Annotated in this window: 111 protein-coding genes (2 of these 111 cut by a window edge); 62 read left to right on the top strand and 49 right to left on the bottom strand. The window is 37.9% G+C overall.

Annotation, left to right across the window (positions count from 1 at the left end; all coding sequences use genetic code 11):
• Together ACZ1GR_RS11360 and ACZ1GR_RS11355 are read right to left on the bottom strand one after the other, a co-directional pair.
• Positions 1 to 384, bottom strand: the start of a protein-coding gene (locus ACZ1GR_RS11360; RefSeq protein WP_472609089.1) for a ZIP family metal transporter. Its footprint begins 438 nt before the window's first position; only the first 384 of its 822 coding nucleotides appear in the window; the start codon lies at positions 382 to 384; its stop codon lies beyond the left edge, outside the window.
• Positions 384 to 1040, bottom strand: coding sequence for a metal-dependent transcriptional regulator (locus tag ACZ1GR_RS11355; protein ID WP_472609088.1), 657 nt, complete (start codon positions 1038 to 1040; stop codon positions 384 to 386). The genes ACZ1GR_RS11360 and ACZ1GR_RS11355 overlap by 1 nt, the downstream gene beginning before the upstream one ends.
• A 168-nt stretch (positions 1041 to 1208) precedes the next feature.
• Here ACZ1GR_RS11355 and ACZ1GR_RS11350 point away from each other — a divergent pair, with 168 nt between their 5' ends.
• The 12 genes from ACZ1GR_RS11350 to ACZ1GR_RS11295 all read left to right on the top strand — a co-directional run bounded on the left by ACZ1GR_RS11350 (position 1209) and on the right by ACZ1GR_RS11295 (position 13366).
• On the top strand, positions 1209 to 3482 hold the full coding sequence (locus tag ACZ1GR_RS11350) for a TonB-dependent receptor (protein ID WP_472609087.1): 2274 nt from the start codon (positions 1209 to 1211) through the stop codon (positions 3480 to 3482).
• Positions 3483 to 3791: 309 nt separating this feature from the next.
• Positions 3792 to 4646: a CPBP family intramembrane glutamic endopeptidase gene (locus tag ACZ1GR_RS11345; RefSeq protein WP_472609086.1), complete on the top strand. Its 855-nt coding sequence runs from the start codon at positions 3792 to 3794 to the stop codon at positions 4644 to 4646.
• Between the two features lie 220 nt (positions 4647 to 4866).
• A complete protein-coding gene (locus tag ACZ1GR_RS11340) occupies positions 4867 to 5796 on the top strand; it encodes an alpha/beta hydrolase (protein ID WP_472609085.1) in 930 nt (309 codons plus the stop codon).
• Between the two features lie 347 nt (positions 5797 to 6143).
• Positions 6144 to 6983 carry a helix-turn-helix domain-containing protein gene (locus ACZ1GR_RS11335; protein ID WP_472609084.1) on the top strand — a complete coding sequence of 280 codons (840 nt, stop codon included), beginning with the start codon at positions 6144 to 6146 and terminating at the stop codon, positions 6981 to 6983.
• Positions 6984 to 7078: 95 nt separating this feature from the next.
• Positions 7079 to 7636, top strand: a complete 558-nt coding sequence (locus ACZ1GR_RS11330; RefSeq protein ID WP_472609083.1) for a YbhB/YbcL family Raf kinase inhibitor-like protein — start codon at positions 7079 to 7081, stop codon at positions 7634 to 7636.
• 403 nt (positions 7637 to 8039) lie between these two features.
• On the top strand, positions 8040 to 8819 hold the full coding sequence (locus ACZ1GR_RS11325) for a lysostaphin resistance A-like protein (protein WP_472609082.1): 780 nt from the start codon (positions 8040 to 8042) through the stop codon (positions 8817 to 8819).
• 11 nt (positions 8820 to 8830) lie between these two features.
• Positions 8831 to 9166, top strand: a complete 336-nt coding sequence (locus ACZ1GR_RS11320; RefSeq protein ID WP_472609081.1) for a hypothetical protein — start codon at positions 8831 to 8833, stop codon at positions 9164 to 9166.
• Positions 9167 to 9320: 154 nt separating this feature from the next.
• A complete protein-coding gene (locus ACZ1GR_RS11315) occupies positions 9321 to 10076 on the top strand; it encodes a DUF6090 family protein (protein WP_472609080.1) in 756 nt (251 codons plus the stop codon).
• Between the two features lie 41 nt (positions 10077 to 10117).
• On the top strand, positions 10118 to 10315 hold the full coding sequence (locus ACZ1GR_RS11310; RefSeq protein WP_472609079.1) for a hypothetical protein: 198 nt from the start codon (positions 10118 to 10120) through the stop codon (positions 10313 to 10315).
• Between the two features lie 189 nt (positions 10316 to 10504).
• A complete protein-coding gene (locus tag ACZ1GR_RS11305) occupies positions 10505 to 11224 on the top strand; it encodes an alpha/beta fold hydrolase (RefSeq protein ID WP_472609078.1) in 720 nt (239 codons plus the stop codon).
• A gap of 86 nt (positions 11225 to 11310) precedes the next feature.
• Positions 11311 to 12459: a lycopene cyclase family protein gene (locus ACZ1GR_RS11300; protein ID WP_472609077.1), complete on the top strand. Its 1149-nt coding sequence runs from the start codon at positions 11311 to 11313 to the stop codon at positions 12457 to 12459.
• A 40-nt stretch (positions 12460 to 12499) separates the two neighbouring features.
• Positions 12500 to 13366: a hypothetical protein gene (locus tag ACZ1GR_RS11295; RefSeq protein WP_472609076.1), complete on the top strand. Its 867-nt coding sequence runs from the start codon at positions 12500 to 12502 to the stop codon at positions 13364 to 13366.
• Here the strand turns inward: ACZ1GR_RS11295 and ACZ1GR_RS11290 are convergent.
• Positions 13363 to 14337: a polyprenyl synthetase family protein gene (locus tag ACZ1GR_RS11290; protein ID WP_472609075.1), complete on the bottom strand. Its 975-nt coding sequence runs from the start codon at positions 14335 to 14337 to the stop codon at positions 13363 to 13365. The two genes, ACZ1GR_RS11295 and ACZ1GR_RS11290, sit on opposite strands and share 4 nt — an antisense overlap.
• A 142-nt stretch (positions 14338 to 14479) precedes the next feature.
• Here ACZ1GR_RS11290 and ACZ1GR_RS11285 point away from each other — a divergent pair, with 142 nt between their 5' ends.
• The 6 genes from ACZ1GR_RS11285 to ACZ1GR_RS11260 all read left to right on the top strand — a co-directional run bounded on the left by ACZ1GR_RS11285 (position 14480) and on the right by ACZ1GR_RS11260 (position 22382).
• Entirely contained in the window at positions 14480 to 15007 is a 528-nt protein-coding gene (locus ACZ1GR_RS11285; RefSeq protein WP_472609074.1) for an RNA polymerase sigma factor, read from the top strand.
• A gap of 11 nt (positions 15008 to 15018) precedes the next feature.
• Positions 15019 to 15438 carry a hypothetical protein gene (locus ACZ1GR_RS11280; protein ID WP_472609073.1) on the top strand — a complete coding sequence of 140 codons (420 nt, stop codon included), beginning with the start codon at positions 15019 to 15021 and terminating at the stop codon, positions 15436 to 15438.
• 232 nt (positions 15439 to 15670) lie between these two features.
• Entirely contained in the window at positions 15671 to 16276 is a 606-nt protein-coding gene (locus ACZ1GR_RS11275; protein ID WP_377766807.1) for a TetR/AcrR family transcriptional regulator, read from the top strand.
• Positions 16277 to 17647: a TolC family protein gene (locus tag ACZ1GR_RS11270; RefSeq protein ID WP_472609072.1), complete on the top strand. Its 1371-nt coding sequence runs from the start codon at positions 16277 to 16279 to the stop codon at positions 17645 to 17647.
• Positions 17648 to 17674: 27 nt separating this feature from the next.
• Positions 17675 to 18853, top strand: coding sequence for an efflux RND transporter periplasmic adaptor subunit (locus ACZ1GR_RS11265; protein WP_472609071.1), 1179 nt, complete (start codon positions 17675 to 17677; stop codon positions 18851 to 18853).
• A gap of 25 nt (positions 18854 to 18878) precedes the next feature.
• Positions 18879 to 22382: an efflux RND transporter permease subunit gene (locus ACZ1GR_RS11260; RefSeq protein WP_472609070.1), complete on the top strand. Its 3504-nt coding sequence runs from the start codon at positions 18879 to 18881 to the stop codon at positions 22380 to 22382.
• 68 nt (positions 22383 to 22450) lie between these two features.
• Here the strand turns inward: ACZ1GR_RS11260 and ACZ1GR_RS11255 are convergent, their stop codons facing one another.
• Entirely contained in the window at positions 22451 to 22804 is a 354-nt protein-coding gene (locus ACZ1GR_RS11255; RefSeq protein ID WP_472609069.1) for a toxin-antitoxin system YwqK family antitoxin, read from the bottom strand.
• 290 nt (positions 22805 to 23094) lie between these two features.
• Here ACZ1GR_RS11255 and aspS point away from each other — a divergent pair, with 290 nt between their 5' ends.
• The 6 genes from aspS to ACZ1GR_RS11225 all read left to right on the top strand — a co-directional run bounded on the left by aspS (position 23095) and on the right by ACZ1GR_RS11225 (position 28639).
• A complete protein-coding gene (gene aspS, locus ACZ1GR_RS11250) occupies positions 23095 to 24843 on the top strand; it encodes an aspartate--tRNA ligase (protein ID WP_472609068.1) in 1749 nt (582 codons plus the stop codon).
• A 102-nt stretch (positions 24844 to 24945) separates the two neighbouring features.
• Complete coding sequence (locus tag ACZ1GR_RS11245) at positions 24946 to 25494, top strand: hypothetical protein (RefSeq protein ID WP_472609067.1); 549 nt, start codon at positions 24946 to 24948, stop codon at positions 25492 to 25494.
• On the top strand, positions 25466 to 26299 hold the full coding sequence (locus tag ACZ1GR_RS11240; RefSeq protein WP_472609066.1) for a tetratricopeptide repeat protein: 834 nt from the start codon (positions 25466 to 25468) through the stop codon (positions 26297 to 26299). Before ACZ1GR_RS11245 ends, ACZ1GR_RS11240 begins: the two co-directional genes overlap by 29 nt.
• Before the next feature lie 25 nt (positions 26300 to 26324).
• On the top strand, positions 26325 to 28106 hold the full coding sequence (locus tag ACZ1GR_RS11235; protein WP_472609065.1) for a chloride channel protein: 1782 nt from the start codon (positions 26325 to 26327) through the stop codon (positions 28104 to 28106).
• 2 nt (positions 28107 to 28108) lie between these two features.
• Complete coding sequence (locus ACZ1GR_RS11230; protein WP_377766816.1) at positions 28109 to 28366, top strand: hypothetical protein; 258 nt, start codon at positions 28109 to 28111, stop codon at positions 28364 to 28366.
• A gap of 81 nt (positions 28367 to 28447) precedes the next feature.
• Positions 28448 to 28639 (top strand): cold-shock protein, encoded by a 192-nt coding sequence (locus tag ACZ1GR_RS11225; protein WP_339335688.1) that lies wholly within the window; start codon positions 28448 to 28450, stop codon positions 28637 to 28639.
• 56 nt (positions 28640 to 28695) lie between these two features.
• On the opposite strand, the gene ACZ1GR_RS11220 is transcribed toward ACZ1GR_RS11225, so the two are convergent.
• Positions 28696 to 29145, bottom strand: coding sequence for a nucleoside deaminase (locus ACZ1GR_RS11220; protein WP_377766817.1), 450 nt, complete (start codon positions 29143 to 29145; stop codon positions 28696 to 28698).
• 89 nt (positions 29146 to 29234) lie between these two features.
• Here ACZ1GR_RS11220 and ACZ1GR_RS11215 point away from each other — a divergent pair, with 89 nt between their 5' ends.
• Both ACZ1GR_RS11215 and ACZ1GR_RS11210 read left to right on the top strand, forming a co-directional pair.
• Complete coding sequence (locus tag ACZ1GR_RS11215; RefSeq protein WP_472609064.1) at positions 29235 to 31001, top strand: 1-deoxy-D-xylulose-5-phosphate synthase; 1767 nt, start codon at positions 29235 to 29237, stop codon at positions 30999 to 31001.
• Positions 30985 to 32058, top strand: coding sequence for a DUF3078 domain-containing protein (locus tag ACZ1GR_RS11210; protein ID WP_472609063.1), 1074 nt, complete (start codon positions 30985 to 30987; stop codon positions 32056 to 32058). The genes ACZ1GR_RS11215 and ACZ1GR_RS11210 overlap by 17 nt, the downstream gene beginning before the upstream one ends.
• 9 nt (positions 32059 to 32067) lie before the next feature.
• Here ACZ1GR_RS11210 and dgt read toward each other — a convergent pair whose 3' ends face one another.
• Entirely contained in the window at positions 32068 to 33426 is a 1359-nt protein-coding gene (dgt, locus tag ACZ1GR_RS11205) for a dGTP triphosphohydrolase (RefSeq protein ID WP_472609062.1), read from the bottom strand.
• 132 nt (positions 33427 to 33558) lie between these two features.
• On the opposite strand from dgt, the gene ACZ1GR_RS11200 reads away from it, so the two are divergent.
• Together ACZ1GR_RS11200 and ACZ1GR_RS11195 are read left to right on the top strand one after the other, a co-directional pair.
• Positions 33559 to 35832 carry an inorganic phosphate transporter gene (locus ACZ1GR_RS11200; RefSeq protein WP_472609061.1) on the top strand — a complete coding sequence of 758 codons (2274 nt, stop codon included), beginning with the start codon at positions 33559 to 33561 and terminating at the stop codon, positions 35830 to 35832.
• A 10-nt stretch (positions 35833 to 35842) separates the two neighbouring features.
• Positions 35843 to 36550: a DUF6503 family protein gene (locus ACZ1GR_RS11195; RefSeq protein WP_472609060.1), complete on the top strand. Its 708-nt coding sequence runs from the start codon at positions 35843 to 35845 to the stop codon at positions 36548 to 36550.
• 10 nt (positions 36551 to 36560) lie between these two features.
• On the opposite strand, the gene ACZ1GR_RS11190 is transcribed toward ACZ1GR_RS11195, so the two are convergent.
• The 8 genes from ACZ1GR_RS11190 to ACZ1GR_RS11155 all read right to left on the bottom strand — a co-directional run bounded on the left by ACZ1GR_RS11190 (position 36561) and on the right by ACZ1GR_RS11155 (position 44174).
• The gene (locus ACZ1GR_RS11190; RefSeq protein WP_472609059.1) at positions 36561 to 39044 is read right to left on the bottom strand and encodes a zinc-dependent metalloprotease; all 2484 of its coding nucleotides are present in this window, start codon (positions 39042 to 39044) and stop codon (positions 36561 to 36563) included.
• Positions 39045 to 39137: 93 nt separating this feature from the next.
• Positions 39138 to 39722, bottom strand: a complete 585-nt coding sequence (nadD, locus tag ACZ1GR_RS11185; RefSeq protein WP_472609058.1) for a nicotinate (nicotinamide) nucleotide adenylyltransferase — start codon at positions 39720 to 39722, stop codon at positions 39138 to 39140.
• Positions 39722 to 40324: a guanylate kinase gene (gmk, locus tag ACZ1GR_RS11180; protein ID WP_472609057.1), complete on the bottom strand. Its 603-nt coding sequence runs from the start codon at positions 40322 to 40324 to the stop codon at positions 39722 to 39724. Before gmk ends, nadD begins: the two co-directional genes overlap by 1 nt.
• Positions 40321 to 41178, bottom strand: coding sequence for a YicC/YloC family endoribonuclease (locus ACZ1GR_RS11175; protein WP_472609056.1), 858 nt, complete (start codon positions 41176 to 41178; stop codon positions 40321 to 40323). The genes gmk and ACZ1GR_RS11175 overlap by 4 nt, the downstream gene beginning before the upstream one ends.
• Positions 41179 to 41306: 128 nt before the next feature.
• Complete coding sequence (locus tag ACZ1GR_RS11170) at positions 41307 to 41462, bottom strand: hypothetical protein (protein ID WP_472609055.1); 156 nt, start codon at positions 41460 to 41462, stop codon at positions 41307 to 41309.
• Positions 41463 to 41470: 8 nt separating this feature from the next.
• Complete coding sequence (locus tag ACZ1GR_RS11165; RefSeq protein WP_472609054.1) at positions 41471 to 42277, bottom strand: 3-keto-disaccharide hydrolase; 807 nt, start codon at positions 42275 to 42277, stop codon at positions 41471 to 41473.
• Between the two features lie 3 nt (positions 42278 to 42280).
• On the bottom strand, positions 42281 to 43033 hold the full coding sequence (locus ACZ1GR_RS11160) for a 3-keto-disaccharide hydrolase (RefSeq protein WP_472609053.1): 753 nt from the start codon (positions 43031 to 43033) through the stop codon (positions 42281 to 42283).
• A gap of 88 nt (positions 43034 to 43121) precedes the next feature.
• Positions 43122 to 44174: a sugar phosphate isomerase/epimerase family protein gene (locus ACZ1GR_RS11155; RefSeq protein WP_472609052.1), complete on the bottom strand. Its 1053-nt coding sequence runs from the start codon at positions 44172 to 44174 to the stop codon at positions 43122 to 43124.
• A gap of 143 nt (positions 44175 to 44317) precedes the next feature.
• On the opposite strand from ACZ1GR_RS11155, the gene ACZ1GR_RS11150 reads away from it, so the two are divergent.
• Both ACZ1GR_RS11150 and ACZ1GR_RS11145 read left to right on the top strand, forming a co-directional pair.
• Complete coding sequence (locus tag ACZ1GR_RS11150) at positions 44318 to 46021, top strand: GMC oxidoreductase (RefSeq protein ID WP_472609051.1); 1704 nt, start codon at positions 44318 to 44320, stop codon at positions 46019 to 46021.
• Between the two features lie 14 nt (positions 46022 to 46035).
• Positions 46036 to 46500 (top strand): ASCH domain-containing protein, encoded by a 465-nt coding sequence (locus ACZ1GR_RS11145; protein ID WP_472609050.1) that lies wholly within the window; start codon positions 46036 to 46038, stop codon positions 46498 to 46500.
• A gap of 53 nt (positions 46501 to 46553) precedes the next feature.
• Here ACZ1GR_RS11145 and ACZ1GR_RS11140 read toward each other — a convergent pair whose 3' ends face one another.
• The 5 genes from ACZ1GR_RS11140 to ACZ1GR_RS11120 are packed head-to-tail and all read right to left on the bottom strand — an operon-like array spanning position 46554 to position 51606.
• Positions 46554 to 47690, bottom strand: coding sequence for a Gfo/Idh/MocA family protein (locus ACZ1GR_RS11140; protein ID WP_472609049.1), 1137 nt, complete (start codon positions 47688 to 47690; stop codon positions 46554 to 46556).
• A gap of 15 nt (positions 47691 to 47705) precedes the next feature.
• Complete coding sequence (locus ACZ1GR_RS11135) at positions 47706 to 48869, bottom strand: MFS transporter (RefSeq protein ID WP_472609048.1); 1164 nt, start codon at positions 48867 to 48869, stop codon at positions 47706 to 47708.
• A gap of 26 nt (positions 48870 to 48895) precedes the next feature.
• Positions 48896 to 50122 (bottom strand): nucleoside permease, encoded by a 1227-nt coding sequence (locus ACZ1GR_RS11130; protein ID WP_472609047.1) that lies wholly within the window; start codon positions 50120 to 50122, stop codon positions 48896 to 48898.
• Positions 50123 to 50142: 20 nt separating this feature from the next.
• Complete coding sequence (locus ACZ1GR_RS11125; protein WP_472609046.1) at positions 50143 to 50586, bottom strand: DinB family protein; 444 nt, start codon at positions 50584 to 50586, stop codon at positions 50143 to 50145.
• A gap of 15 nt (positions 50587 to 50601) precedes the next feature.
• A complete protein-coding gene (locus ACZ1GR_RS11120; protein WP_472609045.1) occupies positions 50602 to 51606 on the bottom strand; it encodes a sugar phosphate isomerase/epimerase family protein in 1005 nt (334 codons plus the stop codon).
• Positions 51607 to 51748: 142 nt separating this feature from the next.
• Between ACZ1GR_RS11120 and ACZ1GR_RS11115 the strand changes: the two genes are divergently transcribed.
• Both ACZ1GR_RS11115 and ACZ1GR_RS11110 read left to right on the top strand, forming a co-directional pair.
• Positions 51749 to 53464 (top strand): GMC oxidoreductase, encoded by a 1716-nt coding sequence (locus tag ACZ1GR_RS11115; protein WP_377766838.1) that lies wholly within the window; start codon positions 51749 to 51751, stop codon positions 53462 to 53464.
• A complete protein-coding gene (locus tag ACZ1GR_RS11110; protein ID WP_472609044.1) occupies positions 53464 to 54117 on the top strand; it encodes a gluconate 2-dehydrogenase subunit 3 family protein in 654 nt (217 codons plus the stop codon). Before ACZ1GR_RS11115 ends, ACZ1GR_RS11110 begins: the two co-directional genes overlap by 1 nt.
• A 370-nt stretch (positions 54118 to 54487) precedes the next feature.
• Here the strand turns inward: ACZ1GR_RS11110 and ACZ1GR_RS11105 are convergent, their stop codons facing one another.
• Both ACZ1GR_RS11105 and ACZ1GR_RS11100 read right to left on the bottom strand, forming a co-directional pair.
• Complete coding sequence (locus ACZ1GR_RS11105; protein WP_472609043.1) at positions 54488 to 56965, bottom strand: ribonucleoside-diphosphate reductase subunit alpha; 2478 nt, start codon at positions 56963 to 56965, stop codon at positions 54488 to 54490.
• Positions 56966 to 57117: 152 nt separating this feature from the next.
• A complete protein-coding gene (locus ACZ1GR_RS11100; protein WP_377766841.1) occupies positions 57118 to 58104 on the bottom strand; it encodes a ribonucleotide-diphosphate reductase subunit beta in 987 nt (328 codons plus the stop codon).
• An 836-nt stretch (positions 58105 to 58940) separates the two neighbouring features.
• On the opposite strand from ACZ1GR_RS11100, the gene ACZ1GR_RS11095 reads away from it, so the two are divergent.
• Both ACZ1GR_RS11095 and ACZ1GR_RS11090 read left to right on the top strand, forming a co-directional pair.
• Complete coding sequence (locus ACZ1GR_RS11095; protein WP_472609042.1) at positions 58941 to 59675, top strand: LytR/AlgR family response regulator transcription factor; 735 nt, start codon at positions 58941 to 58943, stop codon at positions 59673 to 59675.
• Positions 59676 to 59684: 9 nt separating this feature from the next.
• Positions 59685 to 61652, top strand: a complete 1968-nt coding sequence (locus ACZ1GR_RS11090) for a tetratricopeptide repeat-containing sensor histidine kinase (protein ID WP_472609041.1) — start codon at positions 59685 to 59687, stop codon at positions 61650 to 61652.
• On the opposite strand, the gene ACZ1GR_RS11085 is transcribed toward ACZ1GR_RS11090, so the two are convergent.
• On the bottom strand, positions 61645 to 62214 hold the full coding sequence (locus tag ACZ1GR_RS11085; protein WP_472609040.1) for a DUF3109 family protein: 570 nt from the start codon (positions 62212 to 62214) through the stop codon (positions 61645 to 61647). The two genes, ACZ1GR_RS11090 and ACZ1GR_RS11085, sit on opposite strands and share 8 nt — an antisense overlap.
• A gap of 127 nt (positions 62215 to 62341) precedes the next feature.
• Here ACZ1GR_RS11085 and ACZ1GR_RS11080 point away from each other — a divergent pair, with 127 nt between their 5' ends.
• Together ACZ1GR_RS11080 and ACZ1GR_RS11075 are read left to right on the top strand one after the other, a co-directional pair.
• Positions 62342 to 62917, top strand: coding sequence for a MarC family protein (locus ACZ1GR_RS11080; RefSeq protein ID WP_377766845.1), 576 nt, complete (start codon positions 62342 to 62344; stop codon positions 62915 to 62917).
• A 10-nt stretch (positions 62918 to 62927) separates the two neighbouring features.
• Entirely contained in the window at positions 62928 to 63131 is a 204-nt protein-coding gene (locus tag ACZ1GR_RS11075) for a hypothetical protein (RefSeq protein WP_472609039.1), read from the top strand.
• Here the strand turns inward: ACZ1GR_RS11075 and ACZ1GR_RS11070 are convergent.
• The 4 genes from ACZ1GR_RS11070 to ACZ1GR_RS11055 all read right to left on the bottom strand — a co-directional run bounded on the left by ACZ1GR_RS11070 (position 63128) and on the right by ACZ1GR_RS11055 (position 66721).
• Entirely contained in the window at positions 63128 to 64753 is a 1626-nt protein-coding gene (locus ACZ1GR_RS11070) for a S41 family peptidase (protein ID WP_472609038.1), read from the bottom strand. The two genes, ACZ1GR_RS11075 and ACZ1GR_RS11070, sit on opposite strands and share 4 nt — an antisense overlap.
• Positions 64754 to 64763: 10 nt before the next feature.
• Entirely contained in the window at positions 64764 to 65201 is a 438-nt protein-coding gene (locus tag ACZ1GR_RS11065) for a deoxycytidylate deaminase (RefSeq protein ID WP_377766848.1), read from the bottom strand.
• Between the two features lie 64 nt (positions 65202 to 65265).
• The gene (locus ACZ1GR_RS11060; RefSeq protein ID WP_472609037.1) at positions 65266 to 65850 is read right to left on the bottom strand and encodes a HupE/UreJ family protein; all 585 of its coding nucleotides are present in this window, start codon (positions 65848 to 65850) and stop codon (positions 65266 to 65268) included.
• A gap of 130 nt (positions 65851 to 65980) precedes the next feature.
• Positions 65981 to 66721 (bottom strand): TerB family tellurite resistance protein, encoded by a 741-nt coding sequence (locus tag ACZ1GR_RS11055; RefSeq protein WP_472609036.1) that lies wholly within the window; start codon positions 66719 to 66721, stop codon positions 65981 to 65983.
• A 111-nt stretch (positions 66722 to 66832) separates the two neighbouring features.
• Between ACZ1GR_RS11055 and ACZ1GR_RS11050 the strand changes: the two genes are divergently transcribed.
• From ACZ1GR_RS11050 to ACZ1GR_RS11035, 4 genes are all read left to right on the top strand, one after another.
• Positions 66833 to 67243, top strand: a complete 411-nt coding sequence (locus ACZ1GR_RS11050) for a BrxA/BrxB family bacilliredoxin (protein WP_472609035.1) — start codon at positions 66833 to 66835, stop codon at positions 67241 to 67243.
• 63 nt (positions 67244 to 67306) lie between these two features.
• The gene (locus tag ACZ1GR_RS11045; RefSeq protein ID WP_472609034.1) at positions 67307 to 68041 is read left to right on the top strand and encodes a lysophospholipid acyltransferase family protein; all 735 of its coding nucleotides are present in this window, start codon (positions 67307 to 67309) and stop codon (positions 68039 to 68041) included.
• The gene (locus ACZ1GR_RS11040) at positions 68041 to 68700 is read left to right on the top strand and encodes an HD domain-containing protein (RefSeq protein ID WP_472609033.1); all 660 of its coding nucleotides are present in this window, start codon (positions 68041 to 68043) and stop codon (positions 68698 to 68700) included. Before ACZ1GR_RS11045 ends, ACZ1GR_RS11040 begins: the two co-directional genes overlap by 1 nt.
• Positions 68701 to 68758: 58 nt before the next feature.
• Positions 68759 to 70792: a six-hairpin glycosidase-like protein gene (locus ACZ1GR_RS11035; protein WP_472609032.1), complete on the top strand. Its 2034-nt coding sequence runs from the start codon at positions 68759 to 68761 to the stop codon at positions 70790 to 70792.
• Positions 70793 to 70803: 11 nt separating this feature from the next.
• Here ACZ1GR_RS11035 and ACZ1GR_RS11030 read toward each other — a convergent pair whose 3' ends face one another.
• From ACZ1GR_RS11030 to ACZ1GR_RS10965, 14 genes are all read right to left on the bottom strand, one after another.
• On the bottom strand, positions 70804 to 72051 hold the full coding sequence (locus ACZ1GR_RS11030) for an RNA polymerase sigma factor (RefSeq protein ID WP_472609031.1): 1248 nt from the start codon (positions 72049 to 72051) through the stop codon (positions 70804 to 70806).
• Positions 72052 to 72099: 48 nt separating this feature from the next.
• Positions 72100 to 72453, bottom strand: a complete 354-nt coding sequence (locus ACZ1GR_RS11025) for a YciI family protein (protein ID WP_377766856.1) — start codon at positions 72451 to 72453, stop codon at positions 72100 to 72102.
• A 102-nt stretch (positions 72454 to 72555) separates the two neighbouring features.
• Positions 72556 to 73629, bottom strand: coding sequence for a PA0069 family radical SAM protein (locus tag ACZ1GR_RS11020; protein WP_472609030.1), 1074 nt, complete (start codon positions 73627 to 73629; stop codon positions 72556 to 72558).
• 55 nt (positions 73630 to 73684) lie between these two features.
• Positions 73685 to 75235, bottom strand: a complete 1551-nt coding sequence (locus ACZ1GR_RS11015) for a hypothetical protein (protein ID WP_472609029.1) — start codon at positions 75233 to 75235, stop codon at positions 73685 to 73687.
• Positions 75236 to 75260: 25 nt separating this feature from the next.
• Positions 75261 to 76043 (bottom strand): enoyl-CoA hydratase/isomerase family protein, encoded by a 783-nt coding sequence (locus ACZ1GR_RS11010; protein WP_472609028.1) that lies wholly within the window; start codon positions 76041 to 76043, stop codon positions 75261 to 75263.
• A 67-nt stretch (positions 76044 to 76110) separates the two neighbouring features.
• The gene (locus ACZ1GR_RS11005; RefSeq protein ID WP_472611814.1) at positions 76111 to 77517 is read right to left on the bottom strand and encodes a sensor histidine kinase; all 1407 of its coding nucleotides are present in this window, start codon (positions 77515 to 77517) and stop codon (positions 76111 to 76113) included.
• Positions 77518 to 77688: 171 nt separating this feature from the next.
• The gene (locus tag ACZ1GR_RS11000) at positions 77689 to 78237 is read right to left on the bottom strand and encodes a CopD family protein (RefSeq protein ID WP_377766860.1); all 549 of its coding nucleotides are present in this window, start codon (positions 78235 to 78237) and stop codon (positions 77689 to 77691) included.
• A 265-nt stretch (positions 78238 to 78502) separates the two neighbouring features.
• Positions 78503 to 81631, bottom strand: coding sequence for a VPS10 domain-containing protein (locus ACZ1GR_RS10995; protein WP_472609027.1), 3129 nt, complete (start codon positions 81629 to 81631; stop codon positions 78503 to 78505).
• Between the two features lie 192 nt (positions 81632 to 81823).
• Positions 81824 to 82177, bottom strand: coding sequence for a GIY-YIG nuclease family protein (locus ACZ1GR_RS10990; protein ID WP_472609026.1), 354 nt, complete (start codon positions 82175 to 82177; stop codon positions 81824 to 81826).
• A gap of 85 nt (positions 82178 to 82262) precedes the next feature.
• A complete protein-coding gene (locus ACZ1GR_RS10985; protein ID WP_472609025.1) occupies positions 82263 to 85400 on the bottom strand; it encodes a VPS10 domain-containing protein in 3138 nt (1045 codons plus the stop codon).
• A 130-nt stretch (positions 85401 to 85530) separates the two neighbouring features.
• Positions 85531 to 87099, bottom strand: coding sequence for a S8 family serine peptidase (locus ACZ1GR_RS10980; RefSeq protein ID WP_472609024.1), 1569 nt, complete (start codon positions 87097 to 87099; stop codon positions 85531 to 85533).
• A 514-nt stretch (positions 87100 to 87613) separates the two neighbouring features.
• On the bottom strand, positions 87614 to 88225 hold the full coding sequence (locus ACZ1GR_RS10975) for a hypothetical protein (protein ID WP_472609023.1): 612 nt from the start codon (positions 88223 to 88225) through the stop codon (positions 87614 to 87616).
• Between the two features lie 99 nt (positions 88226 to 88324).
• Complete coding sequence (locus ACZ1GR_RS10970) at positions 88325 to 89077, bottom strand: helix-turn-helix domain-containing protein (protein WP_472609022.1); 753 nt, start codon at positions 89075 to 89077, stop codon at positions 88325 to 88327.
• 33 nt (positions 89078 to 89110) lie between these two features.
• Positions 89111 to 89512: a hypothetical protein gene (locus ACZ1GR_RS10965; protein ID WP_472609021.1), complete on the bottom strand. Its 402-nt coding sequence runs from the start codon at positions 89510 to 89512 to the stop codon at positions 89111 to 89113.
• 140 nt (positions 89513 to 89652) lie between these two features.
• Here ACZ1GR_RS10965 and ACZ1GR_RS10960 point away from each other — a divergent pair, with 140 nt between their 5' ends.
• Both ACZ1GR_RS10960 and ACZ1GR_RS10955 read left to right on the top strand, forming a co-directional pair.
• Positions 89653 to 90114, top strand: a complete 462-nt coding sequence (locus ACZ1GR_RS10960; protein WP_472609020.1) for a Rid family hydrolase — start codon at positions 89653 to 89655, stop codon at positions 90112 to 90114.
• A 79-nt stretch (positions 90115 to 90193) separates the two neighbouring features.
• The gene (locus tag ACZ1GR_RS10955; protein WP_472609019.1) at positions 90194 to 91429 is read left to right on the top strand and encodes an NAD(P)/FAD-dependent oxidoreductase; all 1236 of its coding nucleotides are present in this window, start codon (positions 90194 to 90196) and stop codon (positions 91427 to 91429) included.
• Here the strand turns inward: ACZ1GR_RS10955 and ACZ1GR_RS10950 are convergent.
• Positions 91415 to 92068 carry an HAD family hydrolase gene (locus ACZ1GR_RS10950; protein ID WP_472609018.1) on the bottom strand — a complete coding sequence of 218 codons (654 nt, stop codon included), beginning with the start codon at positions 92066 to 92068 and terminating at the stop codon, positions 91415 to 91417. The genes ACZ1GR_RS10955 and ACZ1GR_RS10950 overlap by 15 nt on opposite strands.
• A 161-nt stretch (positions 92069 to 92229) precedes the next feature.
• Between ACZ1GR_RS10950 and ACZ1GR_RS10945 the strand changes: the two genes are divergently transcribed.
• Together ACZ1GR_RS10945 and ACZ1GR_RS10940 are read left to right on the top strand one after the other, a co-directional pair.
• Positions 92230 to 92967 carry a carboxypeptidase-like regulatory domain-containing protein gene (locus ACZ1GR_RS10945; protein WP_472609017.1) on the top strand — a complete coding sequence of 246 codons (738 nt, stop codon included), beginning with the start codon at positions 92230 to 92232 and terminating at the stop codon, positions 92965 to 92967.
• Between the two features lie 72 nt (positions 92968 to 93039).
• Positions 93040 to 93735, top strand: a complete 696-nt coding sequence (locus ACZ1GR_RS10940) for a DsbA family oxidoreductase (protein ID WP_472609016.1) — start codon at positions 93040 to 93042, stop codon at positions 93733 to 93735.
• Positions 93736 to 93747: 12 nt separating this feature from the next.
• Here ACZ1GR_RS10940 and ACZ1GR_RS10935 read toward each other — a convergent pair whose 3' ends face one another.
• A complete protein-coding gene (locus ACZ1GR_RS10935) occupies positions 93748 to 94113 on the bottom strand; it encodes a DUF2237 family protein (protein WP_472609015.1) in 366 nt (121 codons plus the stop codon).
• Positions 94114 to 94265: 152 nt separating this feature from the next.
• On the opposite strand from ACZ1GR_RS10935, the gene ACZ1GR_RS10930 reads away from it, so the two are divergent.
• The 6 genes from ACZ1GR_RS10930 (at position 94266) to ACZ1GR_RS10905 (ending at position 98481) form a co-directional block, all read left to right on the top strand.
• On the top strand, positions 94266 to 95399 hold the full coding sequence (locus ACZ1GR_RS10930) for an SPFH domain-containing protein (protein WP_472609014.1): 1134 nt from the start codon (positions 94266 to 94268) through the stop codon (positions 95397 to 95399).
• Between the two features lie 94 nt (positions 95400 to 95493).
• The gene (locus ACZ1GR_RS10925) at positions 95494 to 96588 is read left to right on the top strand and encodes a TFIIB-type zinc ribbon-containing protein (RefSeq protein WP_472609013.1); all 1095 of its coding nucleotides are present in this window, start codon (positions 95494 to 95496) and stop codon (positions 96586 to 96588) included.
• Between the two features lie 67 nt (positions 96589 to 96655).
• Complete coding sequence (locus ACZ1GR_RS10920) at positions 96656 to 96874, top strand: hypothetical protein (protein WP_377767418.1); 219 nt, start codon at positions 96656 to 96658, stop codon at positions 96872 to 96874.
• A 12-nt stretch (positions 96875 to 96886) separates the two neighbouring features.
• On the top strand, positions 96887 to 97543 hold the full coding sequence (locus tag ACZ1GR_RS10915) for a hypothetical protein (RefSeq protein WP_472609012.1): 657 nt from the start codon (positions 96887 to 96889) through the stop codon (positions 97541 to 97543).
• A 95-nt stretch (positions 97544 to 97638) separates the two neighbouring features.
• Entirely contained in the window at positions 97639 to 98079 is a 441-nt protein-coding gene (locus tag ACZ1GR_RS10910) for a YybH family protein (RefSeq protein ID WP_472609011.1), read from the top strand.
• A gap of 15 nt (positions 98080 to 98094) precedes the next feature.
• The gene (locus ACZ1GR_RS10905) at positions 98095 to 98481 is read left to right on the top strand and encodes a DUF2306 domain-containing protein (RefSeq protein WP_472609010.1); all 387 of its coding nucleotides are present in this window, start codon (positions 98095 to 98097) and stop codon (positions 98479 to 98481) included.
• 4 nt (positions 98482 to 98485) lie between these two features.
• Here the strand turns inward: ACZ1GR_RS10905 and ACZ1GR_RS10900 are convergent, their stop codons facing one another.
• The 4 genes from ACZ1GR_RS10900 to hemH all read right to left on the bottom strand — a co-directional run bounded on the left by ACZ1GR_RS10900 (position 98486) and on the right by hemH (position 102816).
• Positions 98486 to 99571: a lactonase family protein gene (locus tag ACZ1GR_RS10900; RefSeq protein WP_472609009.1), complete on the bottom strand. Its 1086-nt coding sequence runs from the start codon at positions 99569 to 99571 to the stop codon at positions 98486 to 98488.
• A 38-nt stretch (positions 99572 to 99609) separates the two neighbouring features.
• A complete protein-coding gene (locus tag ACZ1GR_RS10895) occupies positions 99610 to 100986 on the bottom strand; it encodes an MATE family efflux transporter (RefSeq protein WP_472609008.1) in 1377 nt (458 codons plus the stop codon).
• A gap of 53 nt (positions 100987 to 101039) precedes the next feature.
• Positions 101040 to 101684 (bottom strand): HAD family hydrolase, encoded by a 645-nt coding sequence (locus ACZ1GR_RS10890; protein ID WP_472609007.1) that lies wholly within the window; start codon positions 101682 to 101684, stop codon positions 101040 to 101042.
• Between the two features lie 100 nt (positions 101685 to 101784).
• A complete protein-coding gene (gene hemH / locus ACZ1GR_RS10885; protein ID WP_472609006.1) occupies positions 101785 to 102816 on the bottom strand; it encodes a ferrochelatase in 1032 nt (343 codons plus the stop codon).
• A gap of 107 nt (positions 102817 to 102923) precedes the next feature.
• Between hemH and ACZ1GR_RS10880 the strand changes: the two genes are divergently transcribed.
• On the top strand, positions 102924 to 103775 hold the full coding sequence (locus ACZ1GR_RS10880; protein ID WP_472609005.1) for an N-acetylmuramoyl-L-alanine amidase-like domain-containing protein: 852 nt from the start codon (positions 102924 to 102926) through the stop codon (positions 103773 to 103775).
• 3 nt (positions 103776 to 103778) lie between these two features.
• On the opposite strand, the gene ACZ1GR_RS10875 is transcribed toward ACZ1GR_RS10880, so the two are convergent.
• From ACZ1GR_RS10875 to ACZ1GR_RS10865, 3 genes are all read right to left on the bottom strand, one after another.
• Positions 103779 to 104633 (bottom strand): ThuA domain-containing protein, encoded by an 855-nt coding sequence (locus tag ACZ1GR_RS10875; protein ID WP_472609004.1) that lies wholly within the window; start codon positions 104631 to 104633, stop codon positions 103779 to 103781.
• Positions 104634 to 104725: 92 nt separating this feature from the next.
• Positions 104726 to 105481 (bottom strand): ThuA domain-containing protein, encoded by a 756-nt coding sequence (locus ACZ1GR_RS10870; RefSeq protein WP_377767431.1) that lies wholly within the window; start codon positions 105479 to 105481, stop codon positions 104726 to 104728.
• A 14-nt stretch (positions 105482 to 105495) separates the two neighbouring features.
• Positions 105496 to 106377, bottom strand: coding sequence for a helix-turn-helix domain-containing protein (locus ACZ1GR_RS10865; RefSeq protein ID WP_472609003.1), 882 nt, complete (start codon positions 106375 to 106377; stop codon positions 105496 to 105498).
• Between the two features lie 204 nt (positions 106378 to 106581).
• On the opposite strand from ACZ1GR_RS10865, the gene hemA reads away from it, so the two are divergent.
• From hemA to ACZ1GR_RS10810, 11 genes are all read left to right on the top strand, one after another.
• Complete coding sequence (gene hemA / locus ACZ1GR_RS10860; RefSeq protein ID WP_472609002.1) at positions 106582 to 107838, top strand: glutamyl-tRNA reductase; 1257 nt, start codon at positions 106582 to 106584, stop codon at positions 107836 to 107838.
• Positions 107835 to 108755, top strand: coding sequence for a hydroxymethylbilane synthase (gene hemC, locus ACZ1GR_RS10855; protein ID WP_472609001.1), 921 nt, complete (start codon positions 107835 to 107837; stop codon positions 108753 to 108755). Before hemA ends, hemC begins: the two co-directional genes overlap by 4 nt.
• Positions 108733 to 109410: a uroporphyrinogen-III synthase gene (locus ACZ1GR_RS10850; protein WP_472609000.1), complete on the top strand. Its 678-nt coding sequence runs from the start codon at positions 108733 to 108735 to the stop codon at positions 109408 to 109410. Before hemC ends, ACZ1GR_RS10850 begins: the two co-directional genes overlap by 23 nt.
• 14 nt (positions 109411 to 109424) lie before the next feature.
• Entirely contained in the window at positions 109425 to 110450 is a 1026-nt protein-coding gene (gene hemE / locus ACZ1GR_RS10845) for a uroporphyrinogen decarboxylase (protein WP_472608999.1), read from the top strand.
• 7 nt (positions 110451 to 110457) lie between these two features.
• Positions 110458 to 111003: a GNAT family N-acetyltransferase gene (locus ACZ1GR_RS10840; RefSeq protein WP_472608998.1), complete on the top strand. Its 546-nt coding sequence runs from the start codon at positions 110458 to 110460 to the stop codon at positions 111001 to 111003.
• Positions 111000 to 111488, top strand: a complete 489-nt coding sequence (locus ACZ1GR_RS10835; protein ID WP_472608997.1) for a DUF6973 domain-containing protein — start codon at positions 111000 to 111002, stop codon at positions 111486 to 111488. Before ACZ1GR_RS10840 ends, ACZ1GR_RS10835 begins: the two co-directional genes overlap by 4 nt.
• A gap of 2 nt (positions 111489 to 111490) precedes the next feature.
• On the top strand, positions 111491 to 112393 hold the full coding sequence (gene hemF, locus ACZ1GR_RS10830) for an oxygen-dependent coproporphyrinogen oxidase (protein WP_472608996.1): 903 nt from the start codon (positions 111491 to 111493) through the stop codon (positions 112391 to 112393).
• Between the two features lie 27 nt (positions 112394 to 112420).
• Positions 112421 to 113044: a hypothetical protein gene (locus tag ACZ1GR_RS10825; RefSeq protein WP_472608995.1), complete on the top strand. Its 624-nt coding sequence runs from the start codon at positions 112421 to 112423 to the stop codon at positions 113042 to 113044.
• Positions 113041 to 113829, top strand: coding sequence for a PhzF family phenazine biosynthesis protein (locus tag ACZ1GR_RS10820; RefSeq protein WP_472608994.1), 789 nt, complete (start codon positions 113041 to 113043; stop codon positions 113827 to 113829). The genes ACZ1GR_RS10825 and ACZ1GR_RS10820 overlap by 4 nt, the downstream gene beginning before the upstream one ends.
• A 90-nt stretch (positions 113830 to 113919) precedes the next feature.
• Complete coding sequence (gene hemB, locus ACZ1GR_RS10815; protein WP_472608993.1) at positions 113920 to 114906, top strand: porphobilinogen synthase; 987 nt, start codon at positions 113920 to 113922, stop codon at positions 114904 to 114906.
• Between the two features lie 49 nt (positions 114907 to 114955).
• Positions 114956 to 115343, top strand: partial view of a CNNM domain-containing protein gene (locus tag ACZ1GR_RS10810; protein WP_472608992.1) — the beginning only. It continues 734 nt past the right edge of the window; only the first 388 of its 1122 coding nucleotides appear in the window; its start codon is at positions 114956 to 114958; its stop codon lies beyond the right edge, outside the window.

Below are 115343 nucleotides of genomic sequence, written 5' to 3'. Positions count from 1 at the left end.
GGTCAACAGGGTGGTTCTGTGCCATGGCGTTTTCATACCTTCCGCTTCGCTCTCTTTAAAATTGATGTGTAAATGAGGTAATATTTTATCCAATCCGAACAGAAATAGTGCACCAAGTAAAAATCCGACCGCAGCCGGAATTACTTTTACAAATCCTTCGCCCGGGCTCATTTCAATACCTGGTGCTAAAAGGCTCCAAAAACTAGCGGCCACCATTACACCGCCCGTAAACCCAAGCATACCGTCCATAACGGACCGTTTAGGGTTTTTAAACAAAAAAACTAGTCCTGCTCCGGCGGCAGTTAGGCCCCATGTAAAAAGCGTGGCATAAAATGCTGCTAAAATTGGGTTTATAGATTCAAAATAATCGATTACTTGTTCCATTAGATATCAACTTTAACGTAAAGGTTGGTAGCAATTTGATTTGAAATTTGAAGCTGCTTTTCAGCAATTTGAATTTTAAGCGAATCATCAAAAGCCTCTTTTTCTAAAACTCTGATTTCATCACCTAAAGCAATATTATTCTTGTCCAAAAACTTTAAAAAGGTTGCCGATGTGTCTTTAACACCTACACAAATACCTTGAGTACCAATTTTAAGTTCGCTCAACAATTGTTTATCCCGCTCTTGAAAATCGCCATTTTTACTGGGAATAGGGTCTCCATGGGGGTCGTACTTCGGAAAATCAAGTAACTCGTCAATTTTATCGATCAATTTTTCACTTTTGATGTGCTCTAGCTGTTCGGCCACCTCGTGCACCTCATCCCAGGTGAAATCTAACTTTTTGACCAAAAAAACCTCCCAAAGGCGGTGTTTTCTAATAATAGCGAGTGCCGTCTTTATACCTAGATCGGTTAGAGAAACGCCCTGATAGCGAATATAATTCAGTAGGTTCTTTTCGGCCAGTTTCTTGGCCATATCGGTTACCGAAGAGGGTTTGGTCTGCATTTGTTCGGCAATCGCGTTTGTAGATATCAATTGCGAGCGGTTTCCCCCTAAATGAAAAATGGTCTTGATATAATTTTCTTCTGCCCGTGTCAAAAAAAGGTATTTGTCGGTTTGAGCGCAGTCGAAAACTAAAAAAGACCTCTCGACTGCGCTCGAGGTGACTTTTTAAAAGCCTGTTTATTAGCCTTTGTCAAAAATACATTTTTATTTGTAAAAACAAATTTTTAGATTTGTCTAAATTTTTATTTCAATATATATAAATTGAATCGTAGCCTATTTATTTTTAGTATTTTATTCTCTTTTTTCGGATGGGCGCAAAATGCTACCCTAAAAGGTGTGGTGACTTCAGATGGAATAGGAGTACCTTTTGCCAATGTCTATTTAAAAGAAACTAAAAACGGCACAGCTACCGATGAGAATGGTATTTACAGCATTACCGACCTGGCTTCAGGTAATTATGTGCTACTCATATCTGCCATAGGTTATGAAACCAAAAGAAGGCCTTTTGTAATTGAAAAAGATGCTAGCATTAGCCTTAATATCGAACTTGAGCCATCTGCCGAAGCCTTGGACGAAATGGTGGTTACGGGTACCCTTAAAGCCGTCAAAAGATTAGAAAGTGCCGTGCCGGTAGAAGTATATTCCCCTAATTTTTTAAAAAAGAACCCGACCCCAAGTATTTTTGAAGCCTTACAGAATGTGAACGGGGTGCGGCCACAAATTAACTGTAATGTTTGTAACACAGGTGATATTCATATCAACGGATTGGAAGGGCCCTATACCCTTGTTTTAATTGATGGTATGCCCATAGTTAGTGGTTTGGGCACGGTATACGGTCTCTCGGGCATACCCAATTCTTTAATAGACCAAATAGAGATTGTAAAAGGACCAGCTTCTACCCTGTATGGTAGCGAAGCCGTTGGCGGGCTCATTAACATTATCACAAAAAATACTTTAGAAGCTCCTGAGTTTTTCGCCGATGCCTTTGTAACCGGCTGGGGCGAATATAATCTCGATGTTGGTGCCAAAGTTGAATTAGGTAAAAAAACGGCAATGCTACTTGGGGTCAATTACTTTAAGTACGACCAACTTATCGATAATAATGGCGATAATTTTACCGACCTTACTTTACAAGACCGTATTTCTATCTTTCAAAAATGGAATTTTAAACGTACGAAATCGCGTTTATTTTCTCTTGCCGGTCGTTTTTTTTATGAAGACCGCTGGGGCGGTGAATTGCAATGGATCCCAGAATTTAGGGGAGGTGATGAAGTTTATGGTGAGAGTATTTATACAAGACGATGGGAGGTTTTGGGGCAATACCAGCTACCCCTTGATGAAAAAGTAATGCTTTCTTTTTCATACAATGACCATAACCAAAATTCGGTTTATGGGGACCTGCCCTACTTCGCCGACCAGCGAATAGGTTTTGGCCAATTAACTTGGGATAAAGCTATCGGCAAACATGATCTGTTGTTCGGTAGCGCCCTGCGTTATAATTATTATGATGACGATACTGCAGCTACGCAAGATTTACGAGGAAACCAAGCTGATGAAATTGTAATACCCAGTCTTTTTGTGCAAGACGAATTTAAATTCAACAAAAGGCACGCGTTACTTGCCGGACTTCGATACGATTATGATAGTCGCCATGGCAATATTTTTACACCAAGGGCGGCCTACCGTTTTAAATTCTCTGACAACGATATTTTTAGGGTGAATTTTGGAACCGGTTTTAGAGTCGTAAACCTCTTTACCGAAGACCATGCGGCACTTACCGGGGCACGAGATGTGGTAATTACCGAAGCCCTAAACCCTGAACGTTCTATCAACCTCAACCTCAACTATCTTAAAAAAATATACGCGGATAACGGCACCTTTGTCAGTATTGATGCTTCGGCCTTTTACACCCGTTTTTCCAATCAAATTTTACCTGATTATGACACCAATCCTAACCAGATCATCTATGATAATTTAAGCGGAAAATCAGTTTCTAAAGGGCTTTCTGCAAATTTGGAAACGGTATTCCCAAATGGTTTGCGATTTTTGCTTGGTGCCACTTACCAAGATGTGAGCCAAACCGAAAACGGAATTACTACCCAACAAATACTGACCGAACGCTTTACCGGAACTTGGAATGTTTCATACAACCTTCGCGCTATAGATTTAAGTATTGACTATACCGGTAATTTATATGGCCCCATGCGCTTGCCCTTAATCAGCGATTTAGACCCAAGAAGCGAATTTTCGCCTACTTGGAGTATTCAGAACATTCAATTTACCTACAAAGGCATTAGTAATTTTGAGTTTTATGGTGGCATAAAGAACTTACTAAACTGGACACCCAACCGCAACAATCCGTTCATTATAGCCAGGGCCAATGACCCTTTTGACCAGAACGTTCAGTTTAATGATCAAGGAGACGTGGTCGCCACGACCGACAACCCTTTTGCGCTCACTTTTGACCCGAGTTACGTTTATGGGCCCAACCAAGGTATTCGTGCATTTTTAGGGATGCGTTATACTATATTTTAATTACAAAGAGTCTAAGGGGCTTTGTATTTTAGAAATACTCCTTGGGCTTACCTTGCCATCATCGGCCAGGCAGTACGACTGCTATTCGTCCATAAAATTCCCTAACTTAAGCCAATAAACCTCAGACAAGAAAATACGCTGTCGGAACTGGACATATCCAACGGATATGTACGAATAGGGTCTAATTGCTTACGTAGCTAGCTCAAATACTTTGAGACGCTACTCTCAATACCCGCTTGGTCGTTAGGCACAATGTAACAAATTCGCTAACTCTTCGTCTTCCATTAACCAACCAATCAGAAAGATCTAATGCATGAAAATTTAAAGGAACGAAAAGAAACTTGGAAAACAATTTATATTTTTCTAGCTATTGTTACCATTATAAGTTCACTTTTCCATTATGCAATAGTTAATTTATACCCATCACGAATATATGTAGGGGGTTTAATGTGGAGTCCTGCCATCGCTACAATAATTACATTAAAAATAAAAGGACGCTCTATTTCCTCTCTAAATTGGAATTGGGGAAAATGGAAATATATTCGATTATCTTATTTCATTCCAGCTTTATATGGCCTAATAACTTATATACTAATCTGGGTTTTTGGCGTTGGAAGTTTGACAAATGGCGAAGCGATTACAGATTGGGGAAAAGATCTTGGTTTAATTGGAATAGGAACCTTAACCCCTGTATCAATTGCAATCATGGCTATTATCTTATTAGGAACTATTGAAGTAATACGAGCTGCAGCAACAACTTTAGGGGAAGAGATTGGATGGCGAGGTTTTTTCATTTATGAATTAAGAAAAGTTCTTTCCTTTACTGGCGTCTCCATTTTTAGCGGAATTATTTGGGCATCTTGGCATTGGCCATTAATTGTATATTATGGTGAAAATGTAATCTTGGAATTGACAACATTTTATGTTGTCATTGTCTCAATGTCATTTATTATGACTTACTACACATTCAAATCCAAAAGTCTATGGCCCGCAGTAATTTTTCACGCAGTAAGCAATGTATACATTCAAAAAATACTACCTGAATTAACAATTAAAAATGAAGGAACGGAACATTGGCTAGGCGAAAACGGAATTATGTTTGCAATCGTGACTTGTTTTTTTGGAATTTACTTCTGGAGAAAAGCGATTAAAGAAAAACTGTAACTGAAAACACAGCACCTAACTAATTTATGTGTCACATTGCCAAAATTTGGCTAACTTTAAAATCCACCACCAAATAAAACTCAGACGAAACAGCACACTGCACGAACTGGACATATTAAACGGGTATGGACGAATAGCGTCTAATTGCTCTAGTAGCCAGCTCAAATACTTTGAGACACTACTCGCAATACCCATCTGGCCCGTTAACATATTTTTGAAAATGAAGATTCACTACATATTAATATTAGTATTACTAACCGCTTGTCAAGGTCAGAATTCACAAATAGATAAACTGAAATCAGAAAACCAAATACTTAAAGACAAGATAACTAAGCTTGAAGACCAAAGTACTGTTCGTAAAAAAATTGAAGAGAATACACTTGTTACCTTAGCTAATACTGATGTTCAACAAATAACTTCAAAATTCAATCATCAGCAGTATCAAATCAAAATTTCATACCCCAAAAATTACTTTCTAAACAAAGAAAAAAAGTATCCTGTTTTATATGTAATTGATGCCGAAACTAATTTTGGAGGTATTAGCTATATTGTTCAAAGGCTTATTAAAGACAAACTAATCCCTGAAATTTTAGTGGTAGGTATAGCTTATGATACCGATTATAAAAACTTCTATAAACTTCGAAGTAGAGATTTGACACCAGTTGAAGATTCCGATTTGAGAATGGGAAACAAATCTGTTGATCCAACCGGAGGTGCCCCAAAATTTAGTGATTTTTTAGAATTTGAACTTTTTCCGTTCATCGAAAAAAACTATAGGATAAAAAAAGAGGACAGAGCAATCTATGGGCACTCCTATGGAGGACTTTATGGCTCTTATGCGCTATTAGAAAAGTCGCAACTTTTCAATAGATATCTACTGCTGGGGCCATCTTTATGGTTTAAGGATAAACTATTGGTGAATCAAGTCTCACAAAAGAATTTAACTTTTGGCAGAAAAACAAAGCTCTACATGGCTTCTGGTGAATTAGATTTAAGAATAAAGGATTATCAAGAAGAATTTGTTCAGTTACTAAAAGAAAAACATATACCGAAGCTAAGTATTGAATCAGAAGTTGTAGAAAATGAAACTCATAGAACCATTTTTGGGGTTGGGTTTACAAACGGATTGAGGTTCATATACAAAAAGTAAAACGTATACCAACATTGCTTATTACTTAGACCTACCTATACTATCGAATTATTCACGTTTTAATTATTTCTATTATTAAATAGTCTTGTCTTCGCTCGGAAATCTGATAAATTTTATATCCGATATCCCTAGAAAAATGGGTAGACGCAAAAGAATATTGGCATACTTCGGCTAGTGCCAACTAATTGGCCAGCACTGTTAGTTGCACATAAGAAAGACCAACTCACATAACATTGTTGAATGTATTTTGCTATATTTCTTTAAAATTAGCTCCCAACGCTGCAACCCACGCACTGCTTACGCAGCTGTCATACATAACCCGGCGTTAGAGACAATTAGAGAACCCAATGAAAACGATTACATTACCAGACGAATTAAACTTGAGTTCTTCTAAGTCTGTTGTGGTTTATGATTATGAAAGCATCACCGAAATATCGAAACAACAAATCTTATTAAATAAAAATACGTTCAGTTTTCTTCAAGAAGGAACGAAAGAAGTGTTTTTCGACAATTCTGCCTATGCGATTGATAATTCTCAATTTCTATTAATGAAATCTGGTCATTGTTTAATGACAGAGAAGCTCTCTAATGATTCAGAACATTATCGCAGTGTTCTATTTTTCTTTTCGAACGAAGAAGTTTTTAAATTTTTACGCAAATTCAAATTAGAGACCTCTAATTCTAAAAAACTGTACTCAACGTATTCGTTCAAGTATGATTCATTTATCAAAAGATTTGTTGAAAGTCTTTTAGATATATCCAAACTTTCTAAGTCGATTCAAGATAAAATTTTGAAAACAAAACTTGAGGAAATATTGCTTTACCTGATAGACATAAATGGGCTAGATTTTGTTTATTCCTTAATTAACAATAGTGATAATCAAAATCAAAAGTTCATTCAAACAGTAGAAAGCAACAGACTCAATAAACTCACCATAAAAGAGCTTTCTTTTCTATCCAATATGAGTGTATCTACTTTTAAGAGAGAGTTTGAGAAAAATTTCGACAGTTCACCTAGTAAGTGGTTTCAAGATAAAAGACTAGAACATTCAGCTTTTCTATTAAAAAACGAATCAAAAAGACCTTCAGATATTTTTGAAGAAATTGGATATGAAAACTTATCTAATTTTATTCAAGCCTTTAAAACGAAATTCGGGGTCACTCCAAAACAGTATCAATCAAATTGAGCTTTTATCAATACTTTTTGAACTTTTCTGATTAACCCAACACCTGAATTGCTGCCTAGATTTGTATCATAAATTAATAATTAAAAACAAATATTATGATAAAATCATTTCAAATCTTAACAGTGTTAATTGCTTTTTCAAGTTCTGTTTTCGGACAAAACACATTTACTTTGTCGAGTAATGACTTAGGAGGACAAGCTACAATTAATGAGGAGTTCAATGGCTTTGGTTGTACTGGCGAAAATCAGTCTCCTCAATTATCATGGAAAAATGCACCTGAAGGGACTAAAAGTTTTGCAGTAACCATGTATGACCCAGACGCACCAACTGGGAGTGGATGGTGGCATTGGGTAGTGTTTGATATTCCAGTAAGCACTAACGAATTAGTATCTGGAGCTGGAAATACAAAACTAAACTTAACACCTGAAGGCGTTATTCAGAGTATTACAGATTATGGAGCAACTGGTTATGGAGGTCCTTGCCCTCCTGAAGGACACGGTTTACACCAATATATAATCACAGTTTACGCTCTTAAAACAGATAAACTTGGTCTTAATGAAAGTACAAACCCTGCAGTAGTTGGTTATTACTTATGGAACAATACATTGGCTAAGGCGAGTATTGTTACTTATTATCAAAGAAGTAAGAAATAAAACTGTCTCTAACAAGATATAAAAGCAATAGCGGTTCGGGTGCAAACTCGAACCGTTTTCATTTAAACAAGTATATTGTAATAAGAGACCGATTGCCAAAATCGCCGCTAGCCTATCAACAAAACATATCAGTACGCTAAACCGCAATTCATTCACTGTTACTTTTATTTTAAGGGTGTTCATCGGTCGCTGCGCTCGGTGGTAGGTCTAATTTTAAGCCCAACAACAAAACGCAACAAGGATACGTCCGCTTGCGCGGACTACTTGGCGAACCATGTCAAGTTTGTTTTGCAAGCTTCATCGGTATAATGCTAGGGTTTTATTAATCATCTAAGTGGACCTTCAGGCAACCTTTTATTCAAAAATTTCATCTATCTAAGTAGAACTGAAATACAAAATTAAAATGAATAAATCAACCAAAGCCCTACTGATTATAATCATATCATTTGGGGCATATTTTGCTTTTGATGCTATTTTTTTCAAAGACATCAGAAAATGGCTCTTTGACCGCACAAATCAACTCGGAATCAGTCACATATTAACCTATTTGATAACCGGAATTCCTTTATTTTCTGTCACTTTACTGATTGGGAAAAGAACGGACTTTTTTCGAAATTTGGGTATTGACAAGTCAATAATGAAAGGACTTCTATTTGCACTGGCATGTACCTTGCCGATGTATGTGGGCTTTAGCTTCATTTTTGAATTCAACTCGGATATCTCCATAAACACAATTTTAATCGGAGTAGTTTCTGCAGGCTTTTTTGAAGAACTCTATTTTAGAGGCTTTTTATTTGGGTTGCCATTTAGAAAAACAAAGCTCGGATTTTTACTTTCGGTAATTTTCGGAGCACTTTACTTCGGATCTCTACATTTATACCAAAGTACTGAACTAGATGAGTTATTGGGTATATTTTTGGTTACCTTTTTAGGTGGTATCTTCTTTGCCTGGGCTTTTGCGGAGTGGAATTTTAATATTTGGATTCCTATATTTTTGCACATGCTAATGAATTTGGCTTGGGAACTATTTTCGGTTAGTGATAATGCACTTGGTGGTATTTATGCAAATGTATTTCGATTGCTAACTATTGCATTGGTAATTGTATTGACAGTACTTTACAAAAAAAGAAAAGGGTTAAAACTTACCATTAACAAAAAAAGCCTATCATTTCAAAAGAGTTAATCATTTAACTTATGAACATGTTTATTTTTATTATCATTTTGACTTTTGCCATTATTGCGCTTCTTGTATTAAAAAGGCGGACCGAAAAGGGTAAAAAAGAACCAAAAAATTGGAAGGTGTCCAAAAAAGGTAGGGACGCTATTAGCTATGAGCAAAAAGTTGACGGAGAATGGAAGTCCATTGAAATTGACGGAGAATTACTACTTGGCAAAACAAATCATGTCATTTACTTTAAAAGTAAAGATGAATGGACTGATTACCCTAAATGGGCTCAAAATCGCTCGGAAATCATACGACGAATTAAAATAGTCTTTCCCCCTACTCGAACGGAATACGAAAATGGATAAAAATTAATTTCACATAAATTTCTTGAACCAAACCCCAACTTAAAACCTATCTTTAAAGTTGTCTAGACTACCCTTTAAAAAATTGTATTAATTATACCAGCGTAACACTCCGTAACCAAAATAGTTCCCATTAATTAAAAACATTCAATACCCAATGATAAAATTCTTTAGAAAAATAAGAAGACGATTGCTCACTGAAAACAAATTCAGCAGCTATCTAATTTACGCCATTGGTGAAATTATATTGGTGGTCATCGGAATTTTGATTGCTTTACAAATTGACAACTGGAACCAAAAAAAGCAACTAAAAGAAGAGCAAGTAAAAACCCTAAAGAGTTTGCACAAGGCTATTAAAATTAATAGTATAGAGTTTGACACTATTTTTAATGCCCAAATATTAAGAAACAGAAGCCTGCAAGATGTTATTTTTACTGATGTTTCAAACCTCCCCAACACACATTTAGATTCGTTGATTAAGATTAATGTTAGAAACCACACCTTTGATCCCTCGACAGGAATTTATAATTCGATGATAAATTCAGGCAAAATAGAATTGGTAGCTAATGAACCCCTAAAGAATAGAATATCAAAATTGTATGATATTGTAAAAGACTATCAAGAAAGTGAAGATGAAATTACAGCGTACACCAAAGAACATTTAGAGGAGTATTACATTAACAATTATGAAATTGACCCAACTGTGTTAGCCGGACTCAGAGAGAGAACATACCTAGAAGAAGAGAGAGACAAAACGCTTTACAATAAAGCCTTTACATCGTTCAAAATTAAAAACATGTATATTTTACTTCTTAGTAAAATGGATGATGTAATACTAAAAGGAATAAACCTAAGCTCCGAATATCAAGAATTGATAAAAGACTTAGAAAATGAGATAGAGATCCAAAGCTAGCCATAATACATTTTTGGTTTTTTAATTTGTATTTTTAACCAATGCCCAACTACGATTATATCATTATCGGTGCAGGTGCACCCGGATTGCTTTTAGCAGATACCATGGGGCGTGATGATTTCTTCTCTAACAAAATAGGCCGTATAAGCACTAGCACTGTTTTGCCAACTTTCAACGATATTCTGTTTACAACAACCATTGGATTGGCTAAGACAGTCAAAACGAAAAGTTGTATATAGTACAAAGCTTCTCTTCGGAAAAAGAGATAAGACAAGTCTTTGAACAACTAGAAATCCGACTCAAAGTCTTTACCTCAAGACTACCAGAACAAAAATTCTTATCTTCAAACCAAACTGAGATTTTAACGGAATTTTGCTGTATAGCTTTACTGCCAGCATATATGGTCATAGACAAAAAGAATAAATGCGATGAAAGAAAACATTGGAATTGTATTGATTCATGGAGCCGGACTAGGTAATTATATTTGGAGCGAAACCATGAAACACTTCAAAGAGCCTATTCTTCCGATAAGCTTTCCAAATCGAGAAGTTGGAGACAAAGCCAATGCCAAACTTCTATTTGTAGATTACCTTAATGCTGCCATCGAGCAAATTGACAATTTGGCGGCAGACCGATTCATAATTGTTGCCCATTCTATAGGAGGTTGTATAGGTCTTAAAATAAGTGACCACTATAAAGAAAGAGTACTTAGCTTTATTGCTATAAGCGCTATACTGCCAAAAAATGGAAAGTCATTTACAAGTTGCTTTCCAATGCCTCAGAAATTTATTTTACCTATTATATTGAAACTGTTTGGCACAAAACCTCCGCAAAAAGTCATTAAAGAAGAATTGTGTAATGATTTAGAAATTTCACAATCAAAAGAAGTTATTGAAAGGTTTTCGCCAGAGTCAATAAAACTTTATACCACCAAGATTCACTACGGTTCATTACCAAAAAACACCCTATTTATAAAACTTTCAAATGATAAATCCGTTTCGCAAAACATGCAAAACAAAATGATTGAAAATCTAAACTGTAAAGAAGTAGTCGAATTAAATAGCGGACATTTACCAATGCTCGGCAAACCAAAACAGTTGGTAGAAATCATAAACAATTACCTAAATAAAACTGAAATCTACTTATGACCTTTTAAATAAGTAGCAATAAGAAATAACCTAAAGCTACCAAAGAAAGCCTTAAATCAAAGGGCAGTATTGTGTATTTTTGGCAAATGCCCAACTACGATTATATCATCATCGGTGCAGGCGCTTCCGGATTGCTATTAGCAGATGCCCTGGGGCGTGACGATTTCTTCTCTAACAAAAGCATTTTAATTCTTGACAAGGATATTAAAAATAGTAATGACCGCACTTGGTGCTTTTGGGAAAACGGGCCTGGTGAATTTGATGCTATTCTTCATAAAACATGGCCAGAAATTTATTTTGCAGGTAATGAGCTCGAACTGGCCACTTCAATAGATCCGTATCAATACAAAATGCTTAGAGGTATTGATTTTTATGATCAATATCTTGAAAAGGTAAAGAGCTATGCCAATGTTACTTTTATCCAAGAAAGCGTTAGTGCCATAGTAGATAGAGAAGCTGAGGTGCAGGTGAAAACCGAAGGTTCTTCATATATCGCAAAAAAAGTATTTAATAGTATTTTTGATTACAAAAAACTTTTAAATCAAACCAAATATCCAGTACTGCAACAGCACTTTTTGGGTTGGTTTATAAAAACGGAGAAGCCTGTATTCAATACTGAGCAAGCTACCTTTATGGATTTTTCCATTCCCCAAAAAGAAAATACCCGTTTCATGTATGTTTTGCCTTTTTCGGAAACCCAGGCCTTGGTAGAATACACGCTTTTTTCAGAAAACACTTTAGAAAAAGAGGAATATGAAAATGCGATAAAATCGTATTTAAAAGATAAACTGGCCGTAGCTGAATATACCATTACCGAGGTCGAACAAGGCAATATACCGATGACCTGTTTTGACTTTTCCAAGGGCAATTCTGAAAATATTTTAAATATCGGTATTGCCGGTGGTTGGGCCAAGCCCAGCACTGGCTATACCTTCTACAATTCTACCAAAAAAGTAAAAGAGTTGGTCGCTTACTTAAAATCGGGTAAATCTTTATCCGATTTCTCAAAAAAAACACGTTTTTGGTATTACGACCTATTGCTACTCGATATTCTGCAAAGTGACAACCATTTAGGAGGTTCTATTTTTGAGGCCATGTTCAAAAAAAGAAAACCACAATTGATATTAAAGTTCTTGGATGAGGAAACTACCTTTTGGGAAGAACTTCAAATCATTTGGGCATGCCCAAAATCACCCTTTGTAAAGGCTTTGTTTAAACGGTTGCTTAGATACTAAGGCGACTTGATACTCGTTTTATACTAACAAGCTGGTTCTTATGAAAAATTTATTTTTTGTACCATTAGTCTTTCTTGTTTTTTCATGTTCAAATGACGCAGAAAGAATCGATGAAGAGGAAAACCTAGAAACTAACGCCAATTTTGTTTTTGAAGATAGTTTTGAGACAAGTTCTAACGACTTTTCACTGCTATTTCCAAACGATAATTCGCGATGGACGACGGTGCAGTTGATAAGTCCAAACCGTAACACAAATAGTTTAGGTTTATCTTCAAATATAGTAAGTGACGGAAATCAGTCACTCGTTATTCAATCAAAGCAATCAGATGAGATTTTATCCAAGGCCGATATAGAAAAAGGAGGGTTCAGTGCAGCAACAAATAGTAAAGTGACCATTGAAGCAGATTATTATATTGATTCTGACGCAAACCTTGAAAACCTTTTTCTCTTAGATTTAGAGTGTTGTTCTTGTTGGGATCCTGAAGTAGATGCGGATCCATCTGTAGATGGTGATAACAAGTGTCCAGGAATTCGTCTAATGCTGTCTGGCGGTGATGATTATTTAGCTATTGAACGAGGAAAAATTGCAGGTACGACCCTAAGGCAGTCCTCCTTTAAGTTTCCAAGAAAAGAGTGGGTAACCATTAGATGGGAATTGGTTCTCTCACCTAATGAAGATGGTGCGAACAAGGTATTTTTAAATGGAGACCAAATTTTATCGGAAGATGGAATGAACATGCCAAACGCTCAAGTATTTCGTGATGTATTCGCAGAAAACAATATCGATTTTGAGTTACAGCAACCTGTTGTTTATGAAAGAATTCAAGTAGGCGCAACTGCAAATCCGAATGCTGAGGATTTAACTATTTATGTGGACAATTTTGCGATGACAATAGAAAATAACTAAACCGTTCTCTGCATTAAGTTCTCGCCAAAAAATTTTAAAATCTCTTTTCGTTCTTCTGGCAGATTTAGCTGTTTTAAACACTCAAAAGCACGCTGCGTATAGCCTTCAATTTCTTTCTTTGTCATATTTACCGAACCACTCTGTTCAAAAACAGTTTTTATAGCCTCAATTTTTTCTGTGGGGTCACTTGGCGCTATCGAATAAAGATGCAATAAGGTCTCTCGCTCAGCAGCACTTGACAATTCTAAGGCTTTTAAATATAAAAATGTCTTCTTATTCTCAATAATATCGCCACCAACTTGTTTGCCGAAGGTTTCTGGATCTCCGAAAGCATCCAAATAATCATCTTGCAACTGAAAGGCAATTCCCAAGTTTCTACCAAACTCATAAACCAAATTCTGGTTTTCTTTTGAGCCGCCTGCTATAATTGCACCCATTTTCATAGCGGCAGCGACCAAAACAGCGGTTTTGTATTCAATCATTTTAAGGTACTCAGGTATGGTAACATCATCCCTGGTTTCAAAATCTACATCATACTGTTGGCCTTCACAGACCTCAATAGCGGTTTTACTAAAAAGCTGAACCAACTCTTTAAAAGTGGCATCTGAATATCCTTCAAAATACTGATACGAATTAATGAGCATGGCATCGCCCGAAAGAATACCTGTGTTAATATCCCACTTTTCATGTACCGTTGCCTTTCCTCTTCGTAAAGGGGCGTCATCCATGATATCGTCATGCACTAAAGAAAAATTATGAAACACCTCAATCGCCAGAGCCGCATCCAAAGCATTTTTATAATCACCTTCAAATAATTCTGTCGTCAATAGTGCAAGCACAGGTCGTAATCGCTTTCCACCAAGACCTAAAATATAATCAATAGGTTCATATAGGTTGTGCGGTTCTTTTGTTTGAACCTTTTTCTCAAGATAATTTATGAACTCATCTCTATAGAATTCTATGGGCTGCATCTTTCAAATTTTGCTCAAAAATACACGCATTGTTACAAATAGACCTTAAAAGCGTCGTATTTGAGTAGAAAAATTGCCTTTAAATGCAATAGAAATCAAAATCATCGTCTTAACAAAAGAAGACCAATAGCAAAAACCTTAAATGGTTTCTCGAAAAGAAAACAACAACCTAAACAACTTCTTTAAAGAAGAGTACAATGCACTCAAAGGGTATGTGCGTTCAAAAATAGAACACACCTCAGAGAGTGATGCCGATGATATTATACAAGATGTTGCCTTAAGAATATTTTCGAGACCAAAAGATGCCCTGCCCATAACTAACATTGGGGGTTTTGTCTATAGTGCCATACGCAATAAGATTATTGATGTAATGCGGGTCAAAAAAGAGCGCATATATGATGAAAAAACCTTGGAACAACTATGGTCTGATTTTGCAGAAGTTTTCTATGAAAGTATGGACCAAGAATATTCAGAAAACTTAAAAGCAAACCTTAAAAAAGCTATTCTTCAACTAACACCTGCCTATCGCGATATGATCATTGCGGTTGATTTTGAAGGGTATACTTATAGGGAGATTTCTGAGGAAACCGGAATAGCGCAAGGCACCCTAATGTCTCGAAGACATAGGGCCTTATCAATATTGTATAAAGAACTAGAACTAAAAAAATAAAATTCAAGATTATGGATTACAAAAATCATTTAGAAAAACGCATGAAAAGCAGAGCGGAGTACTACGTAACCAAAGGGGTGAAAATATTCTTTTTCATCGTTCTTGCCATAGCATTTTTACTGCTCATGAATTACGTTTTCATGTTGCTATGGAACTGGCTAATGCCTGAGCTTTTTGCCCTACCGACCATAGACTACTGGAAAGCATTGGGCCTTATTGTGCTGGCCAAAATAATTTTTGGCTTTGGCTTTGGTGATTCCGACGGACCTGGCGGTAAGAAGAAAATCAATAAAAAAAGATTTGAAGAAAAAAAATGCAGCTGGCGGAATGATTTTTCTGACTGGAAACATTATGATGCATTTTGGCAAGAAGAGGGCGAAAAAGCCTATCAAGATTATATGGAACGAAAGCGAAACGAAAATATATCATAATGGTAGAAGATAAAAAAGGCCCTAATTCAAGGCAGGCCAAATATCGATTCAAATCTTTTTTCTGGAGTTTAAACCAAAAATCAACGTTCCGGTCCAATTCTGAAATTCAAAATCGTCATAATGATGACATTCAACATAAAAAGAAAGAAAATTAAGGTTATGTTAAAAAAATGCAAAACCTAGGAAACTTTTTTTGTTCCTAAAGTTTCCATCTTACATTTGTACCTCAATTATGAGAGAAAAAATCTTACAGAGAGCAACTGACCTATTCTTAAACCTAGGTTTTAAAAGCGTTACTATGGACGATTTGGCCAATGAAATGGCCATATCTAAAAAAACTATCTATTCCCATTTTGAGAACAAGACCAAATTAGTTGAAGAGTGTACCATGTGCGTTTTTTGTGCTATCTCAGATGGTATAGACTACATTATCTCTCTCAAGAAAAATCCCATTGAGGAACTTTACGAGATAAAAAAGTTTGTGATGGTCCAGTTAAAAGAAGAAAAATCATCGCCCAGCTATCAACTACAAAAGTATTATCCAAAACTGCATCACAATTTAAAGAACAAGCAGTTTGAAGTAATGCAAAAGTGTGTTGTAGATAATGTAAAAAGAGGTGTCGATTTAGGTATCTACAGGGCTAATCTAGATGTCGATTTTATCGCACGTATTTATTTTAGTGGTGTTACCAGCATTAAGGAAGAGTCTTTATTTCCCCATCAAAAGTTTCCCATGACGTATTTAATGGATAATTACCTAGAATACCACCTACGTGGCATAGTTACGCCCAAAGGACGAAAAAAACTAAATGAAATCATCAATTCAAACCAAGAATAAATGCGAACACTTACAAAACTACTGTTCATCCAATTAGTATGGTCCGTGCCATTAATGGCACAAGAAAAAGACAATTCATTCTCTTTAGATGAAGCTATTGCCTATGCTTTAGAACATAATTACGAAGCGATAAATGCAGGCCGTGATTTGGTGGATGCCCAAAAACAAAAATGGGAGACCATTGCTACCGGTCTACCTCAGATAGAAGGTGCGGTTTCTTATCAAAATCAGTTGAAGCAGGCACAATCTCAGTTCCCATCTATTCTAATTCCAGAACAATTTTTACCTCCTGGTGTAGAGCAAGACCCTAATGTTTTTGTACCCATAATTTTTGGTCAGCCCCAACAAATGAATGCGACAGCCACCCTTCGCCAACAAATTTTTGATGGTTCTTACATTGTAGGTGTGCAGGCCACACAGGCTTTTCTGCGATATAGCAGAAACTTTAAGGAAAAGACCGATTTAGAAGTTAAAACGGCAGTGGTTGAGGCATACGGCAATGTGCTTTTGACCAAAGAAAACGTACTTATCTTAGAAAAGAATAAAAAAACACTTGAAGACAACCTGTACGAGACCAAAAAAATCTATGAGAACGGTCTTGGTGATGAAGAAAGTGTTGATCAATTGCAAATCACTTTATCATCGATCGACAATCAACTGAAAAATGCAAGGAGGTTGGAAAAAATCACCATGCAGATGCTCAACTTAATGATGGGGCTTCCTTTGGATAATCCTACCGTTTTGACTGAAGACTTAGATGAACTTACCCAACAACAAATAGATTTCGGCTTGTTGGACACTCAATTTCTTTTAGAGGATAACACCGATTTTAAAATTGTTAAAAACCTAAACGAACAGCGCGAACTAGAACTAAAATTGGCCAAGAGCAGGGCCTTGCCTACCCTAAATGCATTTGTAAATTACGGAGGTCTTTCATTTGGTGACAATTTTACCTTTTTTGATAGTGGGCAAGATTGGTTCGGTTTCTCTACATTAGGCGTTGATTTACGCATCCCAATTTTCAGCTCATTGGGAAGAAGTGCCTCTACGCAGCGAGCAAAAATTGCCTTCGAAAAAGCAAAAACACAGTTGACCCAGGCCCAATCGCAATTAATGCTTCAGCACGAAAGTGCAAAGAGTGATTACGTATTTGCCATTGAGCAATACCAAACAACAAAGGACAATCTCAACTTAGCGGAACGTATTGAAAACAAAAATCAGGTGAAATATGCTGAAGGCCTAGCCACTAGTTTTGAACTGCGACAAGCACAGACGCAACTTTATACTACGCAACAAGAATATTTACGTTCAATGGTCGATGTCATCAATCGCAAGACCAAACTCGAAAATATTTTGAATACAAATCAATAAACTCATCAACTACTAAACATAAAGACAATGAAAAAAATAATTCAACTATCAATCTTAGGTATCTTAATTGCCTCTTGTGGCGGTGGTGCCAGCGGTTCTGTTGAGGACGTCATATCAAGTAAGGACTTGAACACAATGCGCGCCAAAAGAACTGCTATGAACCAAGAGCTAAAAGCTTTGGAGGACCAGGTAAAACAACTGGACTCAGCTATCAGTGAACTGGACGATAACGCCAAATTACCCTTAGTATCCACAATGCAGGTAGAAAAACAAGTATTTAACCATTATCTAGAATTGCAAGGCGATGTGATGACAGACCAAAATGTCTTGGTGTATCCCGAAATGGCAGGAACACTTTATCGTGTTTATGTCAAAGAAGGACAACGGGTTTCAAAAGGACAGCTTCTAGCCTCTATCGATGACGGTGGACTTTCCAGTCAATTGGCACAGTTAAAGACCCAACAAGCATTGGCAAAAACCACATTTGAGCGCCAAAAACGATTATGGGACCAAAATATAGGTTCAGAAATACAGTACCTGCAGGCAAAAACCCAATACGAAGCGCAACAAAGTGCTGTGAAGCAATTAGAAAGTCAAGTAGGTAAATCTTCTATTCGCGCCCCTTTCTCAGGTATTATTGATGATATTATTAAGGATCAAGGAACAGTGGTCAGCCCCGGACCAGGTTCTGAAGTCTTCAGAATTGTAAATCTTAGCGATATGTACATTGAGGTAGAGGTGCCAGAAGCACATTTGGCCAATGTTACGCCCGGCAAAATGGTTCAAGTTTATTTTCCGGTCTTAGGTGACAGCGTAACTACAAAAGTTAGACAGACAGGTAACTTTATTAACCCCGGAAACAGGTCGTTCAGTGTTGAAATTCCTGTCCTAAATAAAGACGGAAAAATAAAACCAAATCTTACTGCAATTGCCAAAATCAACGACTATACGAGTGATGAGGCAATATTGATTCCGCAAAGCGTGGTATCTGAAAATGCGTTGGGTGAACAATATGTGTACTTGACCAAAGAAAATGGTTCTGATACTGAATTGGTTTCCAAAAAAACGATCATAAAATTGGGCAAAACACAGGGAGATAATGTAGAGGTGCTGTCAGGTCTTTCGGCGGGAGATAATATCATTGTTGAAGGGGCCCGAAGTGTGAGGGACAATCAATTAGTAAAAGTTCAAAATTCTAAAGGCTAACGCCTAAAAACCAAAGACTTAAAGCATGGACAAAGCCAAAAAAAATGCCGACAAAGAGTTTAAGCTCTCTTCTTGGGCCATAGATAATCCATCGGTCATCTATGTGATGATAGGTATCTTTCTTTTCATTGGAATCTCATCCTATTTTGCGATGCCAAGGGAAGAATTTCCGGAGGCCGTCGAGACCAAGATTTACATAAGTACCATCTACCCTGGTAACACTGCCGAGGATATGGAACGATTGATTACCGATCCTCTTGAAGAGCGACTAAAAAATGTAAGTAATTACGTAGAGATGACTTCTACTTCGCAAGAAGATTATTCTATGGTCGTTGTAGAGTTTGATGAAAACATTACCGTTGAAAATGCCAAGCAAGAGGTAAAAGACGAGGTAGATGCTGAGAAAGCAGGTGAAGACTGGCCCATTTTTAATGGTGCTAAAGTAGAGCCTAACGTTTTTGACCTGAATCTTGCCGAATCTTTTCCTATTCTAAATGTAAATTTAAAAGGAGACTATCCGGTCGAAAAACTCAAGGAATTTGCTGAATATCTTGAAGATGAGATTGAGAATTTAGAGGAAGTCAAACAGGTTGATATTCGTGGTGCGCAAGAGAAAGAAGTTGAAGTTGCGGTAGATATCAATAAAATGATGGCTGCCAAAATCAATTTTGATGATGTAATCCAAGCCATAGGCAATGGAAATATGACCATGTCTGCAGGTAACCTTATCACCAGTGGACAAAGAAGAACCATAAGAATTACTGGGGAAATTGAAAAGCCATCTGAATTGGACGATTTTGTGGTGAAATCAGAAAACGGAACGGTTTATTTAAAAGATATCGCCAAGGTAACTTTTGAAGAAGAGGACAAAAACACTTACGCACGTGAGATGGGTGAAAGTGTTGTGATGCTTGATATCAAAAAACGATCGGGCAAAAACGATGTAATTGCCATTGAAAAAATCCGTGATATTGTTGCCGAGGCACAAAAAGACACACTTCCTGGAGATTTGGAGGTAACTTTTGCCAACGACAGTAGCAGTACTACTTTAAATCAAGTTGACGACTTGGTGAACAATATCATCTTCGGAATCATTTTAGTGGTTACGGTATTGATGTTCTTTTTAGGGTTTAGAAATGCACTTTTCGTTGGGTTCGCAATTCCTATGTCCATGTTCATGTCCTTCATGATTCTTTCAGCATTGGGCTACACCCTGAACACTATGATTCTTTTTGGACTCATCATGGGTCTCGGAATGCTTGTGGATAATGGGGTCGTAGTTGTGGAAAACGTATATCGTTTGATGGAACAAGAAGGTATGTCACGAAAAGAAGCTGCAAAAAAGGGGATTGGTGAAATCGCTATCCCTATTATTATTTCGACAGCAACTACTGTTGCGGCTTTTGTTCCATTAGGAATGTGGCCTGGCATTATGGGTGAGTTTATGATTTATTTCCCCATCACACTTTCAGTTGTGCTTGGGTCCTCATTATTCGTAGCGATTTTTATGAATTCGATGTTGGTATCGCAATTTATGGAGGTCGGTGAAAAAAACTTGACCAGAAAACAACTGATTAAAATTAGCGCCATATTAGGTGGCTTTGGACTTTTTATCCTACTGTTAGGAGGTCCAGTGCGTGGTTTGGGTACGTTAATGATTGTTGTTGCCATCCTGTTTTGGATTTATAAATACTTTTTAAAACCTTGGTCGACCCGTTTTCAAAAAAATAGCTTGGTACGTTTGGAAAACTGGTATGAAAAAAGATTGAAACATGCGCTTCGAGGTAAGAACGTGTATTGGTATTTTGGGGTAACCATGATTTTATTGGTAGCCGCGTTTATGACCTTTGGGGCTTCGGTAGGCAGCCAACGTACCAAAGTGGAGTTCTTTCCTGATAATACCCCCAAGGAAATATACGTCTATATCGAATATCCTCAAGGTACAGATATTGATAAGACCAATATCTTAACCAAGGATATTGAAGAGCGTGTGTACGATATCATTGATGATCAACAATATTTAAAAACCGATGGTGAAAACTATTTGGTGGACACTGGAGTTTCACAAGTAGGAAAAGGGGCTGAAAACCCTTTTACAGAAGGAGGTTCAGCAGCCGAGATGCCACACCGAGGCAAGATTACGCTTTCTATGCAAGAATTTAAGTTCAGGGAAGGTTTGGATACCGAAAAACTAAGGCTTCGCATACAAAATGCATTGGCCGATGTATATCCTGGGGTTACGATTTCTGTGGAAAAAGACGCCGTGGGTCCACCAGCTGGCTATCCCGTGAACATTGAATTAATAGGTCAGAATTATGATACTTTGATAAACGTTGCTGAGCGAATGCGCATCTTCATCAACTCAAAAAGTATTGATGGTATGGAAGGCCTAAAAGTCGACGTAAATAAAAGCAGCCCTGGCATGGAGGTACTTGTTGATCGTCAAAAAGCCGGAGAGCTAGGCGTATCTGTTGGACAAGTAGGGCAACAACTAAGAAGATCTTTGTTTGGTAACAAAGCCGGCGTTTACAAAAAAGATGGTGAAGACTACGACATTAATGTGCGTTTTAATGAAGATCTGCGCTACAACACCAGTGCCTTGTTCAACCAGAATATGATTTTTAGGGATCCTGCTACGGGGCAAATCAAAGAAATACCCATTTCTGCAGTTGCTTCACGAAAAAATACTTCTTCGTTCAATGCAATAAAACATATAGATGGGCAACGTGTAGTGACCGTATATTCAGGTTTAAAACCAGGCGGTAATGCCAATATTATAGTTGACCAGATCAAAAAAGAAATGGAAAACTTTAAGGGTATGCCTGCTGGGGTTAAAATCGACTACACTGGTGAGCTTGAAGAACAGGCGAAACAGCAAGCATTTTTAATGGGTGCTTTCTTCTCTGGTTTAGGTTTGATTATGCTTATTTTAATTTTCCAATTCGGGGGCATCTCAAAACCTGCAATTATTATGATGGCCATATTTCTAAGTTTCATCGGGGTTTTTGGTGGAATTGTAGCTACAGGTTGGCCCTTTGTAATCATGATGACGATGATGGGTATCATTTCATTAGCGGGAATTGTGGTCAACAACGGTGTAGTACTGCTGGATTATACCCAAATATTGATTGATCGAAAAAAGGTGAACATAGGTATATCTGATAGTGAATTGTTGTCTCGTGAAGAGGTAACCGATATCATTATCAAAGGAGGAAAAGCCAGGTTACGACCAGTAATATTGACTGCAATTACTACAGTGCTGGGGTTAATTCCACTAGCCACAGGATTAAACATCAACTTTATTACACTTTTCGGTCAATTTGACCCGCAGGTCTATGTGGGTGGTGATAATGTGATTTTCTGGGGTCCATTGGCATGGACGGTCATCTTCGGATTAATAGTGGCTACCTTTTTAACCTTGATTATAGTTCCGGTTTTATTCAATATAGTGTACCGTATAAAATTAAGGATTAAGGGAAGTTATAAGAAAAATACGTCCAACGAAGAAAAAATAGCCGTAGCGGCTTAATCTTAAAAGGTTCAATAAAAAAGCCCCGTGATTTTACATCACGGGGCTTTTTTTATTCGTTAAAAATTTTATTTGTCCACAGAAACAACTTGAGCGTTGTTCCAATCTTTTATGTAAGCGATTTTATTATCCTGAAAATCCACTTCCTTTAAAATATCGTTCTTCCAAAAAAACCATTTCCCTGAACGTACACCATTTTCATACCTTCCTGAAACAATTTTTTTACCCTCTACATTATACATAAACCATTGACCGTGTAATTCACCGTCAAGTAAAAAACCTGTTTGAGCTACTTCTCCATTGTCATGAAAATAAGTTGCCTTTACCATTTTACCTTCTTTTTCAAAAGTAGGCTTAATGTCTTGTGCATATATCTGTGCTGAAAATACTACTGCTAAAATTAATATTGCTTGCTTCATCATTTTGAGATTTAAATTGCGCTTCCTTTACATTAACGATACAAACATACAAATTATTTTACCTTAAATACATATTTAAGTAACAAATAATTTACATTAAATTTACATTAGAAATGTAACTATCTGATTTACATTTATATGTGTAATATTTATAGCTTCATTTACGAACCCGTAATAGACAGAAAAAATCGATAAGTTGGCCATATATCTCCGTTTTCACCATAAAATCTGTGTAAATATTGGTGTTACAAAAGAATTGAACTAATTACCTTTGCCAATCATAAAATAGGCACATGTATAGAAGTAATACCTGCGGCGAATTGAACGCTTCACACATAGGAAAAGAAGTGACCTTAAGTGGTTGGATTCAGAAAATAAGGGATAAAGGTTTTGTAGCATGGATAGATTTGAGAGATCGTTATGGCATTACCCAACTTGTTTTTGATGAGGATCGCACTTCTAAAGAACTACTTGAGTTGACCAGAACTTTAGGGCGGGAGACCGTAATTCAAATCAAGGGTGAAGTTATTGAACGTGCTTCTAAGAATAAAAATATTCCGACCGGGGAAATAGAGGTTTTGGTTTCAAAGTTAACCGTACTAAATGAGTCTTTATTGCCTCCCTTCACCATTGAAGATGAAACCGATGGCGGTGAAGATATTCGAATGAAATATCGGTATCTCGATATTCGTAGAAATCCGGTAAAAGAAAACCTCATCTTTAGGCATAAAGTCTCTATGGAAGTTAGAAAATACCTTTCTGACCAAGGGTTTATAGATGTTGAAACTCCTTACTTAATTAAATCCACTCCTGAAGGCGCAAGAGATTTTGTAGTGCCGAGTAGAATGAACGAAGGACAGTTTTATGCCCTCCCCCAATCTCCACAAACCTTTAAGCAATTATTGATGGTCGGTGGAATGGATAAGTATTTCCAGATTGTAAAGTGTTTCAGGGATGAAGATTTAAGGGCCGATAGACAGCCGGAATTCACCCAGATTGATTGTGAAATGGCTTTTGTTGAACAAGAAGATATCTTAAATACGTTTGAAGGATTGACCAAACATCTTTTGAAGGAAATTAAAGGCGTTGAGGTTGACAATTTCCCTAGAATGACATTTGATGAGGCCATGAGACGCTATGGAAACGACAAACCGGATATCCGTTTTGGAATGGAATTTGGCGAACTGAATGAAGTTGCCCAGCATAAAGACTTTAATGTCTTTAATTCTGCCGAACTCGTTGTGGGTATTGCGGTACCAGAGGGTAATTCTTATACCCGAAAAGAAATCGATAAGCTTACCGATTGGGTAAAAAGACCTCAAGTTGGTGCTTTGGGCATGGTGTATTGCAGATGCAATGAAGATGGCACTTATAAATCTTCGGTAGATAAATTTTATGACCAAGAAGACTTGGGTAAATGGGCAGAAGTTACCGGGGCGAACGCTGGTGATTTAATTTGTGTGTTATCTGGCGATGTAACTAAAGTAAGGGCCCAATTAAGTGCATTACGTATGGAAATGGCCGAACGTTTGGGGCTTCGAAAAGCTGATGAATTTACCCCGTTATGGGTCATCGATTTTCCATTGTTGGAACTTGATGAAGAAACTGGCAACTACCATGCCATGCACCATCCGTTTACTTCGCCAAAACCCGGACAATTGGAATTATTGGATACCAATCCTGGAGAGGTAAAAGCAAATGCTTATGATTTGGTCTTAAACGGTAATGAAATTGGCGGAGGTTCCATCCGTATTCATGATAAGGAAACCCAAGCTACCATGTTTAAACACCTCGGCTTTACAACAGAAGAGGCAAAGGCACAGTTTGGCTTTTTAATGGACGCATTTCAATACGGTGCCCCACCACACGGCGGTATTGCTTTTGGATTGGATAGACTGGTCTCTATACTTGGCGGACAGGAAACCATACGCGATTTTATTGCCTTTCCTAAAAACAACAGTGGTCGCGATGTGATGATTGATGCTCCTGCAAACCTTGATGAGGAACAGTTGAAAGAGCTAAATTTGAAGTTGGATTTGTAATAAAAGAGATTAGACCGCTTCGCTTCTAGACCTTAGAAAAAAGGCATCGTTTGCCTAAAAAATATTACTTAGTTTAATAGGGATATTCCTAAATTTATAAGGATGAAAAAGTGGGTAAAAATCTTATTGTTTTCCCTATTAGGTGTCACGTTATTAATAGTGGGAGTGATAGGCTTTGGCTACTATAAATATTGGGGGAAATTTAAAACTAATGAAGAAAAGTATCCTCACTATATTGGTTATATTGACCAAGAATCGGCCTTGTTAAATGACAAATATGAGTTATGCGGAGATAAACACATAGCTTTTACCTATAATGGAGCAGCGTACAGGGCTTATTATAAAAGCAAAAAAATATTTCGGAAAAATATCTTGAATGACTATCAAAATAAAGGATTTTCAGATTCTGGATATTTGAACTTTCGTTTTCTTGTAAACTGTGAAGGGCAAGCAGGCTGGTTCGAAGTCATTGAAATGAACCTAAATCTTGAAGAAAGAGAGCTTGAACCAGAAATGGTCAACCAACTCTTTAGCCTAACCGCAGAGGCGAGGCATTGGAACAAGTTAGACTATGAAGGAACGCCCTTAAATTATTACATGTACATCTCTTATCGTATAGAAAATGGTGAAATTGTTGAAATATTGCCTTAGTTATCTTTTTATAATCTTTGTGATTACTTCTTGTAATAATCCAAATGACGACCTCAACTCTGTTGAACGCAGAAAGTTGGCCGAAAAAGTATTTCAAGAAGGAGCTCATCTGCCACAGGGTTCTCCAAAAAGTATGACGAGAATTGAAAAGGCTATTTCAATAGATTCTACCTATGCCGAAGCATTAAGAGAACTTTCGTTAGCTTATCTCAAAAGGGGGATGCCCCATAAATGGAAACCTCAATTCGAAAAAGCCATTAAAGCAGACCCTAAAACATGGATTCCTTGGCGAGGGTATCTCTATTTGTATTTTTACCGTGATTATGACAAAGCCATTGCCGATTTTAATGCGTCTGACTCTTTAACTCCACATCTAGACTATCCTCAGGGCCATAGTGTAGATTTTTGGCGAGGCATAGCTTATTTAGGGCTTAAAGATTATGAAAACTCAATCAGCTATCTTGACAAACATATTAAAAAAGAAACTGAAGATACTGGAGAGGACTGGGTCGAGTTAGAAGCTTTTCTTTATCGAGGCATAGCCAGTTTTGAAGTAGGTGATTTTAAAAGAGCCGAAGAGGATTTTGATAAGATTCTAAATTATTTCAATAATTCGGCTGATGCAAAATATTATAAATCGAGACTATTTCTCCAACAGGGTAAGAACCAAGAAGCCCTTAAAATGATTGATGCAGCCATAGAGGATTTTAAAACTGGTTTTTTCAACCAATACCACTACGTTGAGTTACTACGTCAAATCTATTTATCAGACTTAGAAGAATTAAAATCTCAAATAAAAGGCTAATTTTAGATAAACTAGGTTCATAATAATGCCTAACACCAAAGGCTTACTAAAAAAGTTTCTAAAATGGCGATATAAAAACATCTCCAACAAAACTTTTGTGCATTTAATGAGCCTTGTTGTCGGTTTAATTTCTGGTCTGGCAGCGGTTACCCTAAAAAACCTAACCTTTTTTATTCAGGCATTATTAGAAAAAGGTATCGCAATTACAGAGAATCAACTATACTTCATATTACCCGTAATCGGCCTTACTTTGGTATATCTCTATGTAAAGTATGTACACAAGCATCCTTTAGGGCACGCGGTTTCTTCTATTCTATTCTCTTTGTCCAAAAACAAGGGCTTATTGGCAATTAAAAAAATATATACCCCACTGCTAACGGCACCATTGACAGTCGGTTTTGGAGGTTCGGTTGGTTTATTAGGCCCTGCGGTAGAATCTGGTTCTGCATTGAGCTCCAACATTAGCCGCTTATTTCATATTGATGCAAAGACACGTTCCCTTTTAATTGCGTGCGCCTCTGCCGGTGCAATTTCATCAATTTTTCAGTCGCCTATAGCGGCTATCGTTTTTGCCGTTGAGGTATTTAGCCTAGATTTTACAATGCTCTCCGTACTGCCCTTATTGCTGGCATCGATCTCTGGGGTATTAACATCCTATTTTTTCTTGGGCAACGAGGTGCTCTTTAATTTTAGTTTAACCGATGGTTTTGAGTTGAATGACACCTTGTTTTATGTTGTTCTTGGCGTAGGAACCGCTTTTGCATCTATCTACTTTACCAAGATGTACTTTTGGATACTTCAACTATTTAAACCACTTAAAAGCCCTAAATACAAACTGTTAGTTGGTGGAATCGCCATTGGTATCATGCTCTACTTTATTCCGCCTCTTTATGGTGAAGGTTTTGGCTTTATCAATAACCTTTTGGAAGGAAATCACATAAAAGCGCTAGGCAAAACTCCTTTTGACACCTATTTAGACAGTATTTGGGTCGTAATTTTATTATTGTTCGGCATTACCGTTTTTAAAGCCATTGCCATGACGACTACTTTTGCCGCAGGTGGTGCCGGTGGTGTTTTTATTCCTACAATGGTGATGGGGAGCGCTTTAGGCAATGTTGTTGCCAAAGTGATCAACAATCTTGGACTTGGGTTTGATGTTTCTGAAAGTAATTTTACCCTAATAGGAATGGCCGGACTTATCGCCGGGGTAATTCATGCCCCGTTGACCGCTATATTTCTTATTGCAGAAATTACCGGAGGTTATGAACTATTTGTTCCTTTGATGATTACAGCTTCCATATCATACCTTATCACAAAAAATACTTTAGATTACACCATTTACACCAAAGAACTCGTACAAAAAGGAGCTTTATTAACACATAATAAAGACCAGACGGTACTCACTCTAATGCAGTTAGATGATGTTATCGAAACAAATTTTAAACCCGTAAATCCAGAGATGACCTTAGGGGAAATGTTGCATAAATCAGTTTCAAAATCTACCCGTAATATTTTTCCCGTTTTGGACGGTGACAAGAAAATGGTAGGCATTGTGCTTTTAGATGATATACGAGAGTTCATGTTTAATACCGAAATGTACGAGACACTATTTGTCAAAGATGTCATGCATGCCCCACCAGAATATATTTTTTACGCTGAAGATTCCATGAAAAAGGTTATGTCTAAATTTCAAGATAGCGGGGCATGGAATTTACCCGTTATCAAAGAGGGAAAATACGTCGGTTTTATTTCAAAATCGAAATTGCTGACAGCCTACAGAAGAAAATTAATTAATTATTCCAGTTAATAATGAAGTTCAAACATCTTATCGTTTTAATAGTAATAGCATCTTTTACAGCAATAATTTACGGGTTTACCATAAAATCTCAAGACACCCTTTTGGCCAATAAGTTTATTGGCTCAGGTACTGTAGGACTCTTTCTTATTGCAATGCCTTTATTTCTTTACAAAGAGAGCAAAGGCAAAAAAATGAAAGATTATATGTTAACTAAGGAAAATATTGAAAAAATGCAGAAAAAAGAGCGCCAAAAGACTGGAAATCAATAATTATGACGAAAATTGCAGGCGATTTCATACGCTTCTTATGGAATTGTATTAATTTAGAGTCTCAACAATTATATTTTTTTAATGACTGGCACAGTAAAATTTTTCAACGAATCAAAAGGATTCGGTTTCATTACAAATGATGATACCGGACAAGACATTTTTGTTCATGCAACAGCATTGAACGGCATTCAATTAAATGAAGGCGACAAAGTAGAATACCAAGAAGAAGAAGGAAGAAAAGGAATGGTTGCTGCCCAAGTGCAGGTAATCTAATACAATATTGTACTTTATTACATGGTAAACCCTGGTCAACACTAGGGTTTTTTTATTTAGTTTAAATTACGTTTTTGAATAAAAAAACGTTTTAACAATTCAGAAGCCTCCTTTTCAAGAATACCTGAAACCACTTCTGTCTTGGGGTGAAGCGTAGTTCCCATTACGCTATATCCTCTTTCCAGATCTGAAGCTGCGTAAACAATTTTCGAGATTTGACTCCAATACAGGGCGCCAGCACACATTTGGCAAGGTTCTAGGGTTACATATAAAGTGCATCCCGTAAGGTACTTTCCACCTAAAAAATTAGCTGCCGAAGTAATGGCCTGCATTTCTGCATGAGCTGTAACATCATGTAGTTGTTCGGTAAGATTATGTGCTCTACCGATTATTCTATTTTTAGCTACGATTACCGCTCCTACAGGAACTTCTCCACGTTCAAAAGCCATTTCTGCCTCTTGCAGGGCTTTCTTCATAAAATAATTATCATCAAAAGGATTTTCCATACAATACCATAGAACATAAGACTTCAAAACTACAAATCTGAATGCAACATTAAGTGCTTAAATATGGGTATTTTTGCTTTTTACAGGCTTTGAAAAAACTTCTCAAAAATATTGAACTCCCTAATGACCTACGGCAATTGCAAAAAGAACAATTGCCCAAACTGGCCAAAGAATTGCGTGAATTTATAATTGATGTAGTTGCTACAAAAGAAGGCCACTTAGGAGCAAGTTTAGGTGTTGTGGAATTGACGGTTGCATTGCACTATGTTTTTGAAACCCCAAACGACAAACTGATTTGGGATGTGGGGCACCAAGCTTATGGGCATAAAATCTTGACTGGAAGAAAAGAAATTTTCGATACCAATCGGCAACTAAACGGCATAAGTGGTTTTCCAAAACGAAGTGAAAGTGCATATGACGATTTTAGTACGGGTCATAGTTCAACCTCTATTTCTGCTATTTTGGGTATGGCAATGGCCTCACAATTAAAAGGCGACACCCAAAAACAACACATTGCGGTAATCGGTGATGCATCAATAGCAAGCGGAATGGCTTTTGAAGGGCTCAACCATTTAGGGGTCACCAATGCCAATGTGCTCATTATTTTAAACGATAATGCCATAGGTATAGACCCCAGTGTCGGGGCATTAAAAAAATACCTGACCAACGTAAAAAAAGGTACTGCAAAAGAGGAGAATATCTTTGAATGCTTGAACCTTAATTACTCCGGTCCAATTGATGGGCACGATTTACCAGTTTTATTGAAAGAATTGGAGCGTTTAAAATCAATTCAAGGTCCTCGCCTTTTACACATCATTACCACCAAGGGTAAAGGGCTAAAAAAAGCCGAAGAAAATCAGGTAGCTTATCATGCTCCAGGAAAATTTGACAAACTCACCGGAGAACTAAAAAAGAAAAGTCCTCAGCAGCAACCGCCAAAATATCAAGATGTTTTTGGACACACTATAGTAGAATTGGCTAAAAAGAACAAAAATGTCATAGGCATCACCCCTGCCATGCCTACTGGAAGTTCTTTAAAATATATGATGGAAGAACTACCCGAAAGGGCTTTCGATGTAGGTATTGCAGAACAACACGCGGTTACCTTGGCTGCTGGCATGGCGGCAGAGGGATTGGTTCCTTTTTGCAATATCTATTCTACCTTTTTGCAACGTGCATATGATCAAGTCATACATGATGTCGCATTGCAAAACCTGCCCGTTATCTTCTGTTTAGACCGCGCCGGACTCGTAGGCCAAGATGGCCCTACCCACCATGGGGTTTTTGATTTGGCATATTTAAGGTGCATTCCCAATCTTATCATTTTTGCCCCTATGAACGAAGGTGAACTTAGAAATATCATGTATACTGCTCAAAAAGGACTTGAAGCTCCCATAGCCATTAGATATCCAAGAGGTAGGGGCACTACTATAGCGTGGAGAACATCTTTTTCTGAAATTGAAATTGGCACTGCAAAGCAGATAAAAAAAGGAAATAAAATAGCCGTTCTTTCATTAGGGCATATCGGAAATGAAGTTCAAAAAGCCATAGAAAATATTTCTAAGGCAGATACTATTGCGCATTATGATATGCGATTTGCAAAACCATTAGATTTGAATATACTAAAAAGCATATTCGAAAATTTTGAATATGTAATTACCATAGAAGACGGTTGTAAAATTGGTGGATTTGGTAGCGCAGTTTTGGATCAAGCAAATGTTTTAAACTATCAAGGCACTATTAAAGTTTTAGGTATTGATGATACCTTTGTACAACAAGGTACAGTCGAAGAATTATATGATATTTGTGGCCTCAATGCTAAAGCAATTAAAACATATCTTGAACAGTTTCAATAGAAACCTCTTAACACTACAAGTGCTTTTTATGCTTGGCGTTTTTTCTGTTGAAGCTCAAAACACGGTTCAAGACACTATTCCTTCAGATACGACCGAGATAGAAACCCATGTGATTCGATGGGAACAGAAAAAAATTAAAAACATCTTAAGGGGCGTTAAACTTAGAAGTCCTAAATATTCATTTAACGCTACGAAACCTTTATTAAAAAAGCCTAAAAAATTTGTGCCTACCTCTTTTTGGGATATTAAAAATGATTTCGGAATCAATCTTAACGAAGTAGCTTTTGTAAACTGGAATGCCGGTGGCGACAACTCTATTTCTGCACTAGGAAATCTGAACTTTGTCAGAAACTACAAATTCAGATATATCAATTGGGATAATGAACTTAGGCTCCGCTATGGAATAAATGCACAAGAAGGCAGAAAACTTCGCAAAACCGATGATCTAGTAAAACTATCTTCGACTTTTGGTTTTAGAAGAGATACCTTAAGCAGTTGGTACTATTCCGTTAAAATGAATTTCAACACCCAGTTTTCCAATGGTTTTAAGTACCCAGATCGAACCACGCCAATTTCGAGGTTTATGGCACCGGGCTATTTGTTTCTTGGTGCGGGAACATCCTATATACCTGAAGGAAAAAAATTTAATCTATACATTTCTCCATTTACGCAAAAAGCAACCTTCGTTTTAGACGAAAGACTTTCGCAACAAGGCGCGTTTGGCGTAGACAAGGGAGATTCGGTTTTTATGGAAGTTGGTTTTCTGATCACGAATACATGGGAAAAAGAAATATTCAAAAACGTTTCACTCAATCATAGAGTCAATCTCTACACCGACTACCTCAGAAGTTTTGGGAATGTTGATGTAGACTGGGAAATGGCATTTACCCTAACCGTAAACGAGAACGTAAAGGCAAATATAGGCACACATCTTATCTACGACGATGATATCAAATTTGATGAAGTTGTCGCTGATGACGGAACGATTACAGACCCCGGCGAACCGCGTATACAGTTCAGACAATTCTTGGGCGTAGGCTTTAATTATTCGTTTTAAAAATCTCAGTTATAATTGCTTCCCCATAAGTTTGTTATGTATGTAAACAGCAGCACTATCTGAAAGACTTGCCACAAAACAACTGGTATTTAAAAGTAGGTGATAAACCGTGGTATCTGTATTTTGATATTTTTCAGGCAAGGATCTGATTAACAATTTATCATAACTGGTCTCCTGACCCTCCTTTTTATTGATAAGTGCCGTGGTGTAAACTTCTAATATATCAGAGATAATTTTATACCCAGCAAGTTCCTTTTCCAAAACCTCTGAAGACTGATATATTTTTTGAATACTTAGATTTATAATATCCGTTATCTGCGCTTTATAGGCACTTTTATCCAATAGGGCAGAATCAAAATTACCTTTTAATATTTCGGTTTCGTTTTCTTCAAAAATACGCGTAGCGTCTTTGATCAAAGTACTAATGGCCAATGCCCTAAGATAACTCAGGCGGTCGCTCATAGAGCGCATCGCTTGATATTTCTTGGTGTTGATAGTATCTTTCACCAGCTTTATGAGGTATTCCAGGGCAAACTCCTCAGAAATAAAACCCAGGTTAATACCATCTTCAAAATCAATAATGGTGTAACAAATATCATCAGCAGCTTCGACCAAGAATGTAAGTGGATGTCGGTGATACCCGATTTCAGGATTATTCGTATTCTTTCTTAGGCCTAATTCATTCACAACATCTAAAAAAAAATCCTTTTCAGATTGAAAAAACCCAAATTTCTTATCGATAATATTTTTCGATGGTTTCTTGGGCAATGATTCTTTGGGGTATTTCATAAAAGCCCCGAGGGTGGCATAACTCAATCTTAGTCCGCCCTCAACGCCATTTCGAGATTCGTTAAGCAACTTAAAACCATTGGCGTTCCCTTCAAAATCTATGAGGTCTTGGTATTCTTTTGCAGATAGGGCTGCTTTATGTTTGCGCCCTTTACCAGATTTAAAGTAAGTTCCTATGGCTTTCTCACCGCTGTGCCCAAAAGGCGGATTACCAATATCATGTGCCAAACTAGCTGCCGCCACTATAGCCCCAAAATCATTAAACTGATATCCAAGCTTATCCTTTAATACAGGGTATTTGTGCAATAACATTCTACCAGCGACCCGACCCAGACTTCTACCTACAACGGATACTTCAAGACTATGCGTTAACCGGGTGTGAACGAACTCTTTTCTTGAACCAACGGTTATGGGCATAGGTACCACTTGGGTTTTGTCTTGCAAACTTCTAAAAGCCGAGGAGAAAATTATGCGGTCATAGTCCACCTCAAAACCGAGACGAGTTTCGTCCTGTTCTTTTCTAAGTCTCTTTGCGGTGTCTCCAAATCGTTTTAATGAAAGTAAGTCTTCCCAATTCATCTAGGGTATAATTTTATGCCAAGATAAGTTCCTTTGTCTTTTTAAGAGCTATTTTTACGGGGTATTTGGTAACATTTTATTAACCTATAAGCCAAATTATAATGGCATTTTTGCTTACTTTCAAGAATTAGTATGGGTGAGAATATCTACATTTTTATGGTTGTTGCACTTGGTCTTTTAGCAATAACCGACTTAGTTGTTGGCGTTAGTAACGATGCCGTTAATTTTTTGAATTCTGCCATAGGTTCGAAAGCCGTCACTTTTAGAACTGTAATGATTGTTGCAAGTTTAGGTATTGCACTTGGGGCAATGTCTTCTAGTGGTATGATGGAAGTAGCTAGAAAAGGTATTTTCAACCCGGGAGAATTTGTTTTCGAAGAAATCATGTTCATTTTTATGGCCGTAATGATTACCGATATTCTGCTCCTCGATTTTTTTAATACCCTCGGTATGCCAACCTCTACGACGGTATCCATCGTATTCGAACTATTAGGGGCCGCTGTGGCGATCTCGCTCATTAAAATCTACGGAATCGAAGGAAGCTTTTCTGACCTCAACAATTATATAAATACCGAGAAAGCCACCCAAATTATTTTCGGAATTTTGCTTTCGGTCTTTATCGCCTTTACCATAGGGGCAATAGTGCAATTTATTTCAAGGGTTCTCATCTCTTTTCAATATAAAAACCAACCAAAATGGGTGGAGTCTATTTTTGGTGGTCTAGCGATAACTGCCATTATTTACTTTATCATCGTAAAAGGGCTTAAGAGCGCCGCTATTTTTGATGAATCTATAATCCAGTTCATTAGCGAATCTCCAGAGCTGTTCATTGTTGGTAATTTATTTTTTTGGACATTGCTTTCTTGGGTTTTTTCAACATTTTTAAAATGGAATATCTATACGGTCGTTATTATTTTGGGCACCTTTGCCCTAGCCATGGCCTTCGCCGGTAATGATCTTGTAAATTTTATTGGGGTGCCAATTGCAGCGCTTCAGTCTTTTCAAGATTGGCAAGGTTCAGGAATCGCTGCGTCTGAATTCAATATGCAAGGTTTATCCGCAGCGGTAAGAACACCAACATTGTTATTGCTTTTATCTGGTGGCATTATGGTCGTAACCTTATGGTTTTCTTCAAAAGCAAAAAGTGTCGTGAAAACCAGTGTTGATCTTGCAAGGCAAGATGAGGGCGATGAAAGATTTCAGCCCAACTTTATTTCACGGCAAATCGTAAAACTTAGTGTTTCTGCTTTTGAAGGTTTCTCCACAATTTTGCCTGTTAGCCTAAAAAATAAAATAGATAAACGATTTGCAGTACCCTATACCTATGTTCCGAAAAGTAAGGTGCAAGATCTTCCCGCTTTCGATTTGGTACGGGCGGCCGTAAACTTAATGGTTGCCAGTGTATTGATATCAATTGCAACTTCAATGAAATTGCCACTTTCCACTACTTATGTGACCTTTATGGTCGCCATGGGAACTTCTTTAGCAGATCGTGCTTGGGGGGCCGAAAGTGCCGTATATCGAGTTGCCGGGGTACTTAATGTTATAGGCGGATGGTTTTTTACGGCGTTTAGTGCTTTTACCGCCGCCGCTATCATTGCCACCATACTTCATTTTGGTGGTTTTATCGCCTTGATTATTCTATTGATTCTAGCGGCTATTTTATTGTTGCGAAACTATATGGCCCATAATAGGAAAACAAAGGTTACCAAGGCGGAAGATAGCTTGAGAAGAGCTGAAAGTAGCTCTATTCAAGGGGTTATAGAGGAAAGTGCCGATAATATAGGCAATGTTATAAAACGAAGTAACAAGATTTATACAAGCTCTATTAACGGTCTCGCTAAACACAACATCGATGATCTTAAAAAGAATAAAAAAGGAATGTCCAAACTCTCGAAAGAGGTTGATGGCCTTCAAGATAATATCTATTATTTTATTAAAAACTTAGATGACTCAAGCGTCGGTGGGGCAAGTAATTTTTACATTGTTATGTTAGGTCATTTGCAAGATTTGGCGCAGTCACTGGAATACATTGCCAAAATCAGTTACACCCATGTCAACAACAATCACCGTAAGCTAAAGTATAACCAAATCAAGGAACTAAAAGATTTGGACAATAATTTAGAGGCCCTTTTAAAGGACAGTACTGATATATTCGGCAGTAGAAACTTTCAAAATATTGGAACCCTTCTCAATAAAAAGCAAGAATATTTCGATTTGGTTTCGGACAAAATAGAGAAACAGGTTGCCAGAACCCGTACTGAAGAGTCGAGTCCAAAAAACACTTCGTTATACTTCTCACTTCTAACCGAAAGTAAGGATATGATTGAGGCTACCATGAAGCTTTTAGAGCTATATTATACAGAACATGATAGCTCTGTTGAGCCTGCCAGAATTGAAAAATAATTTTAGACCTATGCGGTTTTCGTTACTGTTTTTTGCTTTCGCTTTTTACACGGTTTCATATACCCAAGAAATTTCAGGAGATGAACTCTTAAATAAAGCTATAGAATTTCATGACCCTAAAGGGAATTGGCCCACCTTTAAAGGCGGATTTCAAGTTACTATGGAAACCCCTAATTCTAGTGACAGAGTTAGTAAAATCCATCTAAATTTACCTAGGCAAGAATTTGTATTGGATGTAGTCAAAGAAAATGATTCTTATGCCTACCTCATTGAAAAAGATAGCTGCGGCATTTCTTTAAACGGTAGCTCAAAAATTAATGAGAAGGATATTAAAAGACTTCGATTAAGCTGCGAACGTGGTATGATGATGAAAGATTATTATACTTACTTGTATGGTCTGCCCATGAAATTAAAAGACCCTGGAACAATTGTAGAACCCAAGGTAGAAAAAAGAACCTTTAAAGGAAAAGAATATCTTGTCTTAAAAGTAAATTATTCAGAAGGAGTGGGTAAGGACACATGGTATTTTTATTTTGACCCAAGCACTTTTGCCATGGAAGTTTACCAGTTCTTCCATGACGAAACAAAAAACGATGGAGAATACATTCTACTTAAAGGTCTAGAAAATGTTCATGGAATAAATATGCCCATGTCAAGAGCTTGGTATTACAACAAAGATGACAAATATTTGGGTACTGATATCCTGTCTCAAAAATGATTACAGGTAGCTATTCAGCCTCAAAAATAGCATCAATTCTAGCTATGACATCTTCATAGTGATACCTTGTTTCTCTGTTAATGCTACCATTTTTAGCCGATTTCAATTTGGTTTTTAATGCTTTTAGCTCTCCCCTTACCAAAGCTCTCACATCTGAAGTATTGGTATTATAAGCTATTTGTCCTTCAAAACCCGGTCGCCCAAACCTATTGGGTTGCTGCTCTTCGGTCATTAGATAAGCCATTCTGTCCACATAGGAACGCTGTAAATTTCTTCGGTACAAATCAACACTGGTTCCCCTAAGGGTTTCTTTCCAAAGTCCATTTCTTAAGTCTACGAGCATTTGTAGCGCACTATAGTACGATTCATTTAAACTTTCTGCATCAATAAGTCTTCCCAATCGCTCAAAACTTAATAATGAGTTCAATTGCCGTACTTGTAACCTTCGAACTTTTTCAAAATATCCGGCATGGTCAATGTTCTGTAAAATTGCCTTATCTAAAATCCATTCAGGCGTTTCAAAAATATTCGTATGCAGCCATTTTATAGCCTGTTTTTGACCTGCAGCATCAAAATTAGAGTATACAGGCCCCTCTTGCTCGGGGGTTTTAATATTCTCGAAAACACCACCAACCGTATTGGTAACATGACCCGCATATCTGCTATAAACTCCTAACAACTCCCCATATAATTCTTCCAAATCTTGGTAATCATTAGTTACATCTGACGTCCAACTTGGTAAATTGGCCGCAACATATTTTAAATTTTTCAAACCATAAGTACTCGCTTTGATAGGATCATCACCGATGCATTCGGTTTGTGATTGAGGGTCAAAACGACTGGACTGTCTACCGAATTTATATTTAGGGTCATCTGCTTTTTCTAACACCCAAGAATTGAGAATTGGTCTTTCGGCATCTGCATTCTCTTCAGATAACCACCGATACCCCCAATTTACCGCATAGTGGTCATACGGCCCCATTTGACGCACAAATCGTATATTTTCATCCCCTGGCTGAGCTATATAGTTATAGCGCGCATAATCCATAATACTTGCAGCTATCCCGTTTTTTTGGGTAAACGCTCCATTTCTAAGTGAATCTACAGGATAGGCATAACTGGCCGCCATATTGTGCGGAAAACCAAGTGCATGACCCACCTCATGCGCAATCACCATACGCATCATTTCACCGATTTCCTCTTCTGAGGTATTTAAGGTTCTAGCTGAAGGATTTGCCGCTCCGGTCTCTAATAAATACCGATTACGATAACTCCGTAAATGATTGTGGTACCAAATAATATCACTTTCTATGATTTCTCCACTTCTGGGGTCTGAAACACTTGGGCCAACTGCGTTTCTCGTCGTACTTGCGACATAACGAACAACAGAATACCTTATATCTTCAGGGCTAAATTCAGGATCCTCTTCTTTTGTTGGCACGTCTTTGGCAATAATCGCATTTTTAAAACCTGCTGTTTCAAAAGGTTTTTGCCAGTCTTCTATGCCTTGTTTTATATAAGACTGTAAATTTTCAGGTGTGCCAGGGTCTAAATAATATACTATGGGCTTTATGGGCTCCACCAATTCTCCTCTAGCATAGGCTTCGGGATCTTTTGGTTCTAAACGCCATCTTCGTATATATGTTTTTCGGTCTGCTTTGAGGGCTTCACTCCCATAATCGTACTGAGAAACAGTAAAAAATCCGACCCTAGGATCATAGATTCTTGGTTGCATAGGGTCTTCTGGCAGTAGAATCATAGACTGATTCATTTGAATACTTATCGACTGGGTGCTTCTAAAACTTGGTGGCTCTGAGGCGTCATACGTAAAATCTTGCTTTACTTCAACGTTCTGCGGAAAGCTTTTTATGCTATTGATAAAGCTTCTTGAACCATCTAATTTTTTGACTTTATAGTCTTTTCTGAGTCTAGCCGAGAGCCCACTTATAGCCGCGATATCTGATGTAAAAAATTTCGTGACATCAATTACTGCCGCAGATGAATCAGCATTAAAAGCCTTGATATCAAAAGCATGTAAAGTAGGTTCGTAATTATTTACTTTTACCGAATTACTGATAGCTTTGGTACTATCGGCAACATTTACAAAAGACTTTGATTTTAATAGAATTTTATCTCGAAAGCGTACCCAATGCACCACTTGTTCGTTTGTTTTGGAGCCGGCATTTACATAGCCACCCCCCAAGCCATTTTGTAGCTGGGCGATACGACTTACCCAAAGCATGTCTTTGTTAAGCTGCTCAAAAGGAATTTCATAGAAATAGTCTTCTGCAATTCGATGGATAGTAAATACACCCTCGTCTGAAACTGCCTCCTTTGTAATGACCTTGGCATAAGGCTTTATTCCATTATTAGATTTTGGTTTTGATACCGACTCTGTAGTTTCTTTCGATTTTTTCTTTTTGGTTTTCTGAGCTTGAATTGGGTTGCAAAGCACCAGTGACAGCAAAGCAAGTGCGTAAAGTGTTTTGTTCATCTAATTTTGAATTTTAATGAAGATAAACATATAAAAGCTTAAACAAAAAACGAGCTTTTTAGAAATATGGGATAAACTAAAACTTTAACAGAATTACCTATAAAAATTCATCTCATCCATATATTTCCATACCGAGTCGGGCAACATGGGTTTAATATTCATTCCTAGGGCATGCTGCTTTCTTATAAATGTTGAAGAGATCTCAATAATTGGTGCAGCTACTTTATGAATTTTAGGGTGGTCTTTAAATTGGTGGTCTATTTCCTTATCAGAAATTCTTGGATAAACATATAAATGATAATTCTCTAGAATTACCTCATAATTTTTCCACTTGTGAAAGCTTTTTAAGTTATCCTCGCCCATTATTAGTGAAAATTGATAGCCTGTTTTATACTCATCTTCTAAATAGGCCAAAGTATTAACTGTAAAATTGGGTTGAGGCAAATCGAACTCGATTTTACTAGGCTTTAGTTTAGGATAATCGGCAGTGGCTTCAAAAACCATCTGATACCTATGATGATTGTCCAACAGGGATTTCTTTTTCTTAAATGGACTTTGGGGTGTAATGATAAGCCAAACTTCATCTAAATCTGAAAACTCAGCCATGTGGTTGGCGATAATCAGATGCCCTACATGTATGGGATTAAATGTTCCGAAATATAGGCCAACCTTTTTCATCACTCCTCTTCTTGAGAATTTTTATAGGTAGCACCCACATAATCGGCAACCAATTGATGGGCTTCCTTTAAAGCAATGTCTAAATCATAATTCTTAATGATTTCATCAAACTGAGGAGCAGTTGCCAATTCTACAGAAGCCTTGGCGACTCGCATATTGATCTTATCATCACTCTCCGTACTGCGTTTTTTTAGTCTAATTTTTAATTCGTCTACACTGGGCGGTTTTACGAATACCGCCAAAGTCTGTTCTGGAAACTTCTTTTTAATTCGAAGTCCGCCTACAACATCAATATCAAAAATAACATTTTTACCCTCAGCCCAAAGTCGTTCTACCTCACTCTTTAGAGTACCATAAAAACTGTCTCTATAAACTTCTTCCCATTCTAAAAAGTCATCATTTTTAATATGCTTTTTAAACTCATTGGCGGTTATAAAGTAATAATTAACACCATCTTTTTCCTTACCGCGACGAGGACGTGAGGTGGCAGAAACCGAAAACGCCAAGTTTAATTCTGGCTGGTTTAATAAATGGCGAACAATGGTTGTCTTACCACTCCCTGATGGAGCCGAAAATATAATAAGCTTGCCTCCCTTACTCATAAAACATTAAGCATTTGTTCCTTAATCTTTTCTAATTCGTCTTTCATTTGCACTACAAGTTGCTGCATAGGTGCGAAGTTCGCTTTTGATCCTATAGTATTGATTTCCCTACCTATTTCTTGAGAAATAAATCCTAGTTTTTTTCCATTGGAATCAGCGGAATCAATTGTAGTTTCAAAATATTCCAAATGGTTTGCCAAACGTACTTTTTCTTCGGTAATATCATACTTTTCTAGATAGTAAATAAGTTCTTGCTCAAAACGGTTCGCATCTAATTCTACCTTTAAATCGGCTACGGCTTTTTCAAGGCGCTCACGAATGGTATCCAAACGTTCCGTGTCCATTTCCTTAACTTGACCCAATAGACTTGATAAAGTTTTTAACCTATTTTTAAAGTCTTCTTCGAGCACGTTACCCTCTTCTGTTCTAAAAATATTGATGGCCTTTAAAGCTTCGACCAAAGCAGTTTTTATCGCGCTATATTCTTTTGGATCAATATCACTTTTATCCGTTTTTAGGGTATCTGGCATTTTAAGCGCCATTTCCAGTAATTTAACTTCGTCTCCTTTCGCAATGGCCCGTAATTGCTCCATATATTTCTTGACCATAGCTACGTTTACTTCAGCTGTTGTTTCATCACCTGTTAATTCTATGTAGAGGCTAAAGTCAACTTTACCGCGTATTAAGGATTCTGAAATCAATTTTCGAAGCTCCAATTCCTTTTCTCTATACGCTTGTGGTATTCTAGCGTTGATATCTAGGTTTTTGCTGTTTAGAGACTTAAGTTCAATAGTGATTTTTTTTGACGGAAGCTGTACAACATGCTTCCCATAACCGGTCATGGATTGAATCATATAAGATGATTAAATTTTGGCAAAGGTAGGGCAAATCGAAGATTTGCAGTTTAAAGTTTAAAGTTTATGTGCTAGTTCAGCATAAATTCATTCAGAAGTATTTTCAAGTAATTTTCACCATTAATACGCTATGCTATAAAATCAGCTCCATTCGAATCATCATTAAGTTTTAGGGTAGCGAAACCATAATCGGCCAAAACAGAGGAAAACTTTTGAAAGTTATATGTCTCTTTTTGTTTGGCGTTTAAGTTGGCGTATTGTATCCTGTCTTTCTTTGAAAACATTTAAACCATTATAACTCTCGCACCCAAATATTACGATAACTTACTCGGCTGTTGTCTCTATGATCTTGCAAAACTATGGGTGCCTTACCATGCGCTTCATAATTTGGCCAGCCTATGTATTTAATAATGCCTTCAATTTCAAAATGGTCTTGTATAAGTACCCCGTTGTGAAGTACGGTTACATAAGCAGGCTTACTAAGTGCTTCCTCCTTAAATTCTGGGGCATGAAAAATAATATCATAAGAATTCCACTCTCCCGTCGGTTTCGATGCCATCGCCAGAGGTACCGACTGTTTGTAAACAGAACCTACTTGACCATTGGTGTATGTTGGATTGTCATTATTATCTAAAATCTGAATCTCATAACGTTGCTGTATAAAAACACCGCTGTTTGCTCTGGCCTGACCTTCATTCATGATTTGCAAGGGAGATTTCCATTCTAGATGCAGCTGAATACTGCCAAAATTTCTTTTCGTCTGTATGTTACCCGATTTATCTTTTACGGTCATACTATCATCCTTATTTATTTCCCATTTTGCTGCTGTGCTATCCGCTGCACTAATCCATTCATCCAAATTAGTTCCATCAAAAAGTACAATAGCATCGCTTGGCAATCCACTAGAATCAACTGTTACTTTCGGAGGGACTGGCTCATAAATCTCTGTTGCCTCAGGGGTGGTAGGTTCTTCTCCTTGATATTTTTCGTTTGAATTTTCCTCAATGGAGTTTGCCTTCTCTTCACTTGTCTTATTGGTATTCTCTTGACAACCTGAAAGAACAAAAAGTACTCCTAAAACTATGATGCCGTATCTCATTTGCTATAATTCTTTAATTTTTATATTTCGGTAGGCTACAATATCACCATGATCTTGCAAACCTATCTTACCTGTTTTATACTTCCCAAAACCATCCCATGTGGCAAATTTAGAGTCGGATACCATTTCATCCCAAAGAGGTCCGTTTACAGGGAATCTTCCTATCTCCTTGCCGTTTAGAACAACACTGCCTTCGTTGGTATTATGATTAACTGTTAACACACAGGTATTCCATTCCCCTGCAGGTTTCACAGCTTGTGAATCACTAGGAGGAACCATATCGTAAAGGGCACCCGCCTGACGAGTAGGACCGTTTTTAGCATCGGGATGCCTTTCATTATCAAGAACCTGAATTTCTGGACCTGTTTCATAAGGTTGTCCGTATTTTTCATCTTCTAGAATTCCCCAAAAAATACCACTATTTCCTCCTTCAGAAATCTTCCATTCCAAAGAGAGTGTAAAATTGGTATACTCATTATCCGTAACAATGTTATAGCTTTCTCCATCTCTTTCTTTAGGTGGGTAAAAAACCATTGCCCCGTCTTCGATTTTCCATGGGTTGGTGACCTCTGAAGCCCTATAATAATGCCATCCGTCAAATGAGGTTCCGTCAAAAATAGAAATCCATTCAGACTTACTTATTACGAATGGGTCTTCTTCTGAAAGTACTTCTCTTTCTATATCAGTTGCTTTTTGTTTCTCTTTACAAGAGAGGGTCATCAACATTACAATAGTGAAAATTGCTAAATTTTTCATGTATTTTACTTTTCCGCTAAAATTAGAAATCAAGACCTCAGTATCTATTTTTTTTCTACGAACGACATCTCTAAAGAGTATTAGGGAACTAAATACCTAATATCTTCTTTAATACTTCTTTATCGATATCTCCACCGGCGAAATCATCAAAGGTCTTTTGAGTGGCTTCAATAATATGATCTTGAATAAACTTCGCACCCTCTCGCGCACCTTGTTCAGGACTTTTAATGACACATTCCCATTCCATTACTGCCCAAACATCACATCCATACTGTGTTAGTTTTGAAAAGATGGTTTTGAAATCAATTTGACCATCACCTAAAGAACGGTACCTCCCGGCACGGTCTTGCCAATCGTTATATCCACCAAAAGCACCTTTTTTTCCCGTAGGGTTAAACTCAGAATCTTTTACATGAAAAGACTTAATGAATTCATGGTAATGGTCTATGTATGTAATATAGTCTAGCTGTTGCAATACAAAATGACTTGGGTCATAGAGTATATTTACACGCTTATGATTATTCGTGGCCGCCAAAAAGCGTTCAAAAGTATCCCCATCATGCAAATCTTCACCCGGATGTATTTCATAACAGACATCTACCCCTTCTTCATCAAAATGGTTGAGAATGGGCATCCAACGTTTGGCCAGTTCTTTAAAACCCATTTCAACAAGACCAGCAGGGCGTTGAGGCCAAGGATGCATGGTATGCCATAACAATGCTCCAGAAAATGTAGCGTGAGCGGTTATGCCTAATCTTCTACTTGCCGTTGCGGCTTTTTTCACCGTTTCAACGGCCCACTCTGTACGCTCTTTTGGTTTCCCCTTTAATTGATCGGGCGCAAAATTATCGAACATTAAATCATATGCGGGATTAACTGCGACCAACTGTCCCTGAAGATGTGTAGATAGTTCAGTAATCTCAAGACCATACGAGTTTATTTTACCCTTTAACTCATCGCAATAATCTTGACTCTCGGCCGCTTTATCCAAATCTATTAGAAAAGATTCCCATGTCGGTATTTGTATGCCCTTATACCCCAAATCTGAAGCCCATTTACACATTCCGTCCAATGTGTTAAAAGGAGCTTTACTGTCTACAAATTGTGCTAAAAATACTGCGGGACCTTTAATTGTCTTCATTACTATTACTTTTTTAAGTTTTGGGTTTTGCTAAAAAAAATGCCGATTATACCCTATATTTAAGAAATAAATAATGGCTTTCTTACCTTATTCTCATGAAAGCTATAAATATAATGATTAGCCAATAATTAAATAGCACTATTTTGAATCAAGAAACTGTTTACGATGCCATTGTTGTAGGTACCGGAATAACCGGCGGTTGGGCCGCCAAAGAACTATGTGAGAATGGTTTAAAGACCTTGGTCTTAGAACGCGGACCGATGGTAAAGCATATCGAAGACTATAAAACCATGAACGATGACCCTTGGGATTATCCTTTTAAGGGTCAATTAACAAGGGAGGATAAGAAAAAATATGCCAAACAACTAAGGGTTGGCTGGGCCCCCAGAGATGATGTAAAACACTTTTTTGTAAATGATTTAGAGCACCCCTATCAAGAGACCAAACGTTTTGACTGGATTCGTGGATACCAAGTAGGCGGGCGTTCTTTAACTTGGGGCAGACAAAGCTACCGCTGGAGCGATATCGATTTTGAAGCCAATTTAAAAGAAGATATTGCCGTAGACTGGCCGGTGCGCTATAAAGATATTTCTCCTTGGTATGATAAAGTTGAATCGTACATTGGTGTAAGCGGTGAAAAACTCGGTTTAAAGCAGCTTCCCGATGGTCAGTTCCTTAAACCAATGGAATTAAATTGTGTCGAAAAGGACCTTCAAACTGCCATGAAAACCAATTTCGAAGATGGACGCCTTTTAACCATAGGTCGTGTTGCACATATCACCGAAAATGATACGAAAATAGAAGGAAGAAGCCCCTGTCAATATAGAAATCGCTGTTGGCGAGGATGCCCGTTCGGAGGTTATTTTAGCAGTAATTCTTCTACTTTACCAGCAGCAGAACGGACCGGAAATATGACCCTACGCGCAAACGCTATTGTGCATGAAGTTGTATATGATGAAAATACCAAAAAAGCTACTGGTGTTAAAGTGGTTGATGCTGAAACTGGAGAAGCATTAGAGTTTAAAAGTAAAATAGTTTTCTTATGTGCTTCTGCCATGGCATCGGTAGGAATTTTATTGAATTCTAAATCTAAAAGTTTCCCAAATGGATTGGGCAACAATTACGATGAAGTTGGGCGTAATATCATGGACCATCATTATCAATTGGGGGCTTCGGCCAAAGTCGATGGTCATCTTAATAAGTACTTTAAAGGTCGCAGACCTAACGGATTTTACATCCCCAGATTTGTAAACCTAGACGACAAAACAAAACGTAGCAACTTCTTAAGAGGTTTTGGATACCAAGGAGGTGCAAACCGTGACAATTGGAGCGATATGGTGGCAGAGTTAGGCCATGGCGCTGCTTATAAAGAAGCGATGTTAAAGCCCGGAGGTTGGCGCATTGGAATGACCGGTTTTGGCGAGATGTTGCCGCATCACGACAACCGTGTTACACTCAGCAAGGATAAAAAAGACAAATGGGGACTGCCTCAACTAGATTTTGACGTTGAGTTCAAAGAAAATGAACTTAATATGCGAGAAACCATAAAAGAAGAAGCTGCCGCTATGCTAAAAGCAGCTGGTTTTAGAGATATAAACACCTATGACAATGCTACGGGGCCGGGTCTAGGAATTCATGAAATGGGTGGTGCACGTATGGGCTGGAACCCCAGAACATCCGTTGTAAACAAAAATAATCAAGTGCATGAGGTGCCGAATGTCTATGTCACGGATGGAGCTTTTATGACTTCTGCCAGTTGCGTAAACCCATCTTTAACCTATATGGCTTTTACGGCAAGGGCAGCCAACCATGCCGCAGAACAGTTTAAATTAGGTAAATTCGCTTAATTAATTTATAGTAAATGGATAACACCTCTGCAAGGAACCTTTGGGGAGATTTTTTAGACAAACACACTGAATTTGCTTTTGAAAAGGCACCTCAAGTAGGCTATTTTGGAGATAATGAAAAAGATGCCAATACTTTAGCCGAACTAGTAGCCAAAGATATCAAAAGAGCGACTTCCCACTCCCTTTTAGGCCTTCAGCTTCGAGAGGAACCGATGCCTAAAATTGGTGATTTTTTTGTTGTTACGGATTGGCAAGAAAAAGCGAAATGTTTGATTCGTACTACCTCGGTCAAACTGCTTCCTTATTTTTCAATTCATTCAGAGCATGCTCGTTTAGAAGGAGAAGGCGATAAAAGTCTTGAATACTGGAAAGAAGTGCACTGGGATTATTATACTCGCGAACTAGAGCCCTTTGGAAGGGTACCTAGAGAGAGTATGATTATCGTTTTTGAACGGTTTGAGCTTTTGTTTAAAAGATAATGGCCGCACTTGGCGACCATTATTGTATTTGAGGCAGGGTGTAAGAATAGAAACTAATCCAAATCTATCCAAACGTTTCCTTTTTTATGGGAAGCAACGGTGCTTTCTATAAAGTTCATGCCACGAACACCATCTTTCATGGTCGGGAATTCACCATCGTTATATTTTTCTCCTCGAATTGCTTTTGCAGCTCCTAAATAAATATTTGCCATAGAATCAAAGATTCCCTCAGGATGGCCTGGTGGTAATTTAGTTCCTGACAACGAAAGTTCAGAATTATAAGCATGACCTGGCTTGTAAACTTGCAGTGGCTCTGTATCACTCATCTTATATAAGAAGTTTGGTTTTTCTTGTTCCCATCTAAACGCGCCTTTTTCACCATAAATAGCTATAGCTAAACCATTTTCTTCACCAGTAGCTACTTGACTAGAGCGTATTACACCTTTTACATGGTCATCCATTCTAACCAATACAGTACCATCTACATCCATTTGATTGTCCTCGTATAGATAGTTGAAGTCACACAACAGAGACTTTATTTTTAGGCCGGTAGTAAATTCAACCAAGTTGAAAGCATGAACCCCAATATCGCCCATACAGGAGCTTATACCCGCTTTTGTAGGGTCTAGACGCCATACCGAAGACCTTTTTTCCTTATCATGAATAATGGTATTTATCCAACCTTGATAATATCTAGCATCTACTTTATGAATTTTACCAAGAGCTCCAGACTTAATCATTTCTCGCATTTGCCTTACCATAGGGTAACCTGTATACGTATGGGTCAAGGCAAAAACCTTTCCAGATTTTTGATGTGCTTCTTCCAGAATTTTAGCTTCTTCATAATTCATGGTCATGGGCTTCTCACAAATCACATGAAATCCATTATCTAGAAGCTTCTTGGCCATTGGAAAATGAAGAAAATTGGGCGTTTGTACCGAGCATACTTGTATTCGTTCATCTTCAGGAAGTTTCAGTTCTTCCTCAATAAGAGTGTCAAAATCTTTGTAAATCCTTTTTGTTGGAATATCAATCTCTTTCGCAAAATCGATGCTTTGCTCATGGTCTGGGTTAAAAACGGCCCCTACAATTTCATAATTATCATTAATCTGGGAAGCTACCCTATGTAAGATTCCAATTAATGAATCTCCCCCTCCACCTAAAATTCCTAATCTAATTTTTTTTGGCATTTTTATTTCAATGTTTTATGCGGTTTTTCTTTTTTTCATATAAACGTATAATCCTATAAAGGCAACTATTAGAATTGCTGGTAAAATAGACATTGTTCTTAAAGCTTCAATAGGATTGGCATTATCCATTAGATTACCCATTATTGGTAAAACTACTGATACAGACAACATTCCTGCCCCACCCATTATAGATAATCCTAAAGCACCGGTTTCTGGTAGATATTCTGCTACAAAACCTAACATAGTTGGCCAGAAAAAGGTAACCCCAACGGCAAAAACAGCTGCTGCTACAAATGTCATTCCCCCACTTGTTATAGTTAATAACCATAGCCCTATAAAGGTAAATATTGCTGAAAACAATAACATACCAGCTGGTTGTAGTTTATGTATGACCTTACCTGCAAAAGCTCTTCCAAGAGCCATAATACCATTAATAAAAGCTAGTACCAATAAGGGCACCGCAACGGATTCTTTTAGTAAGGACTCTATACGCTGCGTAGTTCCTAATTCGGATGCGGCCGTTAAAAACATACATAACACCATAAAAATAAACAGTGGCTTTCCTAAGCTAGCAATCATTTTATTATTACTAACTCCCAATTGCACGCGTTCTGTAACGGGGAAATTTTGTCCTAAAAACATAAAACCATAAATCACCAATGGAATAAATAATACTCCTACCATAATCTGCCACCCAAGTCCCATAACATCCATTACTAACCAGCCGACTAAGGATCCAATTACAATTCCACCTGGAAACCAGACATGAAAGCGATTTAACATCTTAGTCTTATTCTCCGTGTACATAGATGCTATCATCGGGTTAAGCGCAGCTTCCACCATACCATTGCCAATACCAACAAAAAGTGTAGCTATAAACAATGACATCTGGTCTTTGGCTAAAATTGTCCATACAATCCCAATAGCATGGGTAATAAACGCAATCCATGTGATTTTCTTAATACCAAGAGAATCAACTAGTGGTCCTCCAACAATCATTGCAATTGTAAAGCCCCAAAAAGCAGGTGTAAATGCCCAGCCTATTTGCTCTAGAGTAAGGCCCACTCCTTCCGGACCAAAAACAGTTTCTAATCTGGCTCTAATTGCAAAAGTCATAGATGTTACCAATAAGGCAACACAGGAGGCTATAAATAGTCTATTCTTATTAATGTTATCCATTTTAATTTATTTAAGGATTAGGTTGGTCATTCTTTATACGCTACGTTTTCATTCTTAAAAAATAAAGCAAATAATATTAGGACTCCCAATGCAAATAGGGCAGGGAATGTCCAGATATTTTTCCAGTTATGTACGTTTTCTGAAATTAGATAGGTGTCCGTAATTTTACCTGCAACCCAAAAACCAATTAGCATCCCGACTCCATAAGTAGCCAGTGTAATTAAGCCCTGAGCAGCGCTCTTATATCTTTCACCTGCCTTTGTGTCCGTATAGATTTGACCCGAGACAAAGAAAAAGTCATAGCAAATACCGTGTAATGCAATGCCCAGAATTAACATGAATGCTAATTCTCCCGAATCTCCGTATGCGAATAATAAATACCGTATCAACCATGCGACCATGCCAAACAAAATTGTTTTCTTAAACCCGAACTTCTTAAAGAAGAAGGGCAATAATAACATAAATAACACCTCTGATATCTGCCCAATGGACATTTTAGCAGCAGGGTTTGATACCCCAATTTCTCCTAAAAATTGTCCTGCATGCTGGTAATAAAATGCCAAGGGAATACATATTAGAACAGAGGCTAAAAAGAAAATTAAAAAATTTCTATCCTTAAGCAGTTTTAAGGCATCCAAGCCAATTATATCCCCAAAGGAAATTTTCTCTTCTTTAGCAATTTGTGGCGGAGTTTTGGGCAAAGTAAAACTAAATACACCTAGTATTGCCGATGCGATAGCCACCATTAAAAAGGTGTTCTTAAGAAGCCCTTCTTGAACGCCTTGTTCACTATCCCAACCTAAATAACTTATTGTTAAACCAGCAATAATCCAACCTATCGTTCCAAAGACCCTTACAAAAGAGAACTCTTTCGCTGGGTCTTTCATCTGGTTGAACGAAACAGAGTTTACCAACGCCAATGTAGGCATGTACGCTATCATATACCCCAGCACATACGGATAGAACACCGAGAAATCTTGCGCATGCGCGAGCCGATACATTAAAAAAGCACCTATTAAATGAAGTACTCCTAAAATACGTTCCGCGTTAAAAAACCTATCCGCAATTAAACCAATAAAAAATGGTGCTACTATTGCTCCCCATGATTGCGTAGAATAAGCTTGGGCAATATCACCTCCGCTAGCTTCTAAAGTATTGGGCAAATAGATTCCCATAGTTACGAACCACCCTCCCCAAATAAAGAATTCCAGAAACATCATTAAAGACAGTTGAAACTTGGTTTTAAAATCCATGTAAAAATTTAGTTGGTTGGTTATCGTTTGTATGAAATATAATCCAGATTGCCCGGCTCTATATTACTTGTTCTAAAATTGGCCAAAATTTGACCTCGATGGTGTGTTGAATGATTAATAATGTGAAACAAAACATCTTTTAGTTCATTCGCAAAAACACGTCCTTGGGTTGTTTCATAATCTACACGTTTCTCAAAATCATCACTATTGGTGATAATCTCGAATGTAGTCCGTTGATTTTCGTAATGAATATCACTCCAAGTTTCCAAGGCATGTATTTGCCAAACATCGTATTTATGCTCTTTACCCAATAAACGCATATTCCAAATATGGTGTGCGTTAAGTACATGGCTAAAAAGAGTTACTGTTTGTTCTGGAACTTCATCAAGTGCGGAACACTTCTCTATTAAATTCTTGTTACAGTAAAAATTATAATCGAATAGTTGGTTAAATAGTGATTTCATATTTGAAAACTGAAACTAAATAAGTTGTCCGGCTACCTTTATTAATAAATCTTTAGTTGCTATAATTCCTTCTTCTTCACTTAAGGCATCACCTTCATATTCTACCCCAACAAAACCGTTGTATCCTGCTTGTTTTACTATCTGCATCATTTTTACATAATCGATTTTGACTTCATTTCCATTCTTATCAAAATCATACGTTTTGGCACTTACCGCTCTAGCGTAAGGCATAAGCTCTTTTACGCCTTGGTATATATCATATTCTTCTATACATGCAGAGTCGTAGTAACCCCCAGATTCTCGTTTCACGCAAAAATTACCAAAGTCGGGTAACGTACCACAATTATCTAAATTTACCTTTCGCATAACTTCAGCCAGCCATGAACCATTAGAAGAAGGTCCACCGTGATTCTCTACAATAATGTTCACATTTTTATCTTTGGCATAGGTTGCGAGTTGGGTCAGCCCATCGACCGAAGCTTTAACCCAAGGTTCTGGCTCCATTGTTCCTTGCAGGTTCACACGAATTGAATGACAGCCCATGGCAGCGGCAGCATCGACCCATTTATGGTGGTTTTTCACAGCCTGTGTTCGTTCATCTACATCGAGTGACGCAAGTGGGCCTTCACCGTCAATCATAATCAAAAGATTTCTTAGGCCGTGTTTTTTTGCCTCTAGATTATTCTTGTCGACAAAATTTTGCATGGCCTCAATCGAATAACTTTCAGCCTCGAGTTCATCTCTATATAACTGGCTGACATACTCCAAACCTTTGAACCCCCATGATTTTGCTTTTTCAGCAAAAAGGTAGGGATCCAGACCTTCTTCTCTAATCATTCTATGAATAGACCATTGCGCTAATGATAATTCAAAAAAGGGATTTTTTTCCGCAACTTTTACCGGTTTTTCAGCAGCACTATCTTTAGTTTCTTTTGAAGATTGTTTACACGCATGAATTCCTAACAATGAAAAAGCAATACCCGCTTTGGCCCCATTCTCAATAAACCTTCTTCGTTTCATATTGGCGATTCAAAATACTAATGCTTATCAAATTAGGATTTACTACAACGTTATAGTGCTAATTTCCCAATAAACATAGGGATTAAATGTAGAAAATTAATTTAATATTTAATACTTTTAGAGGATAAACAATGAAGTATACATGAGTAAATTCTATTACAATGATGAACAAGAATCGTATGATGCGATTGTTGTCGGAACTGGCATAAGCGGGGGTTGGGCCGCTAAAGAATTGTGTGAAAATGGATTGAAGACATTGGTGTTGGAGCGTGGGCCTATGGTCAAACATCGTGAAGACTACCCTACCGCCAATATGGACACTTGGGATTTTCCGCATAACGGAGAACCCACAAGAGAAGATGTAGCCAAACAAGAAAAACAGAATCGAACAGGATATACTACAAAAGCGGCCTCAAAACACTGGTTCGTGAACGACCTTGAACACCCGTATAATGAAACCAAGCGTTTTGATTGGATGCGTGGGTACCACGTTGGTGGGCGTTCTATTATGTGGGGTAGACACAGCTACAGATTTAGTGATATTGATTTTGAAGCCAATAAAAAAGAAGGTGTTGCCATAGATTGGCCGGTACGCTACAAAGACATAGCCCCTTGGTATGACAAGGTAGAGTCTTATATCGGTATTTCCGGTGAACTTTTAGGATTGCCACAACTGCCAGACGGACAATTTACACCAATGATGCCATTGAACTGTGTTGAAGACCACGTACGTAGTAAAGTGGCCGAGCACTTTGACGGAAGAGTAATAACTGCAGGGCGTGTAGCTCACATAACAGGAGACAAAAAGTTTGAAGGCGATGGCCGTTCTAAATGTCAGTTCCGTAATAGATGTATCAGAGGCTGCCCTTTCGGAGCATATTTTAGTAGTGTTTCTTCTACACTACCTGCTGCAGAAGCGACCGGAAACATGACACTTAGACCAGATTCTATTGTACATGAAGTCATTTACGACCCAAACACCAAAAAGGCTACGGGGGTAAAAGTTATTGATCGAGAGACCAAAGAAACCTATGAGTTTAAAGCGAAGGTAATTTTTCTATGTGCTTCTGCCGTTTCATCTACTTCTATACTCATGCAATCTAAATCTGACCGTTTTGAAAACGGACTTGGAAATGATTCTGGTGAACTTGGTCACAACATCATGGACCATCATTTTAAAGCTGGCGCCAGAGGTAAAATAGATGGTTTCGATGATAAATATTACAAAGGAAGAAAACCTAATGGCATCTACGTGCCAAGATTTAGAAACGTTGGCAGCAACACCATGAAAGACTTTACCAGAGGTTACGGATACCAAGGTGGAGCCGGTCGAGGCGATTACGAAGAAATGGTTGCTGAAGCTAATTTTGGAAAAGCCTATAAAGATGCTATTTTAACCCCTGGTGGATGGAATATGAATATGTTAGGCTTTGGTGAAATTCTTCCTTATCATGAGAATAAAATGACCCTTGACTATGAAAAATTAGACCAATGGGGTCTGCCAACAGTGACTTTCGATGCCGAGATCAGACAAAACGAGTTGAACATGCGTAAAGATATGATCGATCAAGCGGCTCAAATGCTTGAAAAGTCTGGAGCGCGCGAAATAGAAGGTTACGATGACACCTATGCCATTGGTCTTGGTATTCATGAAATGGGTACAGCTAGAATGGGCAGCAACCCTAAAACATCGGTTGTAAACGAATACAATCAAGTACATGCCTGTAAGAATGTATATGTAACCGATGGGGCTTTTATGACCTCTGCGGCATGCGTAAATCCTTCATTAACCTATATGGCCTTTACGGCAAGAGCAGCGAATCACGCGGCACAAGAACTTAAAAAAGGAAACATCTAATGGAAAGAAGATCAGCACTTAAAAATATGGGTATGGTATTCGGCTATGCCGTTGCTACACCAACTTTATTAGGACTCGTACAAAGTTGTAAAGACAAGGCTCCATTTGCCGAATGGGTACCTAGTTATTTTGACAAGGATAAAGGTTATGCTTTAGCTCAAATGGTTGATGTTATTCTTCCAAAAACAGATACTCCTTCTGCTACGGAAGTTAATGTACACGTATTTATCGATGAATTCGCCAAAGAAGTACTTCCTGAAGAACAACAAGCATTCATGAAAGTAGTAATGGATAAATTCATGAACAAGGTAATGACCGAAGCTGGAAAAGATAGTTTGGCCGACCTTGAAGGAGCAGACTTTGAACCTGCTTTAAACAAGTATTTGGCAAAAAGATCGGAAGAAGAAGAAAAAGCACACCAAGAAGCTATTGAAGATTATATGAAAGCCATAGAAGCTGGAGAATCTGCTACGCTAGATGAAGATGTTGCTTGCTTTGAATTTGCTGGCAATATTAGGGGAGTAGCCACTTGGGCTTATAAATCATCTGAGTATATAGGTGAGGAAGTTCTTGCATATTTACCCCTACCTGGCGAATATATTGCCTGTGGAGACGTAAATGAACTAACACAAGGCAGAGCTTGGTCTTTATAACTTAGAACAATCAATTCAATATAAGCCCTTTTCTATCTTAGAAAGGGGCTTTTTATTTTAAAATGCTAAATCTTCGTTAATGGTGTAAGATTTTCAATTTTAGTACGTTCATATATAATAAGTTACAATTTCTACAACGTTTTCGTAATCTAAAACTGATTTTGAATCGTACTTATAATAAGAAAGCATTTAAATGGACAAGTATTTAATTTTTTTGGTAATCTATTTGGGCATGTTAGCACTATCTGCTGTGGCCTTTAGATTATTTGTTAGAAAGTAAAGTCTTTCTCTTCTATAACGAAAACGCCCTAGGAAGCTCATTCTGTGGGGTAAGCTCACCTAGGACATTTATCAAATAAACACTATCACACTATGATCCGCACATAAGGCAATCGTCGTCTGCTTGACCTTCTTTTGCCCGTGCAATCATCTCTTTCATTTCAGCAGCTGTCATTGGCTGAATATCAACTTCTTGTTGCGCTACCGGAGTAGGGTTCACTTTTATGTTCTCTGCAGCTTTTGGATCAGCTGCTGTAACTTCCGCTTCGGCAGCGACACTTACTGGAACCTCTTTCTTCTTGGTATTGTCCAAGGTAAACTTAATAGCATCCACTGCAGCTTTCGTTCTTAAATAATACATTCCTGTTTTTAAACCGCTCTTCCAGGCATAGAAATGCATTGAAGTTAGTTTTGAGTAATTCGCATTTTCCATAAACAGGTTTAAGGACTGGCTCTGGTCAATAAAGTAACCTCTGTGTCTAGACATATCAATAATGTCTTTCATACTTAGCTCCCAAACAGTTTTGTACAAATCTCTAATCTCTTGTGGTATTGTTTCTATATGCTGAATAGAACCGTTGGCACGCATGAGTTCTTGCTTCATATTCTCATTCCAGAGACCTAGATTAACCAAGTCTTCTAAAAGGTGCTTATTCACTACGATAAACTCCCCAGAAAGTACTCTTCGCGTGTAAATGTTGGATGTATATGGCTCAAAACACTCGTTGTTACCTAGTATTTGAGAGGTAGATGCAGTAGGCATAGGTGCTACCAAAAGTGAATTTCGAACACCGTTCTTTTTAACTTCTTTTCGAAGTTTGGCCCAATCCCAGCGGCCAGAAAGCTCTTCGTCTTTGATACCCCAAAGGTTATGTTGAAAATCACCATCAGAAATCGGAGAACCCTCATAAGAAGAATATGCTCCCTCTGCCTTGGCCAACTCCATAGAAGCGGTAACTGCCGCAAAGTATAACGTCTCAAATATCTCTTGATTCAATTTCTTTGCTTCATCACTTGTAAATGGCATACGCAACATGATAAAAGCATCCGCTAGACCCTGAACGCCTAAACCAATGGGTCTATGTCGCATATTCGAGTTTTCAGCCTCTTTAACAGGGTAGTAGTTTCTATCTATAACCTTGTTCAAGTTTTTGGTAACCCTTTTCGTAACCTTAAATAGTTCTTTGTGGTCAAAAGTCCCATTTTTAACAAACATTGGCAAAGCGATTGATGCCAGATTGCAAACAGCAACCTCATCTGGAGATGTATACTCTAAAATCTCTGTACAAAGGTTAGAAGAACGTATCGTACCCAAGTTCTTTTGGTTACTCTTACGGTTGGCAGCATCTTTATACAACATGTACGGTGTACCCGTTTCAATTTGAGATTCAAGAATCTTTTCCCAAAGCTCGCGAGCTTTTACCGTTTTTCTGCCTTTACCTTCAGCTTCGTATTTTGTATAGAGTTTCTCAAATTCTTCACTATGATTGGTGAAAAGACCCGGACATTCATTAGGGCACATTAAAGTCCATTCTTCATTGGCTTCAACACGTTTCATAAATAAATCCGATATCCACATGGCATAGAATAAATCACGCGCCCGCATCTCTTCTTTACCGTGGTTCTTTTTCAAATCTAGAAAGTCATAAATATCTGCATGCCATGGTTCCATATAGATGGCAAAGCTGCCTTTACGTTTTCCACCACCTTGATCTACGTAACGTGCCGTATCGTTAAATACTTTTAACATTGGCACAATTCCGTTCGAAGTACCGTTTGTACCACCAATATACGATCCTCTTGCGCGTACGTTATGGATAGATAAACCGATACCTCCCGCCGATTGCGAAATCTTTGCAGTTTGTTTTAAGGTATCATATATGCCATCAATACTATCTTCTTTCATTGCCAATAAAAAGCAAGAAGACATTTGCGGTTTAGGTGTTCCGGAGTTGAATAAGGTCGGTGTCGCATGTGTAAAGTACTTCTTTGACATCAACTCATACGTTTCTATGGCAGCATCCAAATCATCAACATGAATACCTACCGAAACACGCATTAGCATATGCTGCGGACGCTCAGCGATTTGACCATTAACTTTCAACAAGTAAGAACGTTCCAATGTTTTAAAACCGAAGTAATCGTAGCCAAAATCACGGTTATAAATTATAGTAGAGTCTAACTTTTCGGCATTTTCAGAAATCACTTTATAAACTTCATCTGAAAGTAAGGGCGCTTTTTTTCCGGTTCTAGGATTTACATATTCATATAAATCTTTCATCGTCTCTGAAAAAGACTTTTTCGTATTCTTATGTAAATTCGAAACGGATATCCTCGCAGCCAGTTTTGCGTAGTCAGGATGTGTAGTAGTCATCGTTGCCGCAATTTCTGCAGCTAGGTTGTCAAGTTCAGAAGTAGTAACCCCATCGTACAAACCCTCTATTACGCGCATGGCGACTTTTAAAGGGTCTACAAGACCGTTAAGACCGTAACATAATTTTCGTACTCGAGCTGTAATCTTATCGAACATTATCAACTCTTTTCTTCCGTCTCTTTTTACTACATACATGTGGCTACTTTGTTTTTTTTGTTTATTAAAATATATGTTCGCTAACGCTAACAAGATTTACTTGTCGGCATTACTTGGTAGGTTTTTTTGCTTTGGGGCAAAAAAGGATTAAAGTGCTTTCTTTAAAGAAATCTCCTTTGAACAATACTTATTTAAAAGTCTGCGTCAAAACTAATTTTCTGCGCATCCTCATCTTTATCCTTATTCAATACACCCGCTTTTTGGTATTCTGAAACTCGCTTTTCAAAGAAGTTGGTTTTTCCTTGTAGCGAAATCATATCCATAAAATCAAACGGATTGGTGGCATTGTATACTTTATCACACTCTAACTCAACCAATAATCTATCCGTTACAAATTCTAGATACTGGGTCATTAACTTCGAGTTCATTCCTATAAGACTAGCTGGCAAAGATTCTGTTATAAACTCGCGTTCGATATTCAAAGCATCCGTTAAGATTTGAGTAATACGTTCTTTTGGCACTTTGTTGATCAAGTGTTTGTTGTGCAAGTGTACCGCATAATCGCAATGCATACCCTCATCTCTTGAAATTAGCTCATTAGAAAATGTAAGGCCCGGCATCAGTCCTCTTTTCTTTAACCAAAAGATAGAGCAAAAGGCTCCTGAGAAGAAAATTCCTTCTACCGCAGCGAAAGCGATCAAACGTTCTGCAAAACTTGGAGATTCTATCCAGTTTAATGCCCAATCTGCCTTTTTCTTGATAGCAGGGAAATTTTCTATTGCCTTGAACAACACATTTTTCTCTTTTTCATCTTTTACATAAGTATCTATTAAAAGAGAATAGGTTTCTGAATGGATGTTCTCCATCATAATCTGAAAACCATAGAAAAACTTCGCTTCGGCGTATTGTACTTCGCTCACAAAATTCTCTGCCAAATTCTCGTTTACAATACCGTCGGATGCTGCAAAAAAAGCTAGAATATGTTTGATAAAGTAACGCTCATCATCATTAAGTTTTTCGTTCCAATCCGTAAGATCTTCACCCAAATCAATTTCTTCAGCCGTCCAAAAGCAAGCCTCACATTTCTTGTACCATTCCCATAAATCATCATGCTTGATGGGGAAAATCACAAATCTGTCTTCATTTTCTTCTAAAATAGGCTCAATAGCAGCTGACATAGTGTTTTATTTAAATTTTTATATAGGATTGAAAATTACCTTTCGGCAGGGACCAACAAAGATTCAAAAATGTAACCGAATTGTAAAGTTTGTTTTATGTAATTGCCCTCAAAGTTTTTAACACAAAATGTTGAAATCTAGGCTCGCAAGCGATGTACAGTACATTGTAGAAATTAAATCTATTTATAACTTTCTTATGTTAAAATGAACAAAATAAAAAGACCAAAAGGTATCTTAATTAAGATACCTTTTGGTCTTAAAAATTATCACCAAACCGTACGGCCCAGTCATTGTATGCACTTCTGCTATTAAGATTGGGTAGTTCCCCCGAAACCCTCACCTAGAACCTAAGCTTTAAATGACCTAAATTATATTTTCACACATACCGTTGGCATGTTTGGTTGGCCGTACGCTGGTTGATATAACATTTGTTGCTAAGTCTAATTTTTATATTCAACAGCTGCAATCTCATTTGAATCTTGCAAAGTTCTGTTTTCACTTATAGCGGCAAACACTAAAGCAATAAGCAAAACCACAAATAATATTAAACTCTTTTTCATTATTGGCTATATTGAGTTGTTCTATTTCAAAAATCCTCTTCGAAGATATAAAGCCGAACAACTGAATATTTTGTCAATTGTATAAATGGCAGGGAATCCTGTATAAATGGATTCTAGAGAAATTCTACAACTATACCTTGATTTTTAAGTCGTTACACCCCTTTCAATAGAACTATTTGCTTTTTCATACCAACTATAATACATATCATCCCATTAATACATATTTTTAAACGCACTATGCGTTTTTGTCCTATGTTTATATCTTAGTTTGTACCTATGTTAGAAGCTGTAATTGTAGACGATGAAATAAAAGCCCTAGAAAGTCTTAGCTGGGAACTTACCAATCTAAGCGATGAGGTTAAAATTGTTGCATCTTTTACCGATGCGCATAAAGCATTGGATTATTTAGCTAAAAACACCCCAGATTGTCTCTTTTTGGATATTGAGATGCCGGTAATGGATGGCTTTCAATTTATTAAAAACCTTACCAATACAAAGTTTCCGGTAGTGATTACCACTGCATACAACCAATATGCATTAAAGGCATTGAAAAACGAAGCTATAGACTACCTTCTAAAACCCATAGATTCTGACGATCTTAGTGTAACCATAGAAAAAATTAAAAAATACAATTCTAGAAACTATACTGCTGAAAAATTCGAAAAAATATTACTGAATTTTAACTCCAATTCATTGGACAGAAAGATTACGGTCAATACGGACGGGAAACTTTTGTTTTTAGAAGCCGACGAAATTTTATACGCAGAGTCTGATGGTAATTATAGCACTATATTTCTGGCGGACGGACAGAAGATTGTTTTGACTAAAAAGCTAAAGGAAGTAAACGCTTTACTACCCAAAGATTCTTTTTTCAGAATACATAACTCATTTATAGTAAACCTAGGCCAAATTAAAGAGTTTTTAAAAACCGATGGTTATGTGATACTAAAATCTAACCATAAAATACCTGTGTCAAGACAAAAGAAATCAGATTTTTTAGATTTGTTATAAATGCTCTGAATGCCAAACCATCAACTACCCCACTTTATAAAAAGTTACCGTCATTCTTACATCACATTGTTGATTGCTTTTTTATTGCTTTTCTGCCCAACCCTAAAAGCTCAGGACATCCCCGAAGATTTTAAGGAAAAAGTTCGCGATTTAATTAAAGATGCACCTAAATCATATGGGGAACTAGATACCGCATTAAAGCGTTCGAAAAGAGATACTACCTTACTCACTTACTTTTTAGAAGAGGCTAAATCAAACAATTATCTTGAAGGTCAAACCTATGCACTTAACCAACTAGGAACCGCCTTTAGAAACTTGTCTCAACTCGAAAAAGCCATCATACTGCATGAAAAAGGGCTAGCAATAGCAGAAGAAATAGAAAGCACCGATTTTAAGATCTTAAGTTTAAACATGCTAGGTGTAGTCTACAGAAGAAAAGATGCCATACAAACAGCATTAGGTTATAATCAGCAAGCTTTAGAAATAGCAGAAACGGTGTCTAATAAATCAAAGCATGTAAAGAGGAGTATAAATGTTGCATTAAATAGTATTGGTAATCTGTACCAAACCTTAGGCCAATACGATTTAGCAATTTCCCAATTTAAAAGAGCTCTTGAACTAGAAAGAGAATTAAGCAATAAATTAGGCCTTGCCATAAATAATCAAAATATTGGGGACTGTTACGAGCAAAAAGGAGAGCTAGAAGAAGCGCTTCAATACTACAGAAAATCTCTAGCTTATAATGAAGATATAAATTCTGACTATGGTCGAGTCATTTGTAAAAATAGTATTGCCCGTATTTATACAAAACAAGGCATGCCCAATGCAGCTTTGGTAATTTTTGAACCGCTACAAAAACAAGCCCTTAAGATTGGGGATAACTTCATAAGCTCATCTGTTTTTATTAATACCGGACACGCCCAAACTTCAATCGGCGAATACCAAAAAGCAAAAAAAAATATCAGTTATGGTCTTGAACTGGCAGAAGAAAGTAATATGCCGGCACTTATTATCGCTGCAAAAAGATTTTTATCCAGTCTAGCCGAAAAAACTGGCAACTATAAAGAAGCTTTAAAATATCAAAAAGAAGCCGAAAGTTTCGAAAATACGATCGTAAATCAACGTAATCTGAATTATATCAGTGAGATTACCTTGCAATACGACAATGAGAAAAAGAACAGTGAGATTGCATCACTTGCTCAAGAAAATGAGTTGTCTAAAATTAGACTTCGAAAAAATCAAACTACAATTCTTGTTGCTGCTTTGACCCTTGGTCTAATAGGCACTATGCTTTTTATAATGTATAGAAAGTACCATTCCGATAATGAGAAAAAAGTGTTAAGTCTCGAACAGAACATGTTGCGTAGCCAAATGAATCCGCATTTTTTGTTCAATTCCTTAAATTCCATTAAGCTCTACATCATTAACAATGACAAAAAGAACGCTGTTCACTACCTCAATAAATTCTCTAAACTGGTGCGGCGGATTTTAGAAGGTTCTTCCCTAAAGGAAATCTCATTAGCTGAAGAAATAGAAACCGCAGAGCTTTATCTGAATATTGAGAATATTAGATTTTCGGAAGAGATAAAATTTGAGATCGATGTTGCCAAAGAAATTGATTCGCAACAAGTAAAAATACCATCTCTTGTATTGCAACCTTTTCTTGAAAATGCAATTTGGCACGGTTTATCATCAAAAGAAGGTGAAAAAAGAATCTGGCTCAACGTATACAATTATGACAAGTATCATATTGCAATTGACGTTATAGATAATGGGGTAGGAAGAAACGCCTCTGAAAAAATCAAGGAAAATCGGGTACTAAAACGCAAATCTGTAGGTATTGATATTACAACGGAGCGCTTGGCCAATTTTTCTAAAGATTATGAAAACGATTTTGAAGTAGCCATTGAAGATTTAAAAGACGAAACTGGAGCAGCCGCTGGAACAAAAATCACACTCAAAATTCCTACTATTTAGCGTGTTCTTCGGCCACTTCTGAAAGCTCTTTATACCAAGCTTCGCCAAATTTTCGAATAAGCGCCTCTTTAACAAACTTATATATAGGCACTTTCAGCTCTTTACCCAGACTGCAAGCCGCATCACAAATTTCCCATTTATGATAATTTACCGCAGTAAATTCAGAATATTCGCGTATTCGAACGGGGTACATGTGGCAAGAAATAGGCTTTTTCCACTTGGTAGCTCCGCTATTGTATGCCTCCTCTAGGCCACATTTGGTGATGCCTTCTTTAGAAAATGTAACATAAGCACATTCATTGTTGTTCACCAAAGGAGTCTCCCATTCACCGTCATCGCCCTTTACAAAAGTTCCTTGTTCTTCTATCGCCTTTATGCCCTCTAACCTAAGAAACGGCTTTACGGCATCAATAATATCATCTAAAATAACTGTTTCATCGTCATCTAGTGGAGCTCCAGACGCACCATCAACACAACATGCCCCTTTACAGGCATTTAAATTACAGACAAAATCGTTCTCTATGATTTCTTCGGAAATTAAAGTTTTAGCTATCTGGAACATGTTATAAAACAGAAAAGGATTCTTTTTAAAGAAGGTAAATTTAAAACTTTCATTTTATACACATTCTTATAATCTAAATACTTGCTTTTAAACGTAAATTTGCACGAATTTTTAAGTAAAGCATAAAATGAACTTTAATTTCAAAGAGATTGTTACCGCTACGATGGTTCTTTTTGCGGTAATCGATATTTTGGGTAGTATTCCCATAATAATTGGGCTCCGCAAGAAAGTTGGGCACATTCAATCAGAAAAAGCGTCAATAGTCGGAGCTTGTATCATGGTCGCTTTTCTATTTGTGGGAGAGAGCATTCTATCTTTAATCGGTATTGATGTCAACTCATTTGCGGTTGCCGGTGCCTTCATTATTTTCTTTCTAGCCATTGAAATGGTATTGGGCATAACATTATACAAAGATGACGAGCCAGAAAGTGCTTCGATCGTACCTATAGCATTTCCACTTATTGCTGGTGCAGGTACTCTGACTTCATTACTTTCACTACGCGCCGAATATTATGTTGAAAATATCATCGTAGCCATTGTCATTAATGTCATTTTCGTTTATATCGTGTTAAAATCTTCGGTTAAAATCGAGAAAATTCTTGGTGCAACCGGATTGAATATCATAAGAAAGGTTTTTGGCGTAATTTTACTGGCAATAGCCGTAAAACTATTTGCCACTAACATTAATGCATTATTAAATTAACCAGAGCGCCATGAACAAAACCCTCACCCTTATCTTAATTATTATTGCTTTAGGATTAATTGCCTACAATGTGACCTTGCTAGACTTTAATAATCTATTTGATGGAGATAGTTTAATTGCGGCTATAGGTATTGTGGCCTCATTATGCGCCATTGTACTATTATTGATATTTATGACCGCTAAAAAGATTGAAGAAAAAGTGAAGAAAAGCTAATTCTGAGACTCTATTAAATCTGCCTCTTGTATTTCTAGCGTTTCATTGTTCAGTTCTAAAATCTTACGGAGCATTTTGTCTTCAGAACTTTTAATCTCGGCCGCTAGATTAGGTGAGTACATTTGTTCTGCAATATTTGCCTTTAAATAACGCTTTATTTTCTCGTCTTGGCCATAGAAATCCATCTTTACATTTAGGCTTAAGGCATAATCTACGAACCTTTCAAAGATGATATCATCAACTTTATAATCGTTCATAAATTCATTTTTCGGGTAGTTCGCAAACCTAGTTCTATCCCTTTCTAGAAAGCGAAAAACAAAATCAGAAAAATAGCCCCTGTTGTCCAAACTTTCCACTCGTTCTTCTTCTAAAGTACCAATGGGCACGAATACATCAGGAATAATACCTCCACCACCATATACTATCTTGCCTTTTGGAGTCTTAAACTTTAAAGAATCCGCTACTTTGATACTATCTACAGAAACCAGTTCGCCGCTATTGTAACGTTCCATAAATTTTTGATAGTAGTCTTTATGACCTTTATCATATGACTTTTGAATAGAACGCCCCGTTGGTGTATAGTAACGTGAAACCGTTAATCGTACGGCTGATCCATCTCCTAAATCCATCTCACGCTGCACTAGACCTTTTCCGAATGAACGCCTGCCAACAATAGTTCCGATATCATTATCTTGTAGCGCACCGGCAATAATTTCGCTGGCAGAAGCTGAACGCTCATTAATCAACACATATACTTCCTTATCTTCAAAACTCCCTTTTTTGGTAGCAAACGCTTTGTTTATACGTCCTTTTTTGTTCTTGGTATATAAAATAAGCTTTCCCTCTTTTAAAAATTCGTCCGCTAATTTTTCAGCTATTCCAAGATATCCACCAGGATTGTCCCGTAGGTCCAACACCAGTTTTTGCGCACCCTTTCTTTGCAGTCTATTCAAGGCCTTTTTAAACTCATCAAAAGTAGATTCTGCAAATCGGTTTATTTTTATATAGCCCAAATGACTAGATAGCATAAAGTTTGCCTCAACACTACGGATGGGAACCACACCACGTGTCACATTTACAAAAAAGACCTCGTTTTCAGGTTTTTTAAGCACTTTAAGGCGAACTCTTGTGCCCCGTTCTCCCTTTAGCTTGGCAATTAACTCGCTATTCAATATTTGCTTGCCGAAGAGGGTATCCTTATCGGCCATTAAGATTTTATCTCCGGCCTTTATTCCATTAACATCGCTAGGCCCATCTTTAATTGCCCTTACCACGGTTATGGTATCTTTTACTCTCTTAAACTGTATGCCAATGCCCACAAAATCACCTTTCATATTTTCGGCAACGGCTTCCATTTCACTTTTTGGTATGTAAACCGAATGGGGGTCAAGTTTGCCTAAAATGTTGTTCACCGTAACATCTACAATGCTATCGGTATCAATATCATCTACATATTCATAATCGATATAATCTATTAACCGATTAAGCTTATCTTTTTTTGAATTGGTAGAAAAAAGTTTTTCTGGAGAATCGTTAAAGTGGAGTTTACCACCAATGAAGATGCCAATGGCAACGGCCAATGCCAATAAAGTGGGCAATATATAACTGTATTTCTTTTTCATAGCTGTTTGCCTAAACCATTTCTTCTAAAATGGGCATATGCATGGTTTCGACCCCTGCGCGTTCTAAAAACCGTAGCCCAGAATCGTCTTTATAGGCTTTTTGATATACCACCCTTTTTATACCTGATTGATGAATTAATTTACTGCAATCCCTACACGGCGATAAGGTAATATAAAGTGTGGCCCCTTCACAAGACTGGGTAGAAGCAGCGACCTTTAAAATGGCATTTGCCTCGGCGTGCAGAACGTACCATTTTGTATCACCTTCTTCGTCTTCACAAACATTTTCAAAACCTGTTGGGGTGCCATTATATCCATCAGAAATAATCATCCTATCCTTTACAATAATCGCTCCAACCTGCTTTCGTTGACAATACGATAGTTTGCCCCATTCTTTTGCCATTCTCAAATAGGCCTTATCATACTTTTCTTGCTTGCTCTCCTTCATAAAATTAAATATACCTGCTTTGAAAATGCCCTACAACCTTATTCGCTTAAAATTAACTATTGGTCTAATTAGGAAACGTCTCGATTAACATAGGTATTGTGGCAATAAGAATTAAAATCGATGTAACCCCAATGAAAATAGATTGTTTCACCTTTAACACAGATTGTATGAGATATGCTATGGTCAGAATCATTAAAATGATTATGATTTGAGAGAATTCAATACCTGTAGCAAAACCCAATAATGGTGATAGTTTATGCTCTTCTTCTGCCATTAACATATTAAAATAGTTTGAAAATCCGAAACCATGGATTAACCCGAAAAAAGCAGTTGCAAGACATTGAAAATAGATGCCTGTAACATGCTCTTTTCTAAATACCCTGAAAAAATTGAGTATCGCCGTTAGCGCTATGGTAACCGGAATTAAAAATTCAATTAACTCAACATCTATCGAAAAAATACCATACACTGAAAATGCCAAAGAAGTGCAATGTGTAATGGTAAATATTGTGGCCAAAACCAATACGGGTTTCCAACTTTTAAAAGTAAACGGAATTGCCAAAGCGGATAAGAAAAGAATATGGTCATAGGCACTTAAATCTAAAACGTGCTCTAAACCCAATTTTATATAAAACCAAAAATCTTGCATGTCTATTAGTTACAAGTTAAAGTTACAAGTTATAAGCCTTTTGTAGTACCTCGTAGCGGTTTTCTTTGAAAATTTACTATTGCAGATACTATACTGTTTAGAGATTAGCTACTGATTACTGACTCCTAAATTAAACCATCCCTCTTTCTTGTTGAATGACCTCATATGCTTTTTGTACTTCCTTAAATTTTTCTTCGGCGCCCTTTTTAATGGCTTCATTATCGGTTATTACCTTATCAGGGTGGTATTTTTTTGCCATATTTCGATAGGCCTTTTTTACCTCATCGTCTGTTGCAGATCGTTGAATTTCTAAGATTTTATAAGCATTATCGGCAGATTTAATAAACATCGCCATAATACTCTCAAAATCGTTCTGCCCCACGCGAAGGTAACCTGCCAATTCCCTTAATTTAGTGACTTCTGGTTGACTAACTTGCCCATCCGCCTGCGCAATTCCAAATAAAAAGTGTATCAATTGCAAACGCACCTCATAGCGTGTTCTTTGATTTAAATAGGAACAGATGCGCTGTGCAGAAACTTCTCTCTTTTTGATGACATCGTTAAAAGTTCTAAAAATTGCATTTGATTTTTCTTTGCCATAGGTGCTCACAAAATACTGCCTTACGTAATCGAGCTCTCTTTGACTTACCTGCCCATCAGCTTTTATTACAATGGAACAAAGTGATAAGAGATTCAATTCAAAATCTGCAGGTGAAACCGTTTGTTTGGTGAAATCTCGAAAAACGGTTCTAGCTCCCCCGCCTTTATTACTATTTAAATTATCTAAAAAACTACCTATCAGAAAGCCTAAAATAGCACCCGGAAAACGTAAAAAAGAATACCCTATAATGGCTGCAAACCACTTGATCATAAATGAAAAATTGAAATTTCAAATATAGCCCTTTGAATAGTCAAAGACATGTTAAGTCTCACAAAAAAATACGACAAAAAACCTATCTTTGTGCATCTTAAAAAATAGACTATGTATCCTGAGGAATTAGTAAAACCAATGAGAAACGATCTAGCAAGTGCTGGATTCGAAGAATTATATACCAGTGAAGCTGTTGAGAATGCATTAAAAAAAGAAGGTACAACACTAGTAGTTGTAAATTCTGTTTGTGGTTGTGCAGCGGCTAATGCCAGGCCGGCGGCAAAACTTAGTTTGCAAAACGATAAAAAGCCCGATCACATTACTACGGTATTTGCCGGCGTAGATACAGAAGCCGTTAATACGGCAAGAGCGGCAATGGTTCCTTTTCCACCTTCATCACCAAGTATGGCCCTATTTAAAAATGGAGAATTGGTCCATATGATCGAAAGACATCATATTGAAGGTAGACCAGCCGAAATAATTGCTGAAAACTTGACAGAAGCATATAACGAACATTGCTAAGAACAGTTTAAAAACTACTAAAAAAACCATCTCTTTTTTGAGGTGGTTTTTTATTTTTACGCCATGCAAAAGTTGCTCTCATATCCGCTGACCATTCTTTTCTTTCTTTTCTTCGGATTAGCACTTCTCTTCTTTCACCCTATACAGTGGATTTGTTTCAATGTTTTTGGTTACAATGCACATAAAAAAAGTGTAAGTCTTTTGAATAGATGTTTAATGCTTTCCACCAATGTTTTAGGCACTCGATATACCTTTAAAAACAATCAAAATATACCGTTAGATAAGCCCATTATCATTGTTTCTAACCATCAAAGCATGTATGATATTCCACCTATCATATGGCACATGCGAAAGTTTCATCCGAAGTTCGTAAGCAAAAAAGAATTGGGTAAAGGCATCCCCAGTGTATCATACAATCTAAGACATGGTGGTTCTGTACTTATTGATAGAAATGATGGAAAGCAGGCCATTACCGAAATAGGAAAGCTGGGCACTTACATAGAAAAATACAATCGCTGCGCCGTTATTTTTCCTGAAGGTACGCGAAGTAGAGATGGCAACCCAAAGCCCTTTAAACCAATGGGGTTAAAAATGTTGCTTAAAAAAGCGCCATCTGCGTTAATTGTTCCTATAACTATAAATAACTCTTGGAAGTTGTTGCGCTATGGCAAATTTCCGATGGGCATCGGTGCGCACTTAAAATTTAAAGTGCATCCTCCCATAGAAAATAAAGGAAATATTGATGATTTACTTTCAAAAATTGAGCAACAAGTTATAAAAGATATTAAAGTAGATTGATGAACGACTCAGAATTGGTAGAAGAAACCATTGTATTCGTAAAAGAAACTTTAAAAGGTGCGGAAGGCGGACATGATTGGTTTCACGTTCAACGTGTATTCAACAATACCCTACTACTGGCCAAAGAAGAGAATGTAAACATTTTAGTGGTCAGCCTTGCAGCCCTTTTACATGATATTGCGGATCCAAAATTTCATAATGGCGACGAGAGTATAGGGCCACAACGGGCAAAGGATTTTTTAAATTCTTTAAACGTAGAGGGCAAAACAAGTAAGCACGTCATCGATATTATAAAAAACATGTCTTTTAAAAATTCTTTGGATAAAAATAGAAAGTCATTTAATTCAAAAGAGTTAAAAGTTGTTCAAGATGCCGATCGATTAGATGCCATTGGTGCCATTGGTATCGCACGTGCATTTAATTATGGAGGGTATAAAAATCGAGAATTATACAACCCCGATATTGCACCAAACTTGAACATGACCAAAGAAGCGTATAAAAAATCTAAGGCGCCAACTATCAATCATTTCTATGAAAAACTACTTTTATTGAAGGATAAAATGAATACCACTACAGGTAAAAAAATAGCTAAACAGCGCCATCAAGTAATGCTCGACTATCTCGAACAATTCTATAAAGAATGGAACGGCCAACTTTAGTATGGCATCTCGCATTATTAAACCTCTTTTTGTATCTTCAAAAAACTCAAATTTAAATATGAAAAAGAATTTTTATCTCTTTAGCCTTCTATTCATTTTCAGCTTTCACAGCAGCATTGCCCAAGACCTTGTTAGTCCTAATTTCTGGAAACTCTCTGATGGAAAGAGTATTGTTTGGGATTTGACCAACGAAGACAGACTACCGCACAAAGACAATATTGAAATGTCGGGCAGAAAAGTTTCTGCAATTCTTTACTACGAGATTGACGAAGAGAAAAACTTAAGTATTACTAAAGATGTTATTTTTCCGCAGCTTAGAACTTATAACAAGTCCAATGAACCCGATTGGAAAAAGTATCGTGCTTATTTTAGAAAAAAGGTCGGTAATGATGCGTCTCCAACCATTACCTATAACGAAAAACTCATAATTCCCTCAAAAATAGACTCCATTAAAATTTCTGGGATGCTTACTTTTTATTGTACTCCGGTCAATGGTTTGCAGGTGACCAAAACCTTTTATCCATCAATGGAAAATCGTTTTTTGGTAGAAAAATGGGATATTAAAAATATAGATGCTGCGGAAAAAGAAGTGTTTTTTACCAACTATTCGCTTCAGCAAAAAGAATTGGGCTACAAGGGCATGTACCGCCATGAGGTTTACAGTGACGCGACTGACAAAAGAACAATAGCGCCCAATGGGTCTTATAGCTTTCCGGTTTACTATGGCGCTACTTTAAATGGAGAAAAAGCTTCAGATTTTGACTTTAATAGCGCGCTCATGCAACGAAAGCAATTTTTAAAAGAGCTTCAAAGCAACTTAGTTTTAAACACACCTGACGCGATCATTAACACACTATTCTATTTTTCAAAGATAAGAGCTTCAGAAAGTATTTTTGATTCTTCAATGGGGCTAGTACATTCACCAGGAGGCGGAAATTATTATACCGGTATTTGGGCGAATGATCAAGTAGAATATAGCGGGCCCTTTTTTCCTTATTTAGGGTATGAAAATGCCAGTACGGCCGCATTTAATACATATAAAAAATTCTTGGAAAACATTCCGACAGAAGATACCCATATTCCTTATGCGTTTGAGGTCGATGGTATATTCCCCATGAAACACTTAGATCGTGGCGACGCCGCTATGATCGCTTATGGCACATCGTTATATCTGCTTTCGATCGGTGATATGGAGCAATCTAAAAAGTTATGGCCATTGATCGAGTGGTCTATTGAATATTGCCATAAAATGCGAAACGCCGCAGGTGCCGTACAATCAGAATCAGATGAAATGGAAGGACGAATAGAAACTGGCACTGCCAATCTGTCTACTTCAACATTATATTATGGCGGACTAAAATATGCCTCAAGACTTGCCAAAGAACTAAAACTGGCTAAAGCAGCCGCTTTGTATGCTACCAGGGCAAATGAAATGGAGGCTGTTATCGAAAACTATTTTGGCAGCACCATGGAAGGTCTAGAAACCTATAAATATTTTAAAGAAAACACCTTATTGCGCCATTGGATATGCCTGCCTTTAACAATGGGAATCGATAAAAGAAAAGAGGGTACACTTGCAGCACTTTTTGAAAAGCTCTGGACGAAAAACGGCATCTTGGTAGAACTGAATCCTGAATTGCCGGTCGAAGATGCTATTTTTTGGGATAGGGCAACCCTCTATGCCCTTAGAGGCGCTATGCGAGTTGGTGAAGTTGATCTTGCTTATAATAAACTAAAAAGTTACTCTCAAAAAAGGCTTTTGGGCGATCATGTACCTTATGCCATTGAAGCTTTTCCAGAAAATAATATGAAGCACTTATCAGCTGAAAGTGCCCTTTACTGTAGAATTATTACCGAAGGTTTATTGGGTATAGAACCTATGGGTTTTAATAAAACACAACTATCACCAAGTTTACCAGATGGTTGGGACTTTTTATCTCTTAAAAACGTATTTATAGCCGGAGCACCCATGGATATTTCTGTCAAACGAAGAAAAGGAAAGTTACTTGTTAGGGTCGAAAATAAAGGCCAAGTGCTCTTAAATAAAACTATTAAAATTGGCGCATCTACCCTTGTAAATCACGGCCCATAAGTAAGCTATTATTATACCTTACTTATTTTTTTTCTTAAGTGCTTTTTGACCAGTTCGTTTGTGCTTAAACGGATAGCTTTCTGCAAATGCTCTTGGTGGGCTTTATCATTCTCTAATTGAAAAAACAAATCGGCCTTTATCGCATAAAAAAGACTATTTGAACCAAAATTCGTTTTTTCTTCTAAGGCTTCAAGCACCGTTAAGGCCTTTTTAGCTCCATATACTTTTGCATAAGGTACAATTCTATTCAAGGCTGCAATTGGGGAAAACTGTTGTTTTAATTGTAGGTCATATAAATAAAGAATGCTTTTCCAATCCGTTTTTTCAAAGGTCTTGGCCGAACAATGGTAATAAGAGACTGCAGCCTCTAAGTGATAATTAGAAGGCAATCTGTCTAAAGTACCCGAATTCTCTAAGTGATATTCGGCAATTTTAATCAGCTCTTTAGAGTATTTAGAACGGTCATGAAACTCTAGGGAAACCAGATCACCATTTTTATCTAAACGTGAATCAAAACGAGCGGCGTGAAAACACATTAAGGCAACAAGTGCCTCTAGATTCGGATGTCCGCAATATTTATTTTCTCTTAAAAGAAGGGCCAGTCTTAAAGCCTCATAACAAATATCTTGTTTTACCATTTGAGACCCCGTGGTTGTCGCATAGCCTTCACTAAATAATAAGTAAATAACACGTAAGACTACAAAAAGTCTTGACTGCAAGCCCATTTGAATTGGTATCTGCAAAAACTGGACTTCATTCTTGAATTTTTTTTTGGCTCTGGTAAAAGATTTGGCAACGGTTTCTTCCTTTTTCAGCAGTGCCTCCGCAAGCTCTTTATTGCTAAAACCACCTATTAGTTTTAAACTTAAAATAAGTTGATGTTCTTCTGATAATGCCGGGTGGCAACAGGCGAATATCATTTTAAGTTGACTATCGGTCAACTCATCTTTTGTTGCTAATTCTACTTGTGAACCTTCGGCCTCCGCTGTTTTTGAGTCCTCCAGATAGTCCATTTTCTTATCTCTTCGCAGGCCATCGATTAGAGCATTATTAGCTACTCTAAATAGCCATGCCGTAGGGTTGTCAGGAATATCTTTGAAGGCCCACAAGCGCATGGCCTTTATAAATGCGTCTTGTATAGCATCTTCAATTTTTTCTAAATAAGCAACACCATACTTACTGGTCAATAGCGCTATAACCTTACCATATTCGTTTCTAAAAAGGTGTTCTACGGTATCAGTTGCTTTTTTGTTTTGCATAGGATATAAAAAAGCCTGATGAATATCAGGCCTTTATCTATTTTGATTTTAGTGTTGGTCCATTGAAAGTATTTCACGCACCTCAACATTACTGCCCTCATAATCAAAAATGGGGCATCCTTTAGAAATTTCTACCGCCTCATCCATATCCTTTGCGGAAACTATTAAATACCCTCCAACAAGCTCAGCCCCTTCTGCAAATGGTCCGTTAGTCACTAATTCTCCCCTATTATGCACTACTTTTCCATCCTCGGCCAAGGGGAGTCCGTCTAATAATTGGCCTTTTTCTTGCAGCTTTCCCATCCATGCCCCCCATACTTGCATATGTGCTTGTTTTTCTTCTTGTGACAATTTTCCATAAGCATCATCGCCACCTCTAAATAAATACAAAAAATTACTCATCGCTTTACATTTTGTGTCCCCCTTAGGCGGACTGGTTTTACATTGTTTTCATTAGCATGACGAAAACACATCTAGACATTGGACAACTCTCTATAAATTTATTTAAAATAATTTCATTTGCCCATCTTTAAACTGTTCGTGCAAATCAGTTCTTAACTTCGGGAATTCCTTATCTGAAAAATACTTTTGCCTAGCCAGTTTGGCCATATCATGAATTTGAGATGCTATTTTGCCTTCCCCTCTATTTCTTAACCCAAACCGACTATCATTTAAAGACCCTCCGCGACAATCTTGAATTGCATGCAATACCTTTTTGGCACGGTCTGGCATAGCTTTTTCTATCCAATCTGTAAAGATCTGTCCAATCGCACCATTTAAACGGACTACGGTAAACCCAAAAGATAAAGCGCCATGGTCAGCAACAGTTTGTGCCAACTTTAAAAGCTCGTGACTATTGATACCCGGTATCATTGGGGCTAGCATTGCATTTACAGGAATACCATTCTCAGCTAAAACCTTAACTGTTTTTAAGCGTTTGGCTATTGTTGTGGTACGAGGTTCTAAAAGACGTCTAGTTTCCTCGGATAAGGAAGTAATGGAAACATTAACACCTACCAAACCATTTTTGGAAAGCGCTTTCAAAATATCTAAATCCCTTAATACCAAAGCATTTTTAGTAATAATACCAACAGGATGGCGGTACTTTAAAAAAACCGCCAAGCACTTTCTTGTAATCTCAAATTGCCGTTCCGCAGGTTGATAACAATCTGTATTACCTGAAAGCACAATGGTAGCGGCCTTCCATTTTTTGCTTTTCAACTTTTCTTCCAAAAGCTCAGGAGCCGCCTTTTTAATAAGAATCTTACGTTCAAAATCGAGCCCGGCGCTATAACCCCAATACTCATGTGCATTGCGTGCATAACAATAAATACAACCGTGTTCACAACCCTGATAGGGATTCATCGAAAACTGCATGCCAACATCGGGGCTCGTAACCTTATTCACAATAGTTTTGGGAAAAATCGGAATATATTGGGTGCGATTAGTATCAGCTTCTTCACCTTCAAGTCTACAAAACTCCAAGAAATCGTCTCGCTGCTCATAAATATGATTAAGAAACTTGTTGGGCGTGTTTTGTTGCGCACCTCTACCCTTAAGATATAGTGATTGTTTCAATTTAGGATTTATTCCAAATTTATGGAATTATTCCTATTTTAGATGTTAAATAATCTTATTTAAAAACAACTTCGACCAACTGTTTTTTGTTACCTCTTTTGGCATAGAACAGAAGTTGGTCTTTAGCAGAATCGATTAGTGGTTTAGACACCATTAAAGGCAGTCTGGCCTCTTCATCGCCGATGACCTTTTCATAATCAAGTTTCCCTGATTCATCCAAAGAAATTAAAAATACATTTCTATTTCTGCTCAAGCCCTGTTTAAAGATTAAACGTTCTCCGTTAATAAGTTGCGGATTTTCGGCAGCGGTACAAATAAAGAAATAGGTCTTGCCATCTTTACTATACGAACTGTACGAGGCATAGGCCCCGTCGCCTTGCGTAACTTCGGCCTTATTAATATTTCTTGTCCATATCAAATCGCCGTCCATATCCAATTTGGCACTTACGATATCATTGTGGTGAAAACGCTCTACTTTCATACGTTGTCCGGCCCCGGTGACCTGTAGACTGCTGGTTACAAAATATTCTTCTGCATTAAAAAGAATGTCATTTTCATCGGTAACATTCACACTTTTAAATACGAGGTTTTTGATTACTTTATCTTCTTCTCTACCAAATTTATCTTCCATAAATTGCTCGGAAAAAGGATGGTATTTTTTAGATGTAATGGCAAGGGAGCTCGGGTTTATATCAAAATATGATACCCCATTATAACGATTATCTTTTCTATCGGCATAAAACCCTACACATAGCAACCTATTGTCATCAATGATTGGATATAAACCCTCAGAATACTTACCGGGGTCATCAAAAGACTGTGTTTTTGCAACACCCCCTGAAATTTTTATGAGTTCATATTGAAACTTACGCTCGTCGACCTGAAAACGCTTCTTTTTAAAATAAGCTTTTCCAACAATAAAGGTTTCTTCTAAATTATTAGACAATGCAATCTGCTCAAAGGCATAGTTCTTCTCTTCTACTTCTGCTGAAAAATCTTGCTCCCATTTTTTATTCAAATTGGTATCGAACAAATGAATGGTATGTTGATTCTTTTTGCCTTTAATATGATGTGTGCTTATAATAAAGCCGGTCTTCTCAGGATTAAAAAGCAGGGTAGTAGAAAATCCGTTTTTAAAGTTTCGGTTGTAATAGTTTCTGCCAAATGCCCCTTCAACTGCAGGCGTCTTAAACTCTAAAAGATTTGTAGTCTTAAAATTATAGTTCACCAAATTCGAAGTGTGAGCAGTGTATCTGTACATACCACGTTCAAAATCATAGGTCAAAAAGATAAGATTCAGCTGACCATTTTTTGTAAAGCCATCTACGAACTGCATCCCCTTTAATTTGTAGTTGTATTCAGAAATAAGTTCTAAATCTTTATTGTAGCGTTCAATAAAATACCCTTTTGGTTTTAAGATAAGACCTTGAAAATAGGCTCTTACCAAAATATAGCCCCCATCACCATCATCGTCAATGGTTACTAGGTTTGAATACCGATACCTATCATTGAACTTCTCACTAAAATCATAAGAAACAGGCATTTTCTGCGCAAAAGATTGCAGTCCTATTGCCAATACACATACTAGAAGTAGTCTTGTAATCATAAAAGTAGCTTTGGTTATACCAAGGCTATGAACCAGGAAAATTGGCTTTTCGCTTTTCTAAAAAGGCCGTAGTGCCTTCTTTAAAATCTTTGGTGCCGAAACACGCTCCAAAAGCATCAATCTCAACGGCATAGCCATTCTTATCATAGCTATAACCTGCATTTACCGCTTTTATTGCCTGTTTTATGGCAACTGAAGAGTTATTCGATATCTTGCTCGCCAGCTTTTGACAAAGAGGCAATAACTCTTCTTGGGCGACCACGTAATTAACCAGGCCGCAATCCAATGCTTTTTGGGCGTCAAGCATGCCTGCGGTCATGATAAGTTCCATCGCTTTTCCTTTGCCTACTAATTGTGGCAAACGTTGCGTACCGCCATAGCCAGGTATCACCCCTAAAGAAACTTCTGGCAAACCCATTTTTGCATTGTCACTGGCCACTCTAAAATGGCAGGCCATGGCCAATTCCAGACCTCCTCCAAGAGCAAACCCATTAACGGCGGCGATAACCGGAGTACTTAAGTTCTCAACGAGGTCAAATAGAATTTCCTGTCCTTTAGCAGCCAATTTTCCACCTTCTTTTACCGAAAAATGGGCGAATTCTGAAATATCCGCTCCGGCGACAAAGGCTTTTTCGCCACTGCCAGTAATGATAATCGTCTTTATTTCAGCATCCGCATCTAGCTCTTTAAATGCTTCATGAAGCTCATATATGGTGTCTTTATTTAGCGCATTCAACTTCTTAGGCCGGTCTATGGTAATAACGGCAATGTTATTTTCTTCTTCTATATAAATGTTTTCGTAATTCATTGGTTGAATGTTAGCTATTGATATGGGTAAAATTAAGTATTCAGGTTTCAAATGACAAAACCAATAATCATTGCTTTGGAAATTTTACCGTAAAGACCGTACCCTTGCCTTCTTGAGATGTAAAGTCAATAGAACCGCTATAATTCTCAACAATATTTTTTACCATTCCTAATCCAAGGCCCATACCGCTGGATTTTGTAGTGAACTTCGGTTCAAAAATCTTTTCTTTAAACTCATCTGCGATACCTACACCATTATCTGCAACAGATATTTTTATTTGATTTTCTTCAGAAGCGACAGTCACCAAAATACGAGGATTCTCTACTTCAGGTACAGCCTGTATCGCATTTTTGACCAAGTTTGTAATAACACGTATCAGCTGCGTACGATCCAACTTGGCAATTAAGGCTTCATCTTCAGCGATAAAATGTATATAGGGTTCATGAAAAATATCTAAGGCCAATTTTGAAACCTTTACCACGTTCAGGGTCTCTTTTTGCTGTGCTGGCATATCAGCGAAGTTCGAAAATGCCGAAGCAATATTGCTCATGGTATCGATTTGTTGCACCAAGGTTTTAGAGAACTCTTTCATTTTTCGCTCGGCATTCGGGTCTTCAGGGTCAAACTTTCGTTCAAAGCTCTGTACCGTAAGTCGCATAGGTGTTAGCGGATTTTTAATCTCATGAGCTACCTGTTTGGCCATTTCACGCCATGCCTGTTCACGCTCACTTCTCGCCAATTTTGCAGCACTTTGTTCTAATTCATCTATCATGGCATTATAAGCATCTACCAACTTGCCTATCTCTTCACTAGGGTCTTCAATTATGATTTTTTCGTTACGCTTGTTCAAATTGGTTTGCCCCATCTTATCAGAAATGGTCTGTAGTGACCTGGTAATGTATTTTGAAATAAAATAGGCCAATAGAATTGCTGATAACAACATGACCAAATACACCCCCCCTAAGCGCATTAAAAACTCCCTTAGTTCCATATCATTAAACGAATTATCCTCAAAATAAGGAAGGTTCATAATGCCTATGGGCTTAAACTTAGGATCGGTTATATAATTATAAGATGCTTGGTACTTATCTCCTGCCGTACGTTTCTTTTCTACATAACGTTTATTAGTGCTGGCCAATAAATTGTTCAATACATCGGCATCTAAACAATTTGCCACCGAATCGGCTTCAAAGGCAGGTTTGGAGCTTTTTATAAGTGTTCCCTCTAAATCATAAATATTGAAGTTTACATTTTGAACGTCCGAGATTTTATAAATCTCATGTCTGAAAATAAACTCTAGATTCTCCGTTTTTGGTTCAAAGGTGGTTTCTTTTAAAACATAATTGATACTCTGTAGTATCTGTTCTTCTTTACGTTCCAACCTGTTTTGATGGTAATCTTTTGATTGTTCACGATACTGATAAATGGTCACCCCGGCGATGAGTACAGATGCAATTAGCACCAACAAAATCATGGTAAAAAAGATGCGAGACCGTAAGGATAGTTTTTTGAACAAGTAAGACTTAATTTGGATTTAAAGTTAGCAATAATCAAGCCAATTAAAATGCAAGTTCAAAAATCAATTGCAAATACAATGATAAGAGCTTTCTTAGGTTTGAACTTGAACTTTGCGCCAATACCTTTTTTAGGCTTCAGGGTTTTTATCTCGAATACGTTTGTACAAACGAATGCCCAGCATTAATAAAATACCCAAAAGAATAATCCCCAAGACTCCATAAATCCAATTCACGGCACTTTTTAAAATAACGAGAAACACGACAGCGAAAAGAATTAACGTAGCACCTTCGTTCCAGATGCGCATAAAGTTGGAAGAGTACTTCACCTCATCGCGTTGTAGTTCGCTAAAAATCTGGTGACATTTAAAATGATAGGCAATCAGTAAAACCACAAAACCCAGTTTTACCTGCATCCATGGCTGATATACCAAAGCTGTTTGTAGGTGCAATAACCATAGTGCAAAAAACACACATAAAATTGCTGAAGGCCAAGTAATGATAAACCATAATCTTTTGGTCATCAGTTTTAACTGCTTGGTCAAAATCTCTTTTTCAGGCGATGGTTTTGCATTGGCCTCAATATGATAAATAAACAAACGTGGAATATAAAAAAGCCCTGCAAACCAAGTAATCACAAAGATTAGATGGAGGGATTTTATGTAGTTGTATAATTCCATTTTTTAAGGTACATCAATGTTAGTTCATGGTAAATTTAATCAACAAAAAACCATCGGCCAATAAGCATCAACTTAATACTTCTCGACTCCGCTCGAAGTGACGGTAATTTGCTCATTTTCTTTTATTAAAGTGGGCGCACATCATATTGAGCCCATCGAAACATTGCAAATAGGTCTCGACAGAGCCTGTCTTGAGTATAGCAAAAAGACTCGAAAAGACAGATAACAAGAAAAATACTAATTCCCAAGGCCAAAGCTTAGTCCCTTACAACCTAATAGCTCCAATACCAGCATCCCATAATTTTTTGTTATAAGCTGGAATTGCCTCATTCTTTAACACTTCCGCCTTACTTTTTAAAACCGCCCATTGTGCATCGAGTTCTTTTTTCCGGTCTTTTGAGGGCTGGTTTACACGCGGAATCGCACTATTGGTAGCATCGATTAAAAATAGATATTCGGCTGTGAACTTATTTGGAAAATTCTCTACATCATCATACGCCTGTGATTTTCGCTGTATCATATCCTTATCCCAAGCATCCAAATCTTTTACCAATTTTTCCCCTTCTGTTTTGAGAGCAGCATCTTTGACATCTTTCAAAACTTCTTTTAGCTGCCCTTGAACCTTGTATAGGGAATTTACCGTGTTGTGCATCTCTGTTAAACGCGCCTCGGCATCCGTTAAAAAATCATGGTATTCCGCATATTGTTCTGGGGTGGTACTGTATGTGGGTACAGCAACGACCTTCCCTTTTGTAGTTACTATTGTATCTCCATTTTTTAGGCGAACAGTATATTCCCCAGGAGGTACTCGGTGACCACTAAAAGCAGATTCTATATAGGTGTTCGGGACACCTGGTAAAATAGGTGTTTTCATATCCCATACAAATCGGTTTAATCCCTCTTTTTTTGGCAATGTTGGCGCCGGTCTGGGGCCACCACCATTGTGCGGTTTGTAGTTTTTATCCTTTTCCGAAGAAAAGCTCCGGACTATTTTTCCAGAAGCATCCAAAATATCCATGGTGATTATGGTTGAATCGTTCAGCTTTGGCAATTCATAATATAAAATCATACCGTTTGCGGGATTAACCCCAGACAAGGTATTCGTACCATCAAACTTATCTGTATTACCATTCATTTGACTATACCAGGTTCCATTCATAGCATCCTCCGGTTTGTATAGTTTTAGTGCTTTTTGCTTTGGCTCGTATTGTGCTAAAAGCGACAAATCGTCCAGTATCCAAAAGGCCCTTCCGGATGTAGCCACAATCAAATCGTTTTGATGGATTTTAATATCCGTAATCGGTGTTTTCGGCAAGTTCAGTTGAAAAGGTTTCCAAGTTTTGCCACCATTCCAAGACAGATAAAGCCCTTTTTCGGTGCCGGCATAAAGCAAATCTTTTCGGTTTGGGTCTTCTCGTACTACCCTTGTAAAAGCCCCATAAGGAATACCAGAATTGATACTCGTCCATGTTTTTCCGTAGTCCGTGCTTTTATACAATGCAGGTGTATGGTCGTTGAACTTGTATTTTGTGGTAGCTATATACACCGTGGCTTTGTCATGCGGAGAAACTTCAATGGCATTCACTAAAGATTCGCCCAAGTTCTTCGGTGTGATATTTTGCCAGCTTTCGCCATTGTTTTTAGTAATATGCACATAACCGTCATCGCTTCCCGTGTAAAAAACACCGGCTTCATGAGGAGATTCCAATACATAGGCCAAGGTTCCATAGTTCTCGGCACCTACAGCCTCGTTGGTATAGGGCCCACCACCATTACCTTGTTTGGCATCGATATCACGTGTTAAATCCGGCGACATTTCTTCCCAAGTAACGCCCATATCCCGAGTTCGCAACAACAATTGTGCTCCGTGGTAAAATGTATTTTCTTCATGCTGCGAACGCAAGGTCGGAGCATTCCAGTTGTACAGGTATTTCATGTTTCTAGCCTCACGCCCCAAATACTGAATAGGTGCCGCCATTACTTGTGTTGATGCTTTTGATTCCATATCCAATACATCTATGGTTCCTAAATAACTTCCGCCCATTACATATCTCGGATTATCGGGATCAAAAGCCAAAAACGCACTTTCCCCACCAGCAGAGGGACTAAAATCGGACATGGTAATGCCCCCTCTTCCCGGTGACATATTGGCTATCATAGCAGAAGAATAATCTTGTTGACCCGCATAAATGTTATATGGAAAAAGGTTATCGGTATTGATGCGATAAAATTGGCCGGTAGGCATATTTTCTTGCGAAGACCACGTTTTTCCAAAGTCAAAAGTCACTGCTGCACCCCCATCATTGGCGATGACCATATTGAGGGAATTTTTAGGATTGATCCACAAATCGTGATAATCGCCATGGGTGCCTGTAATACGTTCCCAATTTTTGCCTCCATCTAAAGAACGTAAAGCCGGAGCACTTAAAACATATACAATATCCTCATCTTGGGGGTCGGTAAACACTTCAATATAATACCAAGCGCGTTGGGTCAATCGGTTATCTCCGCTAACCATACTCCAGCTTTTTCCGGCATTGTTCGAAACAAAAAGCCCTCCTTTGTCTTGGTTTGAATCACTTTCAATCAAAGCATATACCTTGTTTGAATTAGCAGGGCTCACAGAAATTGCCATTTTACCTTTTTCTTCTGGAAGACCTTCGGTCATCTCTGTCCATGTTTCGCCAGCATCGGTAGATTTGTATAGTCCGCTACCTTCGCCGCCGCTAATCACCATATGAGGCTTGCGTTGATGTTCCCACATTGCGGCATACATAATTTCAGGGTAGTTGGCATCCATCGAAAGTTCTGCCGCACCTGTCAATTCATTGACAAAAAGGGTATGTTTCCAGGTCTTACCGCCATCGGTAGATTTGTAAATACCCCGTTCTTTATTAGGTCCATACAGTTGCCCTTGCGCGGCAACATAAACGATATCAGGATTAGTCGGGTGAATTATAATTCGTGAAATATGTTGCGTTTCCTTTAAGCCCATATGCTTCCATGTTTTTCCTGCATCGGTAGATTTATATACCCCGTCTCCGTAGGAGGTCATTACCCCACGTGGCGCATGCTCCCCCATTCCTACATATACAATATTGGTATTGTAGGTTGAAACTGCAACCGCGCCTACAGAGCCCATTTCAAAAAAACCATCGGAGATATTCTTCCAACGCTGTCCGGCATCTTCGGTTTTCCATAATCCGCCACCGGTGGTACCCATGTAGTAAGTCATGGGTTGCCCAACTACCCCTGAAGCAGAAACTGAACGACCTCCCCGAAATGGACCAATATTTCGGAACTTTAAAGGCTTAAAATAATCTTCCGCCGTTTGCGCAAAGCTTATTGAAGTGGTCAGAAGAATAAGCAGAAGGAGTTGGATATTGTTTTTCATTTTGGATTTATAGGTGTTTTTATATCTTTTATGTTTCTAAGGTCTCGACTCCGCTCGACCTGACAGTAGAACTAAGTTCTTTCTTACTGAACCCTCTCTTCGAGTTTTTCGACTACTCTTGAAGTACAAATGTAATTTAATCTCCATTTTGCTATCACTTCGAGCGGAGTCGAGAAGCTCAGGGGTACACATTTAAATTTTATCTAAGTCTTTATTTTTAGAATGACTCTCATTCTTACATTCTGCAAGTAAAGGCAGTATATCATAATCCTTATTCGCCAAAGCTAATTTCTTGGCCCGGCTCCATTTTTTAATCTTCTTTTCAAAAACTTCGGCTTGTGCAAATTGCATAAATTCTTGATGCCATATTAACTTTACCGGTCTTCTTTTTGAAGTAAAGGAGTTATCGTTCAATCCGGAATTATGTTCCTTAAGTCTTCTTTCTATATTATTTGTAAGACCAATATAAATTGATTCATCTGAGCACTCAACCATATAAACATAATAGAACTTCATATTTATTTTACCACCTGCAAAACCTGTCATACCGAGCGGCTTCGAGATGCCGGTTTTGGTGATTTGAACCCTTACTTCTTGACTCCGCTCGAAGTGACGGCACTTCTCTCATTTTCTATTCTTCTACAGATAAATACTCCAACTTCAAGGCATTAAACTGAGCGTTGAATTCTTTCATTTCTTTATCCACCAAAGCATCAAAGGCATCCAATTGGGTGTTTATCTTAGCGGTCATTTCATTTTTAACTGCGATGTCTTGTTCCGTAGGAGGGAAATCGTCAATAGACACCAGACTGTTCAAATGTGCCAATTTATTGGTCAGTTTAATCGGGAAGTTCAACGGATCTTGATTACTTCTGTTCTTTGTTTGATACAAGGCCTTCTCTATTTCTTCAAAACCTTCTTTCATTTTTTTTGCTTTTTCCACTAATGCTTTGGTAGCCTCATTATTCTTGTACTGTTTTGAAAAGGCATCTAATTTCTCATTGATTTTACGAATCTTTTTGATGGATTGATGGGCCTTGTCTACCGTTTCGTTGATGCTGGATATAAAATCATACTGCTTCTGCATATCGGCTACCGAAACCTCAGCGCGAGGGTCAGGTAGAATTTTAAAGGTCTCACTCTGTGTAGTTCCATTCACATTTAAATGGACTTTATAACTTCCAGGAACTGCTTTCGCCCCATTTAAATTGGCCCACCAAAGTATCATTCCCTTTAAGCGTTCTGCACCCTTACCACGGGTATCCCAAACATGGGTATTTCCACCCTTTTCAATCTTCAACTTATTCTTTTTCTCCTTGGCAAAAGTGCTGAAATTACCGAGTGTATCCCCTGCCATTGAGGTATAGGTAAGACTGATACTGTCTTTTTCATTCTTATCTTTTAGATAAAAATGGGTGACCACCCCATTAGGATGGTTTTGCCCAGAAGTCAAGCTAGGTTTCGTGGCTGCCCTACCTTTTGTTCGATACGAATCTTTAGGAGCGAACAACTTCATAGCAGCACCTTTATCCGAAGCATTTAACTGATGTAATACTGTTAAATCATCTAAAACCCAGACGCTACGCCCTTGAGTCGCCACCACGAGATTATTGTCTTTTAAAGCCAAATCGGTAATAGGCACAATGGGTAAATTCAATTGAAACTTCTCCCATTTGGCACCATCATTAAAAGAGACATACATTCCCGTTTCGGTACCCGCATACAACAATCCTTTTTGTTTAGGATCTTCACGGAGCACACGCGTAAAATGTTCGCTCTCGATACCATTGGTAATTTTTGACCAGGTTTTTCCGTAGTCGGTAGTTCTATATAAATAGGGGGCGAAATCTCCCAGTTTATATCGCGTGGCCGCTACATAGCAGGTGCCCTCATCAAAAGCGGAAGGCTCTATACTATTGATCATGCTCCACTCGGGCATGTTAGGTGGAGTAATATTCTCCCAGTTTTGACCACCGTCTTTGGTGATGTGTATTAAACCGTCATCACTACCTACCCAAAGTAAACCTTCTTTCAGCGGACTTTCATTCGCGGCAAAAATGGTACAATAGTACTCTACACTAGTGTTATCTTGAGTTATCGGCCCACCTGAACTTACCAGTTTGTCTGGGTCGTTTCTTGTTAAATCTCCACTAAGCAACTTCCAGCTTTGCCCTTCATTTTCCGTAACATGTACATGGTTTGAAAACGTGTATAATTTTTTCGGATTATGACGACTAAAAATAATAGGGAAGTTCCACTGAAAACGATATTTCATCGCTTCGGCTCCGGCACCCATAGGATTGTCTGGCCATACATTGATTCCCCGAACCGTATTGTTCTTATGGTTCACTCGCGTTAAGAATCCATCGTAACTACCGCCATAAACAATATCGTTGTCCGTAGGGTCTACCGCAATATGCGCACTCTCACCCCCGGCTGTAGGCTCCCAATCGTCTTCGCCAATACTTCCCCCATCGGAGCGGTGGTTCACTCGTATGGTAGAATTGTCTTGCTGCGCCACATAAATACGATATGGAAAGGCATTGTCCGTGGTCACCCTATAGAACTGTGCGGTCGGTTGATTGTAATAGGTACTCCATGTTTCCCCACCATCATAGGTGACCTGTGCTCCACCATCATCACCAATGATCATGCGTTTACTATTCTCTGGGGCAATCCATAAATCGTGGTGATCACCGTGTGGCGCATTGAAGGTGCTGAAGGTTTTTCCCCCATCAGAACTTTTATGGTAACGCACATTTAACACGTAAACCACATCCTCATTTTCTGTGTCGGCATATAAACGGGTATAGTACCATGCACGTTGGCGCAGTTTACGTTCGCTATTGACTTGCGTCCATTTTTTGCCACCATCATCTGAGCGGTACAGACCTCCCTTTTCTTTGTTTTCGACTATTGCCCAAACCCGTTCGCTATTTTTTGGGGAAACGGTTACTCCAATAATGCCCAAAGTGTCTTTGGGAAAACCTTCATTTTTAGAGATTTCAGTCCATGTTTCACCGCTATCGGTACTTTTCCAAAGGGCAGAACCATCTCCACCACTACTCAAGGAATAAGGGGTACGTTTTGCACGCCATGTAGATGCATATAAAATACGTGGATTGTTGGGGTCAAAAGTTAGGTCCACAGCCCCAGCTTGGTCATTTACAAAAAGCTTTTTGTTCCATGTTTTTCCTCCATCGGTACTTTTATAGATACCTCTTTCTTGTGTTGGTTTATAGATATTTCCCAAAACAGCGGCATATACGGTATTATGGTCTGTAGGGTGAATACGTATACGCGGTACATGGCGGCTATTTTTTAGCCCTGCCGATGTCCAAGTTTTACCGGCATCTTCGGTTTTCCAAATTCCATACCCGCTGGAAACATTTCCACGAAGGGTTTTTTCACCACCGCCCACATAAATCACATTGGGGTCGCTTTTGGCAACTTCAACGGCTCCGATACTACCGCCGAAATACCCATCGGAGATATTTTCCCAAGTACGACCCCCGTTCATGGTCTTCCATACCCCACCGCCTGTGGATCCCATGTAAAATAAGTTGGGCTCACCTGGGACTCCGGTCACGGCAGCTGAACGGCCACCACGAAACGGCCCTACCAGACGGTACTCCATGCTGGAATATAATTCTGAAGGAATTGAAGGCGCCGCCTTCTGGGTTTTATTTCTTCTTTGTGCGTCTGTAGAAATTGTAGAAAGGGAAAGCGTAAGCAATAGTAAGCCAGCTTTGGAAAGCAAGTATTTCATTTTGTGTTCTTTTTGGTTGGCAAATTGCAAAAGCTGTTACCCTATCGAGTGTAATCGATACAGTTACCGTGGCAAAATACCAGGTTGAATTAGTCTTTTTAAAAGTAGTAAAAATCAAGTAAACTAGTAGCTATTTATTAATTTCCATAGCCATCTTAAAGGCATTATAAGTATTTAGAATACTTCCTGTTTTAGACAAAGAAGAAAATGGCACTAAAGGGTCACCATCTTCATCTCCAGGCCGTTTTACCATAATATTCAGCTTAGTGCCAGAATTAAGAATTATTTCTTTAAGCTGAATGGCCGTTAAATTAGGGAAATATGATTTTAACAGGGCAGCTGTGCCAGCGACCATTGGGCTCGCATAAGAAGTTCCTCTACTTGAACTATAGGCATTATCCGGGTCAGAAGAATAAATATCGGAGGCGGGAGCCATTAAATCTACTTGTACTTTACCGTAATTAGAAAAAGAAGATACTAATGTGGAATCTAATTTAGATGTAATTCCTCCTGCATTAATAAAGGTGTCGATTGTCTCATAACCGTTATAAAAATCAGTTGGGTAATTACGTTCAATATCAATATTTTTTGCATCGTTTCCCGAACCCGAAACCAATAGGACATCTTTTTTTGCGGCATATTGCATAGCCTTTTTCACTAATTCTTTTTGAGTTGAATAATATTTTCCCCAACTCATATTTATAATTTGAGCCCCATTGTCCACGGCATATCGGATTGCTTTTGCAACATCCTCGTCATGCTCATCCCCATAAGAGACCATGACCACTGGCATTAACCTAATATGGTTTGAGTAGCCATCTATTCCAACATCATTATTCCTAGTTCCGGCAAGTAATCCGGAAACTGGGGTTGAATGTTGAAAAATTAATTCATTATTCTTTACTATTGGATTTCCCTTTCCTATATTTTTTCGTTCATCAAAATCAGGATTCAAGAATGTTTCCAATTCTTTTTTATTATTCTCAATATAAACGTTAAAACCACCTTCTTCCTCTATGCCCCAATCAATCATTTGTTTCATCCAATCAATATGCTCTTTTGAAGCCAAACCGATACCCACTAAACTATCGAGAGTCTTTATGTTATAAGCCCCGTCTTTTAATTCGACTAAAACCTGTCGTTTCCAATCAAAATACACTTGTGAAATTGAGTCTAAATACTTTATGCTACCAAGATTCGAACTACGTTGTTCTTGCAATTCTTCTTTTGCTTTCAGGTATTCTTTTTCTTCCGAAGGCGTAGGTTTGTTTTTACCAGTACTATAATTTCTCTCATAAGCCTTTACAACTCTAACTACCTCCAAAGATTGATATTCTACCTCATCGCCATTCGCGTTACCTAAAAAATTCCATCCATTGACGTCATCAACATAGCCATTGTTGTCATCATCAATACCGTTATTTGGTATTTCATCTTCATTTATCCAAATCTGGTCTTTTAAATCTTCGTGATCAATGTCTAGCTTTGTGTCCAAAACAGCTACGATTACCTCTTGGCCTTCAAGATCTTTAATTAGTTCTTTGTAGAGCCTATCCAATCCGACACCAGGGATACTATCTTTTGCCAAATCTTTTTGCCACCAAGTTTTTAAAGCTACAGTATCTAATTCTTGAGAACGACTAGAAACGCTAAAAAAAATAAATAATAACAAGATAGCTTTAGAAAGCAAATACTTCATTTGAGTGTTTTTAATTAGTAAGTACTAAAAGTGATTGTCATTTCGAAATGAGGAGGTTATAACGATTGAGAAATCTAGATTTCTCTCACATATTGTATTACGTTCAAAATGACCCCACATAACCAAATATCTCTATCGGAATTCGTCTCTTTAAATGTAAGGAATAATTAAAAGTCTGGCGGTAGTTCGTTGAAGTTTTTGATATGAAACCTATCTGCTAAATTTATTCAAAAACTAAAACCTAGTCTCAATTAGTGTTTTCAATGTAGCTACGAAGGAGTTGAAAATATATTGAGAAACTCAGGTTTTCCAAAACGTTCTCGATATTATTTTACTTCGTAAAATCACTCAAACTGACAAGCCGTAGTAGTATCATAAAAAATCGATGTCACTTCGAGTGAATTTTCGAGGTACAAGAAAATTTGTATCGAGAAGCACTGGTTTCCCTATGGTTCTCGATACTATTTTACTGCGTAAAATCACTCGAACTGACAAAATGAATGGTAAAACTAACCTACTTCAATCCCAGCTCTTTTTTACGTTGTTGCAACAAAGCATACACGTCAAGCTCTTGCCCTTCTTTAATGGTTTCGTCAACTGTTAAAAGCACATATCTTTTAAGTCCGTTTCTAAACAAAAGCTCTTGTCCAATTTTTAAATCTACCCCACTGGATGAATTTGGCGATAGGTTCGGATTCATCACATTAGGAATGATCAACGGAATAGGTTTATTGCTAGGATTCACCAAAGTAAAACTAACCCTGTCTTCGTTGGTGTTTTTTGGTTTTAGCTGTACATCCGTATTGAGCATTTTTATCGCTAGTTTTCCCAATTTTTTAGAGTTGTTGGTAAATACAATTTTGCTTCCTTGCTCTACGATTACCTCGACTTTGCCCAAAGGTCCTAGTCCAAAACCACGGACAAATTCCCCGGTCTTTTTGTTCTGAACTTCCACATCAATTTGTGCCCCGGTATTGTTTTTAAGCTGTAGCTCATACATGTTGTAGTTAGGATAATCAAGCTCCATAGCGGAACCGGATGCGATTTCAAGATTGGACTTCTGTGCCCATAATGCGGACACGACCATTAAAAATAAGACGATACTAAAAATGACTGTTTTTCTCATGATTGTTTGTTTTTGAGATTATTACTGCAACAAATTTGAGAAAGTGAAAATCGTTGAACCACTTAAATAAAAAAGAGACGTCTCATACGATTTGAGACGCTAATTTTTTATGGAATTCAGGTATTCCGTCGGGGTAAGTTTCACCGCTTTTTTAAAGACTCGGTTAAAGGTCGCTTTACTGTTAAAACCACATTCAAAAGCAATACCCACCAATGAAAACTGTTCGTGTGCACCGCTTTGCAAGCGTTGCTGAAACTCGGTGATTCTAAACTGATTGACAAAGTCATTAAAATTCATCCCAAAACCTTGGTTGATGACCTCCGAAACTTCACCCCTATTTAAATTGGTCTTTTCGGCCAACTGCTTTAGGTTAAGTTCGGGGTCTAAAAAAATCTTTTCCTCTTTAAAAAGGGTGTCGATGTTCTCTTTTTGCTCTAATAAGTCACGGTCCAATGCTTTCACTGTAGATGCCGAATCCATGAACGCCTTTTTATTAGGTTTTTCAAAGTCTTTTAAAAAATTGAAATCGGTAAAATAGCCTTTCACCCCAAAATATAACAGCGCAATGGCGGAGAAGAATTGTATCCACCATTTTTGCGTCCAACTCATCTCCACAATATACTCGTCTACAAAAACCTGTACCAAGCCATAGATAAAAATAGCTGTGTAGATAAAGAGAAAATTACGTATCCAGAGCAGTTCTTTATTGGCCGTATTTGAGAAAAACTGTTGTATTTCCTTCTTGTACCTAAGGTACAACTGAAATGAAAAGGCCAAATACAAGAGCATTTGTGCCGAACCAAAAAAGGTCACTAGCGGGTTTAGGTAAGGCCACTGAAAATTCTCTACCAAATACCCGTTCTGGTTATCTTCAAAACCGGGTTGTTAGGCATCATATAGATAAATAACCGCTTTGGCCAGAAAAAACAATAACCAAGGCACAAAATGCCAAAAGTGTTTTTTTAATAACTTAAACTTTGGCGTCACTACACTTTTAACATAGAAATAAATGAGGGGTGCCATAAGCAGGTCCATACTCACCAAAAAGTAGTTGATTTTGGTATTTCGATACGTATCGTACCAGCCCATAAAACCAATGGTATAGGTAGTACGGGGGTAACATAGAATAAAGAGAATACCTGCTAACAGTATATCTGGCAAAGCTTTTTTGTTAAGATACCTACGGTATAAGAGCACGCATAAAATAGCCCCTTGCAGCCCTAAAATTAAGAGTGGGGTACTATAACTATTAAAGTCTGGAAAGCCCGCCAAAAACTGTGTTGTCATAAAACGCGATTGTGCTATAAATATAACTCCTTGTGACTTTCAAGCAAAGTTTGAATGATTCTTTTAAGTGTTTAAAATCATTTAATTGACCTTTTATAAAAGTGCAATTAAAAAACTATCTTACTCTAAAATTTATCTTGATGAAACCACTTTACCTATTCCTTTTTATTCTTGTTCTTAGTTGTAAAACAGAGACACCTCATACCCATGATACTCCAGAGCAAAAGGTGAGTCTCAGTAAAACCCACATCGACCCTCGCCAAGGGTATTCAGAAGCTGTGGTTGTTGAGGCTAATGGTATAAAAACCATCTATATTTCTGGTCAAGTAGGTGAAGGCGAAGATTTTGAGGCACAGTTTAGAGATGCCATAGCCAAGCTTCAAAAAACCTTGAAGAATAGTGGTGCCAGCTTCACCGATGTGGTCAAATACAGCACTTTTGTAGTGGATTACCAACCCGAATATCTAGATACCTTTAGAGCGGTACGGAAAGAGCTTCTTGGTGATAGTGATATGCCTGCCAGTACATTGGTTGGCGTAGCCACTTTAGGCGCACCCACCTGGGGCGTAGAGATTGAGGCTATTGCCGTAGTCAAAGATTAAGCGAGTCTCTTTTTTGTTAATTCAGCATAGCTATTTTACATTTCTAGGGTATTTTTGAACTAATCTCTTAGGCATATTCATGAACAAGGAAAAAGCGAAAATCTATATTGTTGGCGCAGGTATCAGTGGCTTAATCGCCGCAAAAACATTGGAAGAAAACGGATACGCGCCTACACTTCTTGAGGCTACCGATTCGCCAGGGGGCCGTGTAAAAACCGATAATTTTGACGGGGTACTTTACGACCATGGGTTTCAGGTCTTGCTTACGGCTTATCAGCAGGCCCAGAAACATTTAGACTATAAAGCCTTAGCCCTGCAACAGTTTCAACCCGGGGCCTTAGTTTTTAAAAATGGGAAAACCGAACGTATCGGTGACCCTTTACGTGATAGGTCCGCATTATGGCCAACGGTACGTGCTTCGGTGGGGTCGTTATATGATAAGTTTAAAATCTTTACCCTAACCAGAAAGTTAAAATCAAAGTCCGTCACCGATATCTTTGCAGCACCTGAAAAAACAACTTTGGATTATCTAAAAGCTTATGGATTTTCTGATAAGATCATTTCAAATTTTTTCAAACCTTTTTTTACGGGGATTTTCTTGGAGGAAGAATTACACACCTCATCACGTCTATTCGAGTTTGTTTTTAAAATGTTCGGCGAAGGCTACGCGGCCATACCAAAAATGGGTATCGGTGCCATTTCTGAAAAACTAGCGAATGGACTACATAAATGCACCTTTTCATATAAATCACAAGTAGCTGCCGTAAAGCAAGGTGAGATTATCTTGAAAGATGGAACTTCAGTTGCGGGCGATGCTGTTATCAGCACTATTACTTTAGATGCTGAGACCGGAAATATAGCCTCGCAAAACGTAAAATGGAAAAGCTGTGACAACCTCTATTTTACTGTTTCGAAACGTGTATTTGAGGAAGGTATCATTGGGTTATTAGCAGCTGAAAATACCTATGTCAACAACCTCTACTACCCCTTCGGGCAAGGTTTAAACGGCGACCCTATTTTATCGGTCACTGTTGTAAAAAGGCACGCTATGACCGATGAAGTATTGGCCAAAAAAGTACAAGAAGAATTACAACAACACTGCGGAATTACAACAAAAAATTTTCTAAGAAATTATACTATCCAACAGGCTTTGCCAGATATTAGCAACTTGAAGATGGACGCATCCACCTCAAATACATTAAAAAATGGTGTCTTTATGGCCGGGGATTATACCTTAAGCGGTTCTTTAAATGCGGCGATGATTTCTGGGGAGACAGCGGCAAAAGCAGTAATCGAAAAATTACAAAGCAGCTAAACTTTCAAATCGTATTTCATCAAAATCTGAAATCACCTTATTAGCCAATGTATAATCCTGATTTTTGGAATGTGGACTTTTAAAAGCTACACAATAAATACCGCCAGTATGGGCAGCTTTAATTCCGTTAGTGGAATCCTCGATTACAAAACATTCCTCTTTTGCATACCCTGATGCTTCTGCGGCCTTTAGAAAAATTTCAGGATGCGGTTTAGATGCCTTTAAATCCGCTCCGCTTAGTTTCTCCTTAAAATACCGGTTCAAATCAAATCGCGAAAACACATTGTTTATGGTAATCATAGACGCCGAACTGGCCAAAACCAAGGTAAGTCCGTTTTTATGATAGTCTTTGATACATTCCAACACTCCCGAGATCAATTGTAAATCTGGGTCGTTGAAAAACAGGTTTTTAAAAATACTCCGTTTAATGTTCACCAACTGCCGTGGCGATTGTTTCAGCTTAAAATGCGCCACCAATTCGTTGCAGATGGCCAAAGTCGCCTGCCCTGTAAAGCTTTCATAAAGGGAATCGGGCACCCTAATACCGACTTCCCTAAACATACCCTCATAAGCTTTGTGGTGAAGGGGTTCGGAATCGATAATGACCCCATCCATATCAAACAATACGGCTTTGAACATTTCTTTTTTTTGCGAAGATAACCACAACCTTCTACTTGAGCACGAATCAACCAAGACCAACTTTTAACTGGTACTATTTCCCTCAATCAAAAGGGTGCTTCCCTCATTATGGCTTTTTTAGAACATTGCTTCAAACTAGTTTAGTGGTAAATAAAAACCTTATGAGCTATAAAATAACCATACCGGAACCATGTTCAGAAGATTGGAACAAGATGACAGCTACCCAAAAAGGGGCTTTTTGCAAAAGCTGTGCAAAAGAAGTTATCGATTTTACCAACACCACGAATAAAGAACTTGCAAGAAAAATAGCCAAAGGCGATAGCTCTTCGACCTCGCTCAGAACAAGCATTTGCGGAAGGTTTAAACCAGAGCAACTAAACACCCCATTACCAACACCGTCTCAAAGCCAGTTTAGACGCAATGCCGCTATGCTTGGTTTTACTTCACTCCTAGCATTGGGTACCCCTTTGGTTGCACAGCAAAGTACTAAACCCACTCAAACACCACAGCATTATGTGGTAGGGCGTATTGCCCCCCAAGCTATAAAAACGGAGAAATATAGCATTACCGGGGTTGTCAAAGACCTTAATAATAAGCCTTTGCCCGGAACTACTATTGTTTTGGAAGGAACTGCAACAGGCATAAAGACTAATATGAAAGGTGAATTCAGTATTGAAGTGCCTACTTCAAGAAATCTAGAAAAACAGGTGCTTTGGGTCTCCAATTTAGGTTTTGAAACCCAAAAAATCACTATCGACAAAAACACTAAACCACTGACCATTGAACTCGCCGAAGAGCTTGTAATTTTGGGTGAAATAGCTATTCAAGAATATCCTGAAAAGAAAAATGACACCATCACTAAAGTGAAAAAACTATTTCGAAGAAAAGGTTCGCACTAATTACTTCTATTATCTTTTAGCTGTCAGTTTAGGCCTATTTTTACGACTTACATGTGGTAAATATGAATAGTTATGGCAATTGACAAAGAAGTAATAAAAGTTGATATAGTCTCCGATGTGGCTTGCCCATGGTGTTATGTCGGAAAAAAGCGGTTAGAAACCGCTCTAAAACAATGGAAAGGTAGCCCTGTAAAAGTAACTTGGCATCCGTATCAGCTTGACCCCAACATGCCTGCAGAAGGATTGGATAGACATACTTACCTCACCAATAAATTTGGAGATATAGAGCGTATTAAACCGATGACCGATAGACTTGTTGAAGCAGGTGAGGAAGAAGGTATTACTTTTAACTTTGGAGATAAATGGTTGGCCGTAAATACTTTGCCGCTTCATCAATTACTTCATGTGGCAGGTGAAGAAGGTTTTAAAGACCGGTTAAAAGAACGTTTTTTAAAAGCCTATTTTGATGAAAACCTTCATCTAAACAAACCTGAAGTACTTGCTTCGATTATGGCGGAATTTGGTTGGAGTATTGAAAAGACCGCTCAAATAGTAGCTGATGAAAATATAGCATATGCCGTAAAACAAGAGATTGCCCACTATCAGCAGCTTGGGGTAAGTGGAGTTCCTTTCTTCATTATCAACGATAAATACGGTATAAGCGGTGCACAACCCGCGAGTGTTTTTTTAGAGGCCTTTGCCCAGGTTTCACCTATTGAAATTATTAGTGAAGGAGATAGTTGTGACCCTGAAACGGGCTTATGCTAATTTTCTAATTAGCTATTCGGCAACATACTTATGTTCTAGTAATAGCTCAAAATCAATTAATTGTAAGGCTTTTTCGTGGGTTGCCTCAAGAACAACTTCCGGGGCCATGCCGGCCTTATAAGCCTGTTTCCATCTAGAGGCACATAAACACCATTTATCCCCAGGTTTCAGACCAGGAAATTGATACATCGGCATTGGGGTACTTAAATCGTTCCCCTGTAGTTTGGTGTATCGCAAAAAATCTTCGGTCATAATAGCACATACTACATGCGTACCTACATCTTCAGGCCCGGTTCTGCAAAAACCATCACGATAGAATCCTGTTTTTGGTTCATAACAACAGGCTTGCAATTCGGTACCCAAGACATTCTTTTCCATAGAAATTTATTGAATAATAAAATACTTCTGTTTCTGCACTTGTTATCAGAATAATAAAAGTGTAACAATATCGATAATTTTATACTAATGGATTGGGTGATGTAAAAATCATTTTTAGTAGCTTTAAAAACACTTAAGAAAAACACGATTCCATGGATATTTTTAGCAAAATCAAAGAAAAACTAAGTCATGAGTTTATAGACATTGTAGAATGGCTAGACTACACAGATGACACCATAGCACACCGTTTTGAGCGTTACCAAAACGAGATTAAAAACGGGGCGAAATTGATTGTTCGTGAAGGGCAAACCGCAGTTTTTGTAAATGAAGGGCAACTTGCAGATGTCTTTACACCGGGCACTTATGATTTGACCACACAAAACCTGCCTATTTTAGCAACCCTTAAAGGTTGGAAGTATGGTTTTAATTCTCCCTTTAAAGCAGAGGTATATTTTGTAAACACCCATTTGTTTACCGATGAAAAATGGGGCACCAAAAACCCGATTACTTTAAGTGATGAGCGTTTCGGTTTGGTAGAAATTCGCGCTTTTGGTACTTACGCTTTTAAAATTTCCGATGCCGGAAAATTTATTGTTGATATTGTTGGTACCGACAACAACTTCACCAGCTTTGAAATCAATGAACACCTTAAAAGCCTTATAGCGACACGTTTTACAGATACGGTTGGCGAAGCCAACCTACCTATAGAGCTATACGCCGCCAATACTTCTGAACTTTCGGATACCTGCCAAGAGGTTATGAAACCAGAGTTCTTATCCGTTGGTATTTCTCTGGAAAAGTTCTACATCGAAAATGTTTCGATGCCCGAAGACCTCAAAAAAGAAATCTTTGAATACAGTCGTATCGATAAGCTTGATTTGGACAAATTGACCAAATTCAAAACCGCTAAGGCCATTGAAGCTGCCGCCAAAAATGAAGGTGGAACTGCCGGTGCCGGTATGGGCATGGGTATGGGCTTTGTGCTTGCACAACAAATGGGTGGGCTAATGAGTCCACAAATGGGCGGTCAGCAACCTGCTGCCCAAGTAGGCGGGGCAATGCCACCGCCAATGCCCGTTGCCGTGCAATATTTTTATGCTGTAAACGGAGTACAACAAGGTCCGGTAGGTATTGACCAACTTAAGGCACTTTTTGCAAACAGAACCATTAACAAAGAGAGCTTGGTCTGGAAACAAGGCATGGCCAACTGGGCTGCTTTGCAAGAGGTGGAAGAATTAAAATCCTTTTTAGGAGGCAACACTCCACCACCATTGCCTAATAATTAATCCTATTGTCATTTCGAACCGAATAAAATGAGCGTGAGAAATCTAGATTTCTCAGTCGCTTACTCCTTCGAAATGACCAGTTTTAGTTGAATTCTTGGAAGAACAAAAAACACAACATACCGAACTCAAAAAACCGTGCATTAATTGTGGGGCAGAATTAAAGTACCAGCCCGGCACCAAAAATGTGAGTTGTGACTATTGTGGGCATAAAGAAGAAATAAGCCTTGATGAAAATGGGTTTGAAGAGCTTGAACTTTATCCCTATCTCAAAGAAATGGGAGCGCAAAAGCATAGTGAGGAAATTTCTATGCTCCATTGTAAAAACTGCGGCGCCAATCAGCATGTAGAGGAAAATTACAAATCGCTTCATTGTGTGTACTGCAGCATGCCCTTAATTTTAGAGGATGCCTATAAAGAAGATTGGATTTTGCCTGGCGCGGTACTTCCTTTTCAGATAAATCAAAAAAAATCATTTCAAATTTTCAAGAAATGGGTGAACAGTCTTTGGTTTGCACCCAACAATCTTAAGAAAGCGGCACTGGACCCTCAATTTACCAAAGGGCTGTATTTGCCTTATTGGACTTTCGATGCTCAGTTGAAAGCATCCTATTCTGGTCAGCGTGGCGAATATTATTATGAAACTAAACGTGTGAGAAACGCCCAAGGCAAAACAGTGACCAAACGCGTGCGAAAAACACGATGGTATCCTGCCTCGGGTAATATTGCCGGTTTTGTAGATGATACCTTGGTCGAAGCATCAAAACAAAAAAAGGGGCGTATTCCAAACAAAATTGCGCGGTGGAATTTAAAGCTGCTGCAACCTTTTAGCTCTAGTTTTTTAAGGGGCTTTGTTACCGAAAAATATACTATTCCCCTAAAACAAGGGCATTTATCCGCAAAAGGCGAAGCACAACGCATCGCCGAACGTTGGTGTAGACAAGATATCGGGGGCGATACCCAAAGGGTAACCAGTATGAACATGAAGTTATCTCAAGAAACCTTTAAACATATTTTGTTGCCTGTTTACATAAGTGCCTATCGATTTAATGGCAAAGAATATAATTTCTTTATCAATGGCGAAAACGGCACCATATCTGGCACACGACCTTATAGTTTTTGGAAAATTTTCTTCGCCGTTATTTTTGGGCTGATCGTGATAGGATTGCTTATTTTCTTTTCACAGGGCTAGCCAAAATTGTGACCTCTAGTCTAAAACGGTGTCATAAACGTATATACTTAGTAACCAATAATTTATTATGATGCATACAAAAAAGTTAAACCTGATTTTGGCATTGGTCATTTTATGCCTAAGCTTTAGTTATTCTTGTAAAGACAATAAAGCTGAGCAAGAGGCCTTAGATAACGAGCTAGAACAAATAGAAGCTGTTGAGCAGACTATTGATTCTACTGTCACTACTGTTCATGCAAAAGCTGAAGAGGTAAAAGAATTATTAAAAGAATTAGATAGTATTTAAAAACAAACAAAAATGAAAAATAATTTAAAAACAATCTTATTAGCAGTGCTCTTGATCGGTTTTATTGGAGCCGCAAATGCCCAAGGTAAATCTAAAGATAAAGCCAAAGGGAAGGATAAAGTTGAAAAAGTAAAGAAGGTAAAAGACGAGGTTGAAGAAGAAGCCGAAGAAGTACAGGAAGAAGTAAAAAAGGCAAAGGGCAAGGGAAAAGAAATGAAAGAGAAAGCCGAAAAAATGAAAGAAAAAGGCAAAGAAAAATCTGAAGAAATGCTAGATGATGATGTAGATGTAAATGAGGATGAAATTAAAGAAGAAAAAACGAATAAAGGAAATGCTTACGGCAAGAACAAGGGTGATATGTCGGGCAAAGAATTTGGGCAATACAGAGCTTCTCAGGTAAAGGAAAAAATTGAGAAGTCAGAAGAATTGCTTGATGAAGATGAAGACACCTTAAAAAGAGGCAGACGCCAAGTTGAAGAAGCCCGTGAAAGACTTGAAAAAGCAAAGAAAGAAAAATCACTTGAACCAGAAATCATCTCTAAAAAAGAGGAAAGCTTAAATAAAGTAACCCAGAAATTGGATGAATTGGAAGTCTCTATAAAAAAAGGGAAAGAAAAATTAAAAGGAAAAGCAGAAGAACTTAAAAAAGTAGGTGAAAACCAAATGTAGGCCTTCTACTGATTAATAAACGTAAAGCCATTACTAGAATTCTAGTAATGGCTTTCTTTTTTGCTATTTTTAAAATCAATTTCAATAATCAAATTATGTATAAAGTCCTTTTTTTGTTCCTTTTTTTAGCTTTGCCAACCATTGCCCAAGAGGCACAAGAGACTGATGATAAAAAAGCAATAACTGCTGTTTTAACTGCGCAACAAGAGGCTTGGAATAGTTATGACATTGAAACCTTTATGGAAGGCTATTGGAAATCTGACGAGCTAAAATTTTATGGCGCCGGTGGCGTGGTAAAAGGGTGGCAAAATACCTTGGAACGGTACCAAAAGAGTTACCCTAGTAAAGCGCATTTTGGAAAACTTCGTTTTGTTTTGAACGATATTTCAAAAATCAATGAAGGGGCATATTCGGTAATGGGGGAGTATTATCTCACCCGAAAAGTGGGTAACACCAATGGCATCTTTATGCTCACCTTAAAGAAAATGGATGGCGAATGGAAGATTATTTCAGACACCTCGGCAAAAGTAAATTAACACAGACAAGCTAGTATGAATTATGAATACCTTATGTATGCACATCTTGTTACCGTAGTACCGTGCATTTTTATTGGGGCATATGTGTTATCAGCGAGAAAAGGAACCTTGATCCATAGAAAACTTGGTAAGGTTTATATTATCTTAATACTGTTTACCGCAATTGTAACTCTTTTTATGCCTGCGGCCGTGGGAGCTCGTTTACTTAATCATTTCGGGTGGATACATCTATTTAGTTTCTTGACCTTGTGGACGGTGCCAACGGCTTACACCGCAATTAGAAAAGGAAACCTTAAGGCGCATAAGCGCAAAATGATTCTACTCTATTTTGGTGCAATCGTGATTGCCGGTGGTTTTACTTTGGCCCCAGGCAGATATTTACACGAGTTATTTTTTGGGTAGTTTATTAGTCGGTGAACACCAAACATACCGGACTTGGCACTTTGTATTCTTTCAAAAATTCTAAAGTACCTTTCTCTAAGTCTCTTTTAAAAACAGCAATATTATCGCTTTTTTGATTGCCCACCAACATGAATTTTCCACCTGGGTCCAACGTGAAATTACGAGGAGAATTCCCTTTTGTAGATTCGCTCCCCACCAAAGTTATCTTGCCATTTTCAGCATCTACAGAAAAAATGACTATCGTGTTTTTACCACGATTAGAGCTATATAAAAACTTACCATCAGCTGATAAATGAATATCCGCACACCATTTTGGGTCGTCGTTGGTGGACTCCGTTTGAATTTGATTATAACTGCCTTCGTCATCTCTTTTTAAAACAGAAATTGTGGCATTAAGTTCGTTAAGCACATATAAGTAATTTCTGTTTTCGCCAAAAACAAAATGGCGTGGTCCAGAACCCTCGCCCATAGCAATTGTATTTTGATGTGCAGGTACCCAACCATATGTTTGCTTTGAATAGCGCTTTAAGGCATCCAATCCTAAGTCCGCAACAAAGAGTCCGTCTTCATTAAAATGTGCCTTATGAACATGTGGCTTTGCCAAAGTATCCGCAGTTCTGTGGTATATAATTTGCCTATCCCCCAAACTTCCATCTTCTTGCAAATCGAAAATTGCAAGATTACCGCCAGAATAGTTGGAAACTGCTATCTGGCCATCTTCAGAAATAGCGACGTGGCAAGGATGAGCCCCAGCCGAACCTTTGCTATTCAAGACTTTTAATTCTCCTTTATCAATAGAAAAAGAGGTCACACCACCCCCTAAGGAATCATAATCTGCTGTTTCTTGTACAGCAAACAAATTCTTTTTATCCTTTGAGATTGCCAAAAAAGAAGGATTAGGCAGTTTTGCCTTTAATTCTAAGGAGTCTAGTTCACCTGTTTCAGGGTTAAACTGTAAAGTGTAAATACCTTCGCTTGAACCATCGGTATACGTGCCAACAAATAAGGTTTGTGTTTGTGTTGGTTTATTATTTTCAGAGCAGCCCATAACAAATACAAATATTGTTAGTACTATAAAAAACTTTTTCATTCTTCGTTTTAATTTGGAAATATTAAAAATAAAGAAACTTAAACTAAAGTGGCTTTAATTTCCTTTCTAAGATAAAGTCCTGTAACAATGGTCGCCAAAACATCGGCAATGGGGAAGGAAAGCCAAATACCAAGTTCCCCAAAATAATTGGGTAGAATTAGTATTAAAGGAATAAAAAAGAAGCCCTGTCTGGTGAGGGTCAAAAGTAATGCCGGTATCGCCTTACCGATTGCTTGAAAATACGCTGCGCCAATGAGTTGCAAAGCGATGATAGGTGTAGCTGCAAACACCCATCTTATGGCATTTGGAGTGTGTTCTAGAACAAAGGTGTTCACTAATTTATCTTCCGCTGGCAAATCAGCCCGGTTGCTTAAAAAAAGTGAGGTCAGTGCTTCCGGGAAAATCAATAAGCCAAGAAACACGATACTGCCCAAAACGGAAGCATATTTTATGGCGGTGTAAATAGTCTCTTTTACCCTATCGTATTTTTCAGCACCATAATTGAACCCTGCAATAGGTAAAAACCCTTGTGTAATACCAAACACAGGAAATAAGGCGAACATCAAAATACGGCCAATAATAGCGTAAACAGCTATCATTGCTTCTCCACCTAAATTGAAGAGTATGTTGTTCATTAACAGATAGGTAAAGCTAATTACGGCTTGTCTTGCTAAAGTGACAAAACCGAGAGAGCCTATTTCTTTTAAAATAGGCATACTAAAACCTAAATGCCCCCAATTGATTTTTAGTTCAGAATTTTTAGATAGAAAAAAGTACAGTACATAGCTAAAAGACATAAAATATGCTGTTGTAGTGGCCCATGCCGCCCCTGCCATACCCATATCAAAAACATAAATGAGCAAATAGTCCATAAAAAGGTTGGCAACAGAAGGAATTATCATGGCATTCATGGCAAATTTAGGTTTACCTTCTGCCCGCATCACGTTATTGCCCATCATGGTATAGGCCAAAAATGGAACGCCGTATAAAATAATGATGTAGTAAATTTTTGCAGGTTCAAAAATGCTTCCTTTCGCCCCGAAAACAGGAATCAACTCATCTACATAAATGAGCCCGAAAATGACCATTGTTATGGTCATTACAAAAGTCAGCGTAATTTGATTGCCAAAGGTTTTTAATGCTTTTTCACGATCAGCTGCCCCCAAGGCACGAGAAATAATACTGGATCCCCCGACTCCAATCGACATTCCTAAAGCCGCAATAAAAAAGGTAATTGGCAGCACCACACTAATGGCGGCAATGGCAATGGAACCTATCCATTTGCCTACAAAAACAGAATCAATCAGCACATTCAATGACATTACCAAAATACCGATGGCTGCTGGCACCGATTGTTTTACCAAAAGTTTACCAATGGGTTGTATGCCAAGTTCGTCTGAAGAGACTTTTGCCATTAATCTTTAATTATTTGCTAATTAGAAGGAACAATAGAAAACATTGTTTGTCACTACTCTTTTTCATTAAGTAGGTCATACAATTTGTCCATCTCAAAAAATACCGTAGCCCCCTCTTTTTCAAATTCTGTTTTATTATTATCATTGGCGAAACCAAAAACATCGAACCCACCACTTATTCCAGCTCTAACTCCTGCTAAACTATCTTCTATTACTACACATTCTTCTGGTTTAAATCCCATTTCCTTTGCAGCATATTTAAATATTTCTGGGTTTGGTTTCCAACTTCCTATTTCATAGGAACTAAACATCTTATTTTCGAACCTTTCAATTAGATTCGTTATTGTCAAGTTCAATTTTATCTTTTCTAGCGGTCCGCTTGAGGCAACACAGAAGGGCACTACTATTTGATCTAGCAAACTATGTATACCCTTTACAGGCTTTAGGTCTCTTTTGAATGCCAAATATGATCTCTTTCTATATTCTTGTACAAAGTTGTTGGGAAGTAATTTTTTGCTTAGTCTTTCAATATGTTCAAAACTATTTTTAAGTGATTTTCCTGCAAAATTCTTAAGCGCATAGTCCAATTTAATTTCTACCCCTAGTTCATTGGCCATTTCAATCATTATAGCATTTGAAATTTCTTCACTATCGACAAGTACGCCGTCACAATCAAAAATTATACACTTGTATTTCAATTTAAATCAGCTTTTATGACTAATACAGTTCATGGGCTTCAATTAGTAATCTTGCACCAGTGGGTTAAGTAATAATGACAATCTTATATAAAGCAAATTCTTAAACAGGAAGGCATTCTTTAGCTTCCCACTCGTTAATCCATTTTGCCATTAAAGCGACCCAAGCATCATTATCATTTAAACAGGAAATGTGTTTGTATTTTTCTCCGCCGGCTTCTTCGAACTGTTCTTTCCCTTCCATTGCAATTTCTTCAAGAGTTTCTAAACAATCACTAACAAATGCAGGTGTAATTACAGCCAATCGTTTCTTTCCCTCTTTTGGAAAACGTTCAAATTCATAATCCGTATACGGTTTTAGCCATGGGTCACCTGCTAGTCTCGATTGGAAAGATGAACTCACTTTTTCTTCAGGCAATCCCAAATAAGCCTTTACCAATTCTGTAGTATCGTAACATTGATGACGATAGCAGGTATGATGAGCTACCGAATTTATATTACAACAAGAACCGTCTATCTTACAGTGAAATTTTGTTGGATCTGATTTACGTATGTGGCGCTCAGGGATACCATGATATGAAAACAAAACATGGTCGTATTGAAAATCTTTTAAACCTTCTGCGATACTTTCTGATAGTACTTTTATGTAATCTTCATTACTGTAAAAAGCGGGCATTGTCGTCATTTTCATCTCTGGAAAATACTTTTGCTGATCTTCCATAGCCTTTACAACTACCGTTTCATAAGAAGACATCGCGTAATGTGGATATAATGGCACCAATAATACCTCATCTACATTTTGATTTTTAAGGTCTTGAAGACCTTCTTTAATGCTCATAGATCCATAACGCATGCCTAAAGCAACCGGCATCTCTGTATGTTCCCTCACTTTCTTTGCAAAGCGTTTAGAAATTACGATCAAAGGCGAACCTTCGTCCCACCAAATTTTTGAATAGGCCTTAGCTGATTTTTTTGGTCTAGTTTGCAGAATGATACCACGGACCAATAGATTGCGTAATAACGGCGGAACGTCTATAACACGTTCATCCATTAAAAACTCATCTAAATAGGGCTTAACATCTTTTGGCGTAGGGCTGTCAGGCGAACCTAAATTGACCAATAAAACTCCTTTCATCAGTATTTCTTTAAAACCTTAAAAATACAACAGCAACTTGATTTTATATTTAAAAGCATAAATAAGTTTTGTTATTGCCGCATAGAGAAAGCCAATCATCGCTTTTAATGTATTTTAGTAGTATGATTCGGAATTTTCTTTTAGTCCTTTTTTTTGGAATTTTCACCATTTCTTTTGCCCAAATAACATGTTCACCAGCAGATAGGGCCCTTTTCAATATCAAGATGGAAAGCCTAGAAGATATCGAAGCAACTACTTTAGGCGATAGTATTGTTAAAATCGGGACGTCTTTTTTGGGGACACCTTATGTGGAAAAAACACTTGAAATAGGTGCCACAGAAACCCTGGTTATAAATCTTAGAGGCTTAGATTGTACCACATTTGTGGAAAATGTTTTAGCCTTTACAGCAACTCTTAAAAATGAAAGAAAAACCTTTGACGCTTTCACCAAAAATTTAGAAACCATTCGGTACAGAAATGGAAAACTAAATGGCTATCCATCTCGCCTGCATTACTTTACAGATTGGATACGAGACAATGAAAAAATAGGTTTGGTAAAAGATATTACCTCAGATTTAGGTGGCATTAAACTAGAAAAACCTATTAATTTTATGGGGACACATCGTGATTTATATCCTTTCTTAAAAGACGATGAAAATTTTAAACGAATACAAGAAACCGAAGCGGAACTAGCGAAAGAAGTTCTTTGTTATTTACCCCAAAACGAAATTCAAAATCAAGAACATCAAATTCAGTCCGGTGATATAATTGCACTAGCAACGTCTATAAAAGGATTAGATGTTACACATACGGGATTTGCTATAAAACAACCAAATGGTAGAATTCATTTGTTACATGCTTCAAGTTCTGGAGAAGTAAAAATCACTAAAGAACCTTTAGCGGATTACCTGAAAAATATTAAAAGTAATATTGGTATTCTCGTTGCAAGACCCTTATAAAAGTTACCTGTCTAAAATAAACTCGAAGGCATTCTTCATCAATTGCACAAATTCCGCATCTGAATACTTGTTTTTTGAATGCCCCATGCTGGTGTAAAAACTGATCCCGCCATCTGGCCTTTCCCAATAGTGGGCGGTCATTCTAGCATCGTCATACGAATTGTCACCTGTATCGGAAACATGCAATAGTTCTGTGAAAGAGCTATTTAAATAACCCCCTTCCCAATAATACCATTCCTCATTATCATCCCATGGAAAAGAAATCATTTTGGTCAGGTCAGTGTTTTGATTTTCAATGGTGACGGTTGCCCCAAAATTATTTACAGTATGGTTGGGGCCGTTTCTTACACTACAACCTGTAACATGCTCAGCGTACCAATCCCATTCACCTTTTCCGCCTCCATTTACAGTACTTGCCGTACTATGCCCATACGCATCGCTTGCGGCGTGATTGGAAATGAAATGTCCTCCTTGTGCTGCATAAGCCTCTACCACATTTCGTTGAGCGTTATTTAAGGTATTCCCTGAAGTATTGGTAAAGAAGATAACATCAAAATTATTGACGCTTTCTTGGTCGTCAAAAATAGAAGCATTGTCACTAACCTCAACATCAAAACTGAGATCCGTGGCTATTTGGTTAACCATTGCTGCAGATTCTTCTTTTGTATTGTGATTAAAGCCCGAGGTTTTCGTGAAAACTAGAATTTTAGCGGTATCCGTTGAATCGTCATCATTAACGGGGTCATCCCCTGACTGTTCTTCATTATCCTCTTCAGCTATGGGTATTTCAGCATCTGAACAGGAAAAGAATAAGAAGAAAATCAATAGATATTTTAGGGGTAAATAGGTAGATTTCATAATGTGGGGCTTTTCTACTAATAGATACGTTAGCACCCGATCACTTGGTCTATATTACCCGTAAAAATTATGAAATCTACTTTCGTAATCTGCTATGAACGCTTTAAACACCAAGATATGGCACCTAAAAGATGCTGCCTAAAGTCAGGCTCAGCATATGATTCGTTGGTATGTCCTCCACCGGTATAATAAGCGCGCCCTCCGTCAAATTCATGATACCACGCTATCGGATGATTTTCACCATTGGTGCCTCCCTCATAACTGGTTTCGTCCAGATTCATTACAACGGTAACATTAGGATTCAAGTTTTTAAAATTATACCACTCATCCGTACGCTTTATGGCATCATCAAGGTGCGCTGTTGAGCTATGCGCTTTGGTCAAAACATCGATCTTGGCTTCTCTAACATTTGGATTATTTGGGTGACCGCTAAAGTAACCTCCTACTAACTTTCCGTACCAAGGCCAATCGTATTCCGTATCCGTAGCGGCATGAATACCAAGAAAACTACCACCAGCTTTTATATAATTCTCAAAAGCAGTTTGCTCGGTTTCATCCAAAACATCCATAGTAGTACTTAAGAATACCACCAATTGGTAGTTGGCTAAATTTTCTGGATTAAAGTCTTCTGAACTTTCTGTGCGTAGCACGATAAAATTATTTTTACGGCCCATTTCGCGCAAGGCTTTCACCCCCGTTGAAATACTTTCATGCCTATAGCCTTTGGTTTTCGTAAATACTAATACTAAATCTGGTTTTTTTGGTGGAGTTTCATTCTTAGTTTCTTGTCCGCTAACGGTCATAACAACACAAAAGATTGCTATAACGATTGATTTGATGAATTTCATTTTCTTAAAAGTGTTTATGTGGTTGAAGTTAAATATTTTTTAGGTGTGGTTCCGTATTTCTTTTTAAAGGATGCTATAAAATGACTTGCCGTACTATAGCCTATTTTTAGGCCTACCTCATTCACATTATACCTTCCGGTTTCTAACATTTTACGGGCATATTCCATCTTATAATCAAAAAGGAAGCCAAAAACCGAATCTCCATAAATTTGTTTAAAACCTTCCTTTAATTTTTTTAAGCCTAGACCGATTTCTTCAGAAAGTTCCGTCAAAGTCGGCGGCTCAGACATTCGCGCAATCATGATTTCTTTTGCCTGCCGTATGCGCCGTACATTGTCTTCATCTGCCAAATAAGGGCACTGCTCTAAATCTGCATCTTCTGTCTTATTAAAATACAACGATATTAATTCGTAAACCTTGCCCTTTACGTATAAACTTTTTATCGAAGGATGAAGACTGTAATTCATCAGTTGACTTAAAACAACAGCCATTGCAGGGGTAAGAACCTCTTGAGAATAATACTTCTTTTCACTGTTACCATCGCTTAAAAAGGGAATATAATCGGCCTCTGAAGAAAAAAGCGAATGAAACTTTCGAATAGTCATCACTACGGAGAGCAACCATGAATCTGGTTCTAAAACCACGTTTAAAGGCAAATCTTTCTGTGTATTATAAAGCAACAAAGAGTTTTCTTCAGAAACCTCAAGGGCATAGGCACTATCGTTGAATAAAAATTTAGCATGTCCTTTTAATGAAAAGTGAAACTGAATAAAGGTACTGTCTATACCTCTCTCGATTCGCTTTAATTGGGTTGTATCATTCTGAATTTTAAGCACATAGAAGTCTTGGTCAATTAAAACCTCATCATAAGAACCTTGAGCGATATTTTCTTTCATTCTTTAATCTTCAAAGCACAAATATAGCTATTTAGAATTACTCTAAACAGTAGAATTCTTTAATATTTTTGTCAATAAACACAGTGTTTCACAAAGAATTGGCCCAAAAGTACCTCGAAAACTCCTTTTGTTGTTATTTATAGTACCGCTAGCGTTATTTTTTGATTATAGGTGATCGTACTTTTGCAACGCTGTTTCAGTACAATGAAGAATTACCATCTTTCAAAACATAGTTCTTTTTACGCGATTGGCTTAAGCTATAAAAAAGCAGATGCCGAAGTTCGCGGCAAGTTCAGCGTAGATGTACCCAAGATAGATGCTATAACCCTTGATGCCAAGAAAGAAGGTGTTGAAGGCCTAATGGCAATTTCCACTTGTAACCGCACGGAATTGTTCGGTTTTGCACAGCACCCTTTTCAATTGATCCAGTTACTATGCAAACATACCAAAGGCACTGTTGAAGAATTTCAAGAAGTGGCCTACGTGTACAAAAATCATGATGCTTTTAATCATTTATTTCATGTTGGCACTGGACTGGACAGCCAAATTCTTGGAGATTTTGAAATTATAAGCCAAATAAAGCAAAGCTTTTATAGATCCAAAAAGCACGGGATGTCAAATCCGTTTTTAGAACGGTTGTGTAATTCGGTTATACAGGCAAGCAAACGTATTAAGAACGAAACCGAACTATCTAGCGGAGCGACTTCTGTTGCCTTTGCATCGGTAAAATATATCTTGAATACCATTCCTAATATTTCAGAGAAGAACATATTACTTTTTGGTACTGGAAAAATAGGTAGAAATACCTGTGAAAATCTCGTTAAGCATACCGATAATTCACATATTACCTTAATCAACCGAACCAAGGAAAAGGCGGAGGCCGTTGCCGGCAAGTTTCAACTGGTGGTTAAAGACTATGGTGATTTACAAACAGAGATCCGTAAATCCGATATTTTAGTGGTGGCCACTGGAGCACAGCTACCAACAATATCAAAAGCCGTTATACATTCGAAAAAGCCGTTATTGATTTTAGATTTATCAGTTCCTAAAAATGTGCATGATGATGTCATGGAACTGGACAATGTCACTCTGGTGCATTTAGATCAGTTATCGCAAATTACTGATGAGACCCTTGCCAATAGAAAGGCATACATTCCCAAAGCACATGCCATTATCGACGAGGTAAAAACCGAGTTCATCAAGTGGCTAGAAACGCGAAAGTTCGCCCCTGTAATCAATGCATTAAAAGAGAAGTTGATGATGATGAAAGAGGAAGAATTGGACTTTCACTCCAAAAAACTTACCAATTTTAATCAAGAACAGGCAGAATTGGTCTCAGAACGCATCATTCAAAAAATTACCAAGCAATTTGCCAATCACCTCAAAAAACCAGAGGTAGATACCGATGACAGTTTAGCGCTAATTCAAAAAGTGTTTCAGCTTGAAATAGATTCCAAATGAGCAAAGTAATTCGTATTGGAACTCGCGATAGCGAATTAGCACTTTGGCAAGCCACAACCGTACAGCAAAAATTAGATGAACTGGGCTTGAATACCCAATTGGTGCCGGTAAAATCCACCGGAGATTTAGTGCTGGACAAACCACTCTATGAATTGGGTATTACCGGAATTTTCACAAAAACCCTCGATGTCGCTTTATTGAAAGGTGACATTGACATTGCGGTACATTCCATGAAAGATGTGCCCACACAGCTCCCAAAGGGTATTGTTAAGGCAGCAGTTCTTGAAAGAGCCGCTACCCAAGATATTCTTGTACACCTTGGTACGGACTTTTTGAAAGGAAAAGGCACCATAGCCACAGGAAGTCTGCGAAGAAAGGCCCAGTGGTTACATCGATATCCTGACCATTCCGTTGTCGATTTACGAGGTAATGTGAACACTCGCCTTTTAAAACTCATTGAAAATGGATGGAACGGGGCAATATTCGCTAAAGCGGGTCTTGAACGCATAAAGCTATTGCCAAAAGATGCGGTGCTTTTAGATTGGATGACTCCTGCCCCTGCACAAGGGGCAATGCTGATTGTTGGACTGGAAAAAGAAAAAGAAATACTAGCACAAATTGAACCGTTAAATCACCACGAAACTGATATATGCACCTCAATTGAGCGAGAATTTTTGAGAACTTTAGAAGGCGGTTGTACCGCGCCCATCGGAGCTTTAGCCGAAATTAAAGACCAAAAAGTATATTTTAAAGGTTGTTTACACTCTTTAGATGGCCAACAACAGTTAGAAACCTTGAAAGAGTGCACTATTGGGCAAGTAAAGGACTTTGGCAAACAATGTGCCTTAGAGATTTTAGAGAACGGCGGTAAAGCCTTGATGGAAAGCATAAAAGATGAGCTCAATACTATCCACTAGACTATTGTCACCTTCCCAGAAAGAGTTGTTGCTTAATGCAAAGCAAAATTTCGTGGACTATAATGCCATATCCATTGAGTATTTACCATTTAAAATTGACGAAGAATTCAACAACTATATCTTCACTAGCCAAAATGGCGTAAAAGCTTTTCTCAAAAGCATGCACCACCCTGATATTTATACTAAAAATGTGTTTTGTGTAGGGGAGAAGACAAAATTATTGTTGGAGGAAAACAACCTAAAAGTACTTGAAACGGCAGAAAATGCCTCAAAATTGAGTAAAATTATAGTCGAAAAATACAAAAACAGCTCTTTTTTCATTTTGTCTGGTAATTTAAGACGGCCAGAGCTATCCGAAGCATTCAAAAATAATAACGTTCGGTATAAGGAAGTAATTTGCTATAATACTACTCTAAATTACAAGCGTTTTGACAGCACTTTTGACGGCATTTTATTTTTTAGTCCGAGTGGCGTGCTAAGTTTTACCAAAGAAAACAGTTTAACCCCTAGCTGGGCTTTTTGTATTGGAGAAACGACCGCCGAAGAAGCTAAAAAACATACCGACCAGGTGGTTATTGCCAACAAACCAACTATAGAAAATGTATTGGTACAAGCCATTAAACACTTTAATTCCCCCTTATTCATGGGAATTTAAACAAGTAACAAACTATGATCAAAAACGATTTATTCTTAAAAGCCTTAAAAGGAGAAACCGTAGATAGACCTCCGGTATGGATGATGCGCCAAGCGGGGCGTTACCTACCGGAATTTATGGCGATTAAAAAGAAATACGATTTCTTTACACGATGCCAAACCCCAGAACTGGCCTCTGAAATCACGGTGCAGCCTATTCAACGCTATGGTATGGACGCGGCAATTCTTTTCAGTGATATTCTGGTAATTCCGCAAGCCATGAATATTGAGGTAGAAATGAAGCCTAATTTTGGGCCCTATTTACCAAATCCGATACGAAAGCCTAAAGACTTAGATAGTGTTATTGTGCCAGACATTGAAGACACTTTGGGCTACGTCATGGATGCTATAAAAATGACCAAGGAAAAGTTGGATGATGAAATTCCACTTATTGGTTTTGCAGGTTCACCATGGACTATTTTGTGCTACTGCGTTCAGGGGCAAGGAAGCAAGAATTTTGATCTGGCAAAGGGATTCTGCTTTACACAACCCGCAGCTGCACACCAACTACTTCAAAAAATCACCGATACCACTATAGCCTATTTAAAGGAAAAAGTAAAAGCCGGGGTCAATGCCGTTCAAGTATTTGATTCTTGGGGGGGAATGTTGTCACCGATGGATTATCAAGAATTTTCTTTTCAATACATTCAACAGATAATTGACGCCTTAAAGGATGAAGCCCCGGTAATAGTTTTTGGTAAAGGCTGTTGGTTTGCTCTAAATGATATGGCAAAATCTGGTGCTTCTGCATTAGGTGTCGACTGGACCTGTTCCGCCAGAAACGCGCGATATCTCAGTGGTGGTAAAATTACATTACAGGGCAACTTTGATCCCTCGAGATTGTTGTCCCCACCATCGGAAATCAAAAAGATGGTACATCAAATGATAAATGAATTCGGAAAAGACAACTATATCGTGAACCTTGGTCATGGTATTTTACCGAATATTCCCCTAGAAAATGCAGGTGCCTTTGTAGAGGCGGTTAAAGAATATACCGTTTAAGATATTTATGCAAAAAGACTTCGATAATTACAGCATTTCTCCCATCCATATCAAGGATGCTTGGCGTTTGTGCGATTTAATGGTGTCGAATGCAGATCGGTTTGCCAACTACTTTCCAGGTACCTTAAAAGAAAATCTTAATCCTACACTTTCAAAATTGTTCGTTGAGAAAAAGGTAAAACAATTTGAGTCAAAAGAAGAATACCTCTTTACAATAAAAGAAAATACCGATAGGACTATTATTGGCTTGATCTATGTAAAAGAGCTTCTAAAAAAAGAAGGACAGGGCGAACTGGCCTATTGCATCGGTTACCAATATGCCGGAAAAGGAATCATCACAAAATCGGTTAGTAAAATTATCGATTGGGCTTTTAAAGAGGCTGGGCTATGCACCTTACAGGTAATCGCAAATCAGAATAATATTGCAAGCACAAGGGTCGCAGAAAAGAACGGTTTTATCTGGCAAAGAACTTTTCCAAAAAGCTTTCAATTGCCAAATGGAGAATTCGTTGATATGGAACTTTACGAACTTTATAAAGTGGGAACTGCATGAACCTTTTTAAAACCATAAAGCGAATTAATTTTAAAAGCTTTTGGCAGCTTGTGCTGTTAGGCATTAAAAATCCGTTCTTTATTTATCCTACTTTGAACGCAACAAAAGAATGCCTGGCAGTTTCAACTAAATATTATGGTAGGTTGCATTACCAAAATACCCCGGCAAATGCTTTCAGACATGCATTTTGGAATTATTTAATAGCCAAGAAATGTACCAAATGGTCTAAAAAGACAGATTACATTCTCAATTGGGTGAAAAACATTACCGATTGGCACGAAAACGCATTTAGGAATAGGGAAATGGCCCGAAAAATGGATTTACACAATAACCATGTTGGGCGTTGGCTTTTTAACAAACATAAAGACAAGAGAATTGAAGAAGTAATTCAAATTGTGTTGGAATTGACCAAAAAGTCCATTAAAATTACCAAACAGGTTTCTTTGGAAAAACACCAATTTTCATTGGTTCATCTAACGGATTAATTATGAAGGATAAATTTTATAATTACATACAACAACTTCAGAACACCATTACTTCTAAGCTTGAAGAAATTGACGGTACTGCCAAGTTTCAAGAAGATATTTGGAAGAGACCGGAAGGTGGTGGCGGAAGAACACGTGTTATTGAAAATGGTGCCGTTTTTGAAAAAGGAGGCGTAAACATCTCTGCAGTACATGGTGCCTTACCTGAAAGCATGCAGAATTATTTTGGGGTAAAAGATGCCGACTTTTTTGCTTGTGGTTTAAGTCTAGTTTTGCATCCCAAAAATCCAATGGTACCCACAGTTCATGCAAATTGGCGCTATTTTGAAATGTATGATAAATCGGGTAAGTTGGTCGATCAATGGTTCGGTGGCGGGCAAGACCTTACCCCTTACTATCTTTTTGAAGAAGATGCCATTCACTTTCATACTATTTGTAAAGAAGCCTGCGATAAGCATAATACCGAATTTTACAACAAGTATAAAAAACGCTGTGATGCTTATTTTTGGAATGCGCACCGCAATGAGGCTAGAGGCATCGGCGGTTTATTTTTTGACTATTGCAAACCAAATAAAGAAATGGACATTGAAGGGTGGTATAATTTTGTGACAGAGGTCGGCAACAGCTTTTTAAGTAGTTATATACCAATTGTTACAAAACGTAAATCGCTAGTATACAAGGAATCTCAGCGTAATTGGCAGGAAATTAGGCGCGGGCGTTACGTAGAATTTAATTTGGTTCACGATAAAGGCACCCTATTTGGATTAAAGACCAATGGCCGTATAGAGAGTATTTTAATGAGTCTTCCGCCCCATGTGCAATGGAAATACGACCATCACCCCCAGAAAGGCAGTGAAGAAGAAAAGTTGGTTGCGGTATTAAAAGAACCCAAAGAATGGGTTTAAACCTGTAATTTTAAGAAAAATTAAAAGATGAAAAAAGCAGTTCATATTCTAGGTCTTCTATTGCCCATTGTTCTCTTTTACGCTTGTAATGAAATTACCGCCGATGATTTCGTGCTAACCGACCACAATACCCCTTTGCATAACATAAGCTACAAGTACTGGTATCCTAAAACTGGTAAAACACTTAAAAAGGATGAAGTATTCGTGGTAAAAGCAGCCAAGAAAGGTGACCAGAAAAAATTATGGATAGTTACCTCTTACGGCAACACTTCAAAAAAAGCCGAACCTATCTATTTAAGGAGGAAAAAAATGGAAAACGGCAATTTTGTTTTTCAAGTCACTTCTTGGGATACAGGCAAAAACATATCGCTCTTTTTAGGAAATATGGTTAATGATTCTACGATACATTTCTTTGGATATACGGACGCGGCCATGGAGTATGCCGCAAAAAGCAATCTTTTAAATGATTTTAAGGGGCATGTTCTTGTCAAAAAAGATAAAATTAGTTTCGATTCGATAGCTGCAAACGACCATAAAGCAGCAATTTTAGACTTTATTACTTCTCTAAGTGATGCCACGTATGAAGAAGATATCATTGTATTCACAGGTACCAATAATGAGCGAAAAATAACATCATTAATCAACCAATGAAATTAAAAATTTACCAAATAGATGCTTTTACCGATTATGTTTTTGGTGGTAACCCTGCCGCCGTTTGCATTTTAGATGAATGGTTAGATGCTAAAATGATGCAAGCCATTGCTCAAGAGAATAATTTAGCTGAGACCGCGTTTATTGTACAAAGAAATGCAACATATGAACTGCGCTGGTTTACTCCAGAAACTGAAGTTAATTTATGCGGACATGCCACTTTAGCTTCGGCATATGTACTTTATAACTATCATGGCCATTTAGAAAATACCATTCGTTTTTATTCTCATCGTAGTGGTGAGCTACTTGTGCAAAAAGCGAATGATAATTATATGGTTATGGATTTTCCATCGGACAAAATAGTTGCTATTCAAGGTAATACAGAGATTAATAAATCTATAGGTTTAACACCTGAACGAACCATAAAAGGCAAGACCGACTACCTTTTGATATACAATTCGCAGCAAGAAATTGAAGAAATTGAACCAGATTTCACATTATTGAACAAATTAGATTGCCGTGGAGTCATTGTTTCGGCTCCTGGTGATAAAGTGGACTTCGTGTCCCGGTTTTTTGCCCCACAATGTGGCGTGCCAGAAGACCCCGTAACAGGTTCTGCACACACAACCATGACCCCTTACTGGTCAAAAGTTTTCGGAAAAACAGAAATGACGGCTAAACAACTTTCTAAAAGAGGTGGAGATTTGGTTTGCGAGTATTTAGGAGAACGCGTTAAAATTGCTGGGAAGGCGGTTCCTTATTTAGTTGGGGAAATTAATATATAGCTATAAGCTAAAAGACGTAAGATAAAGAAATAAGAATCACTTTAAAGCTTTAAGTTTTTCACTTAAAACTTAGAACTAAAAACTAAAGAAATGTACCCACTTATTAGAAATAGAAGATTACGGACTTCAGAAGCAATTCGTCATTTGGTTCGAGAGACCATTATCACTCCCAGCGACTTTTTAGTTCCTCTTTTCATTGTGGAAGGAAAAAATGTGAAAGATGAAATCCCTTCAATGCCCAATTACTATCGCATGAGCCTTGATGTTCTTGAAAAAGAAGTTAAAGAACTATGGCAAATGGGGCTTTGTGCTGTTTTACTTTTTGTAAAAGTAGATGATACGCTAAAGGATAATAAAGGTACTGAAGCCTTGAATCCTGATGGTTTGATGCAACGCGCCATTAAAGCGGTAAAGAATACCTGCCCTGAAATGTTGGTCATGACCGATGTTGCGCTAGATCCCTTTTCTTCTTACGGGCATGACGGTATTGTGGCAGAAGGACAAATATTAAATGACGAGACCTGTGAAATACTGGCCGAGATGAGTGTTTCCCATGCATCAGCTGGGGCAGACTTTGTAGCACCCAGTGATATGATGGACGGTCGTATACTTACCATTCGTGAAGCGCTCGAAGATGAGGGCTTTCAAGATACCGGAATTATGAGCTACTCCGCTAAATATGCCAGTGCTTTTTACGGTCCATTTAGGGATGCTTTAGATTCAGCACCAGTAGATATTAAAAACGTTCCTAAGGACAAGAAAACCTATCAAATGGATTCCGCAAATCGGTTTGAAGCTATAAAAGAAACGCAACAAGACATTGATGAAGGTGCCGATATTGTTATGGTAAAACCAGGGCTTTGTTATTTGGATATCGTACGTGAAATAAAAAATGAAGTTGATGTACCAGTAGCAGTTTATCAAGTCTCAGGTGAATATGCCATGGTCAAAGCAGCAGCCGAGAAAGGGTGGTTAGACCATGATTCCGTGATGATGGAACAACTAATTGCCATCAAAAGGGCTGGTGCTAATATTATTGCCAGTTACTTTGCAAAAGATGTCGTCAAATTAATGTAGCAAGATTTCTTTAAAATTTGACTACTTTTAAATTGAATACAACTAACTTATGGGTCTCCTCGTTTTTTACGCTTTTATTTCTATTTTCTTTTCTTTTCTATGCTCCATTCTTGAGGCTGTTCTTCTGAGCATTACACCAACTTTTTTAAATGTAAAAAAGCAAGAAGGCAAAGCTTATGCCGAAGCCTTGGAAGAGATGAAAAAAGATGTCGACAAGCCTTTGATCGCTATTCTTACGCTAAACACCATTGCCCACACTGTTGGTGCTATTCTAGTTGGTGTGCAGGCTAAAGTAGCCTATACCGAACTCTATGGAAGCACAACAAGATCTGTTTTTGGAATCGAGTTTACCGAAGATCTAATGGTGGGTGTCGTTTCTACGATAATGACCATTCTAATTTTAGTCGCTTCGGAAATTATACCAAAAACCATCGGGG

The sequence above is a fragment of the Croceitalea sp. W27 genome (genome assembly GCF_055693185.1).
This window is presented reverse-complemented; position numbering and strand designations above follow the sequence as displayed.

Bases quoted from the DNA above. Each gene is read 5' to 3' on its own strand.
- ACZ1GR_RS11140 (WP_472609049.1), bottom strand. From the start codon at position 47,690: ATGCCAAAAAAAATTAGATTAGGAATTTTAGGTGGAGGGGGAGATTCA.
- ACZ1GR_RS10935 (WP_472609015.1), bottom strand. From the start codon at position 94,113: ATGGAAAAGAATGTCTTGGGTACCGAATTGCAAGCCTGTTGTTATGAA.
- ACZ1GR_RS11045 (WP_472609034.1), top strand. From the start codon at position 67,307: ATGCAAAAGTTGCTCTCATATCCGCTGACCATTCTTTTCTTTCTTTTC.
- ACZ1GR_RS11270 (WP_472609072.1), top strand. From the start codon at position 16,277: ATGCGAACACTTACAAAACTACTGTTCATCCAATTAGTATGGTCCGTG.
- ACZ1GR_RS10915 (WP_472609012.1), top strand. From the start codon at position 96,887: ATGAAAAATAATTTAAAAACAATCTTATTAGCAGTGCTCTTGATCGGT.
- ACZ1GR_RS11070 (WP_472609038.1), bottom strand. From the start codon at position 64,753: ATGAAAAAGAAATACAGTTATATATTGCCCACTTTATTGGCATTGGCC.
- ACZ1GR_RS11135 (WP_472609048.1), bottom strand. From the start codon at position 48,869: ATGGATAACATTAATAAGAATAGACTATTTATAGCCTCCTGTGTTGCC.
- ACZ1GR_RS11165 (WP_472609054.1), bottom strand. From the start codon at position 42,277: ATGAGATACGGCATCATAGTTTTAGGAGTACTTTTTGTTCTTTCAGGT.
- ACZ1GR_RS11050 (WP_472609035.1), top strand. From the start codon at position 66,833: ATGTATCCTGAGGAATTAGTAAAACCAATGAGAAACGATCTAGCAAGT.
- hemA (WP_472609002.1), top strand. From the start codon at position 106,582: ATGAAGAATTACCATCTTTCAAAACATAGTTCTTTTTACGCGATTGGC.
- ACZ1GR_RS10945 (WP_472609017.1), top strand. From the start codon at position 92,230: ATGAGCTATAAAATAACCATACCGGAACCATGTTCAGAAGATTGGAAC.
- ACZ1GR_RS10880 (WP_472609005.1), top strand. From the start codon at position 102,924: ATGTATTTTAGTAGTATGATTCGGAATTTTCTTTTAGTCCTTTTTTTT.
- ACZ1GR_RS11275 (WP_377766807.1), top strand. From the start codon at position 15,671: ATGAGAGAAAAAATCTTACAGAGAGCAACTGACCTATTCTTAAACCTA.
- ACZ1GR_RS11155 (WP_472609052.1), bottom strand. From the start codon at position 44,174: ATGAAGACAATTAAAGGTCCCGCAGTATTTTTAGCACAATTTGTAGAC.
- ACZ1GR_RS10995 (WP_472609027.1), bottom strand. From the start codon at position 81,631: ATGAAAAACAATATCCAACTCCTTCTGCTTATTCTTCTGACCACTTCA.
- ACZ1GR_RS10920 (WP_377767418.1), top strand. From the start codon at position 96,656: ATGATGCATACAAAAAAGTTAAACCTGATTTTGGCATTGGTCATTTTA.
- ACZ1GR_RS10870 (WP_377767431.1), bottom strand. From the start codon at position 105,481: ATGAAATTCATCAAATCAATCGTTATAGCAATCTTTTGTGTTGTTATG.
- ACZ1GR_RS11100 (WP_377766841.1), bottom strand. From the start codon at position 58,104: ATGTCAGCTGCTATTGAGCCTATTTTAGAAGAAAATGAAGACAGATTT.
- ACZ1GR_RS10910 (WP_472609011.1), top strand. From the start codon at position 97,639: ATGTATAAAGTCCTTTTTTTGTTCCTTTTTTTAGCTTTGCCAACCATT.
- ACZ1GR_RS10840 (WP_472608998.1), top strand. From the start codon at position 110,458: ATGCAAAAAGACTTCGATAATTACAGCATTTCTCCCATCCATATCAAG.
- ACZ1GR_RS11305 (WP_472609078.1), top strand. From the start codon at position 10,505: ATGAAAGAAAACATTGGAATTGTATTGATTCATGGAGCCGGACTAGGT.
- dgt (WP_472609062.1), bottom strand. From the start codon at position 33,426: ATGAATTGGGAAGACTTACTTTCATTAAAACGATTTGGAGACACCGCA.
- ACZ1GR_RS10900 (WP_472609009.1), bottom strand. From the start codon at position 99,571: ATGAAAAAGTTTTTTATAGTACTAACAATATTTGTATTTGTTATGGGC.
- ACZ1GR_RS11340 (WP_472609085.1), top strand. From the start codon at position 4,867: ATGAAGATTCACTACATATTAATATTAGTATTACTAACCGCTTGTCAA.
- ACZ1GR_RS11320 (WP_472609081.1), top strand. From the start codon at position 8,831: ATGAACATGTTTATTTTTATTATCATTTTGACTTTTGCCATTATTGCG.
- hemB (WP_472608993.1), top strand. From the start codon at position 113,920: ATGTACCCACTTATTAGAAATAGAAGATTACGGACTTCAGAAGCAATT.
- ACZ1GR_RS11290 (WP_472609075.1), bottom strand. From the start codon at position 14,337: ATGCAGCCCATAGAATTCTATAGAGATGAGTTCATAAATTATCTTGAG.
- ACZ1GR_RS11000 (WP_377766860.1), bottom strand. From the start codon at position 78,237: ATGGAATTATACAACTACATAAAATCCCTCCATCTAATCTTTGTGATT.
- ACZ1GR_RS11230 (WP_377766816.1), top strand. From the start codon at position 28,109: ATGAAGTTCAAACATCTTATCGTTTTAATAGTAATAGCATCTTTTACA.
- ACZ1GR_RS10835 (WP_472608997.1), top strand. From the start codon at position 111,000: ATGAACCTTTTTAAAACCATAAAGCGAATTAATTTTAAAAGCTTTTGG.
- ACZ1GR_RS11235 (WP_472609065.1), top strand. From the start codon at position 26,325: ATGCCTAACACCAAAGGCTTACTAAAAAAGTTTCTAAAATGGCGATAT.
- ACZ1GR_RS10985 (WP_472609025.1), bottom strand. From the start codon at position 85,400: ATGAAATACTTGCTTTCCAAAGCTGGCTTACTATTGCTTACGCTTTCC.
- ACZ1GR_RS11280 (WP_472609073.1), top strand. From the start codon at position 15,019: ATGGATTACAAAAATCATTTAGAAAAACGCATGAAAAGCAGAGCGGAG.
- ACZ1GR_RS10905 (WP_472609010.1), top strand. From the start codon at position 98,095: ATGAATTATGAATACCTTATGTATGCACATCTTGTTACCGTAGTACCG.
- nadD (WP_472609058.1), bottom strand. From the start codon at position 39,722: ATGAAAAAGGTTGGCCTATATTTCGGAACATTTAATCCCATACATGTA.
- ACZ1GR_RS10865 (WP_472609003.1), bottom strand. From the start codon at position 106,377: ATGAAAGAAAATATCGCTCAAGGTTCTTATGATGAGGTTTTAATTGAC.
- hemH (WP_472609006.1), bottom strand. From the start codon at position 102,816: ATGAAAGGAGTTTTATTGGTCAATTTAGGTTCGCCTGACAGCCCTACG.
- ACZ1GR_RS10850 (WP_472609000.1), top strand. From the start codon at position 108,733: ATGAGCTCAATACTATCCACTAGACTATTGTCACCTTCCCAGAAAGAG.
- ACZ1GR_RS11240 (WP_472609066.1), top strand. From the start codon at position 25,466: ATGGTGAAATTGTTGAAATATTGCCTTAGTTATCTTTTTATAATCTTT.
- ACZ1GR_RS10960 (WP_472609020.1), top strand. From the start codon at position 89,653: ATGAAACCACTTTACCTATTCCTTTTTATTCTTGTTCTTAGTTGTAAA.
- ACZ1GR_RS11125 (WP_472609046.1), bottom strand. From the start codon at position 50,586: ATGAAATCACTATTTAACCAACTATTCGATTATAATTTTTACTGTAAC.
- ACZ1GR_RS11055 (WP_472609036.1), bottom strand. From the start codon at position 66,721: ATGATCAAGTGGTTTGCAGCCATTATAGGGTATTCTTTTTTACGTTTT.
- ACZ1GR_RS10980 (WP_472609024.1), bottom strand. From the start codon at position 87,099: ATGAAGTATTTGCTTTCTAAAGCTATCTTGTTATTATTTATTTTTTTT.
- ACZ1GR_RS11295 (WP_472609076.1), top strand. From the start codon at position 12,500: ATGAAAAATTTATTTTTTGTACCATTAGTCTTTCTTGTTTTTTCATGT.
- ACZ1GR_RS11310 (WP_472609079.1), top strand. From the start codon at position 10,118: ATGCCCAACTACGATTATATCATTATCGGTGCAGGTGCACCCGGATTG.
- ACZ1GR_RS11245 (WP_472609067.1), top strand. From the start codon at position 24,946: ATGAAAAAGTGGGTAAAAATCTTATTGTTTTCCCTATTAGGTGTCACG.
- ACZ1GR_RS11315 (WP_472609080.1), top strand. From the start codon at position 9,321: ATGATAAAATTCTTTAGAAAAATAAGAAGACGATTGCTCACTGAAAAC.
- ACZ1GR_RS11105 (WP_472609043.1), bottom strand. From the start codon at position 56,965: ATGTATGTAGTAAAAAGAGACGGAAGAAAAGAGTTGATAATGTTCGAT.
- ACZ1GR_RS11300 (WP_472609077.1), top strand. From the start codon at position 11,311: ATGCCCAACTACGATTATATCATCATCGGTGCAGGCGCTTCCGGATTG.
- ACZ1GR_RS11005 (WP_472611814.1), bottom strand. From the start codon at position 77,517: ATGATTTTGTTGGTGCTAATTGCATCTGTACTCATCGCCGGGGTGACC.
- ACZ1GR_RS10965 (WP_472609021.1), bottom strand. From the start codon at position 89,512: ATGACAACACAGTTTTTGGCGGGCTTTCCAGACTTTAATAGTTATAGT.
- ACZ1GR_RS10955 (WP_472609019.1), top strand. From the start codon at position 90,194: ATGAACAAGGAAAAAGCGAAAATCTATATTGTTGGCGCAGGTATCAGT.
- ACZ1GR_RS11200 (WP_472609061.1), top strand. From the start codon at position 33,559: ATGGGTGAGAATATCTACATTTTTATGGTTGTTGCACTTGGTCTTTTA.
- ACZ1GR_RS11145 (WP_472609050.1), top strand. From the start codon at position 46,036: ATGGATAACACCTCTGCAAGGAACCTTTGGGGAGATTTTTTAGACAAA.
- ACZ1GR_RS11110 (WP_472609044.1), top strand. From the start codon at position 53,464: ATGGAAAGAAGATCAGCACTTAAAAATATGGGTATGGTATTCGGCTAT.
- ACZ1GR_RS11285 (WP_472609074.1), top strand. From the start codon at position 14,480: ATGGTTTCTCGAAAAGAAAACAACAACCTAAACAACTTCTTTAAAGAA.
- ACZ1GR_RS11115 (WP_377766838.1), top strand. From the start codon at position 51,749: ATGAGTAAATTCTATTACAATGATGAACAAGAATCGTATGATGCGATT.
- ACZ1GR_RS10825 (WP_472608995.1), top strand. From the start codon at position 112,421: ATGAAAAAAGCAGTTCATATTCTAGGTCTTCTATTGCCCATTGTTCTC.
- ACZ1GR_RS11085 (WP_472609040.1), bottom strand. From the start codon at position 62,214: ATGTTCCAGATAGCTAAAACTTTAATTTCCGAAGAAATCATAGAGAAC.
- gmk (WP_472609057.1), bottom strand. From the start codon at position 40,324: ATGAGTAAGGGAGGCAAGCTTATTATATTTTCGGCTCCATCAGGGAGT.
- ACZ1GR_RS11080 (WP_377766845.1), top strand. From the start codon at position 62,342: ATGAACTTTAATTTCAAAGAGATTGTTACCGCTACGATGGTTCTTTTT.
- ACZ1GR_RS11065 (WP_377766848.1), bottom strand. From the start codon at position 65,201: ATGAAGGAGAGCAAGCAAGAAAAGTATGATAAGGCCTATTTGAGAATG.
- ACZ1GR_RS11325 (WP_472609082.1), top strand. From the start codon at position 8,040: ATGAATAAATCAACCAAAGCCCTACTGATTATAATCATATCATTTGGG.
- ACZ1GR_RS10950 (WP_472609018.1), bottom strand. From the start codon at position 92,068: ATGTTCAAAGCCGTATTGTTTGATATGGATGGGGTCATTATCGATTCC.
- ACZ1GR_RS11060 (WP_472609037.1), bottom strand. From the start codon at position 65,850: ATGCAAGATTTTTGGTTTTATATAAAATTGGGTTTAGAGCACGTTTTA.
- hemF (WP_472608996.1), top strand. From the start codon at position 111,491: ATGAAGGATAAATTTTATAATTACATACAACAACTTCAGAACACCATT.
- ACZ1GR_RS11035 (WP_472609032.1), top strand. From the start codon at position 68,759: ATGAAAAAGAATTTTTATCTCTTTAGCCTTCTATTCATTTTCAGCTTT.
- ACZ1GR_RS11015 (WP_472609029.1), bottom strand. From the start codon at position 75,235: ATGATTACAAGACTACTTCTAGTATGTGTATTGGCAATAGGACTGCAA.
- ACZ1GR_RS11265 (WP_472609071.1), top strand. From the start codon at position 17,675: ATGAAAAAAATAATTCAACTATCAATCTTAGGTATCTTAATTGCCTCT.
- ACZ1GR_RS11335 (WP_472609084.1), top strand. From the start codon at position 6,144: ATGAAAACGATTACATTACCAGACGAATTAAACTTGAGTTCTTCTAAG.
- ACZ1GR_RS11090 (WP_472609041.1), top strand. From the start codon at position 59,685: ATGCCAAACCATCAACTACCCCACTTTATAAAAAGTTACCGTCATTCT.
- ACZ1GR_RS11345 (WP_472609086.1), top strand. From the start codon at position 3,792: ATGCATGAAAATTTAAAGGAACGAAAAGAAACTTGGAAAACAATTTAT.
- ACZ1GR_RS11075 (WP_472609039.1), top strand. From the start codon at position 62,928: ATGAACAAAACCCTCACCCTTATCTTAATTATTATTGCTTTAGGATTA.
- ACZ1GR_RS11160 (WP_472609053.1), bottom strand. From the start codon at position 43,033: ATGAAAAATTTAGCAATTTTCACTATTGTAATGTTGATGACCCTCTCT.
- ACZ1GR_RS11025 (WP_377766856.1), bottom strand. From the start codon at position 72,453: ATGAGTAATTTTTTGTATTTATTTAGAGGTGGCGATGATGCTTATGGA.
- ACZ1GR_RS11130 (WP_472609047.1), bottom strand. From the start codon at position 50,122: ATGGATTTTAAAACCAAGTTTCAACTGTCTTTAATGATGTTTCTGGAA.
- ACZ1GR_RS11030 (WP_472609031.1), bottom strand. From the start codon at position 72,051: ATGCAAAACAAAAAAGCAACTGATACCGTAGAACACCTTTTTAGAAAC.
- ACZ1GR_RS11190 (WP_472609059.1), bottom strand. From the start codon at position 39,044: ATGAACAAAACACTTTACGCACTTGCTTTGCTGTCACTGGTGCTTTGC.
- ACZ1GR_RS10975 (WP_472609023.1), bottom strand. From the start codon at position 88,225: ATGAGAAAAACAGTCATTTTTAGTATCGTCTTATTTTTAATGGTCGTG.
- ACZ1GR_RS10895 (WP_472609008.1), bottom strand. From the start codon at position 100,986: ATGGCAAAAGTCTCTTCAGACGAACTTGGCATACAACCCATTGGTAAA.
- ACZ1GR_RS11120 (WP_472609045.1), bottom strand. From the start codon at position 51,606: ATGAAACGAAGAAGGTTTATTGAGAATGGGGCCAAAGCGGGTATTGCT.
- hemE (WP_472608999.1), top strand. From the start codon at position 109,425: ATGATCAAAAACGATTTATTCTTAAAAGCCTTAAAAGGAGAAACCGTA.
- ACZ1GR_RS11195 (WP_472609060.1), top strand. From the start codon at position 35,843: ATGCGGTTTTCGTTACTGTTTTTTGCTTTCGCTTTTTACACGGTTTCA.
- ACZ1GR_RS11095 (WP_472609042.1), top strand. From the start codon at position 58,941: ATGTTAGAAGCTGTAATTGTAGACGATGAAATAAAAGCCCTAGAAAGT.
- ACZ1GR_RS11225 (WP_339335688.1), top strand. From the start codon at position 28,448: ATGACTGGCACAGTAAAATTTTTCAACGAATCAAAAGGATTCGGTTTC.
- ACZ1GR_RS11330 (WP_472609083.1), top strand. From the start codon at position 7,079: ATGATAAAATCATTTCAAATCTTAACAGTGTTAATTGCTTTTTCAAGT.
- ACZ1GR_RS11175 (WP_472609056.1), bottom strand. From the start codon at position 41,178: ATGATTCAATCCATGACCGGTTATGGGAAGCATGTTGTACAGCTTCCG.
- hemC (WP_472609001.1), top strand. From the start codon at position 107,835: ATGAGCAAAGTAATTCGTATTGGAACTCGCGATAGCGAATTAGCACTT.
- ACZ1GR_RS11255 (WP_472609069.1), bottom strand. From the start codon at position 22,804: ATGATGAAGCAAGCAATATTAATTTTAGCAGTAGTATTTTCAGCACAG.
- ACZ1GR_RS10930 (WP_472609014.1), top strand. From the start codon at position 94,266: ATGGATATTTTTAGCAAAATCAAAGAAAAACTAAGTCATGAGTTTATA.
- ACZ1GR_RS11260 (WP_472609070.1), top strand. From the start codon at position 18,879: ATGGACAAAGCCAAAAAAAATGCCGACAAAGAGTTTAAGCTCTCTTCT.
- ACZ1GR_RS10990 (WP_472609026.1), bottom strand. From the start codon at position 82,177: ATGACAGGTTTTGCAGGTGGTAAAATAAATATGAAGTTCTATTATGTT.
- ACZ1GR_RS10940 (WP_472609016.1), top strand. From the start codon at position 93,040: ATGGCAATTGACAAAGAAGTAATAAAAGTTGATATAGTCTCCGATGTG.
- ACZ1GR_RS10820 (WP_472608994.1), top strand. From the start codon at position 113,041: ATGAAATTAAAAATTTACCAAATAGATGCTTTTACCGATTATGTTTTT.
- ACZ1GR_RS11010 (WP_472609028.1), bottom strand. From the start codon at position 76,043: ATGAATTACGAAAACATTTATATAGAAGAAGAAAATAACATTGCCGTT.
- ACZ1GR_RS11220 (WP_377766817.1), bottom strand. From the start codon at position 29,145: ATGGAAAATCCTTTTGATGATAATTATTTTATGAAGAAAGCCCTGCAA.
- aspS (WP_472609068.1), top strand. From the start codon at position 23,095: ATGTATAGAAGTAATACCTGCGGCGAATTGAACGCTTCACACATAGGA.
- ACZ1GR_RS10875 (WP_472609004.1), bottom strand. From the start codon at position 104,633: ATGAAATCTACCTATTTACCCCTAAAATATCTATTGATTTTCTTCTTA.
- ACZ1GR_RS11170 (WP_472609055.1), bottom strand. From the start codon at position 41,462: ATGTTTTCAAAGAAAGACAGGATACAATACGCCAACTTAAACGCCAAA.
- ACZ1GR_RS11040 (WP_472609033.1), top strand. From the start codon at position 68,041: ATGAACGACTCAGAATTGGTAGAAGAAACCATTGTATTCGTAAAAGAA.